This is a genomic window from Microbispora sp. NPDC004025 (genome assembly GCF_053604425.1).
Window position 1 is genome coordinate 112,647 of sequence record NZ_JBSGHN010000003.1, and the last position, 115,343, is coordinate 227,989.

104 protein-coding genes (2 of these 104 cut by a window edge) are annotated in these 115,343 nt (G+C 72.0%); 38 read left to right on the forward strand and 66 right to left on the reverse strand.

Annotation, left to right across the window (positions count from 1 at the left end; translation table 11 throughout):
- Positions 1–428, forward strand: the 3' portion of a protein-coding gene (locus tag ACWEQG_RS08710; protein WP_452283076.1) for an NUDIX domain-containing protein. 67 nt of this gene lie to the left of the window's left edge; the window shows 428 of its 495 coding nt (coding positions 68–495); the start codon falls outside the window, past its left edge; it ends in the stop codon at positions 426–428.
- Positions 429–490: 62 nt separating this feature from the next.
- Here the strand turns inward: ACWEQG_RS08710 and ACWEQG_RS08715 are convergent, their stop codons facing one another.
- Complete coding sequence (locus ACWEQG_RS08715) at positions 491–1,246, reverse strand: SDR family NAD(P)-dependent oxidoreductase (RefSeq protein WP_452283078.1); 756 nt, start codon at positions 1,244–1,246, stop codon at positions 491–493.
- Between the two features lie 135 nt (positions 1,247–1,381).
- Between ACWEQG_RS08715 and ACWEQG_RS08720 the strand changes: the two genes are divergently transcribed.
- Together ACWEQG_RS08720 and ACWEQG_RS08725 are read left to right on the forward strand one after the other, a co-directional pair.
- Positions 1,382–2,242, forward strand: coding sequence for a helix-turn-helix domain-containing protein (locus ACWEQG_RS08720; protein ID WP_452283080.1), 861 nt, complete (start codon positions 1,382–1,384; stop codon positions 2,240–2,242).
- Between the two features lie 45 nt (positions 2,243–2,287).
- Positions 2,288–2,812 (forward strand): GNAT family N-acetyltransferase, encoded by a 525-nt coding sequence (locus ACWEQG_RS08725; RefSeq protein WP_452283082.1) that lies wholly within the window; start codon positions 2,288–2,290, stop codon positions 2,810–2,812.
- A 170-nt stretch (positions 2,813–2,982) separates the two neighbouring features.
- On the opposite strand, the gene ACWEQG_RS08730 is transcribed toward ACWEQG_RS08725, so the two are convergent.
- Positions 2,983–4,143: an alpha/beta fold hydrolase gene (locus tag ACWEQG_RS08730; protein ID WP_452283084.1), complete on the reverse strand. Its 1,161-nt coding sequence runs from the start codon at positions 4,141–4,143 to the stop codon at positions 2,983–2,985.
- A 9-nt stretch (positions 4,144–4,152) separates the two neighbouring features.
- On the reverse strand, positions 4,153–4,716 hold the full coding sequence (locus tag ACWEQG_RS08735; RefSeq protein ID WP_363460972.1) for a GNAT family N-acetyltransferase: 564 nt from the start codon (positions 4,714–4,716) through the stop codon (positions 4,153–4,155).
- Between the two features lie 196 nt (positions 4,717–4,912).
- On the opposite strand from ACWEQG_RS08735, the gene ACWEQG_RS08740 reads away from it, so the two are divergent.
- On the forward strand, positions 4,913–5,608 hold the full coding sequence (locus ACWEQG_RS08740) for a DUF4328 domain-containing protein (RefSeq protein ID WP_452283086.1): 696 nt from the start codon (positions 4,913–4,915) through the stop codon (positions 5,606–5,608).
- Between the two features lie 4 nt (positions 5,609–5,612).
- Here ACWEQG_RS08740 and ACWEQG_RS08745 read toward each other — a convergent pair whose 3' ends face one another.
- Genes ACWEQG_RS08745 through ACWEQG_RS08760 form a run of 4 tightly spaced genes read right to left on the reverse strand, consistent with a single transcriptional unit; the run spans position 5,613 to position 8,974 of the window.
- Positions 5,613–6,218 carry a response regulator gene (locus ACWEQG_RS08745; protein WP_452283088.1) on the reverse strand — a complete coding sequence of 202 codons (606 nt, stop codon included), beginning with the start codon at positions 6,216–6,218 and terminating at the stop codon, positions 5,613–5,615.
- Entirely contained in the window at positions 6,215–7,342 is a 1,128-nt protein-coding gene (locus ACWEQG_RS08750) for a sensor histidine kinase (RefSeq protein ID WP_452283090.1), read from the reverse strand. Before ACWEQG_RS08750 ends, ACWEQG_RS08745 begins: the two co-directional genes overlap by 4 nt.
- A 10-nt stretch (positions 7,343–7,352) precedes the next feature.
- Entirely contained in the window at positions 7,353–8,066 is a 714-nt protein-coding gene (locus tag ACWEQG_RS08755) for an ABC transporter permease (protein ID WP_452283092.1), read from the reverse strand.
- Positions 8,063–8,974 (reverse strand): ABC transporter ATP-binding protein, encoded by a 912-nt coding sequence (locus ACWEQG_RS08760; protein WP_452283094.1) that lies wholly within the window; start codon positions 8,972–8,974, stop codon positions 8,063–8,065. The genes ACWEQG_RS08755 and ACWEQG_RS08760 overlap by 4 nt, the downstream gene beginning before the upstream one ends.
- Positions 8,975–9,268: 294 nt before the next feature.
- Between ACWEQG_RS08760 and ACWEQG_RS08765 the strand changes: the two genes are divergently transcribed.
- The 4 genes from ACWEQG_RS08765 (at position 9,269) to ACWEQG_RS08780 (ending at position 13,107) form a co-directional block, all read left to right on the forward strand.
- Positions 9,269–10,603, forward strand: coding sequence for an endo-1,4-beta-xylanase (locus ACWEQG_RS08765; RefSeq protein WP_452283096.1), 1,335 nt, complete (start codon positions 9,269–9,271; stop codon positions 10,601–10,603).
- A gap of 96 nt (positions 10,604–10,699) precedes the next feature.
- A complete protein-coding gene (locus ACWEQG_RS08770) occupies positions 10,700–11,698 on the forward strand; it encodes an ATP-binding cassette domain-containing protein (RefSeq protein WP_452283097.1) in 999 nt (332 codons plus the stop codon).
- A complete protein-coding gene (locus ACWEQG_RS08775; RefSeq protein WP_363460956.1) occupies positions 11,695–12,540 on the forward strand; it encodes an ABC transporter permease in 846 nt (281 codons plus the stop codon). Before ACWEQG_RS08770 ends, ACWEQG_RS08775 begins: the two co-directional genes overlap by 4 nt.
- A gap of 117 nt (positions 12,541–12,657) precedes the next feature.
- Positions 12,658–13,107, forward strand: coding sequence for a hypothetical protein (locus ACWEQG_RS08780; RefSeq protein ID WP_452283099.1), 450 nt, complete (start codon positions 12,658–12,660; stop codon positions 13,105–13,107).
- A gap of 10 nt (positions 13,108–13,117) precedes the next feature.
- Here the strand turns inward: ACWEQG_RS08780 and ACWEQG_RS08785 are convergent, their stop codons facing one another.
- From ACWEQG_RS08785 to ACWEQG_RS08795, 3 genes are all read right to left on the reverse strand, one after another.
- A complete protein-coding gene (locus tag ACWEQG_RS08785) occupies positions 13,118–16,312 on the reverse strand; it encodes an AAA family ATPase (RefSeq protein WP_452283100.1) in 3,195 nt (1,064 codons plus the stop codon).
- Positions 16,313–16,374: 62 nt separating this feature from the next.
- Positions 16,375–17,166: an alpha/beta fold hydrolase gene (locus tag ACWEQG_RS08790; protein WP_363460950.1), complete on the reverse strand. Its 792-nt coding sequence runs from the start codon at positions 17,164–17,166 to the stop codon at positions 16,375–16,377.
- Positions 17,167–17,187: 21 nt separating this feature from the next.
- Positions 17,188–17,832 (reverse strand): dihydrofolate reductase family protein, encoded by a 645-nt coding sequence (locus tag ACWEQG_RS08795; RefSeq protein ID WP_363460948.1) that lies wholly within the window; start codon positions 17,830–17,832, stop codon positions 17,188–17,190.
- 98 nt (positions 17,833–17,930) lie between these two features.
- On the opposite strand from ACWEQG_RS08795, the gene ACWEQG_RS08800 reads away from it, so the two are divergent.
- Positions 17,931–18,428, forward strand: a complete 498-nt coding sequence (locus ACWEQG_RS08800) for a winged helix-turn-helix transcriptional regulator (protein WP_363460946.1) — start codon at positions 17,931–17,933, stop codon at positions 18,426–18,428.
- A gap of 18 nt (positions 18,429–18,446) precedes the next feature.
- Complete coding sequence (locus ACWEQG_RS08805) at positions 18,447–19,124, forward strand: cyclase family protein (protein ID WP_452283102.1); 678 nt, start codon at positions 18,447–18,449, stop codon at positions 19,122–19,124.
- A 9-nt stretch (positions 19,125–19,133) separates the two neighbouring features.
- Here the strand turns inward: ACWEQG_RS08805 and ACWEQG_RS08810 are convergent, their stop codons facing one another.
- Positions 19,134–20,213 (reverse strand): winged helix DNA-binding domain-containing protein, encoded by a 1,080-nt coding sequence (locus ACWEQG_RS08810; protein WP_452283104.1) that lies wholly within the window; start codon positions 20,211–20,213, stop codon positions 19,134–19,136.
- Positions 20,210–21,199, reverse strand: coding sequence for a zinc-binding dehydrogenase (locus tag ACWEQG_RS08815; RefSeq protein ID WP_452283106.1), 990 nt, complete (start codon positions 21,197–21,199; stop codon positions 20,210–20,212). Before ACWEQG_RS08815 ends, ACWEQG_RS08810 begins: the two co-directional genes overlap by 4 nt.
- A gap of 87 nt (positions 21,200–21,286) precedes the next feature.
- Here ACWEQG_RS08815 and ACWEQG_RS08820 point away from each other — a divergent pair, with 87 nt between their 5' ends.
- From ACWEQG_RS08820 to ACWEQG_RS08830, 3 genes are read left to right on the forward strand one after another with little or no spacing between them, the layout of a single operon-like run.
- Positions 21,287–22,294: a helix-turn-helix transcriptional regulator gene (locus tag ACWEQG_RS08820; RefSeq protein WP_452283107.1), complete on the forward strand. Its 1,008-nt coding sequence runs from the start codon at positions 21,287–21,289 to the stop codon at positions 22,292–22,294.
- 20 nt (positions 22,295–22,314) lie between these two features.
- Positions 22,315–22,572, forward strand: a complete 258-nt coding sequence (locus ACWEQG_RS08825) for a type II toxin-antitoxin system Phd/YefM family antitoxin (protein WP_142648136.1) — start codon at positions 22,315–22,317, stop codon at positions 22,570–22,572.
- Between the two features lie 2 nt (positions 22,573–22,574).
- Entirely contained in the window at positions 22,575–22,943 is a 369-nt protein-coding gene (locus tag ACWEQG_RS08830; RefSeq protein WP_452283913.1) for a type II toxin-antitoxin system VapC family toxin, read from the forward strand.
- A gap of 33 nt (positions 22,944–22,976) precedes the next feature.
- On the opposite strand, the gene ACWEQG_RS08835 is transcribed toward ACWEQG_RS08830, so the two are convergent.
- The 4 genes from ACWEQG_RS08835 to ACWEQG_RS08850 form a co-directional block, all read right to left on the reverse strand.
- Positions 22,977–23,297, reverse strand: coding sequence for a hypothetical protein (locus ACWEQG_RS08835; RefSeq protein WP_452283109.1), 321 nt, complete (start codon positions 23,295–23,297; stop codon positions 22,977–22,979).
- Between the two features lie 376 nt (positions 23,298–23,673).
- A complete protein-coding gene (locus tag ACWEQG_RS08840; RefSeq protein WP_452283111.1) occupies positions 23,674–25,587 on the reverse strand; it encodes an acetoacetate--CoA ligase in 1,914 nt (637 codons plus the stop codon).
- A gap of 62 nt (positions 25,588–25,649) precedes the next feature.
- Positions 25,650–26,537: a serine hydrolase gene (locus ACWEQG_RS08845; RefSeq protein ID WP_452283113.1), complete on the reverse strand. Its 888-nt coding sequence runs from the start codon at positions 26,535–26,537 to the stop codon at positions 25,650–25,652.
- Positions 26,534–27,481: a LysR substrate-binding domain-containing protein gene (locus tag ACWEQG_RS08850; RefSeq protein ID WP_452283114.1), complete on the reverse strand. Its 948-nt coding sequence runs from the start codon at positions 27,479–27,481 to the stop codon at positions 26,534–26,536. Before ACWEQG_RS08850 ends, ACWEQG_RS08845 begins: the two co-directional genes overlap by 4 nt.
- 107 nt (positions 27,482–27,588) lie before the next feature.
- On the opposite strand from ACWEQG_RS08850, the gene ACWEQG_RS08855 reads away from it, so the two are divergent.
- Positions 27,589–29,142 carry a penicillin-binding transpeptidase domain-containing protein gene (locus ACWEQG_RS08855; protein ID WP_452283116.1) on the forward strand — a complete coding sequence of 518 codons (1,554 nt, stop codon included), beginning with the start codon at positions 27,589–27,591 and terminating at the stop codon, positions 29,140–29,142.
- A 13-nt stretch (positions 29,143–29,155) separates the two neighbouring features.
- Here the strand turns inward: ACWEQG_RS08855 and ACWEQG_RS08860 are convergent, their stop codons facing one another.
- From ACWEQG_RS08860 to ACWEQG_RS08920, 13 genes are all read right to left on the reverse strand, one after another.
- The gene (locus tag ACWEQG_RS08860; RefSeq protein ID WP_452283118.1) at positions 29,156–30,664 is read right to left on the reverse strand and encodes an SMP-30/gluconolactonase/LRE family protein; all 1,509 of its coding nucleotides are present in this window, start codon (positions 30,662–30,664) and stop codon (positions 29,156–29,158) included.
- A gap of 372 nt (positions 30,665–31,036) precedes the next feature.
- Positions 31,037–31,285, reverse strand: coding sequence for a hypothetical protein (locus ACWEQG_RS08865; RefSeq protein WP_150930351.1), 249 nt, complete (start codon positions 31,283–31,285; stop codon positions 31,037–31,039).
- 188 nt (positions 31,286–31,473) lie between these two features.
- On the reverse strand, positions 31,474–32,193 hold the full coding sequence (locus ACWEQG_RS08870) for an HAD family hydrolase (protein ID WP_452283915.1): 720 nt from the start codon (positions 32,191–32,193) through the stop codon (positions 31,474–31,476).
- 219 nt (positions 32,194–32,412) lie between these two features.
- Entirely contained in the window at positions 32,413–33,045 is a 633-nt protein-coding gene (locus ACWEQG_RS08875) for an HAD family hydrolase (RefSeq protein ID WP_363460924.1), read from the reverse strand.
- Between the two features lie 51 nt (positions 33,046–33,096).
- Positions 33,097–33,603, reverse strand: a complete 507-nt coding sequence (locus ACWEQG_RS08880; RefSeq protein WP_363460922.1) for a DUF6912 family protein — start codon at positions 33,601–33,603, stop codon at positions 33,097–33,099.
- A 29-nt stretch (positions 33,604–33,632) separates the two neighbouring features.
- Complete coding sequence (locus tag ACWEQG_RS08885; protein WP_452283120.1) at positions 33,633–34,304, reverse strand: HAD family hydrolase; 672 nt, start codon at positions 34,302–34,304, stop codon at positions 33,633–33,635.
- Positions 34,305–34,359: 55 nt separating this feature from the next.
- Positions 34,360–35,475 (reverse strand): beta-N-acetylhexosaminidase, encoded by a 1,116-nt coding sequence (nagZ, locus tag ACWEQG_RS08890; RefSeq protein WP_452283122.1) that lies wholly within the window; start codon positions 35,473–35,475, stop codon positions 34,360–34,362.
- A gap of 278 nt (positions 35,476–35,753) precedes the next feature.
- Positions 35,754–37,514 carry a phosphoenolpyruvate--protein phosphotransferase gene (gene ptsP, locus ACWEQG_RS08895; protein ID WP_452283124.1) on the reverse strand — a complete coding sequence of 587 codons (1,761 nt, stop codon included), beginning with the start codon at positions 37,512–37,514 and terminating at the stop codon, positions 35,754–35,756.
- 5 nt (positions 37,515–37,519) lie between these two features.
- On the reverse strand, positions 37,520–37,777 hold the full coding sequence (locus tag ACWEQG_RS08900; RefSeq protein WP_363460914.1) for an HPr family phosphocarrier protein: 258 nt from the start codon (positions 37,775–37,777) through the stop codon (positions 37,520–37,522).
- Between the two features lie 24 nt (positions 37,778–37,801).
- Positions 37,802–38,437, reverse strand: coding sequence for an HAD family hydrolase (locus ACWEQG_RS08905; protein ID WP_363460912.1), 636 nt, complete (start codon positions 38,435–38,437; stop codon positions 37,802–37,804).
- A gap of 10 nt (positions 38,438–38,447) precedes the next feature.
- Complete coding sequence (locus tag ACWEQG_RS08910) at positions 38,448–38,894, reverse strand: PTS sugar transporter subunit IIA (protein ID WP_363460910.1); 447 nt, start codon at positions 38,892–38,894, stop codon at positions 38,448–38,450.
- 80 nt (positions 38,895–38,974) lie between these two features.
- Entirely contained in the window at positions 38,975–39,211 is a 237-nt protein-coding gene (locus ACWEQG_RS08915) for a glucose PTS transporter subunit EIIB (protein WP_030509331.1), read from the reverse strand.
- A gap of 18 nt (positions 39,212–39,229) precedes the next feature.
- Positions 39,230–40,264 carry an SIS domain-containing protein gene (locus ACWEQG_RS08920; protein WP_452283126.1) on the reverse strand — a complete coding sequence of 345 codons (1,035 nt, stop codon included), beginning with the start codon at positions 40,262–40,264 and terminating at the stop codon, positions 39,230–39,232.
- Positions 40,265–40,416: 152 nt separating this feature from the next.
- On the opposite strand from ACWEQG_RS08920, the gene ACWEQG_RS08925 reads away from it, so the two are divergent.
- The 3 genes from ACWEQG_RS08925 (at position 40,417) to ACWEQG_RS08935 (ending at position 43,234) form a co-directional block, all read left to right on the forward strand.
- On the forward strand, positions 40,417–41,157 hold the full coding sequence (locus ACWEQG_RS08925) for a GntR family transcriptional regulator (RefSeq protein ID WP_363460906.1): 741 nt from the start codon (positions 40,417–40,419) through the stop codon (positions 41,155–41,157).
- 28 nt (positions 41,158–41,185) lie between these two features.
- Positions 41,186–42,520 (forward strand): PTS transporter subunit EIIC, encoded by a 1,335-nt coding sequence (locus ACWEQG_RS08930; RefSeq protein ID WP_452283127.1) that lies wholly within the window; start codon positions 41,186–41,188, stop codon positions 42,518–42,520.
- 261 nt (positions 42,521–42,781) lie between these two features.
- Positions 42,782–43,234: an Rv3235 family protein gene (locus ACWEQG_RS08935; protein ID WP_452283128.1), complete on the forward strand. Its 453-nt coding sequence runs from the start codon at positions 42,782–42,784 to the stop codon at positions 43,232–43,234.
- Between the two features lie 65 nt (positions 43,235–43,299).
- Here the strand turns inward: ACWEQG_RS08935 and secA are convergent, their stop codons facing one another.
- Positions 43,300–46,101 carry a preprotein translocase subunit SecA gene (gene secA / locus ACWEQG_RS08940; RefSeq protein WP_452283130.1) on the reverse strand — a complete coding sequence of 934 codons (2,802 nt, stop codon included), beginning with the start codon at positions 46,099–46,101 and terminating at the stop codon, positions 43,300–43,302.
- Positions 46,102–46,320: 219 nt separating this feature from the next.
- On the opposite strand from secA, the gene ACWEQG_RS08945 reads away from it, so the two are divergent.
- Positions 46,321–46,593, forward strand: coding sequence for an HGxxPAAW family protein (locus tag ACWEQG_RS08945; RefSeq protein ID WP_363460898.1), 273 nt, complete (start codon positions 46,321–46,323; stop codon positions 46,591–46,593).
- A gap of 69 nt (positions 46,594–46,662) precedes the next feature.
- Positions 46,663–47,919: a winged helix-turn-helix domain-containing protein gene (locus tag ACWEQG_RS08950; RefSeq protein WP_452283132.1), complete on the forward strand. Its 1,257-nt coding sequence runs from the start codon at positions 46,663–46,665 to the stop codon at positions 47,917–47,919.
- 51 nt (positions 47,920–47,970) lie between these two features.
- On the opposite strand, the gene ACWEQG_RS08955 is transcribed toward ACWEQG_RS08950, so the two are convergent.
- From ACWEQG_RS08955 to mtrA, 6 genes are all read right to left on the reverse strand, one after another.
- Positions 47,971–48,675, reverse strand: coding sequence for a response regulator transcription factor (locus tag ACWEQG_RS08955; RefSeq protein ID WP_346230376.1), 705 nt, complete (start codon positions 48,673–48,675; stop codon positions 47,971–47,973).
- Between the two features lie 161 nt (positions 48,676–48,836).
- The gene (hpf, locus tag ACWEQG_RS08960; protein ID WP_363460893.1) at positions 48,837–49,505 is read right to left on the reverse strand and encodes a ribosome hibernation-promoting factor, HPF/YfiA family; all 669 of its coding nucleotides are present in this window, start codon (positions 49,503–49,505) and stop codon (positions 48,837–48,839) included.
- Between the two features lie 527 nt (positions 49,506–50,032).
- Entirely contained in the window at positions 50,033–50,755 is a 723-nt protein-coding gene (locus ACWEQG_RS08965; protein ID WP_452283134.1) for a ComF family protein, read from the reverse strand.
- 44 nt (positions 50,756–50,799) lie between these two features.
- Positions 50,800–52,566: an LpqB family beta-propeller domain-containing protein gene (locus ACWEQG_RS08970; RefSeq protein WP_363460889.1), complete on the reverse strand. Its 1,767-nt coding sequence runs from the start codon at positions 52,564–52,566 to the stop codon at positions 50,800–50,802.
- Positions 52,556–54,304 (reverse strand): MtrAB system histidine kinase MtrB, encoded by a 1,749-nt coding sequence (mtrB, locus tag ACWEQG_RS08975; protein WP_452283135.1) that lies wholly within the window; start codon positions 54,302–54,304, stop codon positions 52,556–52,558. The genes ACWEQG_RS08970 and mtrB overlap by 11 nt, the downstream gene beginning before the upstream one ends.
- A 16-nt stretch (positions 54,305–54,320) precedes the next feature.
- On the reverse strand, positions 54,321–54,998 hold the full coding sequence (gene mtrA / locus ACWEQG_RS08980) for an MtrAB system response regulator MtrA (protein WP_030509347.1): 678 nt from the start codon (positions 54,996–54,998) through the stop codon (positions 54,321–54,323).
- 283 nt (positions 54,999–55,281) lie between these two features.
- Between mtrA and ACWEQG_RS08985 the strand changes: the two genes are divergently transcribed.
- Genes ACWEQG_RS08985 through ACWEQG_RS09005 form a run of 5 tightly spaced genes read left to right on the forward strand, consistent with a single transcriptional unit; the run spans position 55,282 to position 60,652 of the window.
- A complete protein-coding gene (locus ACWEQG_RS08985) occupies positions 55,282–56,592 on the forward strand; it encodes a glycerophosphoryl diester phosphodiesterase membrane domain-containing protein (protein ID WP_452283137.1) in 1,311 nt (436 codons plus the stop codon).
- Positions 56,589–57,227: a DUF4129 domain-containing protein gene (locus ACWEQG_RS08990; RefSeq protein ID WP_452283139.1), complete on the forward strand. Its 639-nt coding sequence runs from the start codon at positions 56,589–56,591 to the stop codon at positions 57,225–57,227. Before ACWEQG_RS08985 ends, ACWEQG_RS08990 begins: the two co-directional genes overlap by 4 nt.
- A complete protein-coding gene (locus ACWEQG_RS08995; protein ID WP_452283141.1) occupies positions 57,224–58,363 on the forward strand; it encodes a DUF4350 domain-containing protein in 1,140 nt (379 codons plus the stop codon). Before ACWEQG_RS08990 ends, ACWEQG_RS08995 begins: the two co-directional genes overlap by 4 nt.
- Positions 58,360–59,319 (forward strand): AAA family ATPase, encoded by a 960-nt coding sequence (locus ACWEQG_RS09000; RefSeq protein WP_452283143.1) that lies wholly within the window; start codon positions 58,360–58,362, stop codon positions 59,317–59,319. Before ACWEQG_RS08995 ends, ACWEQG_RS09000 begins: the two co-directional genes overlap by 4 nt.
- Positions 59,320–59,326: 7 nt before the next feature.
- Positions 59,327–60,652: a DUF58 domain-containing protein gene (locus ACWEQG_RS09005; protein ID WP_452283144.1), complete on the forward strand. Its 1,326-nt coding sequence runs from the start codon at positions 59,327–59,329 to the stop codon at positions 60,650–60,652.
- A gap of 15 nt (positions 60,653–60,667) precedes the next feature.
- On the opposite strand, the gene ACWEQG_RS09010 is transcribed toward ACWEQG_RS09005, so the two are convergent.
- Entirely contained in the window at positions 60,668–61,660 is a 993-nt protein-coding gene (locus ACWEQG_RS09010; RefSeq protein ID WP_452283146.1) for a stage II sporulation protein M, read from the reverse strand.
- A 74-nt stretch (positions 61,661–61,734) separates the two neighbouring features.
- Here ACWEQG_RS09010 and ACWEQG_RS09015 point away from each other — a divergent pair, with 74 nt between their 5' ends.
- Positions 61,735–62,658, forward strand: a complete 924-nt coding sequence (locus ACWEQG_RS09015; RefSeq protein WP_452283148.1) for an RDD family protein — start codon at positions 61,735–61,737, stop codon at positions 62,656–62,658.
- Positions 62,659–62,791: 133 nt separating this feature from the next.
- Here the strand turns inward: ACWEQG_RS09015 and ACWEQG_RS09020 are convergent, their stop codons facing one another.
- Positions 62,792–64,234: an LVIVD repeat-containing protein gene (locus ACWEQG_RS09020; RefSeq protein ID WP_452283150.1), complete on the reverse strand. Its 1,443-nt coding sequence runs from the start codon at positions 64,232–64,234 to the stop codon at positions 62,792–62,794.
- 132 nt (positions 64,235–64,366) lie between these two features.
- Between ACWEQG_RS09020 and ACWEQG_RS09025 the strand changes: the two genes are divergently transcribed.
- Positions 64,367–65,017, forward strand: coding sequence for a DUF305 domain-containing protein (locus ACWEQG_RS09025; protein WP_452283152.1), 651 nt, complete (start codon positions 64,367–64,369; stop codon positions 65,015–65,017).
- Between the two features lie 483 nt (positions 65,018–65,500).
- Complete coding sequence (locus tag ACWEQG_RS09030) at positions 65,501–67,417, forward strand: DUF222 domain-containing protein (protein ID WP_452283154.1); 1,917 nt, start codon at positions 65,501–65,503, stop codon at positions 67,415–67,417.
- A 20-nt stretch (positions 67,418–67,437) separates the two neighbouring features.
- Here the strand turns inward: ACWEQG_RS09030 and ACWEQG_RS09035 are convergent, their stop codons facing one another.
- Complete coding sequence (locus tag ACWEQG_RS09035; protein ID WP_452283156.1) at positions 67,438–68,694, reverse strand: adenosylhomocysteinase; 1,257 nt, start codon at positions 68,692–68,694, stop codon at positions 67,438–67,440.
- Positions 68,695–68,757: 63 nt separating this feature from the next.
- Positions 68,758–70,185, reverse strand: a complete 1,428-nt coding sequence (gene ahcY / locus ACWEQG_RS09040; RefSeq protein WP_452283158.1) for an adenosylhomocysteinase — start codon at positions 70,183–70,185, stop codon at positions 68,758–68,760.
- 167 nt (positions 70,186–70,352) lie between these two features.
- Between ahcY and ACWEQG_RS09045 the strand changes: the two genes are divergently transcribed.
- On the forward strand, positions 70,353–70,685 hold the full coding sequence (locus ACWEQG_RS09045) for a MerR family transcriptional regulator (protein ID WP_346230083.1): 333 nt from the start codon (positions 70,353–70,355) through the stop codon (positions 70,683–70,685).
- 16 nt (positions 70,686–70,701) lie between these two features.
- Here ACWEQG_RS09045 and ACWEQG_RS09050 read toward each other — a convergent pair whose 3' ends face one another.
- The 7 genes from ACWEQG_RS09050 to ACWEQG_RS09080 form a co-directional block, all read right to left on the reverse strand.
- Entirely contained in the window at positions 70,702–72,111 is a 1,410-nt protein-coding gene (locus ACWEQG_RS09050; RefSeq protein WP_452283160.1) for a DUF6114 domain-containing protein, read from the reverse strand.
- A 46-nt stretch (positions 72,112–72,157) separates the two neighbouring features.
- Complete coding sequence (locus ACWEQG_RS09055) at positions 72,158–72,769, reverse strand: DUF6230 family protein (RefSeq protein WP_452283162.1); 612 nt, start codon at positions 72,767–72,769, stop codon at positions 72,158–72,160.
- A gap of 129 nt (positions 72,770–72,898) precedes the next feature.
- A complete protein-coding gene (locus tag ACWEQG_RS09060) occupies positions 72,899–73,840 on the reverse strand; it encodes a cation diffusion facilitator family transporter (RefSeq protein ID WP_452283164.1) in 942 nt (313 codons plus the stop codon).
- Between the two features lie 34 nt (positions 73,841–73,874).
- Positions 73,875–75,023 (reverse strand): SIS domain-containing protein, encoded by a 1,149-nt coding sequence (locus tag ACWEQG_RS09065; RefSeq protein ID WP_452283166.1) that lies wholly within the window; start codon positions 75,021–75,023, stop codon positions 73,875–73,877.
- Positions 75,020–75,193 carry a Trm112 family protein gene (locus tag ACWEQG_RS09070; protein WP_076432865.1) on the reverse strand — a complete coding sequence of 58 codons (174 nt, stop codon included), beginning with the start codon at positions 75,191–75,193 and terminating at the stop codon, positions 75,020–75,022. Before ACWEQG_RS09070 ends, ACWEQG_RS09065 begins: the two co-directional genes overlap by 4 nt.
- Positions 75,194–75,197: 4 nt before the next feature.
- Complete coding sequence (locus ACWEQG_RS09075) at positions 75,198–76,553, reverse strand: phosphomannomutase/phosphoglucomutase (RefSeq protein ID WP_452283168.1); 1,356 nt, start codon at positions 76,551–76,553, stop codon at positions 75,198–75,200.
- A gap of 104 nt (positions 76,554–76,657) precedes the next feature.
- The gene (locus ACWEQG_RS09080) at positions 76,658–77,023 is read right to left on the reverse strand and encodes a DUF3499 domain-containing protein (protein WP_363469472.1); all 366 of its coding nucleotides are present in this window, start codon (positions 77,021–77,023) and stop codon (positions 76,658–76,660) included.
- Positions 77,024–77,189: 166 nt separating this feature from the next.
- Here ACWEQG_RS09080 and ACWEQG_RS09085 point away from each other — a divergent pair, with 166 nt between their 5' ends.
- Positions 77,190–77,657 (forward strand): metallopeptidase family protein, encoded by a 468-nt coding sequence (locus ACWEQG_RS09085; protein WP_363469471.1) that lies wholly within the window; start codon positions 77,190–77,192, stop codon positions 77,655–77,657.
- A 5-nt stretch (positions 77,658–77,662) separates the two neighbouring features.
- Here ACWEQG_RS09085 and ACWEQG_RS09090 read toward each other — a convergent pair whose 3' ends face one another.
- The 4 genes from ACWEQG_RS09090 to ACWEQG_RS09105 form a co-directional block, all read right to left on the reverse strand.
- A complete protein-coding gene (locus ACWEQG_RS09090) occupies positions 77,663–79,114 on the reverse strand; it encodes a DUF5719 family protein (RefSeq protein ID WP_452283170.1) in 1,452 nt (483 codons plus the stop codon).
- A complete protein-coding gene (locus ACWEQG_RS09095; protein WP_452283172.1) occupies positions 79,111–81,957 on the reverse strand; it encodes a glycosyltransferase in 2,847 nt (948 codons plus the stop codon). The genes ACWEQG_RS09090 and ACWEQG_RS09095 overlap by 4 nt, the downstream gene beginning before the upstream one ends.
- A 165-nt stretch (positions 81,958–82,122) precedes the next feature.
- Positions 82,123–82,380: a WhiB family transcriptional regulator gene (locus tag ACWEQG_RS09100; RefSeq protein ID WP_346230073.1), complete on the reverse strand. Its 258-nt coding sequence runs from the start codon at positions 82,378–82,380 to the stop codon at positions 82,123–82,125.
- 192 nt (positions 82,381–82,572) lie between these two features.
- Positions 82,573–84,552 (reverse strand): hypothetical protein, encoded by a 1,980-nt coding sequence (locus ACWEQG_RS09105; protein WP_452283174.1) that lies wholly within the window; start codon positions 84,550–84,552, stop codon positions 82,573–82,575.
- A 171-nt stretch (positions 84,553–84,723) separates the two neighbouring features.
- On the opposite strand from ACWEQG_RS09105, the gene cofD reads away from it, so the two are divergent.
- Together cofD and ACWEQG_RS09115 are read left to right on the forward strand one after the other, a co-directional pair.
- Entirely contained in the window at positions 84,724–85,662 is a 939-nt protein-coding gene (cofD, locus tag ACWEQG_RS09110; protein WP_363469464.1) for a 2-phospho-L-lactate transferase, read from the forward strand.
- Between the two features lie 21 nt (positions 85,663–85,683).
- Positions 85,684–86,967, forward strand: a complete 1,284-nt coding sequence (locus tag ACWEQG_RS09115) for a coenzyme F420-0:L-glutamate ligase (RefSeq protein ID WP_452283176.1) — start codon at positions 85,684–85,686, stop codon at positions 86,965–86,967.
- Positions 86,968–86,987: 20 nt separating this feature from the next.
- Here ACWEQG_RS09115 and ACWEQG_RS09120 read toward each other — a convergent pair whose 3' ends face one another.
- From ACWEQG_RS09120 to ACWEQG_RS09130, 3 genes are all read right to left on the reverse strand, one after another.
- Positions 86,988–88,739, reverse strand: a complete 1,752-nt coding sequence (locus tag ACWEQG_RS09120) for a substrate-binding and VWA domain-containing protein (RefSeq protein WP_452283178.1) — start codon at positions 88,737–88,739, stop codon at positions 86,988–86,990.
- Positions 88,740–88,923: 184 nt separating this feature from the next.
- Positions 88,924–89,721, reverse strand: a complete 798-nt coding sequence (locus tag ACWEQG_RS09125; RefSeq protein ID WP_452283180.1) for a carboxypeptidase-like regulatory domain-containing protein — start codon at positions 89,719–89,721, stop codon at positions 88,924–88,926.
- Between the two features lie 62 nt (positions 89,722–89,783).
- Positions 89,784–92,417: a bifunctional FO biosynthesis protein CofGH gene (locus ACWEQG_RS09130; protein WP_452283182.1), complete on the reverse strand. Its 2,634-nt coding sequence runs from the start codon at positions 92,415–92,417 to the stop codon at positions 89,784–89,786.
- 161 nt (positions 92,418–92,578) lie between these two features.
- Here ACWEQG_RS09130 and ACWEQG_RS09135 point away from each other — a divergent pair, with 161 nt between their 5' ends.
- Positions 92,579–92,992, forward strand: a complete 414-nt coding sequence (locus ACWEQG_RS09135) for a hypothetical protein (RefSeq protein WP_452283184.1) — start codon at positions 92,579–92,581, stop codon at positions 92,990–92,992.
- Here the strand turns inward: ACWEQG_RS09135 and ACWEQG_RS09140 are convergent.
- The 5 genes from ACWEQG_RS09140 to ACWEQG_RS09160 form a co-directional block, all read right to left on the reverse strand.
- The gene (locus ACWEQG_RS09140; protein WP_452283186.1) at positions 92,977–93,978 is read right to left on the reverse strand and encodes a DNA-3-methyladenine glycosylase family protein; all 1,002 of its coding nucleotides are present in this window, start codon (positions 93,976–93,978) and stop codon (positions 92,977–92,979) included. The genes ACWEQG_RS09135 and ACWEQG_RS09140 overlap by 16 nt on opposite strands.
- A gap of 20 nt (positions 93,979–93,998) precedes the next feature.
- Positions 93,999–95,102: a sugar phosphate nucleotidyltransferase gene (locus ACWEQG_RS09145; protein ID WP_452283188.1), complete on the reverse strand. Its 1,104-nt coding sequence runs from the start codon at positions 95,100–95,102 to the stop codon at positions 93,999–94,001.
- A gap of 56 nt (positions 95,103–95,158) precedes the next feature.
- Positions 95,159–96,286: a glycosyltransferase family 4 protein gene (locus ACWEQG_RS09150; RefSeq protein WP_452283190.1), complete on the reverse strand. Its 1,128-nt coding sequence runs from the start codon at positions 96,284–96,286 to the stop codon at positions 95,159–95,161.
- 231 nt (positions 96,287–96,517) lie between these two features.
- Complete coding sequence (locus tag ACWEQG_RS09155; protein ID WP_452283192.1) at positions 96,518–97,444, reverse strand: lysylphosphatidylglycerol synthase domain-containing protein; 927 nt, start codon at positions 97,442–97,444, stop codon at positions 96,518–96,520.
- Complete coding sequence (locus ACWEQG_RS09160) at positions 97,441–98,295, reverse strand: methyltransferase domain-containing protein (protein WP_452283194.1); 855 nt, start codon at positions 98,293–98,295, stop codon at positions 97,441–97,443. Before ACWEQG_RS09160 ends, ACWEQG_RS09155 begins: the two co-directional genes overlap by 4 nt.
- A 148-nt stretch (positions 98,296–98,443) precedes the next feature.
- Between ACWEQG_RS09160 and ACWEQG_RS09165 the strand changes: the two genes are divergently transcribed.
- Positions 98,444–99,397, forward strand: a complete 954-nt coding sequence (locus tag ACWEQG_RS09165) for a lysylphosphatidylglycerol synthase domain-containing protein (RefSeq protein WP_452283196.1) — start codon at positions 98,444–98,446, stop codon at positions 99,395–99,397.
- Here ACWEQG_RS09165 and ACWEQG_RS09170 read toward each other — a convergent pair.
- The 5 genes from ACWEQG_RS09170 to ACWEQG_RS09190 all read right to left on the reverse strand — a co-directional run bounded on the left by ACWEQG_RS09170 (position 99,361) and on the right by ACWEQG_RS09190 (position 105,350).
- Positions 99,361–100,443 (reverse strand): glycosyltransferase family 4 protein, encoded by a 1,083-nt coding sequence (locus ACWEQG_RS09170; protein WP_452283198.1) that lies wholly within the window; start codon positions 100,441–100,443, stop codon positions 99,361–99,363. The two genes, ACWEQG_RS09165 and ACWEQG_RS09170, sit on opposite strands and share 37 nt — an antisense overlap.
- The gene (locus ACWEQG_RS09175; protein WP_452283200.1) at positions 100,440–101,375 is read right to left on the reverse strand and encodes a glycosyltransferase family 2 protein; all 936 of its coding nucleotides are present in this window, start codon (positions 101,373–101,375) and stop codon (positions 100,440–100,442) included. The genes ACWEQG_RS09170 and ACWEQG_RS09175 overlap by 4 nt, the downstream gene beginning before the upstream one ends.
- 108 nt (positions 101,376–101,483) lie before the next feature.
- The gene (locus ACWEQG_RS09180) at positions 101,484–102,308 is read right to left on the reverse strand and encodes a hypothetical protein (protein WP_452283202.1); all 825 of its coding nucleotides are present in this window, start codon (positions 102,306–102,308) and stop codon (positions 101,484–101,486) included.
- Positions 102,305–103,225, reverse strand: coding sequence for a permease-like cell division protein FtsX (locus tag ACWEQG_RS09185; RefSeq protein ID WP_452283203.1), 921 nt, complete (start codon positions 103,223–103,225; stop codon positions 102,305–102,307). Before ACWEQG_RS09185 ends, ACWEQG_RS09180 begins: the two co-directional genes overlap by 4 nt.
- Before the next feature lie 16 nt (positions 103,226–103,241).
- Positions 103,242–105,350, reverse strand: coding sequence for an ArnT family glycosyltransferase (locus ACWEQG_RS09190; RefSeq protein WP_452283205.1), 2,109 nt, complete (start codon positions 105,348–105,350; stop codon positions 103,242–103,244).
- A gap of 512 nt (positions 105,351–105,862) precedes the next feature.
- Here ACWEQG_RS09190 and ACWEQG_RS09195 point away from each other — a divergent pair.
- From ACWEQG_RS09195 to ACWEQG_RS09210, 4 genes are all read left to right on the forward strand, one after another.
- Complete coding sequence (locus tag ACWEQG_RS09195; RefSeq protein WP_452283917.1) at positions 105,863–107,506, forward strand: hypothetical protein; 1,644 nt, start codon at positions 105,863–105,865, stop codon at positions 107,504–107,506.
- A gap of 327 nt (positions 107,507–107,833) precedes the next feature.
- The gene (locus ACWEQG_RS09200) at positions 107,834–109,762 is read left to right on the forward strand and encodes an LCP family glycopolymer transferase (protein WP_452283207.1); all 1,929 of its coding nucleotides are present in this window, start codon (positions 107,834–107,836) and stop codon (positions 109,760–109,762) included.
- A 295-nt stretch (positions 109,763–110,057) separates the two neighbouring features.
- On the forward strand, positions 110,058–112,475 hold the full coding sequence (locus ACWEQG_RS09205; RefSeq protein WP_452283208.1) for an acyltransferase family protein: 2,418 nt from the start codon (positions 110,058–110,060) through the stop codon (positions 112,473–112,475).
- Positions 112,476–112,542: 67 nt separating this feature from the next.
- Positions 112,543–113,679: a glycosyltransferase gene (locus ACWEQG_RS09210; protein ID WP_452283210.1), complete on the forward strand. Its 1,137-nt coding sequence runs from the start codon at positions 112,543–112,545 to the stop codon at positions 113,677–113,679.
- Positions 113,680–113,686: 7 nt separating this feature from the next.
- Here ACWEQG_RS09210 and ACWEQG_RS09215 read toward each other — a convergent pair whose 3' ends face one another.
- Together ACWEQG_RS09215 and ACWEQG_RS09220 are read right to left on the reverse strand one after the other, a co-directional pair.
- On the reverse strand, positions 113,687–114,352 hold the full coding sequence (locus ACWEQG_RS09215; RefSeq protein WP_452283212.1) for a hypothetical protein: 666 nt from the start codon (positions 114,350–114,352) through the stop codon (positions 113,687–113,689).
- Between the two features lie 29 nt (positions 114,353–114,381).
- On the reverse strand, positions 114,382–114,732 hold the full coding sequence (locus ACWEQG_RS09220; RefSeq protein ID WP_452283214.1) for a hypothetical protein: 351 nt from the start codon (positions 114,730–114,732) through the stop codon (positions 114,382–114,384).
- 144 nt (positions 114,733–114,876) lie between these two features.
- On the opposite strand from ACWEQG_RS09220, the gene ACWEQG_RS09225 reads away from it, so the two are divergent.
- On the forward strand, positions 114,877–115,343 hold the start of the coding sequence (locus ACWEQG_RS09225) for a sensor histidine kinase (protein WP_452283216.1). Its footprint extends 1,516 nt past the window's final position; the window shows 467 of its 1,983 coding nt (coding positions 1–467); it begins with the start codon at positions 114,877–114,879; its stop codon lies beyond the right edge, outside the window.

Genomic DNA, 115,343 nt, shown 5'->3' on the forward strand with positions numbered 1-115,343 from the left:
CATTGCTGCGAGACAACGAGGGGCGGGTGCTTCTCGTGCACCCGGTTTACAAGGACGGGTGGGAGATCCCCGGCGGGATCGTCGAGGCCGGGGAGTCTCCCGTCAGTGCCGTGCTCCGTGAGTTGCAGGAGGAGCTGGGCATCGCGCCTCCGGTGGTTCAGCTGGCATGCGTCGACTGGGTGCCACCGGCACCGCCGTGGGACGCCGGGCTGATGTTCGTTTTCGACGCAGGCGTGCTCACCGACTCCCAGATCGCGGCGCTGCGCCTGCCGCCCGAGGAGCTCGACGACCATGCATTCGTTCCTGCCACCGACCTCGACACGTTCCTGCCGCCCGGCTTGGCACGGAGAATGAACGCGGCGATCTCGGCGGCGGACGCCGGCCGGACCGCCTATCTGGAGGACGGCCTCGTCCGCCTGCTCGCGTAGCTCAGATCCTCAAGGCCGGCGCGCAGCGCATCGAAGAGCTCCGAGTCCGCTCAAGCTCGCGGTCAGGCTCCGCCGGTCACCTTGATGGCCTGGCCGGTGATGCCGGTGTTGGCGGCCGAGCCCAGGTAGACGACGGCATTGGCGACCTCGGCGGCGTCGAGCAGGCGGCCGATCGGCGCCAGCGCGCTGTAGTGCCCGCCGAATTGCTCGGCCATCTCGACGTTGGTCTCGGTCCTGGTGAAGCCGGGCATGACGACGTTGGACAGGATGTCCCCGTCCCTCCCGAGCCCGAACGCGGCGGATCTACTGAAACCGTGCAGTGCCGCCTTGGCCGCGCCGTAGTACTCCCCACCGGGCATGCCGTCCACCGCGACGCTCGACGAAATGTGCACCATCCGGCCCCAGCCGCGCTCCCGCATGGACGGGACGACCGCCCGGCTGAGCCGCAGCGCGCCCTCGACGTTGGCCCGGACGACCTTCTGCCACCTCTCGTCCGGCACGGCCTCGAAGGGGAGATTCGGCTCCGGCTCGGCGGCGCCCCAGTGCACGGCGTTGTTGACCAGCACGTCGATCCGGCCGGACCACTCCAGCACGGTCTCGACCAGGCCGTAGGCCGAGCCGTCGTCGTCCAGCGCGTACGGCGCGACGAGCGTGCGTCCGCCGATCTCCTTGGCGAGCAGCTCCGCGCCCGCCTGTGCGCGGTGATAGGTGAGCACCACGTCGGCCCCTTCGGCGGCGAACCCGCGGGCGATCTCGCGGCCGATGCCGCCGGAGGCCCCCGTCACGATGACCGTACGGCCGGTGAGTCCCAGATCCATGTCGACTCCTCAAGTCAGTGAAACCGTGAACAGGACCGAGGATCCGGCGACGGGGACCGCCGGAGGGAGACCGGGCCGAGACTGGCCCTCGCAGGGCCACGATCGGGAACGAGGCCACTCGGTAGCCTGCGAGTCGTGAGCGACAACACCCTGGGCGAGTTCCTCCGGGCCCGCCGCGAGGCCGTCACCCCTGCCGAGGTCGGACTGCCCGGCGGCGGACGGCGCCGCACCCCCGGCCTACGCCGTTCCGAACTGGCCACGCTCGCCGGGATCAGCGTCGAATACCTCACCCGGCTGGAGCAGGGGCGTGACCGTCACCCCTCCGTACCGGTGCTCGCCGCCCTCGCCGACGCGTTGCGCCTGTCCGCCGACGACCGCCTCCATCTGCTCCACCACTTCAAGGCGGCCGACGGCGCCGGCCGGCTCGTCGGCCCGTGCCAGGGACCGCCCACGCAGTCCGTCCGTCCCACCATCCGGGCGCTGCTCGACCGGCTCGAACCCTCCCCCGCGGTGGTGGTCAACCGGCTCGGTGACGTGCTCGCCCACACGGACGGCTACGAACGGCTCACCGGCCCCATCGGGTTGCTGGACCGCCGGCCGGCCAACCTGGTGCGCTACGTCTTCGCCGATCCCCGGGCCAGAGCCGCCTATCCGGAGTGGGACCGCGTCGCCGACGAGCGGCTCGCCGGGCTGAAACTGGGCGTCTCCCGCGAGGATCCGCACATCGCGCATCTCGTCGACGAACTGACCCTCGCCGTCGGCGCCCCCTTCACCGACCGGCTGACGTCCCCGCCCGGCCCGTCCAGGCGTACCGGCCTCGAACGGCTGGCGCATCCGGACGTGGGCGAGCTACGGCTGTCCTACGAGACCCTCGGCCTGTCCGGCGACGACAGCCAGCTCCTGATCGCCTATCTCCCCGCGGACGACGTCACCGCCGTCAGGCTGGACCGCCTCACCGGCCGCCACCCCGGCTCCCTCCGCGCCGTCACCGGCTGATGATCTTCGCGCTAGTGTCGAAGAGCATCGACGGGAGGCGGCACGGTGAGCGCACTTGAGGTACGGCTGCGGCCGGTGACAGAGGACGACCTCGTCATGTTCCGGCGGTTCGTCACGGAGCCGGGATTGATCGGCCTCGACTGGGCGGGGTTCCGCGACGCCCAGGCCCCGGCGCGGCGCTACGCCAAGGACGGCTTCCTTGGCGAGGACGACAGCAGGCTCATCGTCGAGGCCGACGGCACGGCCGCGGGCTTGATGAGCTGGTCGGCGCGGGGATTCGGGGTCTCCCGATACTGGGAGATAGGGATCGCCCTGCTTCCGGACTTCCGTGGCCGCGGCATCGGCTGGCGCGCTCAGGCGATGCTGTGCGACTACCTGTTCACCCACACCCCGGTCGAGCGCATCCAGGCGGTCACCCATCCGGAGAACGCCGCGGAACAGAAGTCGCTGGAGAAGGCCGGCTTCACGTTCGAGGGCGTCCTGCGCGCGGTGGAGTTCCGCGCCGGTCAGTGGCGCGACGGCTGGATGTACAGCAGGCTGCGCAGCGATCCGTACCCGCCGAATCCGTGAGCGGACGGCGACCGCCGCCGTCATTCGCGTCCGCAGGATGCCGCCCGCGGGAAGGTCGAGCTCATACGTGACGTGGTGAGTGCCCGTCCGTCCCCTGGCGTCCCGGATCCGCCGCCAGCCCTCGGCCTTGCAGAAGCGCTCGTGATCCTCTCGGGTCGGCTGCGGCCACGTCATGGAGCCACCCCGGTCAGCCACTCCCGTAGCTGGTCGTCGCTGCTCAGGCAGATCATCTGCACCAGGCCCCAGTTGTCCCTGTGGTTGGCCGCGTCCAACAGGTGGTCCTGCCAGTCCTCGGCGTACTCCCGGAGGGCTTCGATCATCTCGTCGATGGCCTCGTCGAACGTCCGCCCGTCCGCTGCGACCGGCAACCCTGGAATGAACACCGACCATCCGCCATCCTCAGGCACCACTTGCGCATGAGAAGGGCACACCCGGGTGAGGAAGGAACGGAAACGCTCGCCGTCCACCACAGCAGCAGTCCGATCATCACGGCTGACGGTCGCGCTGCGGCCTCCCTCCGCCGGCTTGCGATGCTCGTGCACTCGGTCGAGCCATTCGGTCACGAGCGCGGTGAACAGCCCGGGCTGCTCGTGCGGCAGCGCGTGGCCGGCCCGGTCCAGGACGGCGTACGTGGCGCGCGGATACCGATCCACCAGCTCCCACGGGCCGGCGTACCCCACCGTGGAGTCCTGGCGCCCGGCGAGGATCAGGGTCGGGCCCGTGTACGGCGGCGCGCCCCCGGGAACGCCGCTCAGGCGCCATCGGTCGAACATCCGCCCGAGGCCGTCCCGGTCGACAAGGGGCAGGGCCGGAGCAACATACTCCCGGAACCGCTCCACGGTGGCGGGCGTCTGCACCACGAAGTAGTCCAGGAACTGGCCCTGCTCGGCCGGATCCAGCGCGTCGGCCACGTCGGCCGAGGCGTGCAGCACCGCGTGTGCGGGCACGTCACGCGTCTCCTCGCCGAGAGGGCAGATCAGCGCCAGCCCCGCGACCTGCGACGGACGGCGGTCGGCGACGGCCGCGGCGAGGTACCCGCCGAAGGAGTGGCCGGCGACCGCGAACTCCTCATCGCCCACGACGGCGTCGACCAGGCCGAGCAGGAGATCGAGGACGTCGTCGGAGCCGCGCAACCAGTCCGGCACCGGCGTGCGTCCCATTCCGGGCAGGTCCGGGTAGACGCGCCGATACCCGGGCCGGTCGCGGAACACCGGCTCCAGCGCGCCGGCCATCTCGCGATGGTCGACCCCCGCGCCGTGCAACGCCACCACGGGGAGCCCGCTTCCGTGCTCGGCGTAATGCACCGCCACGCCGCCGACCTTTGCCTCCATGCCGCCGACCTAACGGGAGGCGAGCCACTGCTCGCGGGTGATCGCGTACTCGACCTCGCCGAGGTCGCTGCCGGGAAGCGGCTCTTCCCAGTCCGCGTGGAACGTACGGACGTACCGCATGCCGATCGCGGTCATCGTCGCGCGGGAGGCGGTGTTGACCGCCATGGTTTCGGCGAAGACGCGGGTCAGCCCGAGGTCTTCGAATCCGTGGCGGAGGAGTTCGCGGGCGCCCTCGCTGGCCAGGCCCTGGCGCCAGTAGCGCCGCAGGAGCCGGTAGCCGAGCTCGGCCTGTCCCTCGACCGGGCCCTGGTCGGCACGCGCGGGCGGCTCCAGGATCCACCAGCCGACGAACCGCCCGTCCACGAAACCGGCCCAGAAGCCGAGCCCCGGCACGCGCTCCGCGGCGGCGAGCCGCCGGCGATGGAACACCTCGACCTCCTCACGGGTACGCGCTCGGCCGGCGAGGTAACGCATGACCTCGGGATCGGCGTCCAGCTCGATTTCGTGTTCGAGGTGCTCGTCGGACAGCGGAACGAGCTCGATGCGGTCGGTGCGCAGTTTCGCCTGAGACATGAAACGCATTCTTGCCCTCGCGCCGCGTGCCGGTCATTCGCTTTTCCGGAGGTCACCGCCGGGCGGCGCACTCCCGGCGACACTTCGAATTACCGCATTCCGACGTGATCACAGAATCGTCCCGGGTGAGAAACACGCGCAATAGAGTTCCGCGCCATAACGCACGATGATCTTCGGCCTACTGTGAGGAGTCTTTGTGTACCCCACACCACCACCCGCCCCCCTGCAGCCCGTCCGGGGTCTGGGGACGGCGGCCGTCGCGCTGCTCGCCGCCGACTCCGTGGTGTGCCTGATCGCCTCCGCCATCGACGCGCAGCGGGCCGTGCTCGTCGAGAGCTTCCTGGCCGACACGAACTCCGTCCCGATCAGCGATCTCGAGACCAATGACGTGCTCTACGCCGTGTCCGGGCTGGTGGAGACCGTCGTCTACGTCGCCACCGCCGTCATGTTCCTGGTCTGGCTGTTCCGGGCCAGGGCGAACGCCGAGACGCTCAGCCCGTGGCCGCACCGGCGCGCGACACCCTGGCTGATCTTCGGGTGGGTCGTGCCGATCGTCAACCTCTGGTTCCCGAAGCAGATCGTCGACGACATCTGGACGTCTTCCAAGCCCGGCGCGACGCACGAGAGCGGCAATTTCGCGACCGCACGCCGTTCCGGCCTTGTCTGGGCCTGGTGGCTGGCGTGGGTGCTCACGACCATCGTGACCCGGCTGGTGAGCCGCAGGTACGCGGATGCCGAGGAGTTGCCGGAAATCCGGGACGCCGCGGTCTTCGACATCGTCGGCAACGTCCTGACCATCGGCACGGCCGCCCTGGCCGTCGCGGTCGTCCTGACGATCACCCGTTTCCAGGAGGACCGCCGCCGGGCCGCCTCCTGGTCGTACCCACTGTGAGTTGCTAGAGCCAGCCTTGCTCTTCGGCTGTGAGGGCAGCCTCGGCGCGGGTGCTCGCCCCCGTTTTTCCGATGGCCGCCGACAGATGGTTGCGCACGGTCCCGGCGGACAGGTGCAGGCTCCGGGCGATCTCCGCCACCGTGCCGCCCTGCCGGGCCGCGCGCAGGACGTCGCGCTCCCGCGCGGTCAGCGGGCTCGCTCCGCTGGCGAGCGACTCGGCGGCCAGGGCGGGATCGACCACGCGCAGGCCCGCGTGAACCCGCCGCACCGTGTCGACCAGGTGCTCGGGCGGCGCGTCCTTCACGACGAAGCCCGAGGCGCCGTTCTCCATCGCACGGGCGAAGTAGCCGGGCCGCCCGAAGGTCGTGCAGATCACCACCCGGCAGGACGGCAGCGCGGCGCGCAGGTCGGCGGTGACCTCCAGGCCGTCCTTGCCCGGCATCTGCACGTCCACCAGCGCGACGTCCGGCCGGCTGCGCCGCGCCGCCTCGACGACCTCCTCGCCCGTGCCGACCTGGGCGACCACCTCGATGTCGGACTCCAGCGCGAGCATCGCCGCCAGTGCGCCGCGTACGAGCGCCTGGTCGTCCGCGAGCAGGACCCTGATCACGGGCGGCTCGCCCGGAGCCGGAAGCCGCCGGAGGCGAGCGGGCCCGCCTCGATCCGCCCGCCGGCCGCGCGCAGCCGCTCGGCCAGCCCGGAAAGGCCGTTGCCCGGTGGCGCCGCCTGCCGCCCGGGGCCGTCGTCGCGCACCTCCATCCAGGAGTCCCCGAGCAGCACCTCGCATCGGGTCGCGCCGCTGTGCCGGATCACGTTGGTGACCCCCTCTCTGAGGACGTACGCGAAGGGCTCGGCGAGCTCGGCCGGGACGTGGCCGGCGGACGGCGGCAGGACGGCGGTGATCCCGGCGGCCCGCAGTGCGGCGCGGGCCCCCGCGAGCTCGGCGGCGAGCGAAGGCCGGCGGCGGCCGGACACGGTCAGGCGCACCTCGCCGTGCGCCTGCCGCGACAGCCGCTCGACGTCGCGCAACTCGGCCAGCGCGCGCTCCGGGTCGCCGCCGCTCTCCAGCACCCGGCGGGCCAGGCCGCTCTTGACGGTGATCGTGGTGAGGCTGTGCCCGAGCACGTCGTGGAGGTCTCTGGCCAGCCGGTCGCGCTCGGCCGCCGCCGCCAGCGCCTCGATCTCCTCGCGGGCCTGGCCGAGCTGGACGACGAGCCGGATCAGCAGCGTCACGGACACCGGGATCACGACGGCCGGGACGAGACCGCCCACAAGCGCCCAGTGGATCGGGCCGGGCGCCGCCCACTGCACGAGCGCCTGGGCCACCCCGAGACCCAGCCCGAGGAGCACGGCCCACAGCGCCGGGAACAGCCAGGCCGCCACCGCGAGCGCGAAGCCGAAGACGCCGGCGTGACCCAGGTAGGCCGGGCCGTTCCGCACCAGTGCCGCCGCGCCCGCCAGCGCGAGAAGGGCTCCGACCAGGAGGATCCGCCGCCAGGGCGGCAGGCGGGGTCCGGTGATCATGGCGATGAGCCAGCCCGCCGCGTACAGCGGCATGACGGCTCCGGCCACCGCGTCCGGCCGGCCTCCGTCCGCGCTCAGCATCTCCGAGAGCGGCCACAGGAGGAAGGCCGACAGCACCACCACGGCGCGTACGCGGGCCGTGCGGGAGCCCGCCCGGGCCGGGTTCCACACCGGCCAGGCGGAAGGCCCCCAGACGCCCTGATCGCCCACGTCCGTCACCCTAGGCCCGCGCGGTGTCGAGGCGATACCGGACGGCCACGACCGTGCCCAGCACCAGCGCGTACAGGGTCAGGATCAGCGCGGCCCGCCATCCGTCACCGCCGAGGGCGGCGGCGTGCCCGACCTGCGCGAGCCAGTAGCTCGGCAGAGCCTTGGCCACCGACGCGAGCAGCGGCGGGAATGTGCTCACCGGGATGAACAGCCCGCCGACGAAGCCGAGCAGCAGCACGACCGCCCCCTGGTACGCCTGCAGGTTCTGGGCGGTGGCGAACTGGCCGATCAGCAGGCCGAGCAGAGCGAACGGCACCGTACCCGCCCACACACCGAGCACGGCGAGCGCCCACCCGCCGGCCGACAGGCGCACCCCGCTGACGAGCGCCGCCACCAGCGACACCCCGGCCACCGGCGGCAGCGCCACGATCATCGCCACCGACGCCTTGGCCAGCAGATAGCCGAGACCGCTGAGCGGGGTCAGCAGCAACTGGCGCTGCCAGCCGATGCCGCGCTCCACCGCCGTGCGGGCGCCGACGTCGAGCGCCGTCTTCACCGCCCCGAACGCCGCGATGCCGCCCATGACGTACGGCGCGGGCAGGCCCATGTCGGCGAAGCGGTCGGCCATCAGCAGATACAGCCCCACCGGCAGGGCGACCGCGAACAGCAGGAACTTGGCGTCGCGCAGCGTGCGCCTGATCTCGAACGCGAGATACCCGGTCATCTGACGACCTCCACGGCTTCGGTGAGGCGGAGGAACGCGTCCTCCAGGCCCAGCGCGCCCACCTCGACGTCGCGCGTGTCCGGATAGCGGGCCAGCAGTTCCCGCAGGGCCAGGTCGGAGTCGGCGCAGTGCAGTTCGGCCCTGTCCTCGCGGACGTGCGCCGCCGTCACGCCGGGGAGCGCGCCCAGGTCCTCGGCGCGGGCGCCGGGCACGGTCGCGGTCACCGTACGGCCGGACACCTCGGCCATGACCGCGGACACCGGGCCGTCGGCCACGACGCGGCCCGCGTGCATCAGCACGACCCGGTCCGCGTACGCCTCGGCCTCCTCCAGGTAGTGCGTGGAGAACAGCACGGTGCGGCCGGTCTCGGTGAAGGCGTGCATCGACTGCCAGAACTCGCGCCGGGCCGTGACATCGAGGGCCGCCGTCGGCTCGTCGAGCACCAGCAGGTCCGGATCGGGCACCAGCGCCATGGCGAACCGGACGCGCTGCTTCTGACCGCCGGACAGCCGCGCGGCCCTCCGGGCGGCGAGGCCGGACATCCCGGCCCGGCGCAGCGCCTCCTCCACCGGCACGGGGGTGCTGTGGAGGGACGCGATGAGCGCCATGGTCTCCCCCACGGTCACGTCGTCGAGCAGCGCGCCCTCCTGCGGCAGCACGCCCACCAGGCCTTCCCGCACCGCCTCGCGGGGAGTCACGCCGAACACGGCGATCTCCCCGGCGTCCGGGCGGGCGAGCCCGACGACCATGTCGATCGTGGTGGACTTGCCCGCGCCGTTGGGGCCGAGCAGAGCCACCACCTCGCCCCGGCCGACCACCAGGTCGATCCCGTCGACCGCGCGGGTCTCGCCGTACGTCTTGCGCAGCCCCGCCACGGACAGGGCGGGGGCGCCCTCGTGAATGTCCATGCGGCAAGCCTCCGCCGCCGTCCCGCCGCGGGCCTGCGCCGTCTGTCACGACCCGGCCACGACAGATGTCACGGTTCTCTGAAAGTTTCCCGTCCCGGGCCCGTCCCCGTCGCGCTACCCGTGGTCTCGCCCCCGGCGGAGAAGCCGCGTTCGGGCGCGTCTTGTCGAGCCGCAAAGTTTCGGTGAAATATCGAAACATTCATTGTCAGGATCCTCAGGAGGAAGGACGGACGCCTTGGAACGCCTCAAGGTCACGGCACAACCCGCGGGTCGGCCCTCCCCCGGAGGAGGCCGATGATCGGCCGTCTCCTCGCCGGGAGCCGAGTCGTCCGCCGTACGCTCGTGCTCGGCGCCGTCGCGGCGCTGTCGACGGGCCTCGCGGTGGCCGGGATCCCCCGGGCGGACGCCGCCGCCGGCACGCTGGGCGCGGCGGCGGCCCAAACCGGGCGCTACTTCGGCACCGCGATCAACACGAGCAAGCTCGGCGACCCGATGTACACCGAGATCGCCGGCCGCGAGTTCACCATGGTGACGCCCGAGAACGAGATGAAGCTCGACGCCACCGAACCCCGGCAGGGCGTGTTCACCTTCGGCCCGGGTGACCGCGTCTTCGACTGGGCGGTGCAGAACGGCAAACAGGTACGCGGCCACACCCTGCTCTGGCACTCGGGCCAGCCGCAGTGGTTGCAGAACCTGTCCGGCAGCGCGCTGCGCCAGGCGATGATCGACCACGTCAACGGCGTGATGGCTCACTACAAGGGCAAGATCTACGCCTGGGACGTGGTCAACGAGGCCTTCGCCGACGGCACCGGAGGGCGGCGCGACTCGAACTTCCAGCGCACCGGCGACGACTGGATCGAACACGCCTTCCGCGCCGCGCGGGCCGCCGACCCGGCCGCCAAGCTCTGCTACAACGACTACAACATCGAGAACTGGACCTCGGCCAAGACGCAGGCCGTCTACACCATGGTCAAGGACTTCAGGTCCCGCGGCGTGCCCATCGACTGCGTCGGCATCCAGGCGCACTTCAACAGCGGCAACCCCTACCCCGCCGACTTCCGCACCACGCTGCGGAGCTTCGCCGCCCTCGGCGTCGACGTCCAGATCACCGAGCTGGACATCCAGGGCGCCCCGCCCGCGACGTACGCCGACGTGTTCACCGACTGCCTGAGCGTCCCCCGCTGCACCGGCGTCACCGTGTGGGGCGTCCGGGACCCCGACTCCTGGCGCAGCAACGACACCCCGCTGCTGTTCGACGGCGACGGCGGCAAGAAGCCGGCGTACACGGCGGTGCTGAACGCGCTCAACGCCGCCGTTCCCGGCACCTCGCCCAGCCCCAGCCCGTCGCCGTCCTCCGGGGGAAGCTGCACCGCGACCCTCTCGGCGGGCGCGAAGTGGCCCGACCGGTACGACCTCGGCGTCACCGTCACGGGTTCGGACGACTGGATCGTGACCATGACCGTGCCCCGCCCCGCGAAGGTCGTCGCGACCTGGAACGTCAGCACCAGGTGGAACCCCGTCACGAACGTCATGACCGCCCGGCCGAACGGCCACGGTGACACCTGGGGCGTGACGATCAAGCATCACGGCAACCGGACCTGGCCCACGGTCTCCTGCCGTCCCGCCTGACGGACCGCTCCCCCAGGGCCCGCTAGATCCGATCTAGCGGGCCCTGCCCGTCGATCTGGCGCCTGTCGGGTGAACAGACAGAAGGAGACACAGATCATGCGGGACCGGACGACGGACCTGGCGATAGAGACATCGGGCCTGGTCAAGATATTCGGCGAGAACCGTGCGGTGGACGGGCTCGATCTCACCGTGCCCGCGGGCACGGTGTACGGCGTGCTCGGCCCCAACGGAGCGGGGAAGACCACCGCGGTCAAGATGCTGGCGACCCTGCTGCGCCCGGACGGCGGTGAGGCCAGGGTGTTCGGCCACGACGTGCTGCGCGAGCCCGACGCCGTGCGCACCCGGGTGAGCCTGACGGGCCAGTACGCCTCGGTGGACGAGGAGATGACCGGGATGGAGAACCTGGTCCTGCTCGGCAGGCTGCTGGGCCACAAGAAGCCCGCCGCCAAGGACAGGGCCATGGCGCTGCTGGAGGCCTTCGGGCTGACAGAGGCCGCCGGGCGGCAGGTCAAGACCTACTCGGGCGGCATGCGCAGGAGGCTGGACATCGCGGCCAGCATCCTCAACACCCCCGACCTGCTGTTCCTGGACGAGCCCACGACCGGGCTCGACCCGCGCAGCCGCAACCAGGTCTGGGACATCGTGCGGATCGTGGTCGCCCACGGCACGACCGTGCTGCTCACCACGCAGTATCTGGACGAGGCCGACCGGCTGGCCGGGCGGATCGCGGTCATCGACCACGGCAAGGTCATCGCCGAGGGCACCCCGGGCGAGCTCAAGTCGTCGGTCGGCTCGGGGTCGGTGCACGTGCGGCTGCGGGACGCCGCGCAGCGGCCGGAGGCGGAGCGCGTGCTGGCCAGGGAGCTGAACGCGCCCGTCCACCTCGAAGCCGATCCCGTGGCCCTGACCACCCGCATCCCGGGCGAGGACGCGGACGCCGGAGCGGAGCGGGCCTCGCGCGCCCTCGCGGCGCTGGCCGCGTCCGGCATCGTCGTCGACGACTTCTCCCTCGGCCAGCCCAGCCTCGACGAGGTCTTCCTCGCACTCACGAATCACCCGGCGACCGACCAGAACGCGCAGGAGGAGGCGGCATGAGCACCACGACCACCGAGAGCGGCACGTCCTTCGTCCCCGCGGCCGAGACGCTGGGCGCGGTCCTGGCCCCAGGCGCGCGCCCGCCGCGTCCCAGCGCGCTGTCGGCCTCGCTGACGTTCGGCTGGCGGGCGATGTTGAAGATCAAGCACGTGCCCGAGCAGCTCTTCGACGTCACCGCGTTCCCGATCATGATGACGTTGATGTTCACCTACCTGTTCGGCGGCGCCCTGGCGGGATCGCCGACGGAGTATCTGCAGTTCCTGCTCCCGGGCATCATGGTGACGAGCGTCGTGATGATCACGATGTACACCGGGGTCGAGGTCAACAAGGACATCGAGAAGGGCGTCTTCGACCGCTTTCGTACGCTGCCGATCTGGCGGCCGTCCACCATGGTCGGCTACCTGCTCGGCGACGCGCTCCGCTACACGATGGCGGCGACGGTCATCCTCGTGGTCGGCCTGGTGCTGGGCTTCCGCCCGCAGGGCGGCGTCACCGGCGTGGTGGCCGCGATCGCGCTGCTGGTGGCCTTCTCGTTCGCGTTCTCGTGGATCTGGACGATGTTCGGACTGCTGCTGCGCAGCGAGAAGTCGGTGATGGGCATCAGCATGCTGGTGCTGTTCCCGCTCACCTTCCTCAGCAACGTCTACGTGGACCCGCAGACCATGCCGGGCTGGCTGCAGGCGTTCGTCGGTGTCAACCCCATCTCCCACCTGGTCAGCGCGACGCGTTCGCTGATGGCGGGCAGCCCGGACACCGGGGAGATCACCTGGGTGCTGGCCTGCGGCGCGGCCTCGATCGTGGTCTTCGGCGCGCTGACCATGCGCCTCTACAACCGCAAGTAGTGAGCCGGTCCCGCCCGCGGGCCGTACCAGTAGACGCCAAGGCCGGCACAAGCAGCCGCCAAGCCCTGATCGGCACGCTCCTCTCAGACATCCGAACGATCCCCCTGGGAGGGAAACATGTCTGGAATCAGCGTGCGGCTCGGGCTGGCGACCGTCGTGTCGGCCATGGCGGTGCTGGGCGTCTCCGCGGCCGCGACCCCCGCGCACGCGGTGGACGACGAGTGGCACACCCTGGTCCTGCACGACGACGCGGGCTACGAGGGCTGGGTCAAGGTCATGTACACGGTCGTGTCGAACGACGCCTACGACCGGGTGTACATGCCGACCTCCAGCCCCGACCTCGGCTCCTTCAGCGACAAGACGAGCTCCCTGACCAACAACGACTGGAAGGCCTGGGTCGTGTACGACGACAAGCAGTATCGCGATCGCCACTACTGCATCCGCCCCGGCGAAACGGTGCCCAATCTCAGCTCGTCGCAGTGGAAGTTCAATGACAAGATCTCGTCGGCCAAGCGGCTGGACACCGCCGGTTGCGCGGGATATCCGGCGTTCTACAGCGCCGGCTGAGCGATGTGCGTCACAGGCGCCAGGTGATGTCGTGCTCGGGCCGGTAGCGGCAGGTGGCGCCGGTGGAGACGGCCGCACGCAGATGGGCGGCCAGCGCGGGATGCAGCCGATCGAGCTTGCGCAGCACGTCACGAATCCGGGCGGTGACGGCCTTACGGGCGCGCTCGGCCTCGTCACCGAGGCGGCGGTCGCGCCCGCCGAGCCCCGAGGCGGAGCGCAGTTCGGCCAGCAGGGCCGCCCGCTCCCGGTCGAACTCGGCCGCCCTGTCGTCGTCTCCCCGCTCGGCCGCCCGGTCGATCTCCTCGTCCAGCAGGGCGAGCCTGCGCCGGTAGCGCGCCTTGGCCTCCTCGTCGAGGACCGCGTCGCCGCCCATCGCCCGGGCGGCGACGACGATCTCCCCGCCCTCGGGGTCGAGCAGCCGTACGGCGGGCAGGTCGGCCCCGGGATGGTTCAGCAGGCAGTGCAGGTCGCGCAGCCCCTTGGCGTCGGGCAGGTGGACGGTGTGGCCGCCGAACCCCAGCGTCCAGACCGCGCCGTCCCGCCGGAACTCGGCCGCCTTCGGCAGCGCCGTGGGGCCACGCACGGCGGCGCGTTCCCTCAGGCGAGCCAGCCGGACGCGCTCCACGACGTGCCGCATGCCGAGCTGCGCCGCTTCGCCCTCCACGTCGTCCAGCAGTTTCCCGGCCTCCTCCGCGTCGCCCGGGCCGCCCCGCCGCAGCAGCGCATCACCGAGATGTGCCCGCGCCTCGACGGACCAGGGGCGGGCGAGGAGCAGGTCGGCGGAGTGCCAGGCGGCGGTGAAACCGTCGACCGCGTCGTCCCAGCGCTCCTGCGCCGCGTCGACGAGAGCGCGCAGGAGGATCACCGGCCCGCCGATGTCCCAGCCGTACATCGAGACCGCCCAGCCGCCGACATACGGCTCGATCGCGGCCCTGGCTCTCTCGCACAGCTCGGGGTCGCGCGACCAGGCGGCGACCATGGCCTGGAACCGCAGCCACAGGGGCTGTATCGAAGGCCGCGGCTCGCCCCCGGCCATGGTGTCGCGCAGGTGGCGCAGCGCGGCGCCGCCGTCCCCCCTGTGCAGCGCGGTCATGGCCTCCAGCAGGCCGGGACAGGGGTGCGGGCTCCTGCGCAGCGCGCGGTGGATCTCGTCGAGGTCGTCGTGGCGGCCCTGGAGCATGCGCACCGCCCAGCGGTGGTGATCCAGCATGTACGCGAAATGCCCGTGCCCGTGCTCGTGCCCGGCGATCTCGTCGAGCAGGCTCTCCGCCTCGTCGAAGTCGCCCATGAGGGCGGCGATGATGCTGCGGTCGCTGACCGTGGCGATGTCGATGCGGGGCAGCTCGGTGCGGCCGCCGAGCGCGACGAACTCGCGGAACTGCGCGAGATAGGCGGGATCGCCCTGTTCGAGCAGCGCCACCCAGCGCAGCGCGGCGGCGATGCTCTCCATCTCCGCGTCGCCCGTGCGGTGGGCCAGGGTCAGCAGTTCCCCGGTGAGCGCCGCCCTCTCCGGTGCGGTGCCCGGCCCCCAGATGGTGTCGTGGTAGGCCCACAGGCTGAACGCCAGCGCCTCGTCGTCGTCGCCTCTCCGGGCGAGCACCGCGACGTGGATGGCCAGGTCCCGCGCGAGGCGGTCGAGGGAGAGCCCGCCGTCGGGGGGCCGCCCGCCCCGGACCAGTTCGTCGTGCGCCTCCCGCAGCAGGTCGGCGCCCAGCGGGCCGATCTCGCCGCCGCAGGCCGCGTAGACGGACAGCGCCACCCGGGCGATCAGCTCGGGATCGGCGCTCTCCCGTGCGACGGCGGCCGCCTCCTCGAAGGCACGCCGGCCGCCGTCGTGGTCGTTCCAGCTGTAGAGCTCACGGCCGAGCTCGATAGCGATCACGACGTGGCGGCGCGGGTCGCCGGCGACGGCGGCACGTTCGAGCGATCTGCGGTAGTGCCCGACCGCCTCCTCGGTGGCCAGGCGGGCGGCGGCGTCACGGGCCGCGGACAGCAGCCGGTCCACCGCGAGAGGCGGCTCGACGTGGTCACCGGCGAGGTAGACGTGCCGGGCCATGTCGGCGGGGAGCACATGCTCGGCGAGGCCGGCGGATCGGTCGACGGCGTGGACGACCGCGGCGTGCCGGCGGGAGGCCGCCTTCTCGTCGAGGGACTCGTAGAGCGTCTGACGGACCAGGTCGTGCGCGAACGCGAAGACCTCCCCGCCTCCCGTCCCCTTCGCCACGACGAGCCGGGCGGCCACCGCCTGGTCGAGCAGCCGTTCGACGTGGAGCACGGGAGCCGCGGCGACGGCGGCCAGCACCTGGCGATGGAACTCGCGGCCGAGCACCGCGGCGGTGACGAGAAGGTCCACGACCGGCGCGGGCAGCAGGGACAGCCGCCGCAGCAGCGTGTCGCGGACACCGGGGGCGATCGTGGTGACGGAACCGCCGCTGCGCCACAGGCGCGCCGTCTGCTCCACGAAGAACGGGTTGCCGCCAGTGCGCCGGTGCACCTCGGCCACGAGGTCGGCGGAGGGGTCGCGGCCGGCCGCGCGGGTCATCAGCGCGCCGACCTCGTCGCGTTCGAGGCCGGTCAGGGTCACCGTGGTCGCCCGCGCCGCCAGCGGCAGCACGAGGGGCCGCAGCGGGTGGTCGGCCGCCTCCACCTCCACGTCCCGGTAGGTCCCCACCAGCAGCACCCGCTCGAACCAGGTGTGCTGCGCCGCGAACTCCAGCAGCCTGAGCGACGCGGTGTCCGCCCAGTGCAGGTCTTCCAGCACGACCACCAGGGGACGGCTCTGCGACACCGCGACCAGCGCGCTCGTCACCGCGTCGTACAGCCGGAAGCCCTCGGCCGCGTCGCCGCCGGGCGCCTCGCCGAGCAGCGCGGCGAGGCCGGCGCCGCCGGCCTCCTCGGCCGCCGCCCACTCCTGCGGCGCGGCGCACCGCCGCATCCCCCGCAGGACCTGGACCCAGGGCCAGTAGCCCGGGGCGTTGTCGGAGTCCCAGCACGATCCGCCGAGGACCAGCGCGCCCAGGCGCCTGGCCTCCTCCGCCGCGCTGGTGACGAGCGTGGTCTTGCCGATCCCGGCCTCACCGGCGACCAGCATCAGGCCGCCGTGGCTGCCGACCGCCCGGGTGATCTCGGCACGCAGCATCGCGGCAGGATGCTCCCTGCCGATCAGCCCGGTGGCGGGCTCAGTGGTCGCGCCGTCGATTCGCATGCCGTCTCGAAGGTATCCGCCCGCTCCGACAATTTCCCGCCGTCCGGCTGGGGCAGGCTACCTCAGCCGAAGAACTTCGTCAGGATCTGCGCCAGCGCGGCCGGCCGCTGCAGCACCCCGTGGTCCTCTCCGGGCATCACCGTCAGCTCGGCGCCGGGCACGGTCGCCGCGACGGCCTTCGTCCCCTCCGCGAGGTTCGGCGCCGTCTGGTCGCCGTAGACCGCCAGCACCGGCACGCCGACCCCGGCGAGCCGCTCGTACGGCATGACCTGCCACGGGGTGCTGACCAGCAGGTCGTACGGCAGGCTGGGCGCCTTGTCGGCCAGGAACGCCCACTCCGGCCCGGCCTTCATGCCCGCGACCATCCCGGCCGGGACGCCGACCGCCTCGACGAGGAACAACTCGGCCGCGCCGTCGCGGTCCCCGGCGGCCACCCGGGCCTTGAGCCGGTCGTACAGGTCGGCCGGCGGCCTCGGCTGGTCCTCGCCGGCGCAGTACGGCGGCTCGTAGACGGCCACGCGGTCGACCGGCAGCCCGCGCATGGCCCCCTCCAGCACGAGGATCGCCCCGGAGGAGTGGCCGAACACCGAGGCCCGGCCGCCGGCGTGCTCGATGACGGCCGCCAGGTCGTCGACCTCGTTGGCGACCGAGTAGTCCTCGCTCCTGTCGTCGCTGCCCACCCGGCCGCGCCGGTCGTAGGTCACGACGGTGAACGCCGAGGCGAGTTCGGCGCCGAGCCCGGCCACGGTCGAACGGTCGTTGAAGGCACCGCCGACGAGGACGACCGGCGCGCCCTGACCGATCGTGTCGACGGCGAGGGTCGTGCCGTCCTTCGAGGTGATGTTCTCGGTCATGTCCGTCAGCCTTTCAGGGAGCTACCGTCGTGTGAAGGTCATGTGGGTGATGCCGCTGGGGGTGGTGACCGACTCGATCCGGAATCGCTTCTCGAGTCCTTCGAGACCGTCCCACAGCCGCTCGCCGCGGCCCAGGATGATCGGGACGACGGCGATGTGCATGTGGTCGACCAGGTCCGCGGCCAGGAACTGGCGGACGGTGCTCGGTCCGCCGCCGATCCGCACATCCAGGCCGCCGGCGGCCTCGCGCGCCTGCCGCAACGCCTCTTCCGGGGTGGCGTCGACGAAGTGGAACGTCGTGCCGCCCTCCATCTCCACCGAGGGCCGGGGGTGATGGGTCAGGACGAAGACCGGCGTGTGGAACGGCGGGTTCGGTCCCCACCATCCGGTCCACTCGTGGTCCTCCCACGGGCCGCGCTGGGGCCCGAACTTGTTGCGGCCCATGATCTCCGCGCCGATGCCCGCGTCCCACGTACGGGTGACGGCGTCGTCGACCCCGGTGCCGCCGCCGGTCTTCCCCTGCATGGCGCGGAACGTCCGGGTCTCGAAGAACCACTCGTGGAGCCGCTCGCCGGCGTGGCCGAACGGCTCATCGAGCGTCTGACCCTCGCCGGTGGCGAAGCCGTCCAGGGAGACGGCGAAGTTGTGCACTCTTACGCGAGACATGGCTGATCTCCTGGTTCCGATCAGTGGTTGCGGATTGCAATCACTGAGGATGAGCGTAAGCTAGGTAGTAGCAAAACGCAATCACTTTGGGAGTGGCCGTGCGAGAAGGACCGCGATCGGGCTGTGCGATCAACGCGGCGGTGGAGGCGCTCGGAGACCAGTGGAGCCTCATCGTGCTGCGGGATGTGATCTTCGGCGGGCGCCGGCACTTCCGTGACCTGCTCACCAACTCCGAGGAGGGGATCGCGTCGAACATCCTCAGCAGCCGCCTCAAGGCCCTCGTCGCCAATGGCCTGCTGACCCACGAGGACGCGGGGCGGGGACGGCGGGGCACCTACAGCCTCACCGAGGCCGGCATCCAGACGGTTCCCGTCATGGTCGCGCTCGGCTCGTGGGGGCTGCGGCACCGGCCGACGACCCCCGCCCTGGCCATCCGGGCGCGGCTGCTGGAGGAGGGCGGCCCGTCCCTCTGGGACGACCTGATGGACGAGCTGCGCGAGGAGCACCTGGGCGTCCCCCGTCCCGATACCGATCGCCCGCGCGCGTCCCGGCTGCTGCGGGAGGCGTACGAACGCGTCCTGGCTACCTCGTCCTGATCACATAGGGTGCTCAACGTGACAACCCACCCGCGCGGCCGCGTCGTCGACCTCAGCCATGTCGTCCGGCACGGCATGCTCACCTATCCGGGCGTGCCCGGGCCGGAAATCGGCGACTATCTGACGCGCGAGGACTCCCGCGGCCGTTACGCCCCGGGCACCGAGTTCCACATCGGCCGCATCACGATGGTGGCGAACACCGGCACATACCTCGACACGCCGTTCCACCGCCTCGCGGACGGCGAGGACCTGGCCCAGGTGGACCTGGCCCGGCTGGTCGACCTCCCCGGTCTTTTGATCGACGCCTCCGGGTCCGCTCAGCGCGGCATCGGCGCCGACGCGCTCGAGGGCCACGACGTCACGGGGCGCGCGGTCCTGCTGCGTACGGGCTGGGACAGGCACTGGGGCGGCCCGTCCTACGGCGACCCGGACCACCCCTTCCTGACGGCGGACGCGGCCGCGCTGCTGGCCGAGCGGCAACCGGCCGTCGTCGGCATCGACAGCGTCAACATCGACGACATGGCCGACGGCCTGCGCCCGGCCCACACCGCCCTGCTCAGCGCGGGTGTTCCGATCATCGAGCACCTGCGCGGGCTCGACCGGCTGCCGCAGACCGGGTTCCGTCTCCACGCGGCGCCCGTCGCCGTCTCCGGCATGGGCACCTTCCCCGTCCGGGCGTACGCCCTCGTCCCCTGACCGGTTCCTTCACAGGTACGCGACGTCGCCGGCTCCGAGGAACGGCAGCAGGCGTTCGGCCTCCTCCGTCACCGCGCTCGTCCCGGCCGCCCCCAGCGGCCGGAACGGGACGAGACGCAGGGTGCCGTCCTTGACCGACCAGCTGCCGTGGACGAACCCGTCCACGAGGAAGGTCGGCAGCACCATCGCCGCGCCCGGCATCACCCGTCTCCGATCGGCGTCGCCGATCACGCGGGTCCGGTCGGCATGGCCGAGCAGCAGGTTGTCGAAGGCGGGCAGGAACCGTACGGGAACCGGTGTTTCGGGGTCGGGCGGCTCCGGTGCGCTCTCCAGATCGAACAGCTCCCTGCCCTCGGCGTCGCGGTAGCGGCGCAACTCGCCGCGCATGGCGTCGACCACCTCGCGCAGCCGCGTCAGCCCCGACCACGCCTGCATGTCCATGACACCCGCCGGGCCGTACGCCGCCAGATAGCGGCGTACGAGGTCCCCCGCCGGAGCCGGTTCCATGGGCGCGCCGAGCCAGTCCTCCGCCCGGGTGACGGAGATGGCGTTCCGGGTGCCCCAGCGGCCCCACATCGCGGTCTCGGGGGTGTGGACCAGCGGGGTCCTCAGCTCCACCTCCCCGGCCAGGATCCTCCCCTCCCGGCCGGGATGGCGCAGCGTCAGCAGCCGGGCCAGCTCACGCCGGGGCAGGGTACGGCCCGCCAGGATCTCCGCTCCGGCCGCCGTGAGCGCACCGGTGTCGAGCCCCCCGCTCGCCTTCCTGAAATACGACGTGCTCGCCGTACGGTCGAGAACCGGTTGCAGCACCGGCCGGAACCGGCGGAAGTCGTCGGCCACGGCCAGATGCTGGGTGCCGCGCAGCAGCGCCGAGCGCACCACCATCCGGCTCTCCAGCAGGACGCCCAGCCGGGCCTGGGTGAAGCCGGCGATCCGGCTCCACAGTCCGACGTAGGGCCAGTTGGGCTCCTGGGCCTGCATCGCGACCAGATGCCCGATGACCTCCAGCACGGTGCGGCCGGTGCGCTCCGTCAGGAACTGCCGCCGCAGCAGCGCCCGGTTGAGCGCGCGCCGCGAGAGCACGCTCACGCCAGCCGCACCGCGACGTTGCCCCGGTAGGAGCCCTTGAGCATGGACAGGAACGCTCCCGGCACCTCCTCGATGCCGCCCTCGACGACCGTCCGCGGGAAGACGAACCGGCCCTCCGCCAGCCATCGGGTGAAGTGCTCGCGCCAGGCCGCCACCTGTTCCGGGGTGTGGTGGCAGGAGAACGGCAGCAGCTCGATGCCCCTGGCCTCGGCCGTCGCGGGGTCCGGCTCCGGGAAGCGGTCGGCGCCGCCGCCGAGCTGGTGGGACAGGGAGCCGCACAGCGCGAAGCGGGCGCCGGGCCGCGCCGCCCGGACCGCCGCGTCGTACTGCTCGCCGCCCACGACGTCGAAGAAGACCGTGATGCCCTCGGGCGCGAGCTCGCGCAGCCGGTCGCCCACCGGACCGTCGTGGTAGTCGAAGGCGGCGTCGTAGCCGAGCTCGTCCACCAGGTAGGCGGCCTTGGCCGGGCTGCCCGCGCTGCCGATCACCCTTGCCGCGCCCCTGCACGTGGCGATCTGCCCGGCCAGCGAGCCGACCCCGCCGGCCGCGCCCGAGACGAACACCACGTCGCCCTCCCCGACGGCCGCGACGTCGGCCATCCCGTAGTAGGCCGTCACGCCCTGACCGAGGTGATAGGAGGGGTCGGGGAACTGCGCACGGTCGAGCTTGACGTACTGCGCGGCCGGGCCCGCGGAGTATTCGCTCCAGCCGGTCATCGACTGCACCAGGTCGCCCACGGCGAGATCCGGGCTGCCGGACTCGATCACGGTGCCCACGACGGCGGCGCCCACCCGATCGCCGGGCTGCCAGGCGGGCACCGGGATCCGGCAGTCGGCCCGCATAAGTTCCAGATAGGTCGCGGCCAGGCCAACGTAGTCGCTCCTGACCACGACCTCGCCGTCCACCTCGATCTCGGCGAGGGTGAAGTTGCCCGGGCCGGGCTCGCCGGTGACGGGCGCGGCCAAGCGGATCTCACGACTGATCATTACTGGTTCCTTCCGGGGGGGCTTCGAGATCCACGCTAGGGAGGCTTCCGGCCACTTCCTGACCGGAAGTGCCGACAGACTGGAACCATGGCGAATACGAGCTCGCGCACCCTCCGGCTGCTGTCCCTCCTGCAGACGCACCGCCGCTGGGCGGGCGGGGAGCTGGCCGACCGGCTCGGCGTCTCCGAACGGACGCTGCGCCGTGACGTCGACCGGCTGCGGGAGCTGGGATATCCGGTGCACACCTCGCGCGGGACCGACGGCGGATATCAGCTCGCGCCCGGCGCCGTACTGCCGCCGCTGCTGCTCGACGAGGATGAGGCGATCGCACTCGCCGTCGGCATGGGCGAGGCGGCGCGGAGCGCGATCACCGGCATGGAGGCGTCCGCGATCCGCGCCCTCACCAAGGTTGTCCAGGTCATGCCACCCCGGCTGCGCCGCCGCGTGGACGTGTTGCGCGAGGCGATGGTCTCCGCGAACTCGGCGGAGCCCATCGTCACCGTGGACGTGCTGACCACCGTCGCCCAGGCCTGCCGTGACGAGGAGCGGCTGCGCTTCTCCTACGCCGCGCGAGGGCGCGAGCCCTCCTCGCGTGAGGTCGAGCCGTACCGGCTGGTGACCCTCGGCCGCCGCTGGTATCTGGTCGCCTACGACCTGACCAGGCAGGACTGGCGCAGCTTCCGGCTCGACCGTTTGACTCGGGCACGGCCCACGGGGGCCCGCTTCCGCCCGCGTGACCTGCCCGCCCGGGACGCGGCGGCGTTCGTCAGAGCGGCCGGCGGCGTGCCCGAGCCGCACACGGTCAAGGCGCTCGTGCACGCCCCCGCCGCCCGGGTGCGTACGACGGCCGGGCAGTGGGGCATGGTCGAAGAGGTCGACGGACACAGTTGCCTGCTCACGATGACCTCCACCTCCCTGGACTGGCCGGTCCAGGCGCTGGGCAACGTGGGCGCGGAGTTCGAGGTGCTCGGTCCGCCGGAGTTCGTCGCGTACGTCCGCGAATGGGGCGAGCGCTTCGTCCGGGCCACGTCCCCCGGACCGGCCTCACGCCGAGCCATACAGCATGGGCAGGATGGAGACATCGGGCTAAGCTAACTTAGCTAAGGGGGTTGGCGATGTCAGAGGGCGCTACCGAGCAGTACAACATCCACGAGGCGAAGACGAATTTGTCGCGCATCATCGACCGGGTCGAGCATGGCGAGGAAATCGTCATCAGCCGTGCCGGTCGTCCCGTGGCCAAAGTCATCCCCTTCCCAACCAAGGTCAGCCGCCGCGGCAGAGGCTCTTTGAAGGGCCAGCTTCACATGGCCGACGATTGGGACTCGCCTGAGGTCAACGACGCCATTGCCAGGGATTTCGGTTTGCTGCCGTGAGGATGCTCCTCGACACACACGTCGTCCTTTGGTGGCTGAGCGACGACCCGACGCTCGCCGACGAGGTCAAGAGCATGATCGACCAGGAGCCGGAGGTCTTCGTGAGCCCGGCCACTTTGTGGGAGGTGGCCATCAAGCAGAGCATCGGCAAGCTGGTGGCACCCGATGACCTGGTCGAAAGAATCCGCGACAGCGAGTTTCGCGAACTGCCCGTTCGGTTCGGCCACGCCATCGAAGCGGGGAGGCTGCCGCTCCTTCATCGCGATCCCTTCGACCGGCTGCTGATCGCTCAGGCCCGGTTCGAAGGACTCTCCTTGGTTACCAGAGACGGACAGATCCCCAAATACGACGTCCACGTAGTGGCGGTCTGAACATGGCCCACCCCGGCAACGGGGATGTCGTGGTCAGCCGTACAGCATGGGCAGGTCGACCAGGAGGACCCGGGGGTCGCGAGCTGCGGCGCCGGTGAGTGCGGGGTCGAATCCGGCGCCGCTGTAGAGGGCGAGCACCGTGTCGCGGGTGTCGAGCCCGCGCGTGTGCAGTTGGTCCCTGGCCTGTTCCAGGCGCTTCAGGTGGCCGACATTCATGATCTCCGACCATTTCGCCTCGCCCACGGACAGGAGCCGGCGTGTGTGGTTGCCCTGAGGCGCGAGGGCGATCGGCCTGGCCGCCTGCCACACCCGGTCGGCCCATCCCCTCTCCAGCAGGCTCCAGGCCGGTCGCATGATGCCCGCCCGCGAAGTGGCGCCTGACCTGCGAGGAGTTTCCCCATGACCGACATGGCGGATCCGGCGAGGACCAGCCGGACCCTGCTGCCGGTGCGGCGGTGCGCCGCCCGCGCGTCGATTTCCCGCTGCAGGATCGAGGCGATCGAGGGATCGGCCTTCATGAGGTACGGGAACTCATCGAGAACGATCAACCGGTCACCGCAGTGGTCTAGGAGATGGATGATCGCCTCATCCCAGTTCGCGAACGCCAGCGTGCCCGGCACATGCGCGTCCACCGACGTGGATTCGACGGCCACGCAGTAGAAGCCGCCCCCGTATAAGTGCACTTCTTAGAAGTCGACTTCTAAGAAGTGCACTTATATACGTTGCCGGCCTACTGCTGCGGCGCGAAATGGGAAAGGACCTCGGGGTTGGCCATGGCGTCGGGGTTGGCGGCCTTCTCGACCGGGGTGCCGAGCAGGATCTTCCGTACGGGGACCTCCAGCTTCTTGCCCGACAGCGTCCTCGGGATGCCGGGGACGACGTGGATCTCGTCGGGCACGTGCCGGGGCGAGAGCTCGGTGCGCAGGGCCGTGCGCAGGCGGGACGCCAGGTCGTCGGACAGGGACGCGCCGTCGGCGAGGGTGACGAACAGCAGCAGCCTGCCCTCCTGGCCGAGCTGCCCGGTGTCGATGACGAGGCTGTCGGCGATCTCCTCGAAGCGCTCCACGACGCGGTAGAACTCGCTGGTGCCCATGCGCACACCGCCGCGGTTCAGGGTCGAGTCGGAGCGGCCGTAGATGACGCAGCCGCCGTCGGGGAGGATCTTTATCCAGTCGCCGTGCCGCCAGACGCCCGGGTAGTCGGCGAAGTACGACTCCCGGTAGCGGTCGCCCGCGGGGTCGTTCCAGAACATGACCGGCATGGACGGCATCGGCCGGGTGATGACGAGCTCCCCCACCTCACCGACGATCGGGGCGCCCGAGGGGTCGAAGGACTCGACGGACGCGCCGAGGCAGCGGCACGGGATGACGCCGGCCCGGATCGGCAGCAGCGGCACCGCGCCGACGAACCCGGTGCACACGTCGGTGCCGCCGGAGAACGAGCCGAGCTGCACGTCGGGCTTCACGTCGGAGTAGACCCAGGCGAACCCCTCGGGCGGCAGCGGCGAGCCGGTCGAGCCGATCCCACGCAGCCGCTCCAGCCCCTCCGGCTTCACCCCGGCCTTCATCGACGCCGTGATGTACGGCGCGCCGGTGCCGAAGTAGGTCACGCCCTCCTCGGCGGCCAGCCGCCACAGCGCGCCGGTGTCGGGGTGGGCCGCGCTGCCGTCGTACAGCAGGACGGTGGACCCCACCAGCAGGCCGCCGATGAGGTAGTTCCACATCATCCAGCCGGTGGTGGTGTACCAGAAGAACACATCGCCCTCGCCGAGGTCCTGGTGGAAGGACAGCGACTTGAGGTGCTCCAGCACGATCCCGCCGTGACCGTGGACGATGGGCTTGGGCAGGCCGGTGGTGCCCGACGAGTACAGCACCCACAGCGGATGGCCGAAGGGCACCCGCTCGAACTCCAGCGGCGCGGTCTCCGCGCGCAGGTCGTCCCAGCTCAAGCCGGCATCGACCGCGTCGGCGCCGAGGGTGGGAATCCAGACGGTCGCCTCCAGCGTCGGCAGTCTCCCGGCGATCTCGCGCACCACCGCCGACCGGTCGTACGCCTTGCCGCCGTAGCGGTAGCCGTCCACCGCGACCAGCACTTTCGGCTCGATCTGGGCGAACCGGTCGGTCACACTGGGCGCGCCGAAGTCGGGCGAGCAGGAGGACCAGATCGCTCCGAGTGAGGCGGTGGCCAGGAAGGCGATGAGGGCCTCGGGAATGTTCGGGACATAGGCGGCGACCCGGTCGCCGCGCCCGACACCGAGCCGTACGAGCCCTGCCCGGACCCGGGCGACCTCCTCGCGGAGTTCGCCGAGCGAGTACTGCCAGCGGCTGCCCGATTCGTTGCGGAAAATCACCGCCGTCCGTCCGGGGTGGCCGCGCAGGGCGTTCTCGGCGTAATTCAGGGCCGATCCCGCGAACCATTCGGCGTCCGGCATCGTTCCCTGGATGACGGGCCCGTCACCACGTGTACCGACCACACCGAAGTAGTCCCATATCGATGTCCAGAAGTCGGCCGGCGACTCGACCGACCACTTCCACACGTCCTCGTAGTCCCCCGTACGGCCCAGTCGTTCCAGGTAACGGGTGATCCGAGCCGCACGTACGACGTCGGGCGTCGGTTCCCAGAGCAGAGCGCCTTCCTCGACCATGCCCCCATCTTGGCCACGCTTGAGCCGCATGTCACCCTTCCCGCCCACATAGAAAGGGTCTGTCATATGTGGGTCCTGAGCTGGTCGATCGCCGTACGGGCGGCGGTCCCGATCGCGGCGTCGGCGCGCGGCTGGTTCTGCGCCGTGCTGAGCGACCGGGTGAACACGGCCACCGCGTAGCGCCCGCCGTCGGGATACTCCACCACCCCGACCTCGTTGCGGAGCGTCGGCAGCGTGCCCGTCTTGCCGCTGACCGCGACGTCGTCGAACGGGAAACCGGAGGCCAGCCGGTGCGGCCACACCTGCAGCGCCATGAGGCGGCGGATCGCCGCGCAGGAGGTCTCGCCCGCCGCCTCGCCCCGCCAGATCATGGCCAGCAGCCGGGTCATCTCGCGCGGCGTGCTCCGGTTGCTTCGCGCCGGGTCGAGCGCGCGCAGCCGCGCCACCACCTCGGGGTCGGCGCACGCCTGGGTCACGGCGGACTCGTCGGCCACGCCCGCGTCCACCCACAGGCTGGTGAGCATGTCGCGGCAGTCGTGCACCACCCGGGTCGCCGTCAGGCCGAGGCCGTCGAGCAGCGTGTTGACCGCCTCCCGGCCCACCCGGGCGAGCAGCACGTCGGCCGCCGCGTTGTCGCTCACCGCCATCATCAGGTACGCCAGGTCGCGCAGCGACAGTGTGGCGTCGTCCAGCATCGCCGCCAGCCCGGTGCCCCCGCCCGTACGGCCCGCGGCCGTCACCCGGACGCGCTCGGCGAGGTCGAGAAGCCCGCGCTCGGCCTGGCGGTGCAGTTCGAGCAGCAGGGGCACCTTGAAGACCGACGCGAGCACCACCGGCTCGTCGTCACGCAGGCCCACCTCACGCCCGCTGTCGATGTCGACCGCGTGCAGCCATCCGGTGACCCCCGCGTTGCGGAAGACGCGCTCCACGGGATTCGTCGCGGGGCTCATGCGAGGAATCCGGTCGCCGGGCGCGGCGCCACCCGCGGTGGAGGCGGAGCGCCTTCGTCCACCATGCCGGCGCTGCCTTTCAGCACCTGTACGGCCACGGCGGTGAAGTCTCGCACGTACGGGCCCGGCTCGGCCCGCCAGGCCGGGGAGCAGCGCCAGGCCAGGGGCGTGCCCGCGAGGGGCCGCCACACCACGCCCGGCATGTCCGCGGGGACGCCGAACGCGACGGCCGTACCGGACAGGACCAGGCCGAGGGCGAACTCCGCCCGGTCGGTGCGGATGATGTCGGCCGGGACGAAACCGCCGCGGCGGCAGGTGGCCAGCGTGTCGTCGTACAGGCCGGGCTCGGCGTCCCGGGGGAACAGCACCAGATCCCGCCCGGCCAGGTCGCCGAGGTGCACGGTCGCCCAGGCGGTCAGCTCGTCGCCCTCGGCCAGGAGCACGCCCGGATGCCGGACGAGCACCGGCCCGTAGGCGAGGCCGTTCGCGGCGACCGGATGCCGCAGCAGGCCGACGTCGAGCCTGCCCTCCAGCAACGCGGCGACCTGCGCGGCCGTGCCCATCTCGGTCAGCGACAGCCGTACGTCGGGGCGGCGGTCGCGAAACCCCGCGATGAGCGCGGCGAGCACGGCGGCGCCGAGGTCGGCGGGAACGCCGGCCCGCACGACGGCGGAGTCGCCGCGCGCCAGGTCGGACATGAGATCGCGCATTCGCTCCACTCGGGCGACGATCTCACGGGCCTCCGGCACCAGCAGCCGGCCCGCCTCGGTCAGCGCGACCCGCCGGCTCGACCGCTCGAACAGGCGCACGCCCAGTTCCTCCTCCAGACGCCTGATGCGCTGGCTCAGCGGCGGCTGGGCCATCCCCAGCCGCGCGGCCGCGTTCCCGAAATGCAGCTCTTCCGTAACGACGAGGAAGTAGCCGAGATGCCGGACAAGGTCCACGAGCTGGGAGCATATCCGAATCGCACATGAAGCACGTCGATATCCATATTGGACATACTCCCGGCGCATCTGCTGCTCTTGGCGGGCACTCGATCGAAGGGGGACGCATGCGAGAGCGGAGGCGCTGGCCATACGTAACGGCGGCGGTGCTCGTGCCGGTGGTGGCCGCGGGGGCCGCCGTGTGGGTGCTGCGCACGAAGGGCTCACCGGAGGAGACCGCGCGGGACTTCCTCGCGGCGTGGTCGCGCTCGGACTACGCGGCGATGCGCGCGCTCACCGCCGATCCGCCGGCCGGCTTCGAAAGCACCTACCGGCGGTTCCACGACGACCTGAAGCTCACCGGGCAGCGCTTCCAGGTGACGGCCGTCCAGGAGGAGACCGTACGGTTCCGTGCCCGGCTGACCGGCCCGCTGCCTGTCTCCTACGACGGGAGGCTGCGACTGGTCGAGCGCGACCGTTCCTGGAAGGTGGCCTGGACCCCGGCGGCGGTCCATCCCCGGTTGACCGGCGGCCTGCGGGCGAAGCTCACCACGGTGCCCGCCGAGCGCGCCCCCGTCACGGCCGCCGACGGCACCCGCATCGACACACCCGGCACCCCCGGCTCCGTGCAGCAGATCGTGGAGGGGCTGCGCGAGCAGTACGGCTCCCGCCTGAACGGCACCGCGTCCGCCCGGGCCGACCTGGTGGACGCCCGGACGGGTTCGAGGGTCGTGACGCTCGCCGAGGGCGGCGCGAAGCCCGGCAAGCCGCTGCCGACCACGCTCGATCTGCGGGTCCACCGGGCGGGGGCGCAGGCCCTGGAGGGTGTGGACAAGCCCGCGTCGCTCGTCGCGCTGCGCCCGTCCACGGGCGAGGTCCTCGCGGCGGTCAACAAGCCGGGCGGCTACAACCGCGCCCTGCTCGGCGCGTACCCGCCCGGTTCCACCTTCAAGATCGTGACCGCGTCGGCCCTGGTCGCCGGAGGCGTCACACCCGGCCAGACCGTCGAGTGCCCGGCCGAGAAGACGATCGGCGGCTTCCCGTTCCACAACGCCGAATTCCACGACTACGGCACGCTGCGCTTCGTCGACGCCTTCGCCCACTCGTGCAACACGACGTTCGGCGACATGGCGGTGCGACGCCTCGGCGCGGACCGCCTGGCCAAGGTGGCCGCCGACTTCGGGTTCGGCGCCCGCATCAAGATCGGGGTGCCCGCCGTGGACGCGGCCTTCCCCGCGCCGCACGACGACACCGATCTCGCGTCCGCCGCCATCGGCCAGGGCCGCGTCCTGTCCAGCCCGCTGAACATGGCCGCGGTCGCCGGCGCCGTCGCCGCGGGCACCTGGCGGCCGCCCCGGCTGGTCCCGGCCTCGCTCGTCCCCGAGGGCGGCACGCCCGCACGCGCGCTGGAGCCCGCGGTGATCTCCGCGCTGCGCCGCCTCATGCCCGCCGTCGTCAGTGAGGGCACCGCGAGCGGCGTCTCCTTCCCCGCAGGCACGGCCGGCAAGACCGGGACGGCGGAGTACGGCTCGGCCGAGGACGGCGGGAACCCGCCCACGCACTCGTGGTTCATCGGCTACAAGGGCGACCTGGCCTTCGCCGTCGTGGTCGAGGGCGGCGGCACCGGAGCGCAGGTCGCCGCCCCGGCCGCCGCCCGCTTCCTCAACGCCCTGGGAAGTTGAGGCGCTGTGACGGTCAGTACGGCCAGCCGGGGACGTTCAGCCGGACCCGGTAGAGGCCGAAGTTGCCGGTGTTCCCGCCGCGGGAGGGCGTGCCCGAGGTGATGTACAGCGTCTGACCGTCAGGGCCGCCGAAGGCGACGTTGGTGGTGTTCAACCCGGCGGTGATGGTGCCGAGCTGCACGCCGGACGGCGCGTACACGTGGACCTTGCCGTCGTTGAAGGAGGCCTGGTAGAGGTTGCCGGCACAGTCGATGGTCGCGCCGTCCGAACCGTTCAGCGACGCGAAGTCGGCGCGGGTGCCGACGCTGCCGTCGGGGTTGACGGGCCACTTGTAGATCCGGCCCGTGCCGTTGCCACCGACGTAGAGCGTCTTGCCGTCGGGAGAGAGCACGATGCCGTTCGGCTGCCGGATGGTGTCGTCGATCAGCGAGACGACGCCGTTCTTGACCCGGAACACGCCGGTGCGTCCGGACATCTGGTCGGGCCGGTTGGCGCGCTGGAAGTCGGGGTCGGTGAAGTAGACGGTGCCGTCGGCGCCGACGGTGAGGTCATTGGGTGAGTTGAAGGCGCGGCCTTGGTAGGAGGAGGCGACCACGCCGCGGGTCCGGTCGGGCAGGTGGAAGGAGGATACGCTGCGCTGGTCGTGCGTAGCGGCCAGCAGTGTGCCGCCGTCCCGGGTGAGGGCCAGACCGTTGCTGCCGGAGCCGGAGATGAAGGTCTCGAAGGTGTTCGGCTCGGTGAACCGCAGCACGTCCGCGGGCTGGACGCCCGCCGACCCGGTGCCGTCGCGCATGAGCGACAGCAGCAGGGTCTGGGTGGTGGCGTCCCAGACCGGGCCTTCCAGGAAGTTGAACCCGTCCCGGATCTTGGTGGCGGTCACCGACGATGACGGCAGCGGGTTGGGGTAGGCCGCGCCCGGCGTGCACGGTCCGACGCCGGGGCGCGGCGTGCCCGGCGTGGGGGTGACGCTCGGGCTTGGGCTCGGCGACGCACTCGGGCTCGGGCTTGGGCTCGGCGACGCGCTCGGGCTTGGGCTCGGTGAGGCGCTCGGACTGGGACTGGGACTGGGACTGGGGCTGGGGCTGGGGCTGAGGGGCACGGGTCCGCTGCACATGGCGCCGTTGAGCCAGAAGGTGGTAGGCACGGGGTTGGCGCCGGTGAGGCTCGCGGTGAACCCCATGCCACTGGCCGTGGCATTGGTGGCGAGGGAGCCGTTGTAGGGCATGCTGGTGGCGGTCACGTGCGCGCCCGACTGCGTCCAGGTGGCGTTCCAGCCGGACGCGATCCTCTGCCCGAAGTCGGGGAAGTCGAACTCCAGCTTCCAGTCGCCGATCGGGTCGCCGAGGTTGGTGATGGCCACGTCACCCTGGAAGCCGCCGCCCCACTGGCTGACGATCTTGTAGGTCACCTTGCAGCCGACGGCGGCCGCGGCCGGCATCGTCGTCATCGCGGCTCCACCGGCGGCGACCAGCGCGGCGGCCAGCCCGGTGGCCGCGACGGTGGCGAGACTTCGTCTCATCATGGGTCCTTTCGGGGGAACGACGACGAGCGACTGCCGCCCGGGGCGGGGGCCAACCGGCACGCCACGCGGCGCACCGCCGGCCGCGCCTTCCGAAATTAAGCGACCGGGTGGGCGGCCCCCAGGTGCGACGTCCACGGTGCAGGACCCGGTGTGTTCGTCATCGCCGCGGCGACCGGTCGTGCGTAGCGCCGACGGCCGCCTCAGCCTGGGCGAACGCGACCGCCCGCCAACCCGGCGAGCCGATCGGCGGCCGAAAGGAACCAGGCCGCGGCACTGAAACGTTCAGTCCCGCGCCGAGCGCGCCGGGGGAACACGAGCGGCCCGGCGCGCAGGTCGCGGCCCGATTCCTGCGGGCCATGCGGACGGCCCGAGTCAGTTCACGTACGCCCACAGGTCGTAGGTGGGGTTCGAGGGGTCGTTCTGCGGCTGATGCGTGCTGCACCACCAGGTGCCCCACTGGCCGTTCTGGTAGCCCGACTGTCCCCACGAGATGCACAACGAGTAGGGCAGGCTGGAGTAGACGCGCTGGAGGGTCGAGGCGCTCGCGGGGGCGGCCGAGGCCACGGCCGGGACGACGACGGCCGTGGCGAGGATCAGCAGGGCTGCGAGTCGGTGACGCACGTGATCTCCTCTGGAGAAGGTCGTGATCAGACACTCGCATTGCACGTTGCGGAGGAACGCCTGGCAACCCTCCGCGCGCCGGCCGCCGGCATGCAGCGCCGATGCCGGACGCCGTGGCACGCGACGTGTAACTTTCACCCGGCGGAGCCCGCGGAGACCGGTCTGCCCGCCCCGAGCCCGGAACCGCGTCAGCGGGCCGTACGGTCGGCCGAGGTGGTGAGGCGGGCGACGGCGGCGACGACCTCGGAGGGGTTGGACAGGTCGGGCAGCACGATGTCGGCGCCCGCCTCCTGCAGCTCGGCGGCCGTGGACCGGCCCGACGCCACCGCGATCATGGCCGCGCCGCCGATCTTCGCCGCCTGGACGTCACGGGTGGAGTCGCCGATGAGCACGGTGTTGCCGGCGGTGAAGGCGACGCCGTACCCGGCCTTCGCCCGGCCCTGGGCCACCTGCAGCAGGGTGGCCTTCGGGTAGACCTCCTCGCCGTAGCCGCCCACCTCGACGTCGATCCACTTGTCCAGCCCGAACGCCTTGAGCTTGTGCACGGCGTTGCTCTTGATGGTGCCGGTGAGCACCGACTGCACGACGCCGTCGAGGCGGGAGACGGCCTTGAGCGCGTCCTTGGCTCCCGGCAGCGCGCGGCCGTCCTTGGCCAGCCGCCCGCGCCGCTCCGCGAAGCTGACGGCCAGCGCGTCGATGAACCTGGGCAGGTGGTCGTCCTCGACGGCGATGCCGTTGACCGCCAGCGTCTCGAAGATGATCTCCGAATCGGGGCGGCCCAGCGCCGGTGCGAGTTTCACCAGCGGCCGCCCCGTCACCATCCGGAACGCGTCCGCGTAGGCGTCGCGGGTGACGATGGCGACGTCGACGAGTGTGAGGTCGATGTTCCAGAGAACGAGGCGGTTGATCGGGGCCTCCGTGGGGGTGCGGTGTGAATCGTGCCCAGCGTACGGCCCGCACACGGCGGGCGCCGCATCCACACCGGCACATCCACAGCGTTACCTCCACAGCGTTACCTCTACAGGGGCACATTCAAGCCGACATCCGCGACCGCACGGCCGCCGCACGGCGCCGAGCGCCGCTGGCTGCTGGCTGCTGGAGGAGGAACGCCTGGGGAGCGGCTGAGCTCAGACGAGGTCGAGGGCGTTGGCCAGTGAGTCGACCACGGGCACGCCGACGCCCTCCAGCTCCGACCGCCTGGTCATGCCGCCGGTGTAGAGGATCGCGCGGGCGCCGACGTGCTGGGCCGCGTGGGCGTCGTCCACGCTGTCACCGATGACGACGACCTTCGCCGAGTCGACACCGAGCGCGCGCAGGTGCTCGACCATGTGCTCGGCCTTGTGGCCGCCGGTCGCCGAGCGCGAGCCGTCGATCCGGGTGAAGTGGCCGTCGATGCCGAACTCGCCGGTCTTGCGGACCAGCCGCTCGTGGCCCCACATGGACAGCAGCGACTGCGTGCGGCCCGACTCCTCCCAGGCGCGCAGGCTCGACAGCGCCCCCTCGGCGAGGCTGCACGCATCCATCAGCCGGTGGTAGTGATCGTGGAAGCCCGCGTCGAGCAGCTCCCACTCACCCTCCCTGAGCGGCCGGCCGAGCATCCGCTCGTACGCCACCCAGATGGGGCGGGTGTACACCTCGCGGAAGCCCTCCGCGTCGTACGGCCCGAGGCCATACGACTGGAAGAGCTCGTTGGTCGCGCCGACGACGGCGTCGATGTCGTGGAAGAGCGTCCCGTTCCAGTCCCAAACAATGTGTGTCATCTCGCCCCCCAGCTTAGACGCCGGGTGTGACATATCCATGAACGCCGTGGGTCAGGTGAGCAGATCGGGGATCTCCTGTGTGGCGTACCACAGCAGTTCGTGGTCCTCCACACCGTCCACGACGAACCGCGCGTCGTCGTCCCCGGTGTCGGCCGCCGGCAGCGCCGCGATCGCCGCCTCCACGTCCGGCACCGCGTCCGTGTCGTCCACGTGCACCGCGGCGACCAGCCGCAGCGGTACCGGCTCCAGCACCCGGACGCGGGCGCGTTCCTCCAGGTCGGCGCCGGCCTTCACGGTCTCGTCGGGCACCTCGGCCGCGATCACGATCCGCCGTGCGGCCACCTCGACGCCGTCCTTGCGATCGGCGGCCAGCATGCGCAGGGAGGCCCGGGCGGCCTCGGTCAGCGCGACGTACTCCAGCTCCTCGGTGTCCCCCGAGACGTACCACTCGATCAGGGCGGGGGTGACCGCGAAGCCGGTCAGCGGGGCCGGGCCCAGCTCTCCCGCGGCGACGACGCGCGCCAGCGCGGGAATCGTGGACGGCAGATACACGCGCATGCGTTCCTCGACTCGTTCTGTGGTTCGGGCTACAGGCGGGCGGTGCCGGTCTCGCGGAGAGGCAGGCCGAACAGGCGCTCCAGCTCGGCGATGGTCGCCGCGGGCTCGTCGTGGTGGACGCCGACGAGGCCGATCGCGCGGGCGGCCAGGATGTTCGCCTCGATGTCGTCGACGAACACGCACTGCCCCGGCTCCAGCCCCAGCAGGCCGAGCGCGTGGTGGAAGATCCGCTCCTCGGGCTTGCGCATGCCGACCTCGCCCGAGATGACGACCGCGTCGAAGATGGCCTCCCAGCCCTCACGCGCGTAGTGGTCGCCCCAGGAGTTGGACACCAGACAGGTGCTGAAACCGGCCGCGCGGGCCAGGCGCAGCATGTCGTTCATCTCCTCGACCGGCCGGAAACCGGCGAACATCCGGGCCAGCAGGCCGTCGGCCTCCGGCGGCCCGCCGTCCAGGGTCACCAGCCGGGCCGCCAGGGCGCGCTCGAACTCGAGGACGGGGATCTCGCCCCGCTCCAGCGCGTGGATCGGGTTGTCCGCGCCGGGCTCGGCGCCCGCCCGGTACGCCTGGGCGACCAGGGCGCGCATCACCTCCCGGTAATGCCGGGGGTCGATCCGGTCCGCCTCGATCCACTCCGCGACGGACTCGGCCAGGCTCGTGGTCAGAACCCCGCCCCAGTCGATCAGCACACCCTTGAGCACCGCGCCTCCCAGCCGACGTGCCTCAAATACTAGGTCGTGCGGCCCGCACGCCTGGTCATCCGGCGGCGGCGAAGACGCGATGGGCGATTTCGAGGTGCGCGGCGGATTTCAGCGCGCCGGGATCGGTGTGGATCGGCCCGAAGACGCCGCGCTTGTCCTTCAGCCGCAGGATCCGCAGCACCGACTCGTCGATCCTGCGCTCGGAGATCCGTCCCGACTTCACCGCGTCGAGGACGGCGTCGTACGCCTTGGGCAGGTTCGGCGGCATGAGGAGGATGTCGGCCCCGGCGAGGACGGCCCGTACGGCGACCTCGGCGTCGCCGTACTTCTTCCGCACCCCGGCCATGTCGAGCGCGTCGGTGCTGATGACACCGTCGAAGCCGAGCTCCTCGCGGAGCAGGCCGGTGAGGATGCGGGGGGACAGCGTCGCGGGGTCGCCCGACGGGTCCAGCTTCGGCATCACCACGTGCGCCGACATGATCGCGTCCACGCCGTGCTCGATCGCCGCGCGGAACGGCGGCGCGTCCAGCTTCCGCCACTGCGTCTTCGAGTGCGTGATGACCGGCAGGCCCGAGTGGCTGTCGACCGAGGTGTCCCCGTGGCCGGGGAAGTGCTTGGCTACCGAGGCCACGCCCGCCGCGTGGAAGCCGTCGACGGCGGCCCCGACCATCGCGGCCACCTTCTTCGGGTCGGAGCCGTACGCGCGGGGGCCGATGACCGGGTTGCGGGGGTTGATGTTGACGTCGGCGACCGGCGCGAAGTCGAGCGAGATGCCGAGATCGCGCAGTTCCGCACCGGTCACCTTGGCGACGTCGCGCGCGTTCGCCGTCTTGCCGGTCGCCCCGATCTGCGACGCGCCGGGGAGCTTGGTGACGAGCGGCTTGAGCCGGGAGACCAGGCCGTTCTCCTGGTCCACGCCGATCATCAGCGGCGCCTCGCCCGACCCGGCCGCCGCCTCGCGCAGGCCGGTGGTGAGCGCGGCGACCTGGTCCGCGGAGGAGACGTTGCCCGCCCAGTCGAACAGGATCACCCCGCCGGGGCGGAACTTCTCCACCACCTCCGCCGGCGTCGCCACGCCGTACCGCGCCTCGTTCTCCTTGCTCGCCGCCCCGGCCTTCGGGCCCCAGACCACGATGGTGAACAGCTGCGCGACCTTGTCCCGCAGGCTCATCGCCGCGAGCGTCCGTTCGGCCCGGGCGCCGGAGGGCCGGGCCTCGGGCGACGCCGACGGGGACTCGGCCCCAGACGGCGACGGTGCCGCCGACGACGGTTCCGACGACGACGGTGCGGCCGACGACACAGAGGTCCGTGACACGGCCGCGGGGGACACGGACGAGCACCCGGTCGCGAGAAGGGCGAGCATGACGACACCGTGTCTGATTCGTGGCACGTTCTTTACCGTATCCGTGCCCCGGCAGCGACCGGGCCAGGAACCGGCATGCCGAGGAGTCAGAGCGCGAGCGCGTCCAGGCCCGGCAGCCGCACGCGGGCGGCCGCCTTGGCGTCCGGCGCCGAGGTGGCCGAGCGCGCCGCGGCGGCGGCGTCACGGCACTGCGCAAGCGTGTGCCGCGACAGGGCCGCGCGCACCCAGGGCAGCGCGGGGGCGCCCATGGACAGCGAGGTGATCCCCATGCCGACGAGCACGCAGGCGAGCACCGGATCGGCGGCGGCCTCGCCGCAGACCCCGCAGCCCTTGCCCGCCGCGGTGGCCGCCGAGGCCGCCATCGCGATCAGGTCGAGCACCGCCGGATGCCACGGATCCTGCAGCCCGGCGACGGCGCTGACCTGGCGGTCGGCCGCGAGCGCGTACTGCGTGAGGTCGTTGGTCCCGATCGAGAAGAAGTCGACGGCCCGGATGAGGTCCGCCGCTCGCAGCGCCGCCGACGGCACCTCGATCATGATGCCCGCGCCGTCGAGCCCCGCCGTACGGCAGGCCTCGCCGAACCACTCGGCCTCCTCCACGGTGGCCACCATGGGCGCCATGACCTGGACCTTGGCCGAGACGCCCGCCGCGGCCCCGGCCAGCGCGCCCAGCTGGGCGGTCATGATCTCCGGATACCGGCGGAACATGCGCAGGCCGCGCTCGCCGAGCGCCGGGTTCGGCTCCTCCTCCGGGGGCGGCAGGAACGCCAGCGGCTTGTCGGCGCCGGAGTCGAGCGTGCGCACCACCACCCGGCCCTCCGGGAACGCCTCGAACACCGCCCGGTAGGCCTCCTCCTGCTCGCTCACCGACGGCGCGGTCTCGCGGTCGAGGAAGAGGAACTCGGTGCGGTAGAGACCGACGCCCTCGGCGCCGTTGGCCAGCGCGCTCTCCAGGTCGCGGGGGCCGCCGATGTTGGCGAGCAGGGGCACGGGGTGGCCGTCGGCGGTCGTGCCGGGGCCGGTGGCCGCCGAGAGCGCCGCGCGCCGCGCCTCGTCGGCGGCGCGGGCCTCGGCCACGCGGGCCGGGCCGGGCGCGAGCAGCACCTGTCCCGAGGCGCCGTCGACCAGCACGGGGGTGCCGGGGGCGATCGCGGTCGCGCCGGCGCAGCCCACGACGGCGGGCACGCCCATCGAGCGGGCGAGGATCGCCGTGTGGCTGGTCGGCCCGCCCTGCTCGGTGACGAACGCGGCGACCACGTCCTTCGACAGCAGCGCGGTGTCGGCCGGGGCGAGGTCCTTGGCGACGAGCACGAACGGCTCGCCGGCGCCGGTCGGCACGCCGGGCATGGGCAGGCCGGTGAGCACGGCGATCACCCGGTCGCGGATGTCGTCGAGGTCGGCCACGCGCTCGGCCAGGTAGCCGCCGGCCGCCGCGAGCAGGTCCCGATACTTGCCGAACGCGTCGAAGACGGCGCGCGGGGCGGCCACGCCGCGGTCGACGAGCTCGCCGACCTCCACGGCCAGGCTCGGATCGCGCGCGATCAGCGCCTGCGCGCCGAGCACCTCCTGGGCCTCGCCGCCCGCCCTGGCGCCGCGCGCCTCCAGGTCGGCGGCCACCTCCTCGACCGCCCGTTCGGCGCGGGCGCGCTCGGCGGCGGCGTCGCCGTCGTGACGCGCGTCCTTGTCGGGCTCGGGGATCTCTCCCACGAGCAGATGCGCCGGGCCGTACCCGGCGCCGGGGCTGACTCCCGTGCCGGCAAGCACAGTGCCGGCAAGCACAGTGCCGCTCGGCGACCGCGCGCCGTCGTCGTCCCCCGCCGTCGTCCCCGTCCTCCGCTGCCCGTCCATCGTCGTCAGGAGGCCGAGGCGATCTGGGCGAGCTCGTCGAGCAGCTCCTCGGCTCCCTCGCCCTCCGCGCTGATGACGATCGACTCCCCCTGCCGTACGTCGAGCGCCAGAACCGACAGGATGCTCTTCGCGCTCACCGGCGCGCCGCCCGCCTTCGCGATGGTGACGTCGAAGGGCACCTTCGCCGCGGTCTGCACGAACGTCGCCGCCGGCCGGGCGTGCAGACCGACCTCGGACGTGACGCTGACTGTGCGTTCGGCCACGTTTCCTCCTCCTGCGGCGGTGGTCTAGACCGCCGGTAGTTCCGTCAAGGGCCAGTCAATACCCGACATATCGGGGATTACCAGATCCGCGTGCGACAGTTCATCCGGATGATGGGTGGTGGCCACCGCAACGCAGGTCATACCCGCCGCCCGGGCCGCCGCGATCCCGGCGAGCGAGTCCTCGAACACCACGCACTTCGCCGGGTCCACCTGGAGCAGGTCGGCTGCCAGGAGGTATCCGGACGGGTCGGGCTTGCCCACGCTCACGTCCTCGGCGGAGACGATGGTCCGTACCACCTCCACGACGCCGATGTCGGTGAGCCGTTCCACCGCCCACCATCGCTGGGCCGAGGTGACCAGGGCCAGCGGAGCGCCCTGCTCCGCGACCCGGGACACCAGCGCGGCCGCCCCCGGGACCGGCACGATGTCGGGCAGGTCCGGATGGTCATAGTAGGAGCGGATCTCCTCCAGCACGACCTCCGGATCCGTGCCGGGCAGCACCTCGGGAACGACGTCCACCCCGCGGCGGCCCATGACCCGCCGCAGCAGCGTCTCGTCGTAGACGATCCCGTGGTTGTCCAGGAGCATCCGCCACAGAGCCAGGCTGCGGATCTCCGTGTTGATCAAAGTACCGTCGAGGTCGAAGAGCGCGGCCTCCATCACCAGCGCATCACGACCACTCGAACAGCGCGTCGCCCGCGTCGACGCCGCCCTCGGCGACCTTCCCCACCGCGTCCGCCGGCGCGTCGAGCGCCACCACCGGACAGACCGGCGAGCGGCCGCCGGCCTCGATGGCGGCGGGGTTCCAGGCCACGACGGGCTGTCCCGCGCCGACGCGGTCCCCCTCGGCCGCGAGCAGGCGGAAGCCCTCGCCCTTGAGCTGCACGGTGTCGATGCCGAGATGCACCAGCACGCCTCTGCCGTCGTCCCCCACCACGACGTACGCGTGCGGGTGCAGCTTCACGATGGTGCCGCTGATCGGGGCCACGGCCTCGACGGGCCCGCGTACGGGGTCGATCGCGGTCCCCGGACCGACCATCGCCTGGGAGAACACCGGATCCGGCACGGCGGCCAGGCCGATGGCCGCCCCCGCGACCGGGGCGAGAACAGTCGTCAATGAAGCGCCCTTCCCTGGGACCGGGCAGGCGTCACCGATAGGTCCGCCGGACAGCGGCGGACCTGCCGTGACCTCCCGAGTCAGCCGATGATGTCCTCGATGTCGCTGGCGATGGTGTCGGCCTCGGGGCCCACCACGACCTGGACGACGTTGCCCGCCGCCATCACTCCGTGGGCGCCGGCCGCCTTGAGCGCGGCCTGGTCCACCTTGGAGGCGTCGTGCACCTCGGTGCGCAGCCGGGTGATGCACGGCTCCACCTCGATGATGTTGTCGGCGCCACCGAGCCCGGCGATGATCGCCTCGGCGTCTGCAGCCATGGGGGATCCTCCTGTTGTTCAGTCGGTCTGGGTGACCTTTTTCAGACCGCGGGGGGAATCGGGGTCGATTCCGAGCCTGCGCGCGAGCGCTTCGGTGAGCAACTGCCCGGGGACGATGAGTCCCAACGGAGCCACCCACTCGGGCAGGTCCGGACCGTTCAGTGCGGCGGTCGAGGCGGCGGCGAGCCGTTCGCCACCCCCGACGCCGAAGGCGGCGGCGCCCGCGCCGGTGACCCGCTCGGCCAGCGCGACCGTGCCCGCCAGTGTCGGGCCCTGCCCCGCCGCCACCAGGATCGCCGGGGTCTCGGCGTCCACGACCGCGATCGGTCCGTGCAGCAGATCGGCGTACGACAGCCCCATGGCGTGCAGGTAGCACGCCTCCTTGAGCTTGAGCGCCAGCTCGAGCGCGGTCGAGAACGCCAGTCCGCGGCCGGAGACGACCACGCCGGGCTTGTCGGCCAGGCCCTCGACCACGGCGTCAAGGTCGCCGGGGTCGGAGACCAGCTTCTCCACCGCGTCCGGCACCCTGCGCAGGTCGTCGGGGTTCACGTCGGCGCCGAGGCCGATCGCGAGCACGGCCAGCGCCGCGAGCTGGGTCGTGTAGGTCTTCGTGGCCGGGACGGCCTTCTCCTCGCCGGCGAGCGTGCACAGCGCGAGGTCGGCGGCCTGGGCCAGCGGCGACTCCTCGCCGCCGTTGGTGATCGCGACGGTCTTCGCGCCGCAGTCCTTCGCCCACTGGAGGGTCTCGACGATCTCCTCCGTACGGCCGGACTGGGACAGGCCCACGGCCAGCACCCCGTCGAGGTCGAGCCTGCGGCGGTAGGTGGTGGCCACGGAAGGCGCGCCCATCGCGGCCATCCGGCCCGCCCGCGACTCGATCAGGTAGCGGCCGTAGACCGCCGCGTTGTCCGAGGTCCCGCGGGCGACGAACAGCAGGTGGCGGGTGCCGCGCGCGACCGCCTCGACGTCGCCGGTCCTCGGGAGAAGGGCGTCCAGCGTCGCCCGGATCGCCGCGGGCTGCTCGGCGATCTCACCGCGCATTCTGGTCGTCATCGATGATCATCCCTTGCTTGGCGAGATTTGTCCGTTATCGATCCGTCGCCGGCCCATACATTGACACACATTTCCCGGCTGTGGTCTAGTCCGGACTAGACCAGTAAGAACCTTAACTTATTCGGACGATCCAGAGCGAGAGGGGAGGATCAGTGGCCCAGATCGATCCGGACAGCCCGGTGCCCAAGTATTTCCAGCTGCGGGAGATCCTGCTCGACCTCATCGAGAGCAACGAGCTGCCGATCGGCGCGGCGATCCCCTCCGAGCGTGACCTGAGCCAGCGTTACGACCTGTCCCGTATGACGGTACGGCAGGCCGTCGACCACCTGGTGTCCGAGGGCCGGTTGCACCGGGTCCCCGGCAAGGGCACGTTCGTGGCCCGGCCGAAAATCGAGCTGGCACTTCAACTCACCTCCTTCACCGACGACATGCGGGCGCGCGGCATGGAGCCGGGCTCCCGTGACCTGGACCGGCGGGTGGTCCGGGCCAGTGCCCACCTCGCACGGCAGCTCGGCATCCAGCCGGGAGACGCCGTCCACTTCATCGAGCGGCTGCGCACGGCGGACGGGGAACCGCTGAGCATCGAGCGCGCCCACATCCCGGTCGCGCTCGCGCCCGATCTCGACACCTACGACCTGACCGGACGATCCCTGTACGCCCTGCTCGAGTCGCGCTACGGACTCGTCATGGACGCCGGGGAGCTGACCATCGACGGCGGCGTCGCCGATCCGAGCGACGCCGACCTGCTCAAACTGCCCCGGGGCGGGGCCGTGCTGCTACTGCAGCGCCGGTCCTTCGCCGGCGGGGTCTGCGCCGAACTCGGCGTCTCCACCTACCGCGCCGACCGCTACCAGCTCCGGACGCTCCTCGGAGCCCCGGCCAGACGCCTCTAGTAGTCCCCCCACCCTGGAGGAACACCCGATGAGTTCCACCTCCGCCGACGCGGGCCTGCCGGCCGCGCCCTCGAACCAGAACGCGGTGATGACCGCGCTGTCCCGTATCGGCCGTTCCCTGATGCTCCCGATCGCGGCGCTGCCCGCCGCGGCTCTCCTTCTCCGGATCGGCCAGGACGACCTCCTCGGCCGTACGGACAACGCGACGCTCGACAAGATCGCACAGGTCGTCGGCGGCGCGGGCGGCGCCCTGTTCGACGCGCTGCCGCTGCTGTTCGCGATCGGCGTGGCGGTCGGCTTCGCGCGGCGGGCCGACGGCTCGACCGCCCTGGCGGCCGTGGTCGGCTATCTCGTCTGGGACCGGGTCACCCACCTGATGTTCTTCGACGCCTCCGCGGACGCGGCGGTGCACAAGAAGGTGGCGCAGACCATCGTGGGGGCGGACGGCAAGCCGGCCGAAGCGCTCAACCTCGCGTCGGCCAACCCGACCGGAGTGCTCGGCGGCATCCTCATGGGCCTCGTCGCGGCCGTCCTCTGGCAGCGGTACTACCGGACCAAGCTGCCCGCCTACCTGGCGTTCTTCGGCGGCCGCCGCTTCGTGCCGATCCTCACCGCGCTGGCCGGACTGATCCTCGGCGTCGTCTTCGGCCTGATCTGGCCGCCGATCGGGCAGGGCCTGACCAACTTCGGCGACTGGCTCGCCACCCACTCGACGCTCGGTGCGGGCATCTACGGGATCGTGAACAGGGGCCTCATCCCCTTCGGCCTGCACCACTTCGTCAACTCGATCGTCTGGTTCACCGTGCCGGAGTGCACCGTCGGCGCGACCCAGGCCGCGGGCGACCTGAACTGCTACTTCGCCGGTCAGGACGGCGCCGGCGCGTTCATGGCGGGCTTCTTCCCCGTCATGATGTTCGGCCTGCCGGCCGCCGCGATCGCCATGTGGCGGGCCGCCCCGCCGAACCGCCGCGCCGCCATCGGCAGCATCATGATCTCCACGGCCCTGATCTCGTTCGTCACCGGCATCACCGAGCCGATCGAGTTCGCGTTCATCTTCGTGGCTCCGATCCTGTTCGCCGTGCACGCGCTGCTCACCGGCGTCTCGATGGCCCTGGTCGCGGCCCTCGACGGGCGGCTCGGCTTCGGGTTCTCCGCCGGCGCGATCGACGCCGCCCTGAACGCGACGAAGGACAACACGCACAACTTCTGGCTGATCATGCTGATCGGCGTCGTCTACTTCGTCCTCTACTACGTGGTCTTCAGCTTCCTCATCAAGAAGCTGAACATCATGACGCCCGGCCGCGAACCGGAGCCCGACGTGGACTCCGGGGAGAGCGCCGACACGGCGCGCGCCCGCGCCTGACGCGTCACGTCCCCTCTCAGGGAGCAGGGGCGCCCGGTGATCCCGGGCGCCCCTGTTGTGTTTCCCGCAGTTGCGGATGCCGTTAATCGTCGATCAGACCCTGCGCGAATTCGAGGGGATCACGCCAACCCGAGGGGATTTCCCGGACGAACGGTGGCACAAAGGCCCGCCACTCGGCAAAGTTGGCGTGCCCTGTATCAGGAGGGATGACCGCAACCTCTATTAGGCGTCAGGTTCACGGCGCACGAGAGCGGAGTCCCGATGCCCAAGCCCGTCCCCCTGCCACGGCTCGCGTCCGTCCCCCCGGCCGATCCTCCGTACGACGAGCGCGACGGCGGCGGCCACATCACGCGCCCCGGCACGTACGGCGCGCTCGCCCTGGCCCCGGTCCCGCGCCGTACGGGCACGCCCACGGACGAGCGCCGCCTGCGTGGGCTCGGCCAGGCGCTCGCGGAAGTCCTGGCGGGCCGCAGGCCCCCGGAGACCGTCGCCGGGCGGCTCACCGAGCGGGCCTACCGCGAACTGGTCCGGGCCGGCAAGATGATCGACGCCGAGCGGCCGCCGCTGACAGGCCTCCCCCATGTGCAGCGCCCCCGCGACGGCGCGATCGAGATGTGCCTGCTCGTCCACTGCGGGCCGCGCAGTCACGTACTCGCCGTACGGCTGGAGCGGCAGGGCGTGCAGTGGCTGGTCACCGAGTTCGAGACCGCGTGACCGGCGCCCCCATGACGCGAAGGACCCCGCCGGGCAGGCCCGGCGGGGTCCGTTCTCAGGTCAGGTCACGCCTGCTGGTTGCGCGGGTCGCCGTGGCAGCGCTTGTACTTCTTGCCCGAGCCGCAGGGGCAGGGCGCGTTGCGCTCGGTGTCGCCGTAGGCGGCGCGCTGCTCGGGGGTCGACCGCACCCGGCTGACCTCCACGTCGCCGCTCTCGCCCGGCGCGCTGTAGACCATCTCCGTCGGCCGCGACGGCTGCCGCAGCGCCCGGGCGATGATCGAGCCGGTCTCGGAGAGCGCCGTGTCGTCCTCGGCGTTCTCCTCGACGATCGGGTTGGCCTGCACCTCGACCTCGAGGTTGAACAGGTAGCCGACCGACTCCTCCTTGATGCCGTCGAGCATCGCGGCGAACATCTCGTAGCCCTCGCGCTGGTACTCGATCAGCGGGTCCTTCTGGGCATAGGCGCGCATGCCGATGCCCTCCTGGAGGTAGTCCATCTCGTAGAGGTGCTCGCGCCACTTGCGGTCGAGCACGGAGAGGATGACCCGGCGCTCCAGCTCGCGCATCGCCTCGGAGCCGAGCTGCTCCTCGCGGCGGTCGTAGGCCGCGAGCGCGTCCTCCTTGACCTTCTCGGCGATGAGCTCCGCCGTCAGCTCCTCCCGGTCGCCGCCGATCCGCTCGATGAGCTCGTCGACGGTGAAGGAGATCGGGTAGAGCTGGCCGAACGCCTTCCACAGCTTCTCGAGGTCCCACTCCTCGGCGAAGCCCTCCGCGGTGGCGCCCTTGACGTAGTCGTCGATGACGTCGGTGACGAAGCTGCGGACCTGCTCGTGCAGGTCGGCGCCCTCCAGCACCCGCCGCCGCTCGGCGTAGATGACCGTGCGCTGCCGGTTCATCACCTCGTCGTACTTCAGGACGTTCTTGCGGATCTCGAAGTTCTGCTGCTCGACCTGGTGCTGCGCGGAGGCGATCGCCTTGGACACCATGCCCGACTCGATCGGCACGTCGTCCGGGATGTTGAGCCGCGTCATGATCATCTCGACCCGGGCCGAGTTGAACAGCCGCATGAGGTCGTCCTCGAGCGAGAGGTAGAAACGCGACTCGCCGGGGTCGCCCTGACGGCCGGAACGACCGCGGAGCTGGTTGTCGATGCGCCGCGACTCGTGCCGCTCGGTGCCCAGCACGTAGAGGCCGCCGGCCTCGGTGACCTCCTCGTGCTCGGCCTTGACGGCCTCCTTCGCCTTCTCCAGCGCCTCGGGCCAGGCCTTCTCGTACTCCTCCGGAGTCTCGGAGGGCGACAGGCCGCGCTGCTGAAGCTCCAGGTCCGCGCGGAACTCGGGGTTGCCGCCGAGCATGATGTCGGTGCCTCGACCGGCCATGTTGGTCGCCACGGTGACCGCGCCCTTACGGCCCGCCTCGGCGACGATCGCGGCCTCACGGGCGTGGTTCTTCGCGTTCAGCACCTCGTGGGGCACGCCCTGGCGCTTGAGCATCCGCGAGAGCTTCTCGGACTTCTCGACGCTGGTGGTGCCGACGAGGACCGGCTGGCCCTTCTCGTGGCGCGCCTTGATGTCCTCGACACACGCCTGGAACTTGGCGTCCTCGCTCTTGTAGACGACGTCGGGCTGGTCCTTGCGGACCATCGGCCGGTTCGTCGGGATCGGGACGACGCCCAGCTTGTAGGTCTGGTGGAACTCGTTCGCCTCGGTGGTGGCCGTACCGGTCATGCCGGCGAGCTTCTCGTAGAGGCGGAAGTAGTTCTGGAGGGTGATCGTGGCGAGAGTCTGGTTCTCGTCCTTGATCTTCACGTTTTCCTTGGCCTCGATGGCCTGGTGCATGCCCTCGTTGTAGCGACGGCCGTGCAGGACGCGACCGGTGAACTCGTCGACGATCAGGACCTCGCCGTCGACGACGATGTAGTCCTTGTCCTTCTTGAACAGTTCCTTGGCCTTGAGCGCGTTGTTGAGGAACTGCACGAGGTGGGTGTGCTCGGGCTTGTAGAGGTTGTCGATGCCGAGCAAGTCCTCGACCTTCTCCACGCCCGCCTCGAGGATGCCGACGGTGCGCTTCTTCTCGTCGACGACGTAGTCGCCGGTGCTCTCCTCGCCGTCCTTGCCCTCGGTGCCGCGCCGCAGCCTCGGCACGATCTTGGCGAACTCCTGGTACCACTTGCCCGACTGCTCGCCCGGGCCGGAGATGATGAGCGGAGTCCTGGCCTCGTCGATCAGGATCGAGTCGACCTCGTCCACGATGGCGAAGTTGTGGCCGCGCTGGACGCACTCCTCCTTCGACCACGCCATGTTGTCGCGGAGGTAGTCGAAGCCGAACTCGTTGTTCGTGCCGTACGTGATGTCGGCGTTGTACTGCTTGCGGCGCTCCTCCGGCGACATGTTCGCCAGGATGACGCCGACCTCCAGGCCGAGGAAGCGGTGGACGCGGCCCATGGTCTCGGCGTCGCGCTTGGCCAGGTAGTCGTTGACCGTGACGACGTGGACGCCCTTGCCGGAAATGGCGTTCAGGTACGCGGGAAGCGTACAGGTGAGCGTCTTGCCCTCACCGGTGCGCATCTCGGAGATGTTGCCCATGTGCAGGTTGGCGCCACCCATGAGCTGCACGTCGAAGTGGCGCTGCCCGAGGACTCGTCGAGCGGCCTCGCGGACGGTCGCGAACGCCTCCGGCAGCAGGTCGTCGAGGGACTCGCCCTCGGCGTGGCGCTGCTTGTACTCGGCGGTCAGTGCGCGGAGCTCGGCGTCGGACAGGCTCGTGAAGTCCTCTTCGATGGAGTTGACCTGCTCGGCGATGCGCTTGAGCTTCCGCAGAGTCTTGCCTTCGCCGGCGCGAAGGATCTTGTCGAGAATGGCTGGCACTTTTAGTAAAGCTCCTCGCAGGTCTACCCCGGCCGATCACCGGGGTGTGAGGACGAGACATACTTCCCCGCTAGCCATCGTAGGCGGTTCCAGTACCAGACACACCCACCTGCAATCGACGGAGCGCCGCGGCACAATCGCATAACTCATAGGGGGAAAACCGCGCCCAAGGATCCCCCGATGTTCCGACCACCTCTGCCATCAGGTAGAAAACGGGGTATGGCACAGAGCGGACACCAGGGCAGCCACGCGGGTAGCGCCAAATCTTGGCTCGCCGTCTCCATCATCCTCATCGGCTTCACTGTCGGGGGCGTGGCGCTGACCCTCGGCCCGAACTGGCTCTTCGTCTGGATCGGCGTGGGCATCTGCGCCGTCGGCGGGCTCCTCGCGCTCGCGTTCGACATCTTCTCGGACGTGATCGTGGACGCCCCCAGGGAGATTCCGGTCCAGGAGCACCACTCGCCGTTCGAGCACCGGTCCATCACCTCCTGAGGCCGTCCCGGACCCGGATCCGAACCACCGTAAGCGTTTTGTCGGTCACGGCGTCTAGCATCTGTGGCTGTGACCGACCTGACCGCCGATCTCACCGCTGACGAGGCCCGCAGGATCATCCTCCGGGCCCAGGGTTTCCTCGGCGCCGCGGCCCGCGGCGGCGGCGTCTCCGCCATGCTGCGGCGCGTCGGCGCCGTCCAGCTCGACACCATCTCCGTCCTCGCCCGCTCCCATGAGCTCGTCGCGTACGCGCGCCTGGGGGCGGTCGGGCGCCCCGCGGTCGAGCGGGCCTACTGGGACGACCCCGCCCGGGCCTTCGAGTACTGGTGCCATGCCGCCTGCATCCTGCCCGTCGAGCAGTGGCCGCTGTACGCCTTCCGCCGCCGGGCCTACCGGGAGCGGCGGTTCCGCTGGCACGAGGTGCCGCCCGTCGTCGACAAGGTCCTGGAGCAGGTGCGCACGGACGGCCCGCTGACGACGGCCGACATCGGCGGCGCCAAGAACGGGGGCCCGTGGTGGGACTGGTCGGACACCAAGATCGCGATTGAGTTCCTGCTCGACATCGGTGAGGTCGTCTGCACCCGCCGCGTCGGCTGGCGGCGCGTCTACGAGCTGGCCGAGCGCGCGGTCCCCGCGGACCTGCTCGCGCAGGACCTGTCCGACGAGGAGTGCGTGGCCCGGCTGACCGCGATCGCCGGGCGGTCGCTCGGCGTGGCGACCAGGGCGGACCTGGTCGACTTCACCCGCGTCAAGGGCGGGCACGCCGCCATGCTCGACGAGGCGCTGCTGAGCGGCGCGGCCGGCCTCGTGCCCGTACGCGTGTCGGGTTGGCCCGCACGGCGCGGCGCGGACGCGGGCGGGCCGAACGCCTGGGCCGATCCCGCGGCGCTGGACGGCGAGCCGCGCGGGCGGCACCGCACCACGCCGCTGTCGCCGTTCGACTCGCTCATCTGGGAGCGGGCGCGGGCGGAGCGGGTGTTCGGCCTCAACCACCGCCTGGAGGCGTACGTCCCGAAGGACAAGCGGGTGCACGGCTACTTCGCGATGCCGGTGCTCGCGGGCGGACGGATCATCGGCCGGGTCGACCCGGCCCGCGAGGGCGCCACGCTGGTCGCCCGGCAGGTCGGCTTCGAGCCGGGCGGCGGCCGCACGAGGGCCGTGGAGGCGATGAGCGACGCCCTGTGGGAGGCCGCGAGCTGGGTCGGCTGCACCGACGTGCGGGTGGAGCGGGTCACCGCCCCGGACCTGGAGGCCCCGTTGCGCGCCGCCGTGGCCCGTGGTCCCGAGGGGGCGCCGCCGGCCAAGCCATCGCCAAGTGCCCCCTGAGGACCTGTTCCGACAGTGGACGCATGACGACAGACGACGCGGTCACCCCGCTCAGGTGATCTCCAGCAGCCGCTCGCGCACGGCGTAGACCACGGCCTCCATGCGCGAGTGGAGCTGGAGCTTCTCCAGGATGTTGCGGACGTGGTTCTTCACCGTGTTCTCGGAGATGAACAGGTCCTTGGCGATCTCGCGGTTGTTCATGCCCTTCGCCACGAGGCGCAGGACCTCCATCTCCCGCTCGGTCAGGCGGGGAACCGGGAGCTGGGGCGGCCGCTCGGCCTCCTTGCGGCTCATGTTCGCGAACTCGCTGATCAACTTGGCCGCCATGGCGGGGTTGATGAGCGACTGACCCTCGTGGACGCCGCGCACGGCGTCGGGCACCTCGTCGATCTGGACGTCCTTGAGCAGGTATCCGGTGGCACCCGCCTTGATCGCCTCGAAGAGGTCCTCCTCCTCGTCGCTGACCGTCAGCATGATGATCCGGGTGCTCGGCACCGACTCCTTGATCTTCCGGGTCGCCCCGATGCCGTCCAGCCTCGGCATGCGGACGTCCATCAGGACCACGTCCGGCATCAACCGGTCCGCGAGCTCGACGGCCTCCTGGCCGTCGTTCGCCTCGCCTACCACCTCGATGTCCGCCTCCGCGGCCAGCGCGAGCTCCAGACTGCGGCGGATCAGCGCGTGATCGTCCACGATCAGCACACGGATCGGCTCGCTTCGACCGGCTGCTCGGGCCGCCTCGTCGGGTCGGGTCACGGAACCTCCTTGCGGGGGCCAAGGACGCTGGATCGCCATCATTACACGGGTGCCAGGGTGGTTAGGGATCTTGTCGCGCCCGTCCGTCCCTCTCCGCCCGGTTTCTGCCCGGATGTGCGGAGCCCCGGCCCAGATGTCCGGGCCGGGGCGCCTCGCGGAAGCTAGCTCTCGACGAGCCTGAGGACTCCGTAGTCATAGCCACGCCGGCGGTAGACGACGCTCGGCTGGCCCCCTTCCTTGTCCCGGAAGAGATAGAAGTCGTGACCCACCAGCTCCATCTCCAGGAGCGCCTGGTCGATCGTCATGGGGTCGGCCTTGTGGAACTTCTCGCGTACGATCAGCGGTCCTTCGCCGTCCATCTCGATGGGCACGATGGGCTCGGACGTCGCGCCCCGCTCCGCGGCGATCTCCGCCGGGATCTCCGCGACCGGCGTCGGCTCCGGTTCCTCCCGGAGGGTCTGGATCTCCCCCTGGACGTCCGCCACCGCGGTGTACGAGGCGACCGAGCGAGGATAGTTCTTCCCATGGTGGATCTTGCGGCGGTCGGCCAGGCGCCTCAGCCGCTCCTCCAGCTTGCCGATGGCGATGTCCAGCGCCGAGAACCGGTCGTCCGCACAGGCCTCGGCGCGAATGGCGGGGCCCCGCGAGTGGATCGTCAACTCCACCCGTTCACGTTGCCCACTCTGCCGGTGATTGGGCTCTTTCGAGACCTCTACGTCGATCTGGATGAGCTTGTTGTTGAGCTTCTGGATCCTGGCCAGCTTGGACGTCACTTGATCGCGGAACCGGTCACCTACAGTGGTGTGCCGTCCCTTGACGATGATTTCCACGCAAAGCCCCCCTTCGCACATCGACGGTGGTGCACGCGCTCCTTGGACACCCGTCCGGCCGACCTGGTCTTCGTCCCCACATCCGCCTGCTGAGAGATTCGCAGCTCACTCGCCACTACTACCCTTCTCCTCTGACGGGGGACATCTGGACCCCCGGGAGGGCAGGACTTACCTCTAAGCCGCACCGTGATCGGTCGACCAAGAGTCGCCTTACGTGGGCCGTTTCGCCTGCGGCTGGCATCGGCTAGCCAGGCCGGACTCCGCGATGGAGTCGGCCCGGCGCAACCACGGACCCGAACGGGTGCCATGTCTGAACGCTAGTCGCTACCGCCTCGAATGTCAGCCAGGAGATCGGCTAAACGATCACTTTGCGTGATCCCGGTTGCCGTCTCGCCGATGGAAAATTCGCGGTCATGTTCTGGGAATCCCCGCCAGCGCGGCATTCACACCTGCACTGAGCAGGTAACTCACCGCAAATCCGGCATAGAGCCGCCCCGCCGCAGGGCACCCTCGGCTTGCACCAGTCTTTACTGTCGGTGATGTTCACCAATCCGGCGTCTCCGGCGTGTCGCGGCGATCGTCACCGCCACGGCCGGCTCCGTGCCCGTGGCGCGCAGCGCCCTGGCCGCCTCCGCCAGCGTCGTCCCGGTCGTCACGACGTCGTCCACCAGGACCACGGCGACGGCCCCCGGACGGCGGCCGGAGGGCCGCAGCCGCGCCGCCGCGCCCGGCGCGACCTCGAAGGCGCCCGACAGGTTGACGGCCCGCTCCGCCGATCCCAGCCCCGCCTGGTCGGCCACGCGCCGGCCCTGACGGAGCAGGGGCGCGAGGGCGGCGGGGCGGCCCCGCCGGCACAGCTCCCGGGCCGCCGCCGCGGCGAGGCTCCGCACGGGATCGTGCCCGCGGCGGCGGGAGGCGGCCCTGGCGCTCGGAACCGGCACCAGCCACAGCTCGCGGTCCGCTTCCCCGTCCGCCGCCCACGCGGCCACACAGGCGCTCACCGAGGCGGCCAGGGCCGGCACCAGGGCCGTACGGCCGCGTTCCTTGTGCGCGAGGATCATCCGGCGGGCCGCTCCGTCGTAGACGGTGGCCGACCAGCAGTCCGGCAGGCCCGCGGGCGGCGGATCCGGCGGCCGGGGAGCAGGCTCCCGCAGCAACCCGGCCGTGCAGGACGGGCAGGCCATGGTGCCCGGCGCGCCGCATCCGGCGCAGCGGGGCGGAAGGATCAGGTCGAGCAGGGCCGCCGGCACGCGCCCAGCATGCCGCCCGCCACCGACAATCCGCTCCGGGCGGCTCAGCCGAGGGGGTAGACGGGGTTGGTGGCGCCGTTGTAGGCGCGCGGGGTCCAGGCGTGCTTGTCCATGCTGTAGGTGAGCACCTGGCCGTCGTCGGCCGCCGCGAGGACGTGGTCGGGGGCGGCGGCGACCGACTTGACCTTCGAGTCGAGCTTGATGGGCCCGTCACCCGGGACGACGCCCTCCATCACCGACCACGTGACCAGTTCCTGGCCGCTCCTGCCCTCCGACAGCACGAGCAGGTCGGCGGCGTCCTGCCACGCGATGTCCTTGATCTTCTGCGCGTCGCGCGGCTCGATGAGCGTCCGTATGGACTCGATCCGGGTCTGCTGGCCGTTGCGGACGATCGTGCCGATCTTCACGGAGGTGCCGAGGCCGTCGTCGAGGATCGCGGCGACGCGGGCGCCGTCCCGGGAGACCCGCAGCTTGACGATGCGCCCGTACGACAGCTCCTCGTTGACGTCCACCCGGCGGGCCCGGCCGTTCTCGGCCACCCAGACCCGGCTCTCGTGCGGGTTGACCCTCTCGGCCGACCAGACGGCCCCGTACCGGTCCCAGGAGGGCGGGCTCATGTCCCCGCCCGCGATCCACCGCTGCCACTGGCTGCCCGGTGTCATCGGGGCGGCGTAGACGCCGTCGCCGTTGACCAGGGCGGCCACGAGGGGCGGGAAGTCCCCGGGGTCGGAGACGGCCGGCTGGGAGAACTTCCCGGCCTGCTCGCCCGCCGCGCCGGGCACCGGCGTGCCGTCGCCCTTCTCCTTGAACTGCAGCAGCCTGCCGCCCTGCATGTAGTACGCCTGCACCGAGCCGGTCAGCACGCTCGGGTCGTAGCGGGCGTAGTCGGCGGGCCGGAAGCGCAGCCCCGAACCGCCGTTCGCGCGGATCTCGACGGTCCGGCCGGTCACCAGCTCGCCGAGCGTCCAGACGAGCTGGGCCTTCAGCGCGTCGAGACGGTCGGAGGGCACCGACTCCAGCTCCGCGGAGAAGTCGATCACGACCGTGTCGCCCTCGACCGTGATGCGGTTGAGCTGCGTTCCCGGCGGGAAGGCGCTGCTGACCGCGTTCCTGATGGACGAGGTCGGTCCGGCGAGCAGGCGGCGGACCAGCGTCTCCGGCACCCCCCGGCTGGGCTCGACGGGCGCCCACACGCGGTCGGCCACGAGGCCGACCTCCCCGGTGGCCGGCGGATAGTACAGGTCCACCTTCCGGTACGCGCGCCACAGGTCGTCGTACGACAGCAGGCGGGAGTCGGGCGGCACGTCGATCCGCCACTCGCCGTTCTGCTTGACCAGCGTGAACGGCTCGACGAAGTTGCCGGCGGCCGGGGTGGACCTGCCCTCCTCGTCGATCGTGGCGACCGCCGTGCCCTTCATCGTCACCGTCGTCCGGCTCACCTCCTGGAGGTTCTGCGCGCGGTCCGACTCGATCTTGCCCTCGTAGATCCGGGTCTGCCGCCACGGGTTCCAGACCTTGGCCGCGCCGGGGGTGAGGTACTCCCTGGCGACGCTCAGGTTCCGGTCGTCGAAGGCCGCCATGGCCGCCTGGAAGCCCTTGACGATGTCCTCGGGCAGGGCGCCCTTCTTCGGCCGTGTGGCGATCAGCCGCACGTACGGCTGGCTGAGCGTGTCCTTGCCGTGGTCCTCCTGGGCCGGGCGGGGGCTGCCGCTCGTGGGCACGGTGGCGCACCCCGCACCGCCGGTGACCAGGACGAGCGCCGCACCGGCGACAGCGGTGAGACGGCGGGCGCCGAGCCGCTCACTCCGCATCGAAGGCCCCCGCCTCCGCGTTCTCCCGCGCCCGCGGCGCCGCCTCCGGCGCGACGCCGGCGGCCGGGGTCAGGACCGGCGTGGCGTGGCCGCGCCACGTGCGCCGCATCTCGACCTCCGGCGGCACGAGCGGGAGCGGCGACCCGCGCAGCGGGGCGCCCGCGACGCGCGGCAGCGACAGGCGGAACTGGCTGCCCTCCCCCGGAGCGCCCCACGCCTGGAGCCAGCCGCCGTGCAGCATGGCGTCCTCCCGCGAGATCGCCAGGCCGAGCCCGGTGCCGCCGATGGTCCGGGCGCGGGAGGGGTCGGCCCGCCAGAAGCGGTCGAACACCATCGTCTCCTCACCCGGCTTCAGGCCGACCCCGTGGTCGCGTACGGCCACGGCCACGGCGTCGCGGTCGGCGCCGAGCGTGACGACGATGTCCTTGCCCTCGCCGTGCTCGATGGCGTTGAAGAGCAGGTTGCGCAGGATGCGCTCGACCCTGCGGCTGTCCACCTCGGCCATGCAGGGCTCGTTGGGCAGGCGCAGCTCGAACCGGGTGGCCTGCCGCTCGGCGAGCGTCTCGGAGTCGCCCACCGCGCGCAGCACCACGTCGCGCATGTCGACGGGATCCAGGTCGAGAGTGGCCGCGCCCGCGTCGTACCGGCTGATCTCCAGCAGGTCGGCGAGCATCGACTCGAAGCGTTCGAGCTGGTTCTGCATCAGTTCGGCGGCCCGGGCGGAGGCGGGATCGAAGTCGTCGCGGCCCTCGTACAGCAGGTCGGCGGCCATCCGGACGGTCGTCAGCGGCGTGCGCAGCTCGTGGGAGACGTCGGAGACGAACTGCCGCTGCACCTGCGAGAGCTCCTCCAGCTGGTGGATCTTCAGAGCGAGATTGGACGCCATCTCGTTGAACGAGGTCGCCAGCCGGGCGAGGTCGTCCTCCCCGCGCACCTTGAGCCGCTCCTCGAGACGGCCGGCGGCGAGCCGTTCCGCGGCCTGGCGCGCGAGCCGTACGGGCGTGACCACCTGCCGCGTGACCAGGAAGGCGACACCGGCGAGCAGCAGCACGAGCGCGGCTCCCGCGCCGAAGACCATCTGCTGCACCGTGAGCAGCGTCTTCTCCTCGTCGCCGAGCGGGAAGACGTGGTAGATCTCGTAGGTCCCGTTGACGCGGGCGCCGACCACCATGCCGCTCTCGGGCTGCTTGGCCCCGATGTAGCGGATCGTCGTGAACGCCTTCCAGAGCGACTGCTCCTCGCTGCCCTGCACCTTCTCCCGCAGCGAGACCGGGATGCTCGACCAGTCGACCTGGCCGGACGCCCGGCCCTCGCCGACCGAGACCTCGTTGAAGACGACGACGTCGTAGCGGCCGCCGGAGCGGTCGGTCAGGGCCTTGGCCGCCGCGTCGACGGGGTTGACCGTCTGCCCCTGAGCCGTGGCGTCCTGGGCGTTGTCGGTCACGTCCGCCGGTTGGGTTAGGTAGCCGCTCGCGGTCGCGACGTTCGCCCGGGACTCCTCGACCGCCGCCACCTCGCTGGAGGTCAGCACCGAGGCGCTGATCGACTGGTACAGGAAGACGCCGAGGACGGCCACGACGGCCATCGACAGCACGAGTGTGCTGGTGACAACGCGAAGCTGGAGCGAGCGGCGCCAGGCGCGCCGCAGCCGGCCCGCGAGGCGGCGCGTGCGTCTGCGGACCCCACGGGCGATCTGGCCCGGGGTCCTGCGACGGGGTTTCCTCGCGGGGACCGGCATGACGGTGACGACCGGCTCAGGCCGGTCCGGCCTTGTAACCCACGCCCCGGACCGTGACGACGATCTCGGGGTGCTCGGGGTCCTTCTCGATCTTCGCGCGCAGGCGCTGGACGTGCACGTTCACGAGACGGGTGTCGGCGGCGTGCCGGTAGCCCCAGACCTGCTCCAGCAGCACCTCGCGGGTGAAGACCTGGCGGGGCTTGCGGGCCAGCGCGACCAGCAGGTCGAACTCGAGCGGCGTGAGGTTGATGGTCTCCTCGCCGCGCTTGACCGAGTGGCCGGCCACGTCGATGGTGATGTCGCCGATCTGCAGGATCTCGGGGGTCGGCTCGTCGGTGCGGCGCAGGCGGGCGCGCACGCGGGCGACGAGCTCCTTGGGCTTGAACGGCTTGACGATGTAGTCGTCCGCGCCGGACTCCAGGCCGAGCACGACGTCGATGGTGTCGCTCTTGGCCGTGAGCATCACGATCGGGACACCGGACTCCGCGCGGATGCGGCGGCAGACGTCGATGCCGTCGGCGCCGGGGAGCATCAGGTCGAGCAGGACGAGGTCCGGCCGGGTGTCCCTGAAGGCGTCGAGCGCCTTGTCGCCATCGGACACGAACGACGGCTCAAAACCCTCCCCGCGCAAGACGATGCCGAGCATCTCGGCGAGAGCGGCGTCGTCGTCGACGACCAGCACGCGTCCTTTCATGGCCCCTCATTCGTACGCGTATGGGAGATTTGGGCGTTTGTCACAGGTTCCCCCGCAGGCTACCGGTGGCCGCCACTTGGGTGTTACACGACCATGACAGAGGTTGGAGTTTAGGCGCAGCAGACGTAGCGCGCGATTATCTGACCAGATGCGGTCACACCGGCGGGAATCCCGTGGTGCGGTCACGTTCCAAGTGTGCTCCCGCACCCCCTGTTTCGGCCATCCCCAGAGAGCCTCGCGTACGGTCGCGCGGCAGGCCCGTACATCATGCCAGGATTGGGACATGACAGACGGCCCCGGCTCCACCCCCGACGTGCCCTCCGGCTGGGCGGCCGAGCAGCCTCCCCCCTACGGCGGGGCCGCCGGGTCCTGGGCCTCACCCGGCGCACCGGGAGGTCCCGCCGATCCTCCACCCCCCGTTCCGCCGCAGCAGGGAGCGTATCCGCCCGCCTCCCATGCGCCCGCTCCCTATGCGCCCGCTCCGGGAGGGCCGTACGGATACCGGCCGCCGGACGCGCCGCGGCCGGGCATCATCCCGCTGCGGCCGCTGGCGCTCGGCGACATCCTCGACGGCACGATCAAGCTGATCCGCTCGAACCCCAAGGCCACCCTCGGCCTGTCGGCGATCGTGGCGGCGATCACCGCCATCCCGACCGCCATCGGGCAGGCCTTCTCCGCCGGTTCGCTCGGCGAGCTCATGGACGACCCGTACGCCGCCGACGCGGTGAGCGGGCCGCTCGCCGGAGGGGTCTCGCAGCTCGTCGGCGGGATCGTCGGCTACGCCATGACGTTCGTGGGCACGACGATCCTCACCGGCGTCCTCACCCGGGTGCTCGGGCGCGCGGTGTTCGGCGGGCGCATCACGGTGGGCGAGGCGTGGCGGCTCGCGCGGTCGCGCGTGCCCGCGCTGTTCGGGCTGGTGCTGCTGCAGGCGCTCATCCTCCTGCTGCCGTTACTCGCGCTCGTCGCGGTGTTCGTGAGCCTGGCCGCGGCCGGCGCGTTCGACGGCACGGTGGGCACCACCGCCGGGGTCGGGGTCCTCGTCGGCCTGCTGTTCTTCCTTGCCTACGTCCCGTACCTGCTGTTCTTCTACACGCGCATGTCGCTGGCGGCCCCCGCGGTCGTGCTGGAGGGCCGCGGGGTCACCGACGCCATGAGCCGCTCGTGGCGTCTGGTGAAGGGCGACAGCTGGCGGGTGCTCGGCATCCTGCTGCTCACCTCCCTGCTCGCGGCCGTCATCAGCGGCGTGCTGGCGGTGCCGTTCACGTTCGGCGGCACGCTCGTCGGGATACTCAGCGGCGGCACCGCGGCCGGGACCGTCTTCGCGGCGATCCTCCTGACGGCCGGCCAGGTCCTCGCCTCCATGATCACTTACCCCTTCTCGGCGGGCGTGGCCGGGCTGCTGTACGCCGACCGGCGGATGCGGGCCGAGGCGTTCGACCTCGTGCTGCAGACGGCGGCGGCGCGCAACCAGTCGCAGGGCTGGGTGCACGCGGGGATCGACGACCTGTGGCACCCGGGCTACGGCGCCGAGCCGGGCTCCGCGCCCCACCAGGGGGCTCCGCCGTACGGGCCGTACGGCCCGCAGGCGTGACGGCCGTGCGGGCCGCCGCACTGCTCGCCTCGCCCGTCGACACCGGCCGCGACGAGGCCGCGCGGGAGGCGGCGCGCGAGCTGTCAGGGGCGGGCTACCAGCACGAGCCGCTGTTCGACCGGCTGTGGCGGGAGATCTCGCAGTTCTTCGGCGACCTGCTGAGCGGCGGCGGCACGGGCGAAGGCGGCGTCGTGGCACTCGTCCTCCTCGCCGTCCTCCTCGCCGTCCTGGCCGTGCTGCTCCTGTGGGCCCTGCGCCGCTTCTCCGGCGGCCGGCGTACGGAGAGCGGAGCGGTGTTCGGACAGCGCGAGCGGACCGCCGCCGAGCATCGCGCCGAGGCCGAACGCCTGGCGGCCGAGGGCGGCTGGGCCGGCGCCATCCAGGAGCGGCTGCGCGCCATCGCCCGCGAACTGGAGGAACGCGCCGTCGTCAGCCCGATGCCGGGCCGGACCGCCGATGAGCTGGCCGAGGCCGCCGGGCAGGCCCTGCCGTCCCACGCGGCCGACCTGCGCGCGGCGGCACACCTGTTCGACGACGTGACCTACGGCGGTGCGGGCGGCACCCGGGAGGGTTACCTGACGCTCACCGCACTGGACGAACGCCTGCGGTCGGCCCGCACGGGTGCGGCCGCATGACCGTCAGGACGCCGGGACGCGCGCGGCAGACGGCCTGGGTCACGCTGCTGGCGGCGCTCGTGCTGGCCGCGGCGGCGCTGCCCGTACTGCTGTCGGGGGGACCGTCCGGGGGCCGTGCCCTCGATCCCGGCGACACCTCTCTACAGGGCGGCGCCGCCCTCGCCCGGCTGCTGGCGGCGCACGGGGTGGAAGTGGTGCGGGCGGAGACCCCCGACGAGGCGGTGGCCGCCGCCGGGCCGCAGACCCTGCTGCTGGTCACGGAGGCGAGCCTCCTGGACCGCGACGCCGCCGGCCGCATCGCCGAGGCGCCCGGCGACCGGCTCCTGGCGGGCTTCGTGCCGTACCTCCGCGTGCTCGCCCCCGGCGTACGCAGGCATGGCGAGGCGCGCACCCGGTCCCGGGCCCCGGAATGCGCGCTGCGGGAGGCCGTGCGGGCCGGCAACGCCTACACCGGCGGCGTGTCCCTCACCGGGCCGCCGGGGGCCACGGGCTGCTATCCGGCCGGCGACGGGCACACCCTGGTCCGTTACACCGCGGACGGGCACACGGTGACCGTGCTGGGCGACGCGTCGTTCCTGACCAACCTGCGTCTCGCGGAGGACGGCAACGCGGCGCTCGCGCTGAACCTGGCGGGTGCGCGGACGAAGCTCGTCTGGCTCAGCGCGCCGGACGAGCCCGCCGAGACCGGCGGCGCGACGGACGAGGAGGCCCGATCGCTCGGCGACCTCATCCCCGCCGGGGTGAAGTGGGCGGTCATCCAGCTCGTCGTCGCGGTGGCCGTGGCCGCCCTGTGGCGGGGACGCAGGCTCGGGCCCGTCGTGGTCGAGCGCCTGCCCGTGGTCGTGCGGGCGGCGGAGACCGTGGAGGGCCGCGGACGCCTCTACCGGTCCCGCCGGGCCAGGGACCGGGCCGCCCTCGCGCTGCGGGCCGCCGCGGCCGACCGGCTCGCCCCCCGCCTCGGACTGCCCCGCACCGCCACCCCGGAGGAGGTCGCCGTCGCGGCGGCCGCCCGTACCGGCCGGGACCCGCAGCCCGTGCTGACGCTGCTGTGCGGCCCGCCGCCCGGGGACGACACCGCGCTGGTGGCCCTCTCCGCCCACCTGGACACACTCGAAAGGCAGGTACGAGACTCTTGACCATTCCTGAATCGGACGCCGCGCGCGACGCGCTCGCGGCGCTGCGGGCGGAGGTGGCCAAGGCGGTCGTGGGCCAGGACCCGATCGTCACCGGCCTGGTCATCGCGCTGCTGTGCCGGGGTCACGTGCTGCTGGAGGGCGTGCCCGGCGTGGCCAAGACCCTGCTCGTACGCACGCTGTCGGCCACGCTCGCACTGGACTTCAAGCGGGTGCAGTTCACCCCCGACCTCATGCCGGGCGACGTCACGGGGTCGCTGGTCTACGACGCGCGGACGGCGGAGTTCGAGTTCCGCGAGGGGCCCGTCTTCACCAACCTGCTGCTCGCCGACGAGGTCAACCGCACCCCGCCGAAGACCCAGGCCGCCCTGCTCGAGGCCATGGAGGAACGGCAGGTCAGCGTCGAGGGCCAGGCCCGCGCGCTGCCCGATCCGTTCATCGTGGTGGCGACGCAGAACCCCGTCGAGTACGAGGGCACCTACCAGCTTCCCGAGGCGCAGCTCGACCGGTTCCAGCTCAAGCTGACCGTGCCGCTGCCGCCGCGCGATCAGGAGATCGCCGTGCTGGAGCGGCACGCGCTCGGCTTCGACCCGCGCGACCTGTCGGAGATCAAGCCGGTGGCGTCCGCGGCCGACCTCGAGGCGGGACGCCGGGCGGTCGCCCAGGTCCACGTGGGAGCCGAGGTGCTCGGCTACATCGTGGACGTCGCCCGGGCCACCCGGCAGTCGCCCTCGCTGCAGCTCGGCGTCTCCCCCCGGGGGGCCACCGCGCTGCTGGCCGCCGCCCGCGCGTGGGCCTGGCTGTCGGGCCGGTCGTACGTGACGCCGGACGACGTGAAGGCCCTGGCGCGGCCCGCCCTGCGGCACCGGGTGGGGCTGCGCCCGGAGGCCGAACTGGAGGGCGCTACCCCCGACGGCATCCTGGAGGGCATCCTGGCCGCCGTCCCCGTTCCCCGGTGAGGGCCGCGTGGCGCTGACCGGACGCGCGGGACTGCTCGCCGCCCTCGCCGCGATCGTCGTGCTCCTCGCTCCCGAGCCCGGCCTGGTCGTGCCGGCCGCGCTGCTCGTGCTCGCCGCGCTCGTGGCGGCCGACCTGCTGCTCGCGGGAGCCGTGCGCGGGCTGCGGTTCGAACGCGACGGCGAACGGCGGGTGCGGCTCGGGCAGTCGGCGGCGATCGGCCTGATCGTGGACAACCCCGGCCGGCGGCGGGTCCGGGGTGTCCTGCGCGACGCCTGGCAGCCTTCGGCCGGGGCCGCTCCGCGCCGGGCGGCGCTCGACGTGCCGCCCCGCGAGCGGCGGCGCCTGGTCACGACGCTGACGCCCACCCGCAGGGGTGATCGGGAGGCCGTCGCCGTGACGGTCCGCTCGGCCGGGCCCCTCGGCCTGGCGGCCCGGCAGCGCACGTTCCACGTGCCGTGGACGGTCCGCGTGCTGCCGCCGTTCCTCAGCCGCAGGCATCTGCCCGCACGGCTGGCCCGGCTGCGCGAGCTCGACGGGCGGCATCCCGCGCTGGTGCGCGGCCAGGGCACCGAGTTCGACTCGCTGCGCGAATACGTGGTCGGCGACGACGTCCGCTCGATCGACTGGCGGGCGAGCGCCCGGCGCAGCGACGTCGTCGTGCGGACCTGGCGGCCCGAACGCGACCGCCGCGTGCTGATCGTGCTCGACACCGGCCGCACCTCGGCGGGCCGGGTCGGGGTGGCGCCGGTGCCCGGCTCCGGCCCTTCCGGGTGGCCCCGGCTGGACTGGTCGATGGACGCGGCGCTGCTGCTGGCCGCCCTCGCCTCCCGGGCCGGCGACCGCGTCGACTTCCTCGCCTACGACCGCGCCGTGCGGGCCCAGGTGTCCGGCGCGTCGCGGACCGAGATGCTGTCGTCGCTGGTGAACGTGATGGCGCCGATCGAGGCGGAGCTCGTCGAGGCCGACGCGGCCGGGATGGTGGCGGCCGTGCTGTCGAGGGCGAGGCGGCGCTGCCTGGTGGTGCTGCTGACCGACCTGAACGCGGCGGCAATGCAGGAGGGCCTGCTGCCCGTGCTGCCCAGCCTGTCGTCCCGGCACATGGTCCTGGTGGCCTCCGTCGCCGATCCGCGGGTGGCGGACATGGCGGCCGGGCGGGGCACCGCCGAGGCGGTCTACGACGCCGCCGCGGCCGAGCGGCTGCGCGGCGAGCGTCGCGAGATCACCGCCGTGCTGCGCCGTCACGGTGTGGAGGTCGTGGACGCCCTGCCGGAGGACGTCGCCCCCGCGCTGGCCGACGCGTATCTCGCTCTGAAGGCCGCCGGCCGTCTCTGAGTTCTACGCGGTGGGTCAGGCGGTCGGGGCGAGATCGGGGGCGTGCTCGATGTCCCCCGTCTCGTTCGCGCGTTCCGCACGGCGGCCGAAGACGATCACGTATGCCAGGAAGAGCGCCTCCGCAAGCGCGCCGATCGAGATGCGCGCCCAGGTCGGCAGGCCCGACGGGGTGACCCCCGCCTCGATGAGCCCGGACACGAGCAGCACCACGACCAGCCCCAGCGCGACGCTCATCACAGCCCTGCCCTGCTCGGCCAGCGCCTCCGCGCGACGCCTCGGGCCGGGATCGATGACGGTCCAGCCCAGCCGCATCCCGGCGCCCGCCGCCAGGAAGACCGCGGTCAGCTCCAGCATGCCGTGCGGCAGGATCAGCCCCCAGAACACGTCCGCCTTGCCGTGCGAGTGCATCAGGCCGCCCAGGAGCCCCACGTTGGCGGCGTTCTGCCACAGGATCCAGGGAATGGGCAGGCCGAGCAGGATCGCCGAGACCACGACCTGCATGGACACCCAGGCGTTGTTCAGCCACACGTGACCGGCGAACGACGCGGCGGGATTCTCCGAGTAGTAGTCGGCGAAGTCGTGTTCGACGATTTGACGGATCTCCTCGGGTGTGCCGACGAGATTCTGCACCGTGGGATCGCCCGCCACCCACACGCCCACGACGTACGCGACCGCGAGTGAGGCGACGGTGGCGCCGATCCACCACCGGCGTGACCGGTAGGCCACCACGGGGAACGACACCGTGAAGAACCGGGCCACCTCCCGCCAGGCCGGGCTGTGGGCGCCGGTGACCGCCGAGCGCGCCCTCGCCACCAGCGACGACAGGCGACCGACGAGGAGGGCGTCGGCCGACCCCGACCGCACGATGGACAGGTGGGTCGCCGCCCTCTGGTAGAGCTCGACCAGCTCGTCGACCTCCGCGCCGCGCAGCGTGCGCTGCCGCCGTACGAGGTCGTCCAACCGGTCCCAGGACGGCTTGCTCGCGGCGACGAACGCATCGATGTCCACAGATCGGACCCTATCGGCGGCAGCCGCGAGGCGGGGCAATCGAAGGCAGTATCGAAGGCAGTAGGGTGCGCAGTGTGTCCGAAGTCGTGACCGGCGAGGCGGTCGTCGTCGAGGTTCGCATCGCTCAGCTCTCCAGCCGCGCCCTGGCCTTCCTCATCGACTGGGTCGTCCAGTGGGCGGCGATGATCACGGCGTTCGTGCTGGTCACGCAGGCGTCCCTGGTGACCGACCAGTCGCTGGCCACCGGTCTGCTCATCCTGTTCATCGTGCTGGTCACCGTGGGCTACCCGGTCGCGTTCGAGACGATCAGCAGGGGCCGCTCGCTGGGCAAGCTCGCCCTCGGCCTGCGCGTGGTGAGCGACGACGGCGGGCCGGAGCGCTTCCGGCAGGCGTTGTTCCGCGGGCTCGCCGGGTTCCTGGAGTTCTGGACGTTCTCCGGCGCCCCCGCGCTCATCACCTCGCTCGTCAACCAGCGCGGCAAGCGCCTCGGGGACCTGTTCGCCGGGACGACCGTCATTGGGGAACGGACGCCGCGCCAGGCCCCGCCGCCGGAGATGCCCCCGCCGCTCGCGTCGTGGGCCGCGACGCTGGAGCTGTCCGGGCTGTCCGACGACCTGGCCAACACCGCGCGGCAGTACCTGTCCCGGTGGCACCAGCTCAGCCCGGGCATGCGGGAGGAGATAGGACTGCGCGTAGCCGGCCAGGTCAGCGCGCAGGTGGCGCCGCCGCCCCCGCCGGGCGTCCCGCCGTACGCCTACCTGGCCGCCGTACTGGCCGAACGCAGGCGCCGCGCGGAGATCCGGCTCGCCCGGGCCCGTTCCGCTTCCCCGCCGTACGGCCCGCAGGGAGACGGCGTTCATCAGGGTCACGGCGTTCATCAGGGGCAATACGGGATTCAGGGCTCCGCCTACCACGCGCCGCCGCCCCCGCCGCGGGAGCCGGCACCGCCGCGCGGAGAGGCTCCGCCGACATCGGGAGGATTTGTTCCGCCGATTTAGGTGTAGGGCCCGATTTGCGGGGCACCTGTGGTCATTGCAGGTCATGGGGCATACCTGCAGTGGGGTTGAGGCGGGCATCGCCGGTGCGTTGAGGGAGAGGCCGCACCGGAGGTGCCCGCCTCCGCGTCTGCGGCTAGTGCCTGCCGTGCTCGCGGTACGAGCCCTGGCTCTGCACGTTGAGGATGTCCATCTTCACGCTCCTGGCCTGGTTCGTACGCGGGTCGTCGATCCGCAGGACGTCGAATCCCGTGTTGAAGTCGCTGCCGTAGATGTAGCCGTTGTAGTAGTAGGCCGACCAGAAGCCGCCGCTCAGCGGCTCCGACCACGGGCCGCGCTCGAAGTAGCCGATCTCCTGCGGATGCGCCGAGTCGGTGAAGTCCCAGATCGAGACGCCGCCCTGATACCACGCCTGCACCATGATGTCGCGGCCCTTCACCGGGATCAGGGAGCCGTTGTGCGCGACGCAGTTCTCGGTGTCGTCCTGGTAGCGGCCGATCTTGAAGTAGCTCTTGAAGACCAGCTTGTTGCCGCGGGTGATGTCGTAGACGGCGTCGGCGCCGCGGTTCGGGCCGATCGCCTCGTTGCAGGTGGCCGCGCTGCCGCCGCCGAGCTCGTCGGTGAAGACCACCTTGGTGCCCTCGTTGTTGAACGTCGCCGAGTGCCAGAAGGCGAAGTTCTCGTCGTCGCGGACGACGTCGAGGACCTTGGGGTGCTCGGGGTCGCGGATGTCCATCAGGATGCCGTCACCCATACAGGCTCCGGCCGCGATGCCCTTCTCCGGGTAGGCGGTGATGTCGTGGCAGCCGGTCGTCGCGAACGTGCCGTCGGGGTAGGACTGCCCGTCGCCCGGGTTGCCGCCATCCGGGAACAGCACCGGCGTCGCCACGACGGAGGCGGCGGTGGGGTTCTCGAGCGGGACCTTGATGATGGAGATCAGGTCGTGCGGCGGCGTGCAGTCGGGGAAGGCCTCCGACGGGCCGTAGGAGGAGACGTAGATGTAGACGTTCTTGCCCCTCTTGTCCGGCACGAGGGTGTGCGTGTGGGACCCGCAGTTCGTCTCCACCGACTTGATGTACTTCGGGTTCGACTTGTCGCCGACGTCGAAGATGCGGACGCCCTCCCACGACTCCTTGACCGACGCCGCCTGGCTCTTGCTGGAGCACGAGTCGTTGTCGCGGGATGAGTCGACGGACCCGAACAGCAGATCGCCGTACACGGACATGTCCATCTGGGAGCCGGGGCAGACCACCGAGCTCACCACCGCCGGCCGCTTCGGATTCCTGATGTCGAAGATCGTGAACCCGCCGTAGTTGCCGACATAGGCGTAGTCGCCCTGGAAGGCCATGTCGGTGTTGATGGTGCCGGCCAGGGCGGCCGGGGTCGGCACGTTCGCGACGTGCGCGACGTTCGGGCTCATCGCGATCTCGCCGGGGGCCAGGACGTCGGCGGCCTGTGCGGGGCCGCCGGCAAGAGCCAGGACGACCGCCGCTCCCGCCACGGCCGGCAGCCGGCTGCTGCGGCGTAAGGTGAACAACTCGCTGTCCTCCTCATAAAAGAGGGAGATAAATGAACGCATCGTCACCTTTGACAGGTCATTCCGCCAGCTGTCAATCTGTCAAGAAAACTGCCACATGTCGCCCTTTGACCTGATGCGGGCACCGGGTTAGCGTCGTGATCATCTCCACACGCTCCGTGACGAGGAGGCGGCGTGCGGGTCGCACGAGTTAGCAGGGTGCGGGTGGCGCTGACCCTTGTCACCGGTGCCGCCCTTCTCCTGGGCGGCTGCTCCCAGGACGTACGCGCGAGCGGGCCGGCGTCGACCGCCCCCGTGATCGCACCCGGCCGGCCCGGGGAGGAGGCCAGGACCCTCAGCCCCGCCGAGGCGGCCACCGCGGTCCCCTCCCCCTCGATCAACGCGGCCGATGTCCGGTACGTCCAGGACATGATCGTCCACCACCGGCAGGCGCTGGACATGGCGGGTCTGGCGCCCGCGCGGGCCTCGTCCGCCAAGCTGAAGGCGCTCGCGGCCCGCATCCACGACGTACAGGGACCGGAGATCCGGGTCATGACCTCCTGGCTGGACCGGGAGCGTCTCCCCCGGCCCGATCACCACGCGAGCCATGAGGACATGCCGGGCATGGCCACCCCGGAGCAGATGAAGGCGCTCAGGGCGGCCCACGGCACCGGGTTCGACAGTCTGTTCCTCCAGTTGATGATCGCTCACCACGAGGGCGCGATCACGATGGCCACGCGGGCGCTCACCGGCGGTCCGCACCTCACCGTCGAACAGTGGGCCACCGATGTGATCGCCGAGCAGACCGCCGAGATCCGGCGCATGCGTGCGATGCAGGACGCCTGAATTCCTGCGCTTCCCCCGGCCGGAAATTGACCCAGCACGCCGATTGCGAGGCTTGAGGCGACACCGGCACCCGGATTTAGCGAGATATGAGCAGTCATATCCGTAACGACTATTTCTCTCCGTTCCTGTGACCCCAGGAAATCGTCCGGCGAGCTTGCCTCCCGCTTCCGGGGTATGACACGATTCATACAAGTTTTCGAATCGGTGGACGGGGGTGTGATGGCAATGTCGAAATTCGATCCTGATCGCCATGACCGTTCGAACGCCCCCGATGACGACTGGTGGGATCAGCTGACAGCCGGTTCGCCATTGTGGTCGTCCGACGGTTCGCTCGCCCGCGACGACTGCCACCCTGAATATTTCTCGATCGCGAGCGATAAAGCCGCATTCGCCGACAATGCGCATAGCGATTCCGGAACCACCGATGCCGGCGCCCCGAATGCGGCTACCGGTGCTGCTCGCGGCCGGTCGTCGTGGGTGTTGTTGACTTCTGTTCGTGAGTCGGCGCAGGCGTTGGCGCTGGCGCCGGTTCCGGACGATGTGGATATCTGCCTGGCCGAGGCCGAGGACCTGTTGTTCGCGCGGGATCGGATCACATGTGCTCTTGCGGATCGGGTGGGGCGGGTGCATCGGGCGGGGCAGGCCAAGCAGCATGGCCATGCCTCCACCCGTAGCTGGCTGCGCACCACAGGCGGGATGACGGTCGCGGGAGCAAGCCGGCTGCTGACCCTGGGCATCGAGCTGGCGCGCCTGCCCCGGGTGCGGGAGATGTTCGCCGCCGGAGGATTGGCGGCGGGGGTGGCCGAGGCCATCTGCGCGGCGGTTGCCGGTCTGTCGGATGAGCAGGCCGGCTTGGCCGAGCCGATCCTGGTGGAGCTGGCGGGCAGGGCGGGGGCGGCGGAGGTGGCCAAGGCGGGCCGTTATCTGCGGGCGGTGCTGGACCCCGATGGTGAAGACCGCGATGAGCGGGCCGACTACGGGCGGCGGTTCCTGCGGGTCCGTCCGGGCAGGGGCGGCGGTCTGGAGGGGGAGTTCTATCTGCCGCGTGAGCACGCCGCCCGGCTGCAGGCGCTGCTGGACGCTTATGCCAAACCCAAAGCCGAGGGCGATGACCGGCCGCTGCGGGTGCGTCAGGCGGATGCGTTCATGGCGTTGCTGGAGGAGAAGATCGCCGCCGAGCTCCTGGTCCTGGTCAACGCCGAATCCCTCCCCACCGACCCCACCCCCGAGCACGCTGGAAGTGCCGGCCACCCCGCGAACGCCGACGCCCCCGAGAGCGCCGACCACGTCGAGACCCCCGAAACCCCTGAAGAGCCCGAGGACACCCAGGACGGCCCCGGCACCCCGGACACGCACCGCGCTCGGAACGCCGAGGCGGCCGAGGACAGCCGGGATGCCCAGCACACCGAAGGCGGCCGGAACACTGCCGATGTAGCCGCTGAGGCCGCCGTCGAGAACGCCGACCAGAGCGCCGCCAACGGCGCCGACCCGGCGACCGGGCCCCGCGACGTGCAGTCCAGCCATGACGCGGCCAGACGCGCGCAGGCGAAAAGCCCACAGCGGAGGGAGTCACAGCAGGAGCCACAGCAGAGCGCGCCGCAGCAGAGCAGCTTGCCGAAGCAGAGGGAGTCACAGCGAGGCTCGTCGCAGCAGAGCACGCCACAGCGGCAGGAGTCGCACTCGCGGGAGTCACGGTGGGGCGAGTGGCACTCGCCTGATCCTCCTGGGGACACCTGTGCCCCTCACACCCACGCCGGGCCTCGGCCTGCGGGGGATGTCCGGCATGGGCCGGGAGGCACGGAAACCCCGTCCGGCACGTCCGGACCAGAGCCGGGGGCGCCTGGCGCCCGGGGATCAGAGCCGGGGTCGCCACCGGGAGCGGCGGCCGGAGGGCTGCCGGGGGCGGGACTGGGAGCGTCGGCCGGAGGGCTGTCGGGGGCGGGGCCGGGCGCGGCATGGGGGACGCTGCTGGGGACGGCGCCGGGGTTGCTGCTGGCGACCGGGCAGGTGCTGCCCATCGCCGGTGTGCACCGCCTGGCCCGCACCTCCACCCTCGTGCGCCTGGTCATGGACGCCGACGGACAGGTGCTCGACATGGGCCGCAAGGTCCGCCTGGCCACCCCGGCCCAGCGGCGGGCCGTCTTCGCCCGCTACGCCACCTGCTGGATCGACGGCTGTCCCCTGCCCGCCACCAGATGCCAGATCGACCACGCCGACAACTGGAGCAGCGGCGGCCTGACCGACCTCAAACTCCTCGGCCCCGCCTGCCAGTTCCACAACCGCGACCGCTACCAACACCCCGACCGTTACACCCGCCACAAGGCAGGCAAAGACCGCTGGGCCTTCACCTACCACCACCCCGGCCACCACCCCAGCAGAGCCCGGCGGGTGCGCGAGTGAGGAGGATCGATGACCGGGGATCAGGACCCGAGACGCCAGGAGTGGAGATACTCCTCCTGCTCGACGGTGAGCGCGTCGATCGAGATGCCGGCCGCGGCCAGCTTGAGGCGGGCCACCTCGGCGTCGATGCCGGCGGGGACGTCGTACACGCCGGGCGTCAGCCGGGCCGACTCGCGCACCAGCCAGGCGACGGCGAGTGCCTGGGCGGCGAACGACATGTCCATCACCGCCGCCGGGTGCCCCTCGGCCGCGGTCAGGTTCACCAGACGCCCCTCCGCGAGCAGCAGCAGCCTGCGGCCGTCGTCGAGGACGTACTCGTCGGTGTTGGGCCTGATCCCGAAGCGCACCTCGCGCGCCATCTCCTCCAGCGCGCGCACGTCGATCTCGACGTCGAAGTGGCCGGCGTTCGCGAGGATCGCGCCGTCCTTCATGACGGCCAGGTGCTCGGCCCGGATGACGTCGCGGTTGCCGGTGACGGTCACGAACACGTCGCCGGTCTCGGCGGCCAGGCTCATCGGCCGCACGTCGTAGCCCTGCAGGGCGGCGTCGAGGGCCTTGACCGGGTCGATCTCGGTGACGACGACCCTCGCGCCGAGGCCCTTGGCCCGCTCCGCGACGCCCCGGCCGCAGAAGCCGAAACCCGCCACGACGACGGTGCGGCCGGCCAGCAGGACGTTGGTGGCCCGCATGATGCCGTCGAGCGTCGACTGGCCGGTGCCGTACCGGTTGTCGAACATCCGCTTGGTCCGGGTGTCGTTCACCGCGACCATCGGGAAGCGCAGCGCGTTCTCCGAGGCCATCTGGCGCAGCCGGATGATCCCGGTCGTGGTCTCCTCGCAACCGCCGATCACGTCGTCGAGGAGTTCGACCCGCTCGGTGTGCAGCGTGTTGACGAGGTCGCATCCGTCGTCCAGGACGATGTGCGGCGCGATGTCGAGCGTCTGGTGGATGTGCCGGTAGTAGGTCTCCATGTCCACGCCGGCGCGGGCGTGCACGGCGATGCCGTACGTCCTGAGCGCCTCGGCGACGTCGTCCTGCGTGGACAGGGGGTTGGACGCGGCCAGGGCGATCTCGGCGCCGCCCTCCCGCAGGGCCCCCATGAGCACCGCCGTCTCGGCGGTCACGTGCATGCAGGCGGCGACGCGCAGGCCGTCGAACGGCCTGTCGGCACCGAAACCGGCGCCGACCGCCCGCAGGACCGGCATCGACCGGGCCGCCCACTCGATGCGGCGCTCTCCGGCCTCCGCGATGCCCGCCGTGATGTCCGGCTGAATCACGCCGTCTACCTCCTGACGAGGGGCGCGGGCCCGGGCCCGCGCCCTCGTCGTGCGACCCGCCTGTCAGTAGCGGTAGTGGTCCGGCTTGTACGGGCCCTCGACGTCGACGCCGATGTACTCCGCCTGCTTCTTGCTGAGCGTGGTCAGCTTCACGCCGAGCGCGTCGAGGTGGAGGCGGGCGACCTTCTCGTCGAGGTGCTTGGGCAGCACGTACACGCCGATCGGGTAGTCGTCGGTCTTCGTGAACAGCTCGATCTGGGCGATCACCTGGTTGGTGAACGAGTTCGACATGACGAACGACGGGTGGCCGGTGGCGCAGCCGAGGTTCATCAGGCGGCCCTCGGCGAGCACGATGATCGAGTGCCCGTCGGGGAACACCCACTCGTCGACCTGCGGCTTGATGTTGATCCGCTCGATGCCCGGGATGCGGGTCAGGCCGGCCATGTCGATCTCGTTGTCGAAGTGGCCGATGTTGGACACGATCGCCTGGTGCTTCATCTGCGCCATGTGCTCGGCGCTGATGATGCCGTAGTTGCCGGTGCAGGTGACGAAGATGTCCGCGATGCCGACGACCTCCTCCAGGGTGGTGACCTGGAAGCCGTCCATGGCGGCCTGGAGCGCGCAGATCGGGTCGATCTCGGTGACGATGACCCGGGCGCCCTGGCCGCGCAGCGCGTCGGCGCAGCCCTTGCCCACGTCGCCGTAGCCGCAGACCACGGCGACCTTGCCGCCGATCAGCACGTCGGTGGCGCGGTTGAGGCCGTCGATCACCGAGTGGCGGCAGCCGTACTTGTTGTCGAACTTCGACTTGGTCACCGAGTCGTTGACGTTGATCGCCGGGAACAGGAGCGTGCCGGACTTGTGCATCTCGTACAGCCGGTGCACACCGGTCGTGGTCTCCTCGGTGACGCCCTTGATCTCCTCGGCCACGCGGGTCCACCACTTGTCCTCGGAGACCGTACGGCGGAGCGTGTCGAGGATGACCGCCCACTCCTCCGGGTCGTCCTCACCGGCGACCGGCACGGCGCCGGCCTTCTCGAACTCCACACCCTTGTGGACGAGCAGCGTGGCGTCGCCGCCGTCGTCGAGGATCATGTTGGGGCCGGAGCCGTCGGGCCAGCGGAGGGCCTGCTCGGTGCACCACCAGTACTCCTCCAGCGTCTCGCCCTTCCAGGCGAAGACCGGGACACCGGAGGGGTTGTCCACCGTGCCGTCCGGGCCGACGACGACCGCGGCGGCGGCGTGGTCCTGCGTGGAGAAGATGTTGCAGCTCACCCAGCGGACGTCGGCGCCGAGCGCGACCAGCGTCTCGATCAGTACGGCGGTCTGGATCGTCATGTGCAGCGAGCCCATGATCTTCGCGCCGCGCAGCGGCTGCGCCGCGGCGTACTCCTTGCGGGTCGCCATGAGGCCCGGCATCTCGTGCTCCGCGAGGCGGATCTCTTTGCGGCCGAATTCCGCCAGCGAAAGGTCGGCGACCTTGAAGTCCATGAGTGTCTCCTCCATTGTCCGTCGGTGCGAGTTTAGGCGTCGCGGACGCGCCGACGCATACGGAGCCGTGCGAACCTGACACAAGAATGTGAGATTCCGTCGCCGACGGGTGCCTGAGGGCCGCCGGACTGTCTAGCGTGGACCCAGGAACGGGGACCGGAGGCACGATGCGCATCACCGAGGCGGCCAGGCGGCTCGGCATGTCCCCCCGCATGCTGCGCTACCGGGAGGCCCTCGGCCTGCTGCCGCCCGTACGGGACAGGGGCGCCCACCGGCGCTTCGGGCCCGACGAACTGGAGGCGGTGCGCCAGGCGATGGAGCTGGAGCGCCGGTTCGACGTCTCGCCGGCCGAGCTGGCCTTCGCGCTCCGGGCGCTGTCCGAGCCCGCGGTGGCCCAGGCCGTACGCGACCTCGGTGTGCGCATCGGGCGCATCCAGGCGCCGCGCCGAGCGCTGGACTTCGAGAAGGAGAAGGCCCTGCGGCTGCTGCGGCAGCGCTGAGTCAGGCGCCGCTGAGTCAGGCGCCGACCACGAGGCGCAGGTCGTCGGCGCGCAGGATGTCGGCCGTGACGTACGGCTGCTCGCTCACGATGTCGGTCATCGTCAGCGGGACGTTCAGAGACGGCACCAGCCTGAGCGCTTTGACCAGGAGGTTCGGGTGCTCCGCCGTGAACTCCTGCGGCAGGCCGAGAAGCTTGGCGGTCATCTTCGTCGTGCAGATCACCACGTTGCCCTCGAAGGTGAACGTGCTGCCGGTCAGCGTCGTCGGGCCCATCGTCTGCGTGGGCCGCTCCAGCACGGCCTTGTCCATCGTGAAGCGGAGCATCTTGACCGTGCCGGTCGCGGTGGGCATCTCGACCACGCCGGTGAACTTCATCCCGGTCATGGTCAGGGAGGGCGCGCGGACGGCGGCCGTCTCGGTCGCGACCCGCACCGCCCCCGGCGCGCTGCCCCCGGGCGTGGACGAGCTCCCCGGTTCGCCCTCGCCGTCCTCCCCGGGCGACGGCGAGGGACTCCTCCTGCCGGTGAGGGACCCCACGGCGTTCTGCAGGCTCGTGGGCAGAGCCGTGGGCAGGGCCGTGGGGACCGCGCTGGGCAGCACCCCGTCGAGGACGTCGGACAGACCGCTGGGAACGGCGCTCGGGACGGCACCGGGCAGGAGGGAGCCGCCCTGCCCGTCCGGACCGGGGTCCTTGGGCGCCATGGCCGTTCCGGCCGCCAGGATCGCGGGAAGCACGGCGATGGCCAGCGCCCTCGTCGCCGGGCCCGGACCTCCGTCCCCGCGTCCGCCGCCGTCCGGCCGCACGCCCCCGTCGCCAGGAGCGTCGCCAGGACCGGCGTCAGGACCGCCGTCAGGGTCGTCACCGTCATCCGGGCCGCCGGGGCTCTCGCCCTCCGGCCCGGACGCGGACGCGCCGCGGACGCGGGCCACCAGGACGCGCGGGCCCTCGCCCGGGGGCTCGGCCACCGGCCGAGGGGGCCGTGTGGCCTCCAGCCGCTCGTCGCCACTGACCACCCGGCGCTCGGTGATGGTGATCTCACCCCCCGCCACGGAGGTCTCCGCAGTGGTTTCGGCGGTGGTTTCGGCGGTGGTCTCGGCGGGCGTCCAGGCGACCGCGAGCGCCCCGCCGACCAGGCCGAGCAGCATGCCGATCAGGAAGCCGCCGAGGTTGGCGTAGACGAACGACGCGATCGAGATCAGTACGGCGACCACGCCGAGGAAGGCCCGCTTGTCGGGCTGGAGCCAGACCATCAGGCCGAGGATGATCAGCACCAACGAGATCAGGTAGGTGGCGCCGATCGTGCCCGATTGGATGACGAGCGGCAGGGCCTGGGTCGCGAACGGAATGCTCAGCAGTTCCAGGCCGGCCGCGAGCACCAGCAGGCCGCCCCAGAACGGCCGCGACCGCCGCCAGGAGCCGCTCATCGCCGCCCGCCGGGGAGCGTGTGTCCGGCCATGTGAAGCACCCGCATCAGAAGCACTCGTGCTTGCCCGGCTCCACCGCCAGCTTCAGCCCCGGCAGCTTGAAGGTCGCCGCGTTGACCGACCAGGAGACCTGCCGGAAGTCTTTGATGGTGATGCCGCTCGCCTGCTGGCCGAACATGCCGGCCGCGCCCGCGGCGCCCGGCAGCTGGTCGAGGGCGCTGGCGTCGCGGCCCGCCTCCAGCTTCGTGAAGACCGCGTTGCCCTCGATCTGCGACGCGTCGACGATCATGTTCTCGGCGGTGACCGGGTCCTTGCCCGTGCCGGCGGTGATCCGGATGGTCACGGCGCCGACGGGCGACTTCACCAGGACCGTCTGGCACATGTTGGTCAGAGTGGCCTTCCGGATGCCGGAGACGGCGACCGGGATCTTCTGGCCCTTCTTGTTCTCGACCGTGCTGCCGTACTGGACGAAGCCCTGGCCCTGCAGGGTGTCCGCGGAGACCTTGAACGTGTCACCCGAGACCACGAACGACGCGCCGATCGCCCCCTCGGCGGTCGCGCCGACCAACACGGACGCGACCGCGAGTGCGGGCACGAAGACGAGCGCGAAGCGCTTCCAGCGCACGCGTCCCTGCCGAACGCGTCCCTGTTGAGCCATGAGTCACCTCTGGGGGAACCAGTCAAATGCAAGAGCAAAGTTACCGATCGGTACCGCAGAGGTTGAAGTGACTCAGCATCACATTTCAATTACGGCGCGCAGCGGGAAACAGCTGACCGTAACGAGAATTCATGCTCCGGTACGCTGCCCCGAGGCGGCGTCCGCCCGGTAGAGGTCCGGCTCCAGGTAGATCACCCGGGCCATGGGAACCGCATCGCGGATGCGCTTTTCGGCCTCGTCGATGCCCCGCGCCACCTCGCCCGCGGTGTCGTCGTGCTCCACCGCGATCTTGGCGGCGACCAGCAGCTCCTCCGGGCCGAGATGCAGGGTGCGCAGGTGGATGACCCGGCTGACCTCGGGAGCGGACTCCAGCGCGGCGCAGATCTTCTCCTCCACCTCGGGGGTCGCGCTCTCGCCGATCAGCAGCGACTTGGTCTCGGTGGCCAGGATGACCGCGATCATCGCGAGCAGCACGCCGATCATGAGAGTGCCGACGCCGTCCCACATGCCGTTGCCGGTGATGACGGCCATCGCCACGCCGAACAGCGCGAAGACCAGGCCCAGCAGCGCGCCGAGGTCCTCCAGCAGCACGACGGGCAGTTCGGGTGCCTTGGCCCTGCGGATGAAGGACACCCAGGACTCCTTGCCCTTGTGCTCCCTCGACTCCTTGATCGCCGTACGGAACGAGAAGCCCTCGGCGACGATCGCGAAGATCAGCACGCCGAACGCCCACTGCGGCGACTCGACGGGGTGCGGGTCGCTGAGCTTGTGCCAGCCCTCGTACAGGGAGAACAGGGCGCCGATCGTGAACAGCACCACGGCGACGACGAAGGCGTAGAAGTAGCGCTCACGGCCGTAGCCGAAGGGATGCTTGCGGGTCCTCACCTTGGCGGCGCGCTTGCCGCCGAGCAGCAGCAGCGCCTGGTTGCCGGAGTCGGCCACCGAGTGGACCGACTCGGCGAGCATCGATGACGACCCGGTGAAGAGGAACGCCACGAACTTCGCCACCGCGATGGCAAGGTTGGCGCCGAGCGCCGCGAGGATCGCCTTGGTACCGCCACCCGCACTCACGTTGAACTCCTCAGATCGAACGGCCGAAGCGATCCTATTGGGAAATCCTCGCCCGGAGTTCCGCCGCGGCCGATGCCGGGTCCATCCCGTACCCGAGAGCGAGGTAGACACTCGCGTAATCGCAGAGGCCGACCAGGGCGGCGAGCCGGTCCAGCGGGTGCGCGCCTTCGGCCATGATCTCGGAGACCGGTACGCCCCGGTCCTCGGCCAGCCGTACGGCGGCCGTGCGGGACGCGGCCACCAAGGGATGCTCCTCCACGTCGCGCAGCAGGAACAGGCGCAGCCGCGGGCTCTCACTTGGCTCGTCGGCGAACGGGTCGGCGAAGACGTCCCGTCCGGCCAGGGGGCCGTCGAACGTCACGATCTGGTTGTGCGCGGCCTCGGGCAGCTCTCCCCAGACCGCCGGGTAGCCCGCGTTTCCACCGAGCCGGTCGGCCAGGCGGCGGGCCGCCACCGCGGCCAGCGGCGAGGTGCCCCAGATGAGCGGAAGCGTCCCGGCCAGTTCCATCGCCAGCGTCTTGCCGGGATTGATGAACGACTCGCTCGACGGGCGGCAGCGATGAGCCAGGTCCTCCAGCCGCGTGGCCGCGGACTCGAACTCGCTCTCCCCCACGGAGACCAGGCCGAGCGCGGCCGCCGCCAGGATCGGCGGCACCACGAGCGACCACAGCGTGGCCTTCGGCTGTCCGGCCACCCCGGTCGCGCCACCCACCGGCACGTACGGCCCGCCCGCCCGCGCGACCAGGGCCGAAAGCGGCGTGTCGGGCGCGCCCACGCCGACGAGCGCGCAGCCGCGCCGTACGGCTTCGGCGGTCACGGCGAGGGTCTCCTCGGTCCGGCCGGAGCGGGAGACCGTGATCACGAGATCGGCGGCGCCGGCCCAGCCGGGCAGCCGGTGGCCGCGCACGGTCACCACCGGGACCGGGGCGCCGTGACGGCACAGCGCCTCCAGGACGTCGCCCGCGAGGGCGGAGACGCCCATGCCCGCCACGACGATCGCGCGGGGGCGGCCGTCCCGCCCGATCCGCGCCACGCCGTTCTCCAGGGACGATCGGTACGCCGCCCGCATCTGGGCCGCCGACGACGCGACGGAACGGAGCATGCCGGAGGGGTCGCCCTCCATCAGGTACGCCTGGTCGTCGAGCCGGTCGGGCTCGAACCGGGCCCCTCCGGCAGCGGTCATGCCTTGCGGGCCTCGTCGACGAGGAGCACCGGGATGTCGTCACGCACGGGGTAGACCAGCCCGCACGACTCCGAGGTGCAGGCCAGCTCGTCCGCGTCGGGCACGGCGCGGAGCGGGGACTTGCACGCCGGGCAGGCGAGAATGTCCAGCAGCCAGTCGTCGATCTTCAAGTCGTCAGCTCCTTACCACGGCGAGCACTTCGTCCCGGACGGCGGCGACCTTCTCCTCGTCGGCGGCCTCCGCGTTGAGCCGGAGCAGCGGCTCGGTGTTGGACGGACGCAGGTTGAACCACCAGTCCGGACCGCTGACGGTGAGTCCGTCCAGCTCGTCGAAGGTAACACCCTCCCGGCCCGCGAAGGTCTCGCGTACCCGCGCCAGGGCCGCGGCCTGGTCCTCGACCCTGCTGTTGATCTCCCCGGACGCGGCGTAGCGCGAGTAGCGGGACAGCACCTCCGACAGCGGCCGGTCCTGCTCGCCCAGAGCCGCGAGCACGTGCAGGGCGGCCAGCATGCCCGAGTCGGCGAACCAGAAGTCGCGGAAGTAGTAGTGGGCCGAGTGCTCCCCGCCGAAGACGGCGCCGGTGCGGGCCATCTCCGCCTTGATGAACGAGTGGCCGACGCGCGTGCGGACGGGCTTGCCGCCGTGCTCGGCGACGATCTCCGGCACGCCCTTGGAGGTGATCAGGTTGTGGATGATCGTGGCGCCGGGGTTCTTGGCCAGTTCGCGCACCGCGACCAGCGCCGTGACGGTGGACGGCGAGACCGACTCGCCCCGCTCGTCGATGACCCAGCACCGGTCGGCGTCGCCGTCGAAGGCGATGCCGATGTCCGCGCCCTGCGAGACGACCGCCTTCTGCAGGTCGCGCAGGTTCTCCGGCTCGATCGGGTTGGCCTCGTGGTTGGGGAAGCTGCCGTCGAGCTCGAAGTAGAGCGGGGTCAGCTCGATCGGCAGGCCCTTGAAGACCTCGGGGACGGTGTAGCCGCCCATGCCGTTGCCGGCGTCCACGACCACCTTGAGCGGCCGGATGCCCGACAGGTCGACCAGCGTCTTGAGGTGGGCAGCGTAGCCCTCCAGCAGGTCGCGCTCGGTCACCGCGCCCGCGCCCGGCGTGCCGCCCAGCCCCGTGGCGAGCAGCTCGGCCGCGCGGTCGCGGATGTCCAGCAGGCCGGTGTCGGTGCCCACCGGCACCGCCCCGGCGCGGCACATCTTCATGCCGTTGTACTTGGCCGGGTTGTGGCTCGCCGTGAACATGACGCCCGGCAGGTTCAGGCTGCCGCTGGCGTAGTAGAGCATGTCGGTCGAGCCGAGACCGGCGTTGACCACGTCGGCGCCCCGGGAGGTCGCACCCCGGGCGAACGCCGCGGCCAGCGGGCCCGAGGAGGGGCGCATGTCGTGCGCCATCACCACCGAGGTCGCACCGGTCAGCTCCACGAAGGCCGCCCCTACGGCCTGTGCGATCTCCTCGTCGAGCTCGTCCGGCACCACGCCGCGCACGTCGTACGCCTTGAAGATCCTGCTGAGGTCGGCCACTGCACGCCCCTAAATGTCGTTAGTCTTCGCACCTGAGCCTATAGCGCCCGATTGCCCGCACAGCGGGCTCTCCAACGCGGAGCGCGCGAACTCACCGCGGGGTGTCATCGCTCCCTGTTCGGCTGGGCGGACTTGAGCACCCGCAGGTGGCCACGGCGGCCCACCTCGACCGCCTGACCGACGGGCTCGCCGGCGGCGGGAGCGGGGCGCGCGGCCTCCCGGACCGCGTTCGCCAGAGCCTCCAGGTCGTCCCCGCTCGGGGCGACGGAGTCGGACGGAAGGCGCACGACCTCCCATCCCCTGGGCGCGGTGAGCCGTTCCGCGTGCTCCGCGCACAGGTCGTAACAGTGTGGCTCGACGTACGTCGCCAGGGGGCCGAGTACAGCGGTCGAGTCGGCGTAGACATACGTGAGTGTGAAGACGGCAGGCTGCCTGCAGGCGGTACGGGAACAGCTGCGGACGGGGCTCACGGAGGGACCGTATCCGGTCCGCGTTCACATTGCCACCACCCCGCCGCTCTTATTGACCGTGTCGCCACAATTCAGCGTTCTCTGAAGTCGATATGACGTTGGTGGGCAAAGCGGACACGACCCGCGGGATCCACCGCGCCGACGGGACGGGCCTTAAGCTGGCTGCGTGAGCGATCGGAGCGGTGACAGGCCGGATCCAGCGCGGCGGGTGCGCCGGCGCGACCGGCACGGCCGCGGCATGCGTGGCCCCCTGGCACCCTCGCACGTTCCCATCGCGAAGTCCCGTGGAGAGCGGTTCGACGACCTGGTGCTCGACGCGGTCGACCGGCTGAAGCCGCGGTGGGGCACCCAGCTCGCGTCGGTCGAGTTCGCGGTGGAGGAGGTGCCGCCGGCCGCCGAGCTGGTGGACGGGCCGGCCCGGCTGTCCTCCGACCCGATCCCGCTCGGGCGGGCCGAGTCGGCCTCGGGAGACGAGCCCGCCGCCGTCGTGCTGTACCGCCGGCCGCTCGAGGCGCGGGCCCGCGACCGCGAGCAGCTCGGCACGCTGGTCCTGGACGTGGTCGTCGAGCAGGTGGCCAGCCTGCTGGGCCTCACCCCCGAGACGATCGACCCCGGCTACGACGACCGGCACTGAAGCCCTCAGGGCAGCACGACGCCCGGCGAGTCGACGGTCGGCGGTACCAGCGCCCAGGTCCTGGCCATGGCCAGCGGCTGCGCGGTCACCATCTGGCCGTCCTTGGCCGCCTCGTCGAGGACGCGCCCGCCGTACACCGGCCCCGAGCCGGGCTTCGGCCGTACGACGACGCTGAAGCCGCCCTTGCTGCCCTTGGGAGGTGCGAGTCTGAGCTCCTTGGTGCGGGCGGCGGGCAGCGTCACCTCGATCGGGGCCGGGGCCTCGCCCTTCGTAGGCAGCAGCCGCACCTCCACGGCGGCCGCCGCGAACGGCGCCGAGAGCACCAGCCAGGAGGTCTGCTTGCCTTCGGCCCGGCCGTCGGCGACGACGCTGCCGAGGTCGACGGAGGCGGCGCCGGCCGTGAAGGCGACGTCCTGCCTGGCACCCGTTCCGGTGATCTTGAGGCCCGCCACGATCGGGACGTCGGACTCCACCACCAGCGCGGCCGGTTGCCCGCCGATGCCGGTGGACAGGTCGAGCGAGGACGCCGAGCCGGTCGGCACCTCGAGCGTCTCCTTGTTCTTCAGCGCGTAGGAGCCGTCCTCGAGCACGGCCCTGATCCGCACGACCGTGTCCCGCTCCCCCGGCGCGGCGACGTACAGCTCCCGCTTCCCGGCGGTGCCGGGGACACCGGGGACGACGACCCGGGTGGCGGGGGCGGCGGCGACGGGCAGCCAGTCGACACCCCTGCCCTCGCCCAGCACGGCCTTCACCGCGGCGGCCACCCGGCCGCTGCGCGTGCTGACCTGCAGGGCCATGATCAGCGGGGAGGGCGCGAGATCGCGCAGCCTGATCACGCGGTGCTCGCCGGGCTTGACGACGACGCCGTTGCCCCGCTCGCTCAGCACCGGGCCTTCCCCGGAGTAGACCATGAACGAGACGCTGGCCGGGGCCGAGTCGGGATTGGCGAGGTAGAGCGTCATCTCCGCCGCGGCCGGCCCCGGCCCGACGAACCAGCTCTCGGCCCCCGGCTCGACGCAGCGCACCCCGGCGAGCCCGCGCTGGGTGCCCGACGTCTCCCGGGCGGTCTGGGCGCTCTCCAGCCCGGCGGCCATCGAACCGGTGGCGTCCACCACGAGAGGGCCGCCGCCGGCGGCGATGTCACGCTGCCACAGCAGGCCGACCCGGTCGATCACGTCGTCCTTGCCGCCGCCCTTTTCCGGCGCCTTGATCGCCGAGAGGGTGGCGCTCCCGGGGGTCTGGGGACGCTCGGGGTCCGCCGGGGTCACCACGCTCACCCGGCTGCCGGACGGCGCCGGGCACACGGCGGTCACCGACTCCACCGGCGCCCTGACGGCCTGCGGACGCGCCTGCGCGACCGGCGCGGGCCGGCTGACGTAGGCCACGCCGTACAACGCGCCCAGTGCGACCAGCACCAGGGCGAGCAGGCCGAAGCGGTTCTCGATCAGTCTCCTCACGCGGGCACCCGATCTTCCTTCGCCCGGCGGCGGCCTCGTGGCCCTTCCTCTGGCACCTCGGCGTAGTCGCCCTCCGGCTCTCTCGTGCGGGCCCCGGGCGAGGCCAGGATCAGCACGAGCACGAGCAGCGCGCCCTGCGCCCACAGCCAGCCCCGGTGCAGCGCGCCCGCGGTCGCCGGCGGCGGGGGCACCGTCACCTGACCCGCCACGCGCCACAGGCCGCCCGTCTCCGAGAGGCTCACCCTGACCAGGGCGGGCTGCGAGTCGAGCGCCCGTTGCAGGGCCGGGTCGACGGGGCCGGGCACCGTCACGAAGCGGACTCCGGACGACGCGAGCGTCTGGACGTACGTGCTGCCCCGGCCCGAGGCGAGCCCGGCGACCGCGGTCGCGAAACGGGCGCTCGCTTCCCGGGGCGTTTCGAGGTCGGACTCGCCGATCAGCGGCCCCCGGCCGCGCAGCAGCGTGTAGCCGACCCTGTCGTCCCTGGAACGCAGCAGGAGCGTCCCCTCGCCGGGCGCCGACTGGAGCGCGGCGAGCACCGGCACCGGATCGCTCAGGTCGCCGCGCAGCGGGCGGTCCGCGCCCCTCGTCACCCACAGCGCGGCGGCGGCGAGCGGGGTCGCGAAGGCGACCACGACGATGAGCATCGCGCCGAGGCGGCGCAGCCCCCCGGCGGCGCGGAATTCGGCGATCCGGTGCGCCTGGTGCCCCGCGGCCACCAGCAGGCCGGTCGCCGCGAACGCCAGCGGCACCCCCGGCCACGCCGTGTCGTCGATCCGGCTCACCACGATCGCCACCAGCAGCCCGAAGAGCATGACGCCCCAGCCGATCGCGACGACCATCTGGTGGCGCCGCAGCAGCAGGGCGGCCAGCGCGACCGCGATCAGGCCCGCCGTCGTCCACACGGGCGGCACCCCCGGCCCGCCGGGACTCAGCATGAGCAGGGACTCGGCGCCGAGCCGCAGGTCGACGAGACGGCTGTCGTGCAGGCCGGACTCGAGCAGGATCCGTGCCGGCGCCTGGACGATCTCGGCCAGCCACGGGAACAGCAGGACGACCGGGGTGCCGAGGCCGATCACGAGCGACCGCCTGACGCCTCTGCGGATGCCGCCGAACGACACCGCGGCGAGCCCGCCGAGGATCGCCACGAGCACGTACACGAGCGGGACGAAGGCCGTGCCCACGGTCAGGAGCAGGCCGAAACCCCAGGCCGCCCGCCGCGACCCGGCGATCACGCGCGTGGCGAGCGCCGCGTAGACGGGCAGCAGCACGATCACGATCGCGGTGCCCAGCCGCCCGCCCGCCACCGCGCCGGTCGCGACCGGCAGCAGGGCGTAGGTGGCCGCCAGCCAGACCCGCGCGGGCGTGTACGGGATCATCCGCTTGGTCGCCGCGTACGCCGAGATCCCGGCCAGCGGCACGCAGCCGAGCAGCACCACGCCGACGGCCAGCCACGTCTTGCCCAGCGCGACCGCCGACAGCCCGGCGAGCACGGCGACGTACGGCGGGGCCCAGGTCTGCGAGCCGAGCCCGGTGACGTGGTGGTCTTCGACGTAGAGCCGCCACAGGTCGGACGCGCCGCCGGTGACGGGCACCAGGGCCCCGCCGCCCAGGTGTCCTTCGGACAGGAGCCCGGACAGCAGCGTCCTCTCGGCGGCCAGCGTGATCGCGGCCAGGATCAGGCCGAGCGCCACGATCGGGCTGCCGAACACGCGTTGGACGCCGCCGGAGTCGGTCAGCAGCTCGTCGCCGTCGTCCTCCTGGGCGCGGTCCGCGGCCGCGTGGTGGCGGCCCGCCGAGTCGACCGGGCCGGCTCCGGCGAGGAAGCCCTGCACCATGTCGGCCAGCCGCCGCAGCGCGGCGCCCGGCGGGGTGAGCTTGCGCCGGATCGCGGGCCAGCCCTGCTTCCTGCCCTTCCTGCGGGCCTTGCGGGCTCGCCGCAGGCGCATCGGACGGCCGATGACCGAGCCGAGCGCGGCCAGTTCGTCGAGGGCGTTGGCCGGCTGCTTGGCCAGCAGGAACAGCAGGGCCCGCAGCGTCGACGCGACGACGTTGCGCAGCACGGACCGCACGAACGCGCCGAACGGCAGGTTCGCCATCAGGACGAACAGGCCGTTGCGCCGGCCGAGCCTGCGCGGATGCTCGTCGCTGGTGGCGATCCTGCGCCGCCGCCGCGCCGCCGCCTCGGCGTGCCAGGCCACCGCGTCGCTCACGTTGAGCACGCGGTGCCCGGCCGCACGGGCCCGCCAGCACAGGTCGAGGTCGTCGCGGAACAGCGGCAGCGCGGTGTCGAGGCCGTTCAGCTCGTCCCAGACGTCCCTGCGGATCAGCATGCCCGCGGTGGAGACCGACAGGACGTCGGCGATGCCGTCGTGCTGCCCTTGGTCGTACTCCCTGGGCTCCAGGCCGGTGTCGCGCCGCCCCGACCTGCTGACGGTCACACCCATCTCCAGCAGCACCCGCCGGTCGAGCCAGTCGCGCAGCTTGGGGCCGAGGATGGCGGCCTTGGGATCCTGCTCCGCCGCCCACAACAGGGCCTGCAGCGCGTTCGCGTCAGGCGCGCAGTCGTCGTGGAGCAGCCAGACCCACTCCTGGCCCGGCGCGGGCGGCAGCCGCCGCAGGACCTCGTGGACGGCCTCGCCGAACCCGGTGGACCGGGGCAGGGTCAGCACGTTGCCCGTCCCGAACGCCTCGGTCAGCAGCTTCCCGCTGCCGTCACGGCTGCCGTTGTCGACGCCGACGACACGGTCGAGAGGCCGGGTCTGGCGCAGCACCGCCGCCAGCGTCTCCTTGAGCCAGCGGGCGCCGTCGTGGGCGACGACGATCGCGGTCACCGAGTGCACGTCGAGTCCTAGGGGGGTCGTACGGCTGAGCGCCGACCACGATACGGCAACCCGGACTCACCCGATCACATCCAGGCGAAACAGGACGTCAGCACCATCCGGGACACTCCCCGGACATGCGTGCGGGGCCGCACGCCCAGCGCGCGGCCCCGCCCGGCGTCGTCGTCAGACGGCCTGGCGCTTCATCTTGCGCCTTTCCCGCTCGGACAGGCCGCCCCAGATGCCGAAACGCTCATCATGCTGAAGCGCGTATTCAAGACACTCGGCGCGCACCTCACACGAACGGCACACCTTCTTGGCTTCCCTGGTGGAACCGCCCTTTTCAGGAAAGAACGCTTCAGGGTCGGTCTGCGCACACAAAGCGCGCTCCTGCCACCCCAGATCTTCACCATCGAGCGCCTGTGCCATGACCAGATCGGTCATTGCACACCTCCCTGTCGCTCGCCCGCCCACATGGAGCCCCCCATAAAAACGCCTGCCCTATACCCACCCTCGGGAAGGCGTAACAACATGCCTGTAATTACACGCGCGTGGCGCGTGTGGCGTCAAGCGGCATAACGATACCCGGGGAAAGACCTGCTCGCCCCGGTTCGTATGCCCCGATCTACGGTCCTATCAGCGTTCGGAACCATACCAAGGGAGGTTGGGGTCGGTTCCGCGGCCTGCCTGATCGGGGGCGGAACCTTCCTCATACTTTGCCTGCGACCGGTCCGGCGTGTAGATCGCCGTCGGGTCGAGCGGCTCCTCCCTGCGCAGCGGGTCGCTGAGGGGGTCTCCGTGGTAGGCGGAGGGGTCGAAGCGAACGGTCTGCTCGGTGGGGTCGGCCGCCGGCGGCTGGAACGGCGCGGGCTCGGACTGGGGGTGACCGAGCGGGTTGTCGTAGTACTCCGGCAGGTCCTGCGGACCGGTGGGGTGATCCGGCAGGGCGATCTTCTGGTAGCTCTGCGCCTGCTGGTAGGCCTGCGCGAGCTGCTGCTCCCTCGGGTCGGCCGGGCCCTCGTACGCGGGGGGAGCGTCGAAGGCCGGGCCCGTGCCGGCGTGCTCGGCGGCCTGCCGGGCGAACGCCTGGCCGGAGTATCCGGAGAACGGCGACCCCTGCCCGTACGGCTGGTCCTGCTTGGGGGGGTCGTAAGAGGGCTGGTCGTAGGAGGGCTGGTCGTACCCGGTGTGGGACGCGCCGGGGGCAACGGCCGGGAACTGCCCGAACGAGCCGGTCTCCGTCTGCTGTCCCGCGTAGCCGTACTGGTCGAACACCGGGCCCTGCGGCGGGGAGTAGTCGGAGCGCTGGGGCGCGGCCGCCTCGGGCTGCGTGCCGTAGGCGCCGGTCGGCGGCCGCTCCTGCTGGTAACCCTGGGCGCCGTAGTCGGCGTAGTGGGCGCCGGTCTGCACGTCCTGCAGCGACGGCCCGGGCTGCTGCTCGCCCTGCCACGGCTGCTGCGCCTGCCCCTGACCATGGGAGCCATGAGCGGGGGCGTCGGGCTGCCCGAACGGCGGGGGCTGCGGGGCGGTCGGCGCGGGGGTGTAGGAGTGCTGCGGCTCGTGTGCCTGGCCGTAGACGTCCTGGGGCCGCTCCTGGCCGAAGGCGCCCTGGCCGTGCTGCTCCTGGGGGTACTGGTCGGCGTACTGCTGGGGCTCGGCGTACCGGTGCTCGGCGGGCGGCAGCTGGGGTTGGGCCTGCGGCTGGCCCTGTGGGTGGCTCTGGTGGGGGGCGTCGTACTGGCCGGGGTGCGGGAGGTTCTGCGGCGGGGTCGGCGCGCCGTTCTGGTGACCGCCGGGAGCGGCGTGCGAGGGGGCGGCGTGTGCGGGAGCGGCGTGTGCGGGAGCGGCGTGCGAGGCGATGTGCGGCGCGCTCTGGGGGCCGTTCTGCGGCTCGCCCGGAGCCGGGTGACCGAACTGCTGCCGGCCGGGACCCTGCTGAGCGGGCATCTGCTGAGCGGGCATCTGCTGCACCGGTGCTTGCTGTACCGGTGCTTGCTGTACCGGTGCCTGCTGTACCGGTGCCTGCTGGCCGGGCATCGCGCCGACGACGGGTGCCTCGCCGTACCCCTGCGGGGCCTGGTGGTGGGGGGCCTGGTGAGCCTGCGGCAGCGCCGGAGCGTACGACACGGGCGGGTGGGCGTCCTCGCGCCTGCCGAAGTAGTCGCCCGCCGGTTCCGCCGCGGACTGCAGCGCCGCGGCCGTGCTCGACGCGAACAGCGCGCCGAAGACGGCGAGCGCGATCATCGGCAGTCCGGTGATGAGGTATTCGAACCGGTCGCGGAACGTCAGCAGGTCGCCCACGAGCACGCCCAGCACGCCGATCACGCCGAAGACGACGCCGAGACCGAGCGACCCGGCCGCGCCGAGCGAGACCAGGCGGGCCCGGGGGGTGGGCGCGCCCGCCTTGGCGACGAGCAGGACGGCGCCGGCCGCGAGCGCGGTCGTGAGCGGGGACACGAGGGAGTGCAGGCTCATCGCCGCACGGACGCCGAAGGTGCTGCTCGGCGACGAGCCGATCAGCAAGCGCGCGATGCTCACGAGGATGCCGGTGATCACCACCGCCAGCATCGTCCACGCGGCCGGCTCGCGGAGCCGGCCGGTATCGACCTTGAGCACGACTACCCCCATCGGTCCAAACGGCACTCGGGGAAGTTTTGCACATGCCTGACTTAAGTGTCGGCAGACCCAACAACCTCACAAGCCGAACACACCCTACATATGGCTGTTCATCCCACTCCCGGGGTGGGTGTCGGCGATGCCGCGTACGGCCGATGGAAGACTGACGGCATGCGCATCGTGTCCCTCGCCGGAGGAATCGGCGGCGCCCGATTCCTCCGAGGTCTCAAGGCGGCGGCCCCCGATTCCGACATCACCGTGATCGGCAACACCGGCGACGACATCACTCTCTTCGGCCTGCGCGTGTGCCCCGACCTCGACACGGTCATGTACACGCTGGGCGGCGGCATCAACGAGGAACAGGGCTGGGGACGGGCCGGTGAAACGTTCACGGTGAAGGAGGAGCTCGCCGCGTACGGCATGGAACCGCAGTGGTTCGGCCTCGGCGACCGGGACTTCGCCACGCACATCGTCCGCACCCAGATGCTGGCGGCCGGATATCCGCTCTCACAGGTGACCGAGGCCCTGTGCGACCGGTGGCGGCCGGGGGTGCGGCTGCTGCCGATGTCGGACGACCGCACCGAGACCCACGTGGTCGTCTCCGACGAGGACGGCAGAAGGGCGATCCACTTCCAGGAGTGGTGGGTGCGGCTGCGCGCCTCGGTGCCGGCCGAGCAGATCGTGCTCGTCGGCGCGGACGAGGCCCGTCCCGCGCCGGGCGTCCTCGACGCCATCGCGGCGGCGGACGTCGTGATTCTCCCGCCGTCGAATCCGGTCGTCAGCATCGGGACGATCCTCCAGATCCCGGGCATCCGGGCGGCGCTGGAGGCCAAGACCGTCGTCGGCGTCTCCCCCATCATCGGCGGCGCCCCGGTGCGCGGCATGGCCGACGCCTGCCTGACCGCGATCGGCGTGGAGACGAGCGCCCAGGCCGTGCTGGAGCTGTACGGCTCCGCCCTGCTCGACGGCTGGCTCGTGGCCGAGGAGGACAAGGGCGTCGCGCTCGACGGCGTGGTGGTGGAGGCCCGCCCGCTCCTGATGAGCGGCCCCGAGGCCACGCGGGACATCGCCGCCGCCGCCCTCGCCCTGGCCCAGTCACTCAAGTCCTGAATCCAGATGTCAGAGGAGCACATGCCCCAGATCACCGTCAGCGGCGTGCCCGGCCTGCCCGAGGTGCGGCCCGGCGACGACATCGCCCAGCTCGTGGCGCGGGCCGCGCCCGATCTGCGGGACGGCGACATCCTGGTCGTCACCTCCAAGATCGTGAGCAAGGCCGAGGGCCGCGTCCGCGAAGGCGACAGCCGTACGGCCGCGATCGAGGAGGAGACCGCGCGCGTGGTCGCGCGGCGCGGGGACACGGTCATCGCGCAGACGCGGCACGGCTACGTGATGGCCGCGGCCGGCGTCGACGCCTCGAACACCTCCCCCGGCACAGTGCTGCTGCTTCCCGAGGACCCGGACGCCTCGGCGGGCCGGATCCGCCGGGGGCTGCGCGAGCGGCTCGGCGTCCGCGTCGGAGTGATCGTCTCCGACACCTTCGGCCGGCCCTGGCGGCACGGCCTGACCGACGTCGCCATCGGCGCGGCCGGCGTGCGGCCGCTGGAGGACCTGCGCGGCGGCGTCGACCCCTACGGCAACCCGCTCAACGCCACCGTCACGGCGCTGGTCGACGAGATCGCGGCGGCGGGCGACCTGGCGAAGGGCAAGCTGTCCGGTGTTCCGGTGGCCGTCGTGCGCGGGCTGGGCGGCCTGGTGACGGACGAGGACGGCCCGGGCGGGCGGGTGCTCGTCCGTCCCGCCGACGAGGACATGTTCCGGTTCGGCTCGGCCGACGTCGTCTTCGCCCGCCGCACGATCCGCGAGTTCTCCGCCCGCGAGGTCGACCCGGCCGCCGTACGGCGGGCCGTCGCGGCCGCCATCGCGGCGCCCGCCCCGCACCACACCACGCCCTGGCGGTTCGTGCTGCTCGAGACGCCGCAAACGCGTACGGAACTGCTCGACGCGATGCGGGACGCCTGGATCGAGGACCTGCGCTCCGACGGCTTCTCGGAGGAGTCGATCGCCCGGCGGATCCGGCGTGGCGACGTGCTCAGGAACGCGCCCTACCTGGCGGTGCCGTGCCTGGTCATGGACGGCTCGCACACCTACCGCGACGGACGCAGGAACGCCGCCGAGCGCGAGATGTTCGTGGTGGCCACCGGCGCGGGCGTGCAGAACTTCCTGGTCCAGCTCGCCGTGCAGGGGCTGGGCTCGGCGTGGGTGTCGTCCACGATGTTCTGCCGCGACGTGGTGCGCAAGGTGCTCGGCCTGCCGCAGAACTGGGATCCCATGGGCGCGGTGGCCATCGGCCATCCCGCCGCGCCGCCGAGGGACCGGCCGCCGCGCGACCCGGCCGACTTCTACCTCACCAGGTAGCCGTCACTTCCGGGTACACGTCACTTCTGGGTACACGTGGGGTGGCACAGCCGCCGGGCCAGCGCCGACAGGAACACGTCGATGATCTGGCCCGGCTCCTGGGCGACGTAGAGCTGGCCGTTGGTGGCCGAGACGATCTCGCCGAGCGCCGCCCGGTCGGCCGCCTTGCCGAACGCGACCACGATGATCTGCACCGGCCTGTCCGGGTCCCACTCCTTGCGTAGCCTGTCGACGAGCTCGCGCCGCGACACTCCGTTGCCGTCGTCCACGCCCGCGGTGAGCACCAGCAGGGCGTTGCTCATCAGCGGGTCGTAGCCCTCCGACACCGAGCGGAAGCCCGCGTCGATCGCGTCGTACAGCGCGCCGCTCCGGTCGCCTCGGGCCTTGATTCCGTCGGCCACCCGGAACAGGGCCGTCCTGCGGATCTCCTCCTGGCCGCCGTCGGGCTCGGTGATCGGGCCGAGGCCGATCAGCTCGCGGTGGTCCGCGCCGCCCTTCAGGTCGCGGGCGAACTCCCACAGGCCCATGTGGGTCTCGTTGGGGAACAGCTGCAGGCCGAGCTTGGCGGCCTCGACCGCGACGTCCAGCCGGGTCTCGCCGCCCGCCCTGATCGGCTCGGCGTTGTCCTTCGACACGTCGGCCAGCACCAGGATCCGGCTCGGCGGAGCCAGCCTGCTCCACGCTTCCAGCGCCTCGTCGATGACCTCCGCGGTGATCGACTGCCGCGGGCGCGGCCGCTCGGTCGCGATGTCGTCGCCCGCCGGGAACGGCGGCTGCCCGTCGGCGCCGCGGAACCCGGCCTTGCGCACGGCCTCCTGCGTCGCCGCCGACCGCAGCCACGCCGCGAACAGCCGCGAGGCGGCCGCCCGGTCGGGGTCGGCGGCCGTCACGACGTACGGGTAGTCGAGGTCGATCGTGCCTTCCTCGGGCTGGAGGGCGACCACGGGCTCAGCGTGGCCCTCGTGGTTGTGCGCCCACACCGACTGCTCGGGGACGATCACCACGGGCCGCGACCAGAAGCCCGGCGCGTCCACCGCGCCGAGCATGCTCCGGTAGTCGGGGGCCGAGCCCGACTGCGCCATCCGCACGAACGCCGTGAGGTCGCGGTCCGCCTTCTCACCCGTGCCGGCGATGTCGCGGGCCGCCGCGACGGTCGCGATCCCCGCCCCCGACACCGACGGGTCGGGGATGCGCACGATGTCCGGCTCGTGCTCGGTGGGCTGGAGCCGTCCCCGCACCGTGGCGGGGAAGACCATGTCCCAGCTCATGGCCGTCCCCCCGGCGGCGAACCGCTCGGCGAGCGAGCGGCGGGTGGCGAAGACCAGCGGGGAGGTCGCGACGACGGTCTCGTCGGCGGCGATGTCCTGCCCTCCCTGCTTGCGGGCCAGCCGCACCCACACCGAGGAGTCGGCGATCCAGCCGTCGGGACGGTCGGGCAGCACGCCGGCTCGGTCGCCGATCAGCGTGCGGAGCACCGGCGCGGGCGGCTGCTCGGCCACCTGCACCTGGACGCACCGCCCCTCCACCTCCGCGCCCGAGGCGTTGAACCGCCCGGCCGCGTCCATCACCGGCGGCGCGACGTCCAGCGCCGCCGCGACGCTCACGAGGATCGGATCCCGGGCGGAACACGTTCCTGCCGACCGGGTGAGGAAGAGATAGGCCCCGCCCGCGATGATCGCCGCGACCGTGAGGACCGCGACCGCGCCCTTCCAGCCGGCCTGCCGGCGGCGCCGCTCGGCCGTGAAGGCGGCCCGGTGACGACCGGAGGGCACGTGCGGGTCCTCCCCAGTTCTCGTGGCCGGCGCTCCACGGCGCCGCGCCTGTTCCTGGAACGGTCACCGTGCGCTGCCGAGTGTCACGATTCTGCCCATCACCCCCGCGCCCCGCGCAAGAGCAACGTAGAACTTGTTATATACACGGCGTCCAATTAGGCGGCGTCCAATCAGGCGGGCGCCGTCACCCCCGGGGAAGCCCGAGCTCCAGCTCGATCCAGTAGACGCCGGTCATGACGGGAGTGAAGTCGGCGACGACCTCCTGCGCGTAGCCGGCAGCGCCGCGGAGCTTCACCGCGAGCGGACGGCCCTCGTAGTCGGCCGTGATCCGGTAGCGGCCGATGGGCACGTCCTCCAGGCCCGAGCCGTCGCCGTTCCGGGTGGCCGTCCGCACGATCCGGCTCCCCTCTGAGCCGTCGATCAGCGGACCTTCCGGCACGAGGGTGAGCCGCACCTTCTCGTCCTCCAGGAAGGCACCCGCGTCGAGCTGGTCGTTCAGGTCGACGCGGAACAGCACCTTGCCTCCGTAGAAACCGAGGCCGTCGGGCTTCTCCCCCGTGAGCTTCCAGGTGAAGTTCCTGATCGCGCCGCTCGGCCCGGCGAACGGCGCGTCGTCGTCGGGCGCCAGGCTCAGCGAGTACTCCCGGCCGTTGTACCGCCTGGTGATCGTCGCCGACGCGTGGAAGGTCGCCCCGATGTTCGTGGCGACGCGGTAGCGGCCGTCGCCGCCGGTCCGCACGACCTCGTTGCTGTCGTAGAGCAGTTGGTTGTCGGCGACGACCTCGGCCCCCTCGATCGGGCGGCCCCGCTCGTCGGCCACCCGCCCCTTCAGCACGCCGCGCTCGACCTCCCCGGGTCCGGCCTCCCGGGGATCCTCGTCCCGCCCCTCGCTCACCGAGCCGCTCATCACGCCCTCTTCGAGGACCCCGCATCCGCCGAGGACCGTCATCAGCAGGACACCGAGCACCAGCCGTCTTTCCATGCCGACCAATATTAAGATCACGATCTTGCAATCGGCTTGGAGATCACGCGGCGGCGGACGGGCTACCCGATCGGCTGCCGCCCGAACCGCGGCGTCTCCAGGAACCGCACACCGCGGACGGACTGGCACACGCCGTCACTGCGCCGGGCGGCCTCGGCGCGCTCCTCGCTCGGCCGGCCGTACGACGTGGTGCGCTGGCGCGGCGGACGGCCGGTCGGCGCGACCATGGCCGCGATCTCGCTGATCGTCTTGTAGGAGCCGTTCTCCGAGCCGGCCATCCGGCTGATCGTCTCCTCCATGAGCGTGCCGCCGAGGTCGTTCACGCCTCCGGCGAGCACTTCCCGGCACAGGTCGTCGCCCAGCTTGACCCAGGAGCACTGGATGTTGCGGATCGCGCCGTGCAGCATGATCCGCGCCAGCGCGTGGACGGCCCGGTTCTCCCGCGCGGTCGGCCCCGGTCGGGCGATCCCCGCCAGGTAGATCGGGGCGCTGTGATGGACGAACGGCAGCGGCACGAACTCGCTGAACCCGCCCGTCTCCTCCTGGATCGACCGGATCAGCCGGATGTGGCGCACCCAGTGCTCGTGGGTGTCCACGTGGCCGTACATCATGGTCGAGGTCGTCGGGATGCCGACCCGGTGGGCCGTGGTGATGACCTCGATCCACTCCCGGGTGGGCAGCTTGCCCTTGGTCAGCACCCACCGGACGTCGTCGTCGAGGATCTCGGCGGCCGTGCCGGGCAGCGAGTCGACCCCCGCCTCCCGCGCCGCGTGCAGCCACTCCTCGACCGACAGGTTCGTACGGCTGGCGCCGTTGACGACCTCCATCGGCGAGAACGCGTGCACGTGGATCTCGGGGCAGCGTTCCTTGACGGCACGGGCGATGTCGAAGTAGGCCGTGCCGGGCAGGTCGGGGTGGATGCCGCCCTGCATGCACACCTCGGTCGCGCCGGCCTCCCACGCCTCCTGCGCCCGGTCGGCCACCTCGCTCAGCGACAGCGTGTAGGCGTCGGCGTCGGTGCGCCGCTGGGCGAACGCGCAGAAGCGGCAGCCGGTGTAGCAGACGTTGGTGAAGTTGATGTTCCGGTTGACGACGTAGGTGACGTCGTCGCCCACCGCCTCGCGGCGCAGCGCGTCGGCGATCCGGCACAGCTCGTCCAGACCGGCGTCGTCGGCGCCCGCCCCCGTCTGGTCCCCGGCGAGGTCGAGCAGCGTCAGCGCCTGCTCGTCGGTCAGCCGCGCCGGGTCCGCCTCGGCCTGCCGCAGCGCCTCCCGGACGTCCGCCCTGACGGACCCGTCCCGTCCGCCGCCGGGCAGGCGTTCGCGCAGGGCGTCCCAGTCGCCGTACACGCTGTCGAAGTCGGCGCGGCGGTCGCCCGTGCGGCCCTCGGTGTCGACGGCGGTGTGCAGGTCGACCCGCCCGCCGGTGACGAGGCCGCCGTCGGGCTCCTGCCAGGGGCGGCCGAGGAGCACGGCGTCCTCCCGCGCGAGCCCGGTCGCGGGATCGGCCAGCGCCGCGACGTGCTCACGCAGCCGGGGGTCGAGCCACGGCTCCCCGGCGAGCACGTACTCGGGATAGATCGTGAGCCGCTCGCGCAGCGTGAACCCGGCGGCGCCGGTCCGCGCGGCGAGGTCGTCTATCTGCGGCCACGGCCGCTCGGGGTTGACGTGGTCGGGCGTGAGCGGGGAGACCCCACCCCAGTCGTCGATGCCCGCCCGCAGCATCAGCGCGTACTCCTCGCCGATCAGGTTGGGCGGCGCCTGCACGCGGACCTTCGGGCCGAGCACGAGCCGTGTCACCGCGATCGTCGCGGCCAGTTCGTGCAGGTCGGCGTCGGGCATCCCGCGCATGGCCGTGTCCGGCTTGGCGCGGAAGTTCTGGACGATGACCTCCTGGACGCCGCCGTACTCCCTGGCGACCCGGCGGATCGCGAAGATCGACTCGGCGCGCTCCTCGACCGTCTCGCCGATGCCGATCAACAGGCCCGTCGTGAACGGCACGCTGGAGCGGCCCGCGTCCTCCAGCACGCGCAGCCGTACCTCCGGGTCCTTGTCCGGGGAGCCGTAATGGGCCTCGCCCTTCTCGGTGAACAGCCGGCGCGAGGTGGTCTCCAGCATCATGCCCATCGACGGCGCGACGGGCTTGAGCCGCTGCAGGTCCTTCCAGGTCAGCACGCCCGGGTTGAGGTGCGGCAGCAGCCCCGTCTCCTCCAGCACCCGGATCGCCATCGCCCGGACGTACGACAGCGTGTCGTCGTACCCGTGGGCGTCGAGCCACTCGCGCGCCTGGTGCCACCGGTCCTCGGGGCGGTCGCCGAGCGTGAACAGCGCCTCCTTGCATCCCATCGCGGCGCCCTGGCGGGCGATCTCCAGCACCTCGTCCGGGGACAGGAAGGCGCTCGGCAGCTTGTGCGGGGCGGTGGCGAACGTGCAGTAGCCGCATCTGTCCCGGCACAGCCGGGTCAGCGGGATGAACACCTTGCGGCTGTAGGTGATGACGCCGGGCCGTCCGATGGCTTCCAGGCCCGCGTCCCTGACCCGCGAGGCGTGCGCGAGCAATGCGTCGAGGTCGTCGCCGCGGGCGCGCAGCAGGATCGCCGCCTCGGCGAGGTCGAGTGTCTTGCCGTCCCGCGCCCGTGCGAGTGCCCGGCGGATGCCGCTGTCGGAGCTGGCGTTCGGAGGTCGCTTCGCCGTCATACGCCGCACCCTATGGGGCGTGGGTCCGTCCGGCGCACTCAGCCCCCGGCGACCCGTACGGGAGGAGTCATGGGCTGGGGCTGCCGGGGAATTTGCGGCCGGCGGGTATGACGAGGGGGCGAAATCAACGAACCGGCGGGATATCAATGGCGATTATCAGGGTGATTGACCTGTTTTGTCGGGCCTCGGGGGTCCGGTCGCTGGCCGTCGCGGCCCTCGTCGCCGGCATGTCGCTGTCGCCGGCTGAGGTGCTGGCCGCGCCGTACGCCGGGCACGGCGACGGGTCCGGCAAGGGCCATGCCAAACAGGTCACGGACGGCCGCAACACGGCCAACGCCCCCTCGATCGCCAGTGCGGTCCGCCAGCTGTCCGGGGGCAGGCGCAACGTGAACGCCGCCGCGGGCAACAACGGTGTCGCGGTCGCCGGCCTCCAGCAGGAGACGAGCGTCGCCGTCTTCGCCAACACCCTCAACGGCCGGTGCGCCGAGGGGATCGACGACTGCGGGATCAACCAGGCCCTGCGGACGCGCGAGGGCGGCGGCCGGCACGCGGGACGGGGTCAGAAGGCCCGGTAGTCGCGGGGAGCCATGCGCGGGCCGCGCGCCGGCGGCCTGACGCCGCTGAGCTCGATCAGCCTGACCACGCGGTGGCGGTGGCCCCGGAACGGCTCGAGCAGTTCGAGCATGCCGTTGTCGTCGGTCTTCCGCCCGGTCAGCGCGTAGCCGACGATGCCCGGCAGGTGGAAGTCGCCGACACTCGGGGCGTCCGGGTCGCCGTGGGACCGCTGGCGCACCTCGGCGGAGGTCCACACGCCGATCCCCGGCAGCGCCCGCAGCAGGCGGTCCGCCTCCGCCGGCGCCTCCGCGGTGGTGGTAGTGGTGCGCTCCAGCTTCTCGGCGTGCCGGGCCGCGTTGACGATCGTCCTGGCACGTACGGCCTCCGCGCCCGCCCGGTGCCAGTCCCACGACGGGATCGCCCGCCACACCTCCGGCGGCGGGATCACGTACATGCCCTCGGGCGCCGGGCCCGGGGCCGGCTCGCCGTAGCGGCGCAGGAGGAACCGCCAGGCCCGCCATGCCTCCCTGCCGACCACCTTCTGCTCCAGCACGGCGGGCGCGAGCGCCTCGAAGACCCGCAGGGAGCGGCCGATCCGCAGCCCGGCGGCGCGCCCGGCCAGGCCGGCGACGAACGCGGCGGCGCGGGCGTGCCGGGGATCGTGCGAGCGGGTCAGCCGCGCGAGCATCGCGGCGAAACCGGCCACGTCGTCGTCGGCGCCCAGCAGCGACGGGAGCGTCTCCAGCAGCCAGCCGGCCCCCGGCCCCCACGCCTGACCGCGGACCTCGTCGCCGCTCACCGTCACGCGCAGCGTGCCCGGGCCTTCGGGGGTGCGCGAGGTGCGCCAGATCGACCCGTCCGGGGTGCGCCGCCAGGCCGGATCTCCTCCCCCGCGCCGATGCGGGGACAGCGTCAGCACGACGTCGAGCGGCGCGGACGGCCGCCAGCGCCGCTCGCGGAGGGCAGCCCCGGGCGCGGATAACACGGGTGCTCGGCTCGCCTCCACCTGCCCAGTCTGCCGCACGCTCAGACGTCGCTGGAGAAACGGACCGCGCACTCCGGCAGGGTGATCCCGGGCCAGACGCGCATGCCGGAGGTGAGCTCGTTGCCGGGGCCGATCAGCGCGCCGTCGCCGACCACGACCTGCCGCAGCACGGCGCCCGGGGCGACGCGGGCGCCGACGCCGACGACCGAGTCGATGACGGTCGCGCCGGCCTCGACGTGGCAGCCCTCGGACAGCACGCTCCCGCGTACGCTCGCCCCGGCCTCGACCGTGGCCCGGGCGCAGACGACCGTACCCCCGGTGACCTTGGCCTCGGGTGACACGACCGCACCGTCCAGCAGGAGGCGCTCGCCCGCCGGGCCGGGCAGGGCGGGCGAGTCGAGCTTGCCCAGCACCAGGTCGGCCGAGCCCTGCACGAACGCCGCCGGCGTGCCCACGTCCAGCCAGTACGAGCTGTCGGCGAAGCCGAGCACCAGCGCGTCGGCCTCGATCAGCCCGGGGAAAGTTTCACGCTCCACGGAGACGACCTGGCCCTCGGGGATCGTGTCGATGACCGAGCGCCGGAACACGTAGCAGCCGGCGTTGATCCGGTTGGTCACGGGATTGGGCGTCTTCTCCAGGAAGGCGCTGACCCTGCCGTCGCCGTCGGTCGGCACGCAGCCGAACCTCGACGGGTCGTCCACCTCCGTGAGGTGGAGGGTCACCGCGGCGCCCCGCGCGACGTGCAGGTCCACCTGGGCGGCGATGTCGTGACCCGACAGGATGTCGCCGTTCAGCACGAGCACCGGCGCCTCGGGCGGGCAGGTCAGGGCCCGCGCGGCGTTGCGGATCGCGCCACCGGTGCCGAGCGGGGTGTCCTCGGTCATGTAGACGATCTCCAGGCCGAAGCCCGAGCCGTCGCCGAAGGCCTCGGTGAACATCGACGCCCGATAGGACGTCGCGAAGACCACCCGGCGCACCCCGTACGCCCGTGCCTTGGCCAGCTGGTGCGCGAGGAAGGGCACCCCCGCCGTCGGAAGCAGCGGCTTGGGCGTGCTGAGCGTCAGCGGTCGCAGACGCGTGCCCTGGCCGCCCACGAGAAGGATCGCCTCGAGACCGTCGGGCGACCGCACAGAACTCTCCCTCACAGCCGCGAGGGTAGCCTAGTGCCGCCTCCGGCGGGGTTCGCCGCGAAAGGTGGCGCTCAATCCTCCACGGCCCGCTGGTACGCGACGAGGTGGGCCTCGGCCGAGTGCCGCCAGGTGAACTCGCGCGACCGGGTCACCCCCGCCCGCGCCAGCGACTCGCGCCGTTCCGGCGACTCCAGCAGGGCGCGCAGCGCCCGCGCGATGCTGTCGGCGTCGGGCTCGGTGTAGGTCACGGCGTCGCCGCCGACCTCCGGCAGCGAGGTGCGGTGGGTGGTCAGCACGGGCGCCCCGCAGGCCATCGCCTCCAGCACCGGCAGCCCGAACCCCTCGCACCGCGAGGGGGACGCGACCACGAGCGCCCCGCCGAGGAAGCCCGGCAGGTCGGCGAAGGGCAGATAGCCGGGACGCACGACCCTCACCCGGGGCGGCAGCGCGGCGACGGCGGCGTCGACCTCCTCGTCCCAGGCCGGGCCGCCCGCCAGCACCAGCGCGGGGGGCGAGGCCAGGTGCGCGACCGCCCGGCCGAAGCCGGTCACCAGGTTCGGCACGTTCTTGCGCGGCTCCAGCGCGCCCAAATAGGCGACGTACGGCCGGCCGTGCAGCCCGATGCGCCCGGCCACCCGGCGCACGTCCTCGGCCGCCGGGGGGTGGAACAGCGCGGGATCCACCCCGTGGTAGGCGACGTCGATCCGCGTGGGGTCGGCGTCCAGCACCCGGACCAGCTCGTCCATGGTGGCCTTCGACGGCACGATCACGCGGTTCGCATGGCGTACGGCGGTGCGGGTGGCCGACCGGAAGAACGAGGCCCGCACGGGGTCGTGCTGGTCGGGGTCGGTGAACGAGGTGACGTCGTGGACGGTGGCCACCGTGGGCAGGCCCGAGCTCAGCGGGATCGAGTAGTAGGGGGCGTGGATCACCTGGGCGCCGGCGTGCCGGGCCAGGACCGGCAGCCCGGTCTGCTCCCAGGCCAGCCGCTTGTCCCGGTTGGTTATGGCGGGCGGTCCGGAGAGGATCCGCGCCGAGGGAGCCAGCGCCGCGTAGCGCTCGGCGTCGGCCCGCTGGCAGACCACCGCGACGTCGGCGCCCGCCTCGTGCAGGGCCGCGACCAATCCATCGACATACCTGATCAGGGCGCCGCGGTCGGCGGGGACCGCGGCGGCGTCGACGAGCACACGGGGTGTCAAATGAATCGCTCCCCTCCCTTGGGCCCGCACCGGCCGGGAGGATCGCTCCCCGCCCACGCGGTCCCGCTGTTCCGGCGGTGTTCCGGCAGGGGCCCGGGGGCCCACGCCGCGAACGGACGCCTTCCCCCGCACTCCTCCTTGTCACTCTATTTCCGGAGTCCCCAAAAACGTGAGCGATATCACATGAGGGTCGTCTCTCAGGATGCGCCATTCCGCGCCGAGTCCACGGATTCAGGCCCGGACTACGGGTTCCTTCCGCGTACGGACCGCGCGGCGGGAGGCAAGACCGGCGGCGCCGGCGCACACCAGGTCGCCGACGGACACGATGAGCCGCGAGCACAACACGGCGGCGGTCGCCGCGGGCCGGTCGAGCACCGGGGCGAGCGCGGCCACCATCGCGACCTCCCGCACGCCCACGCCGGCCGGGGCGATCACGAACACGAACCCCAGGCACCAGGCGAGCGCGAACGCGCCGAAGCTCAGGATCACGGCCGAGGGCCCGCCCGCCCCGAGTCCGTGCACGATCAGCGCCAGGTGCGCGCCGTACGCCGCCCAGCCCGCCAGGGCCCAGCCGCACGCGACGAGCACGCCGCGCCGGGTGAGGGGCCGTTCGAGCGGCGGGCGGCGCAGTTTGCGCAGCCCGAACGCGATGACGCCGTTGACCACCCGGGGATGCAGGGCGACGGCGACCACGGGCACGAGCAGCAGCAGCCAGGCGTACCTCGCGACCGACTGCCCGGCGAGCACCGGCAGCGTGACGACGGCCACCAGCAGACCGGTGCCGAGGTAGATCGGGTACGTCAGGAAGAAGGCGGCCGCGCTGCGCGGCCGGGGTATGCCGTGGTCGCGGCCCATCTCCATCTGCGCGAGCATCGGCCACACCGACCCGGGGATGTACTTGCCGAGCTGGCCCACGAAGAAGATCTTGGACGCGTCGGTGAACGCCAGCGGGGAGCCCAGGTCGGCCAGCAGCGCCCGCCACATGAGCATCCCCGCGGCCAGCGCGCCGAGCACCGCCACCAGCGATCCGGCGAGCTCCGCCCACGACAGCCGGGTGAACCCGTCGGCCACGGCGGTCCACTGGCTCGCCACCGCCCAGACGCCGAACCCCAGCGCCACGAGCAGGAACAGCGCCCGTACGACCTTGCGACGGCTCATCGGGACGTGCGGACCGGCTCGGGCGGCTGCGGGAGCGGCGCGCCGAGGGGACGGCGGGGCGTCTTGGTCGCGACCCACAGGTAGGTCGGGACGACCGGCAGCAACGCCCGCAGGGCCGGGCGCGGGGTCCGCTCCAGCGTCACCTTGGCGGCGCGGCCGACCGCGCCGGGGAACAGCTCGCCCCCGGCGAACCGCTCGGGCGCGGCCAGCACCGGGAACGTGTAGTCCCACACGTGGAAGTCCGCGAGCATCCGCCGCAGCCCCGGGCGGGTGCGGAAACGCTCGTAGTAGTGGTCGGCCCGGCCGAACGCCCGCACGTACCGGTCGGCCGCGGCGGGCGGCAGGTAGGACAGGAAGGGCAGCTTGTAGTGCGGCTCCATGACGCCGAGCCGGTTGCCCAGGCCCAGGTAGAGCACGCCGTCGTCGGACAGCACCCGGTGCATGTCGGCGATCACGGCGTCGGGGTCGACCACGTGCTCGTAGATGTGGTTGAAGACCAGCACGTCGATCGAGCCGTCCGGGAAAGGCAGGCGGGAGCCGTCGGCGCAGACGAACGCGACCCGCCCGCCGAAGCGGTCCGACGCCTTGCGCAGGCCCGGGACGTCGATGTCGAGCCCGAGCGTGCGGCGCGCGCCCGCGGCGGCCAGCTCGTCGGCGATGAACCCGGCCGAGCACCCGACGTCGCCGACGGTGAGCCCCGACAGCACCTCGCCGGGCTTGGCCGCGTCCCTGCCCAGGAAGTGCGCGAGCACGGCGATGATCTTCGCGGCCTTGCGCCGGCGCTTGTCCTCGTCGAGCATCGCGGCCTGGAACTCGGAGTATTCCAGCTGGGCCGCGCGTTCCCCGCTCACCGGTCGATCACCCTCGCGTCCTGCCTGTCGTCCACGGTGCCCAACAGTACCCGTGGCCGCCCCGCCCTCGCCTCGCGATCAGCCGAGCCTGTGGACAACCCGCGCGGCGAACCTACCGATCAGTAGCTTCAGGCTTTACTCTGGGCGCGTGCCGCGCCTGCTGAACCGCCTGCGCTCCAGCCCGCTGCTGCGGGTGCTGCTCGCCGTGGTCGCGCTCGCCTTCCTGGCATACGGCCTGGCCCGGAACTGGACGGACACCTCGGCCGCCCTGTCGCGGCTGTCGTGGTGGTCGCTCGGCGCCTCGTTCCTGGCGGTGGTCGCCGGGCTCGGGTTCATGCTGGTCGCCTGGCGCGACATCCTCGCCGGGCTCGGCTCGCCGCTGCCGCTGCGCGTGGCGGCGCGGGTGCTGTTCGTCGGCCAGCTCGGCAAGTACATCCCCGGCTCGGTCTGGGCGTTCGCCGCGATGATCGAGCTGGCCCGCGACCACGGCGCGCCGCCGCGCCGGACGTTCAGCGCCACCGCGCTCGGTCTGGTGACCTCCCTGGGCTGCGCGCTCGCGCTCGCCGCGGCCACGCTGTCGCAGCAGATCGCCAGGCAGGCGTGGTGGCTGCTCGCACTGATCCCGCTCATCCTCGTCTGCCTCCACCCACGGGTGATGACCTGGGGGCTCAACCTCGCCCTGCGCGTCGTCCGCAGAGAGCCGCTCGACCGGGTGCTCAGCGGGGCGGAGATGGCCAAGGCCGCCGCGTGGACGATGGCCGGCTGGCTGGTGTACGGCGTGCACCTGTGGGTCCTCGTCGGGGGCATGCGGCCCGCGGACCTGTCCCTGTACGCCGTCGCAGCCGGGGCGTACGCGCTGGCCTGGTCCACCGGCATCCTCACGGTCGTGGTGCCCGCCGGGATCGGCGTGCGGGAGGGCGCGATGGTCGTGGCGCTCGCGCCGGTGCTCGACACGCCGAGGGCGCTGGCGATCGCGGTGGTGTCCCGCGTGATGTTCACCCTCGGCGACGCCGCCTGGGCCGGGCTCGGCTTCCTGCTCGCCCGCGGCCGCACCGCCCCCGCCGGTCAGCCGTCCGACGCGGCCAGCAACGTGTCCAGGTAGACCGCCCAGTGTGGCTCGGGGTCGACGGGCGCGACGCCCGCCCGCAGCCGCTCGGGCGTCCCCGGCTCGTAGAACCGCTTGATCGCCTCCGCCAGCGCGCCGGCCGAGCCCGGCTCTGCCAGCAGGCCGTCCACCCCGTCGCGTACGTTGTCGGGCAGCGCCCCGACCCGGGTGGCGATCACCGGCACGCCGTGCTCGTGACCGAGCCACACGTTCTGGCTGGCGGTCGCCGACCGGTAGGGCAGCACCAGGGCGTCGGCCCCGGCGAACAGACCGGGCACGTCCTCGGCCGGCACGTACCCCGGCCGGATCTCGACCCTGCCGGCGAGACCCAGCCGCTCGATCAGGGCGTGGGTGTCCTCCAGGCCGCCCCAGAACTCGCCCGCCACGGTGAGCCGTACGTCCGGCACCTGCGCGAGCGCCTCCAGCAGCAGGTCGAGCCCCTTGTACGGCCGCACGATGCCGAAGAACAGCAGCCTGCCGTGCGCCGTGTGCCCCGCCGTCTCCCGGGCGCCGCGCGCGGGCAGGTGCGGCGCGAGGGCGGCCACCCGCACCGGCGCGGCGGCGAGCGCGCGGGCGAGGTCCGCCTGCTGCTCCGAGTGGGCGAGCACGCCGTCCACCCGGCGCAGCAGCGCCTTCATCAGCGGCCTGTCGTACGGCTTGCTCTCGTGCGGCAGCACGTTGTGACACAGGGCGACCACCCGCGCCCGGCGGCGCAGACCGGACAGGATGCCGAGATAGGCGGGCACCTGCACCGGGCTGAGCACGGTGAGCACGACGAGGTCGGCCCCCCGCAGCCGCCGCCCGCACGCCAGCCAGCCGTCCGGCCGACGCCAGTCGAGGTCACGGCGGGTGCCGGGGTACGGCTCGCCCTCGGGGCTGTCGATCGTCTGCTGCCCGGGATACAGGAACGCGGGATACTGCGCCCGCCACGACTCGATGACCACGTCGTGGCCCCGGGCTCGCAGCCGGTGGGCCAGTTCCGTCGTGTGCTGCGCTCCGCCGCCCTTGTACGGATAGGTGGGGCCGACGATCGCGATCCTCAAACGTCACCTCTGGAGCGCACGATCAGGTCGGCCAGCAGCGCCACCGCCCCGATCAGCATGCCAGACAGGAAGGTCACGACGGTGTTGCTGGTGAGGTAGAAGCCCAGATGGCTGATCATGTCGTACACGCCCTTGACCAGGCCGATGCCGACCAGCCAGAGCGCGGGCGGCATGAGCACCTTGAGCGGGTTGAAGTACATGATCATCCGCAGCACCTGCAGGATGTATCGGTAGGCGTCGGAGACGAAGTTGAACTTCGACTTCCCGGCCCGCTTCGCGTAGTCGATCGGCAGGTAGTAGACGTCGTGCTGGTTCGACATGAACGCCAGCGTGATCGTCGTGACGCAGGAGAACCCGGGGGGCAGCAGCCGCAGGTACGGCCTGGCCACCGACTTGCGGAAGGCCCGCAGGCCGGAGTTGAGGTCGGGGATCTTCTGCCCGGCCAGCCGCTCCGCCACCTTGCGGATGAACCACTTCGCCGGCACCCGCAGGAACTTGTGCGAGCCCTCCTCGGTGGTGCGCGCGCCGACGACCTGGTCGATCGTCGCGTCCTTCTCCAGGATCTGGACCAGCTCGGGGATGCGCTCGTTCGGGTAGCTCATGTCGGCGTCGGTCCACACGACGATCTCGCCGCGGGCCTCCTGGCTGCCGATCCTGCGTACGGTGCCCGAGCCGCCGTTGCGGTGGAACGCCCTGATCCGCATGTGCGGGAAGCGCGGCGCGGCCTCGTGGAGCCGCGCGAGCGTCTCGTCGGTGGAGCAGTCGTCCACGGCCAGCAGTTCGTAGGTGTAGCCGCTCGCGTCCATGGCGGCGCAGATGCGCTCCACCTCGGCGATCACGTGATCCTGCTCGTTGTAACACGGCAGGACGATCGTGACGTACGGGGTTTCTGCGGGAGTCACGGCGCTTCCAGAGGTCTCGAGCGTGGTCACGTCCGGCTAGGGTACTCTGCCCCGCCAAATCGCGGTCTCACTTCGCCTCACAGCCGTTTCCCCTTGGTGGCCGCTCTGGCCCCGTCCGCTAGAAAGCGCGATGAACCCTCACGGGTGAGCATGCCGGACCACCTTCACGACGCTTGGCATCCCGGCGAAGGCCCGCTGCACCTCGGCGAAGTCCCAGTGGCCGGCGAATTTCACGTGGAAGGCCTCCGGCACCAGGTCCGCGTGGTAGGACTCCGGCCGATTCACCCAGTGCACGTGACGCATGACCGCCACGGCGTGTTCGGCGTCCTCGAAGTAGATCTCGTCCACGCCCGGCAGCGCCCGGACACGGTCGAGCACGGCCTGCCGGTCCGCCGGGCCGCCTTCGCAGTCCTTCCAGCACAGCCGGACCGCCACGTCGGCCTTGTCCCACCAGAAGTCGTCGCGGTAGGACTCGACGTAGAAGACCCCCGGAAGCCGCTGCGCCTCGCCGAGGACCCGCCGCCAGTCCCCCGGCGCCAGGGCTCCGCCGTACACCGCTCGCCTCAGCAGGTATTCGTCGAGGATGTCGCCGACGCGTTCATCCTGACGGGCGATGGCGAGAGCCTGCGCCGGCGTGAGTCGCCGGTATCCGCGGGTCTCCGCGTGGCTCGCGAGCACGCGCTCGATCTCACGCCGCTGGGCCGCCGTCGCCGCGCCCGACGGACAACTCTCATCCGGGGAAAGCGACTCATCGGACGACTGCCCGTCATAAGGGGATGGGGACCCGCACAGGTGGACCAGGAAGGTGCCCGTACGAGGCCACGGCCCGTCCGGCGGCGGGGACGGCTCCCGGGAGGCCCGATGGGCGAACACCCCGCCTACCGCCAGCGCCACGACGAGCACGACGGCCGCGACCGTGAGCGGCCTTCTCCACCACGTACGCTCCGCGGAATTCGCCGTCATCTACCGGCTCCGGGAGTCACCGTGAACCGCCACTGCGGCGGCGCGGACACCTCGAGCACAGCGGCGACGCCCGGCATCCGTTCGAAGATCTCTCTCATCTCGCTCAACCTGCCCGGCCTGTCGAGCTTGAGCCAGAAGCCTTCGGGCACGACGAGCGGGTCGATCTCCGTCCCGTCCCACAGCATGCGCCGCCTGTCCCGCAGCGCGTGGGCGAGGTCCTCGAAGTAGACCGCCTCCACCCCGTCGAGGTCCTCGATCCGGTCGAGTACGGCCGCCCTCTCCTGTTCGGAAGCCCTCGGAGTCCTCTCGCATCGCTCGTAGGCGCGGTCGCCTTTGTCCGGACAGAACTGGATCGCGATGTCGGCCCTGCCGCGCCATGCGGTGTCCCCGAAGACGATGACGTCCGAGACACCGGGCAAACCCTGCAGGCGCTGCTTGACCCCCTGCCAGTCCCCCGGGCCGAGCGCGCCGTGGTAGGCCTCCGGCATGTCGGCGGGCTCGTAGGCGCTCGCGATCCCGGAGCCCTCCCTGGGCGTGACCCATTCCTGGAAGTCCTCCCACCCCTGTTCCTGGGTCCGGAAACGGAAGATCCGGACCTCCGGCATCGCTTTGAGCGCGGCCTCGATCCCTTGTTTGTCCTCTTCCGTCGCCGCGCCGTCATGACAGGTCGGAAGATCGGGCGTCGAGGGCAGACAGATGTAGACCGAGAAGAACCCCGACTGCGGCAGTGACTCCGCCGGCAGGGGCAGCGGCCAACGGGACTGCTCGTGGATCCACCACCCGGCGAGCCCGAGTCCGGCGAGGAACACGACCGCCAGAGCGGCGATGACCAGCGGCTTCCGGACAGGACCCGCCCCGGGTTCCGGCTCGCGCCGATCGTCACCGAAGGACAATTCCTCCATCTCAGCGGACTCCACACGCCGAACCCTAGGACTAATCGGTTGGAACGGTCATCCAGACGTCGATGTTGAGCGACCAGGTGCCGTTGGGCGGGTCCACCAGCGAACGTTCGTCCTGCCGGGTGTGCAGGCTCATCACCCGGGTCGCCGGGCCGTACGCCATGAGCTGCTCGGGCTCGGCGGCGAGCAGCACGGGCCGGCGGCCGGTGCGCCGGACGGCCTCGACCAGGCGCAGCACGTCGGCCTGGCGCGGCACGTCGGATCGCGGGGGATAGACCACGCGAGCCGTCGGCACCCCGCACTGGCCGCGCAGGACCTGCGTCAGCCGGTCGCCCGTGACGCGCTCGGCGACGAGCACGGAGGCGTTCGCCGGGATCGCCCGGCACAGGCCCGCGATCGCGGCGGCCTCCCCCCTGTTGACCGGCGAGAACGCGGTGCCGATCGAGGTGATCGCGGGCGGGACCGCCAGCAGCAGCGCCCCGGCCGCGACGGCCGCCCGCGAACGGCCCGGACGGGCGGCGAACCAGCCCGTACGCGCGAGCCGCCGCGAAAGCCACCGCAGCCCCCAGACGGCGAGCAGCACCAGACCGGGGATGACGATCGGCACCAGCCTGCGGGAGGCGAAGGGGTGGTCGGGGGTGATCGCGGGACGCCAGAGCGTCGTCACCGTCGTCCAACCGATCACCGCCAGCGGCAGCAGCCAGCCGAACTCCCCTCCCTTCACCAGGCGGCGCGCGAGCACGGCCGCCGCCACGGTCGCCAGCACGACGGCGGGGAGACCGACGTACCAGGAGACCCAGTCGAGGGAGTGCTCGTAGTACAGCCGGGACTTGTCGGGCACCAGGCCGTTGGCTATCTGCGTCTTCTCGATGAAGTCGGCCGTGAGCATGTCCTCGGGCGTGACCGCGTCACGGCGCACGGTCTGCGCCCAGGGCCGTACGGCGAAGCCCGCCATGACCAGCACGACCAGGGCCGCGGCGGCGTCCGGCAGCCACTCCGCACCCGGCAGGCGGCGGGCGCGGGCGGCGATCCGGGGCGCGAGCGCCGCGCCGGCGACCGTGAGCACCACGACGACGGCGCAGATCGCGAGCAGGGGAACGAGCGAGCCCGACAGGTACTCCAGATAGGGCCGGGCAAGGGCGTAACCACCGGTGAACCCCCACACGCCGCCCACGAACAGGCCGGTCAGCAGGGGCGCGCCCAGCCGTCCCTCGGGCAAGGGCCTCGCGAGGGGTGTCCGCCGGAGTGCGACGAGCGCCCCGGCGAAGACGAGCACGGGCAGCACGTCGCGCAGGCCGTCGATGCGCACCAGCAGCGCCAGCCCGAACGACAGCCCCGCGAGCGCGGCGGACGGGAGACCCGGGCCGGGCGGCGCGGCCCGGAGCCGGGCACGCGCGTCGAGCAGCAGGTTCATCCCGCCGAACAGCAGGATGAGCGAGGGAATCTCGCTGAACGTCGTCCGCGACGTGTAGAGGATCGGCAGGCCGACCGCGAACACGAGGGCGGCCAGGGGCGCCCAGCGCGCGCCCACGAGCCGCGCGGCGGTCCCGGCGACGGTGAGCACCGCGAGCGCGCCCAGCACAGGCGGCACGAGCAGCAGGCCGGGGACGCCGCCCAGCCAGTGACCGATCGCGTGGATCATCGGCGGCCCGGCCATGAACTGCGGGCCGATCCCGCCGTCGACCGCGTAGAACCCCATGCTGTCGAAGCGCAGTGCGGGGTCGGGACCGCCGAAGTCGCCCGTCGGGATCGGGAGCGACCCGTGCCGGGCGAGCCAGACGGCGTACTGCGCGTAGGTCGACGGGTCACGCCGGACGATCAGCTGCTCGCCGTGCAGGAACCCGTTGAACATCCCCGATCCGAGCGCCACGGCGAGGGTGGCCACCGTCGCCCAGCGGGGCGGCGTCGCGGCCTCGGGCAGGCGGCGCAGGCCGTACGCGCTCAGCAGGAGGGCGGCGCCGCCGCCGAGCAGCGTCATGGGCAGCGGCAGGAACCACCCGAGCAGCAGCAATGGGAGGCCGGCGATCAGCCATCCGCTCAGCGCGAGCGCGGGCACGACGGAGACGGCCGCGAGCAGCCTGCCCGCCGCCTTCCGCTGCGACGGCAGCCGTGTGCGGCCACGCGCGTGGCCTGACGTGTTCACCGGGATGCACCCGAGACTAGCGGCCCGCCCCGGCGCTCCGCCTTCATCGTCGTGTCCCGTCCACCTCGCGCGTCGCCGTTGTCCACAGGCGCGTCCCGGCCCCGCACAGGGGCCGCGGGGAGCCGGTAGCGTACGCCGGGAGGCAGGCAGGGGGGCGCATGAGGGTGTCGGACAGCCGGGGCTCGGCGCCCTGGCCGGAGGGGGAGGACGGGCACCCGCATGAACGTCCCGGACCCGCCTGGCCCGGCGAGTCGTCGTCCGCCGGTGCGCCCGCTGGTCCGCCCACGCCGCTCCCGAACGGACGGGCCGGAATGGGGCGGCACCGAGCCGAGCAAGCCGGAACCGAGCGAGTCGGAACCAACCGGGTCGGAGCCGAACGTGCCGGAGCCGGAGGGCACGGAGCCGGAGGGCGCGGGGTCGGGTGGCGCGGGGCCGGGTGGCTCGGGGCCACGCGGGCCGGTGGCGGCCGGCTTGAGGGCTGGGTGCGTGGGCGTCTGACGCCTCGCGACCCGATGCACCCGGTGGCGTGGACGCGTGAGGACCTCCCCGGGTGGGCGCGCCGGCACCGGTGGTTTCTCGTGGTCCTCGGGCTCGGGGCGCTCCTGCGGCTGGTGACCGCGCTCGGCTTCCGGCCCGCGCTGTGGTTCCCCGACTCCTACACCTACGTGGTGACCGCCATGCGGCCGAGGCCGGACCTCGTCCGCCCGGCGGGCTACTCGATGTTCCTGAGGTTGCTGGAGGCGTTCCACAGCTTCGCCCTGGTCGTGACCGTCCAGCACGTGCTGGGGCTGCTCGTCGGCGTGATGCTCTACGTGACCGTCCTGCGGCGTGGCGGTCCTCGGTGGGCGGCCGTCCTGGCCTGCGTCCCGGTGCTGCTCGACGCGTACCAGATCGAGCTGGAGCACCTGCTCGTCTCCGACTCGCTGTTCACCTTCCTGCTCGTGGGGGCGGTGTGCCTGGCGATGCGCCGCCCGCTGACGCCGCGCTCGGCCGCCGCCCTCGGCCTCGTGCTGGCCGCCGCCACGCTGACCAGGACCGTCGGGCTCCCACTGGTCGCCGTCTTCGCGCTCTTCCTGCTCGCGTACGGCGTGCGCGGCGCGAGCGGGACGGGCGGCGCGAGCGGCGCGGTGCGCCCAGGCAGGGCGGTGGCCAGGCTCACCGTGCCCTTCCTCGTGGCCGCGCTCCTGCCGGTCGCGGGCTACGCGGGGTGGTTCTACGCGACCTACGAGCGCGTCGGGCTGGTCGGCTCGAACGGCGTCTTCCTCTACGCGCGGACGATGTCGTTCGCCGACTGTTCGGTGATGAAGCCGCCGCCCGACCTCGCCGTGCTGTGCGACCCGCGGCCCCCCGCGTCCCGGCCGGCGTCCCAGGAGTACATCTGGAACGCGCAGTCCCCCCTGGTCCGGCTGCCCGGCATCACGTTCACCAAGGAGACCGAAACCCTGGCCGGGAGGTTCGCCTCGCTCGCGATCCGCAGCCAGCCGCTCGCGTTCGTCCGCACGACGCTGACCGAGCTCGGCAGGTCGTTCACGCCCGGCCGGCCCGTCTACCCCGACGCCGAGACGTACAGGTACTACGAGTTCCCGGCGGCCGTGCCGCCACCGCCCGGGCGGCACCCCGCCGTGGTGGGCAAGGAGTTCGCGCAGCGTTACGAGGGCGGGTCGATCACGGTGCGCATCGCCGAGCCGTTCGCGGCCCTGATGCGGGCCTACCAGGATGTCGCGTGGCTGCCGGGGACGGCGCTGCTCGTGATCCTCCTGGTCCCGCCGGCCGCCTGGGCCATCCGGGCCCGCTCGGCGCGCCGTGCCGCCCCGGCGAGGCGCACGACCCGGGCAACGGGCGAAACCCGGGCGGCCTGGACACCGCGGGCGTCCGAGAATCGCGACTCCTCGCAATGGTCTCCCTCGAACCATGCCCACGCGAACCGTGCCTCCAGCAACCAGGCCCCCAGCAACCAGGCCCCCACCGACCAGGCCCGCGCGAAGCACGCCCCCACGAACTGGGGCATCGCCTGGGCGACGGCCTGGGCGCTGCTGCTCGTCCCGGCCGCCACGGCCCAGTTCGACTACCGCTACGTGCTGCCCGCGGTGCCGCTCGCCTGCCTGGCCGTCGCCCTGTCCGTACGCGGGTCCGGCAGACCGGCACAAACCCCTTGACCTGGCCAAACGACGCGCGCATCATCAAAACCAGGTAAAGGCAAACTCAATCCCATACCCAAAATGTCGGCGTTTAGTATGCTCTGCCCCTGGATCAGGGGGACGTGACACGGCATGATCGTGGCCCGGATCCTCCCAATCGCGGCACTCGCAGACGCTCCCGTGACCTACCCTCGGAGCGCGACCTGTGATCGCCAGGCAAGGAGGACAAGTGTGCGAGCGAACCAGTAATTCTTCCGGCCTCTCGCCCACTCGTCCGGCTGCCACACCATGTCGTCCGGCTGACGCGTCATGTCGCCAGGCCACCGCTTTCCGGGCAGGCGTGCGGTGAGCGAGCGCAGGCGCGTCTCCGCGCGCACCAGCCCTCCGCCGCCCCCCTCCGACCAGAGGGTGTGGGGTCCCCCGGAGGACGCCGCGTACGGCGGGGCCTTCGAGCCCCCGCAGGGCCGCAGAGCGGCTCCCGCGCCGGCCGGATACGCCGACATGCCGGTGGCCACCGCCCCCGCCGGCTACGCGGAGATGCCGGGGAGACGTGGCGGGCAGCGACCGCCCCGGGACGACCGCCCGCCCGAGGCCTACGACGGGGGACGACGCCGCGGCGGGCGGCGCGCCGAGCCGGGCGTCCCGCCCGAGCCCTCCTACGACCCCTCCTATGACGATGAGGAGCCGCCGCGGCGGCGCGGCCGCAGGCGCGGCGGCGACGAGGAGAGCGGCCACGCCCCCGCCACCGTCCCGAGCCGCGCGCACGGCGGCGGCGGCGACTTGCCCCCGGACGGCGGGCCGCCACGCCGGCGCGGCGGAGGCGGCGGCGGCCGTTCCGGCCTCGGGATCGGCGGCTGGATCAGCGTGGTGCTCACGTGTGTGCTGGTCATCGGCACGCTGACGGCATACAAGGTCTACCGGAGCACCATCGGCCTGATCAACAGAGGCGCGTCCACCGACGACCTCGACAAGAACCGCCCGGTCAACGAGACCGGCGCGATCAACGTGCTGCTCGTGGGCTCGGACACCCGGGCGGGAGACAACAAGAAGTACGGCCAGCACCTGGTCAACGACGGCGAGCGCACCGACACGATCATGCTGCTGCACGTGTCGCCCAACCGTGACGCGGCGACGCTGCTCAGCTTCCCCCGCGACTCCATGGTGATGATCCCCGCCTGTTACTCCCGCAGCCGGACGCTCATCCCGGCACACCTCGGAATGATCAACTCCGCGTTCTCCGACGGCGGGATGATCTGCACGCGGCGGACCATCGAGAGCCTCACCGGGATCCGCGTCCACCACTACGTGAAGGTCGACTTCACCGGCTTCAAGAACATCGTCAACGCCCTCGGCGGCATCGAGATCTGCCTGCCGCAGGCCGTCAACGACAAGAAGTCGAAGCTGACGCTCCCCGCGGGCAAGCAGACCGTGCGGGGCGAGGCGGCGCTGGGCTACGTGCGGCTGCGCTACGGCCTCGGCGACGGCAGCGACATCTCCCGCATCAAGCGCCAGCAGGTCTTCATCTCCCAGGTCGTGAAGAAGGCGACCAGCAGCGCCCTGCTCACCGACGTCGGCAAGCTGCAGGCCTTCATCGCCGCGGCGGCGAAGTCCGTCACGATGGACGACGCGCTCAACACCGAGGAGCTCATCAAGATCGCGCAGAGCGCGTCGAAGCTGTCGGCGAAGGGCTTCAAGGCCACCACCGTGCCGTGGGAGCCGTACTCCGCCGACAAGAACCGCGTCCAGTGGAAGCAGCCGGCCGCCGGCAACCTCTTCAGGGCCATCGCGAACGACACCGAGGTGGCTCCCACCGCGTCCGCGAGCCCGGCCGCCTCGCCCTCCGGGCCGGTGATCACCAAGCCGCAGCAGGTCAAGGTGCAGGTGTTCAACGGCACCAACAGGGACGGCCTGGCCAAGGAGGTCGCCGAGGAGCTCGCCGGCCTCGGCTTCAACGTCGTCGGCGTCGGCGACGCCCGGAAGCCCGACGGCACCGACCAGCCGAAGACCATGGTCCGCTACACCGGTCAGGGCTGGAACTATTCGAAGATCCTGGTCGGCAAGCTGGTCAACCCCGTCAGCCCGGAGACCGGCAAGGCGGCGAGCGGCCCGGCCACGCCGTTCACGCCATCCTCGCCCCCGCCGGACGCGCCCAAGGGCAAGGTGCGCGGACCGATCATCCAGCTCGTCGTCGGCGCCGACTGGAAGGGCGTCCGTTCCCCCATCAACCTGGGCGACAACGTCGTCACCTCCGACACCAACCCCTGCGCGAGCTGACCCGCGTCGCGACCGGGCCGGGACGCCTCCGTCCACGTGGAACGGAGGTGTCCCGGCCCGTTCGTCACCGGTGGTCTGACAGGGGACCACGACAGTGTCACATCCGTTACGTTCAGCCCCAGAGGCGACATCAGTCTTCAAGAACGTTAGGGTGAACACCTGGCGAACGCGCCCTGTTCGCCCGTTCGGGCTGATGCGCCGGGGCGCCTTCGCTAGTGTCCGAAAGGACACGGCGACGCTGCGCCAGGCGTGGCCGTTCCCCCGAGCCTCCAACAGATAGCTGAGCGTTTCTCCCGTGAGTGACACCCGCCATCACCCCCCGGTCCCCGGATCCCCGCAAGGCAACGACCCCGATGCCGAAGAGGCTCCCACCGGAGTGATAGGCCGGATCACCGGAGACTGGCCCGTACCGGACGGAGGCCTGCCGCGGCGGGAGCCGAAGCCCGCGGGCGGTCCGGAGGCGGAGCAGGGTGCGGGCGGGTCGGGCGGCCCGGCGAGCGAGCGGCCCGAGCACGGGCGCCACGAGAGCGTCCTCCCCGCCCCCGTCGACGAGAGCACGGCCGCACCCGTACACGGACGCCACGAAGGCGGCGAGAGCGGCCCGGGGAGCGCAGCAGGGCCGGCCGCCGAAGCGCGCGGCGGCTCCGCTCCCTACGACAAGCCGTACGAGAAGCAGCCCCTGCCCACGCGCAAACCGCGCGGCGCGGAGGGTTCCGGAGGCATTCCGCACAGCTCCATTCCGAACAGCGCCCCGCCCACCGGCTCCGCACCCACCGGCTCCGCACCCACCGGTTCCGCGCCGGCCGGTGCCGCGTCGCAGGACAAGCCGTACGAGAAGCAGCCCCTGCCCGTACGGAAGCCGCGCAAGCCGGGCGCCTCCCGCCTGGGCATGCCGCCCGCCTCCGCCCCGCAGGCTGAGGGCTTCGACTACTTCGGCCGGGGCCAGGAGCGTCCGGGCGTCCCGCGCGCGGCGGCCGCCTCCGACGGCCCCGCCCCGCCGCAGGCGTTCCCCGAGCTCGGTCCCCGCGACCTGTCGGACGCCTTCCCCGGCGCCGGCCGGCGGTCGTCCGGTCCCGGCCACCGAGACGGCTCGGGCCTGCGGGCCGGCCCCGACGCCCCGACGCCGCCCTTCGGCGACTCCCCGGCCTTCCCGACGCCGGCCTTCGGCGCCGCGCCGTCGTTCCCCGAGCCTCCGGGCTTCCCCGAGCCCCCGGGCTTCCCGCAGCAGCCTGCCGCCGCCGCGGGCGGGACGGCCAACCCCTTCCTCGACACTCCCCCGTCCGGCGCGGGCCCGGCCTTCCCGCCGGACGACCCCTTCGGCGCCGCACCGCCGTTCCCCGAGACCACCCGCGGCCGGCGCGGCGGGCGGGACTTCCCGGACGCCTTCCCCGGGGCCGCTCCGAACGCGGCCTTCGGCGCCGCGTCCGCGCCGGAGGCGCCCGCTCCCGCGTGGCCCGGGCAGGAGGCCGACCCCGCCCGGTTCGACCCCTGGCGGCGCTCCTCGCAGGACGACGCCGGCGACCTGGGCGACCCCCGCCAGACCGGCCCGCTCGGCGGGCCGCTGCGCGCCCCGCTGCCCGCCTGGGCCGAGGTGCCCCTACGTCCGGACGACGCCTTCGCCCGCGGTGGGGGACGCGATGGCGGCCCGGAGAACGAGCCCGAGCAGGAGCCCGCGCCCCGGGCCAAGAAGCCGCGCGACCCCTACCTGGACAACGTGAAGTTCGTCGGCATCGCCCTGGTGCCGATCGGGCACGCACTGGTCCCGACGCTCGCGGCCGACTCCGCACGGGCGACGTACCTGTTCATCTACGTCTTCCACATGCCGCTGTTCGTCATCATCAGCGGTTACCTGTCCAGGAACTTCTGGAACTCGAACGCGAAGACCAACAAGCTGGTCGACACGTTCCTGGTGCCGTACGTGATCGTCGAGGTGGGCTACGCCCTCCTGCGCACCGCCTTCGGGCACAAGTTCAGCCTCACGATCATGGATCCGGCGTGGTTGAACTGGTATCTGCTCGCACTGCTGTTCTGGCGGCTTTCCACACCCGTGTGGAAGCGGATGAAATACCCGTTCGTCATCTCGGTGGCCGTCTATCTCTTCGCCGGGTTCTCCCAGTTGTCCGGCGACTTCAGCATGGACCGGTTCTTCGGGCTGCTGCCGTTCTTCGTCCTCGGCCTCGTGCTCAAGCCGGAGGTCTTCGACTTCCTCAAGCAGCGCTGGGTGATGATGCTGTCGGTGGTCGTGCTGCTGGGCGCCGCGGGTGTGGCGATCTTCCTGGTGAAGAACTACTCGGTGAAGCTCGGCCCGATCTACTACAAGGACAGCTACAAGGACCTCCACCTGGTCTGGTGGAAGGGCATGCTGCTGCGCACCGGCCTGCTGGTGGCCGCGCTGGCCATGTCGGCGGCCGTGATGTCGCTCATCCCCCGGCGCCAGACGTGGTTCACCGACCTCGGCACCCGCACGCTCTACTGCTACCTGCTGCACGGCGTGCCGGTGATGATCGCCAAGGAGATGGGCTGGGTCAGCTTCCCCTGGCTGTACGGCCCGCTCGGGGTGGCGGCCATCGCGGCGTCGGGCTTCGCCCTGGCCATCGTGCTGTGCCTGCCGGTGACCCGTACGGCGTTCAAGTGGCTGCTCGAACCCCGGCTGACGTGGCTGTACCGGCGGCCGAGCGGACAGGCGGCGAAGCCGGTGAGCACCGGAAGTTAAGCCTCATTTCGGGAGGCATTCACCCGGCGCATCCGGTCATTTCGGACGGCACGGTCAGCCTCCCCGTATGAGGGTATGCGTCGGCACGACAGTCCATCACCCGGAGGACGCGCGGATCACCCACCGGCAGATCCGGGCGCTGCTCGACGCCGGGCACGAGGTGACCTTCGTCGCGCCCTTCACGCACTGCAACGTGACGCCGCGGCCGGGCATCCGGGCCGTCGACGTGCCGAGGGCGGTCGGCCTGCACCGCGGTAAGGCGCTGCGGGCCGCCGCCTCCGCCCTGCGCAGGGCCGTGCGGGACGCCGACCTGCTGCTCGTGCACGACATCGAGCTGCTGCTCGCGCTGCCGCGCAGACGGCCGCCCACGGTCTGGGACGTTCACGAGGACACGATCGGCGCGCTGCGGGCGAAGGCCTACCTGCCGGGGCCGTTGCGGAGCGTCCTGCCGCCCCTGATCCGCGCGGTCGAGGGCCGTGCCGAGCGGCGTCTCCATCTGATCCTCGCCGAGGAGTCCTACCGTGAGCGCTTCCCCGGCCCGCACCCCGTGGTGCCCAACCACACGTACGTGCCGCCGACGCCGCCCGCACCGCCGGGGGACTCCCGGGTCGTCTACGTGGGGCACATCTCTCACGCCCGCGGCGCTGCCGAGATGGTGGAGATCGCCCGCCGGCTCCGGCCGTACGGCATCCGCCTGGACCTGATCGGACCGGCGGACGCGGCGGTGCGTCCCATGCTGCGCGACGCGCAGCGCGCGGGGCTGCTCGACTGGTTCGGGTACGTCCCCAACAACCACGCGCTGCGGATGGCCGAGGGCGCCCTTGCCGGGCTGTCCCTGCTGCAGGACGTGCCGAACTACCGCGAGTCGACGCCCACGAAGATCGTCGAGTACATGGCCCGTGGCATCCCCGTCGTCACGACCCCGCTGCCGAGGGCGGCGTCGCTGGTCGGGCGGGTCGACTGCGGGACGATCGTCCCGTTCGGCGACGTCGGAGCGGTGGCCGGCACCGTCGTGCAGGCCGTGCTCCGCCTGCGCGAGGACGCCGAACGGCGGGCCGCGATGGGCGCCCGGGGCTATGTCGAGGCGCTGAACCACCATCACTGGCCCGCCGTGGCCGGCGAGTTCGTCGCTCTGCTGGAGCAGTGGGCCCAGGCCGCGAACACGGTGCCGGCCCTGAGCCCCGGCCGTACGGTCCCGGCCTGACCCCCGCTCAGGGCCGGCCGGGCGCGGACAGCAGGCGCGCACCCGTGACGGCGAGACCGGCGGCCTGGGTGATCGCGCCCGCGACCTCGAACCACTCGGTGCCGGCCACGAGCCCGATCACGTGCAACGGCGGCCACGCGAGGACCCCGGCGGCGGCCCACAGCGGCACGACACGGGCGCGGAGCAGGGCCAGCCCGAGCAGCAGCGTGCCGGCGAGGTTGCCGAGCACGAAGAGCAGGAACACCCAGATGCCCATCGGCTCGCTCTGGGCACCGTCGATGACCGCCGCGTAGTCGTCGACGCGGCCCCCGCGCTCCGCCATGACGATGTCGGTGATCCCCGTGAAGGCGACCGCGAAGTAGCAGATGTACCCGCCCGCCACCAGGGTCGCACCGAGGGCCCCGAGCCTGCGGCTCCGGTCGCCGACGAGGCGCCTCGCGCCGAGGGCGGCCGGGACCATGAGCAGACTGCCCAGCATGGCGGCGACGGTGCTGAGGCGGTACAGGCCGGGGTGGGCCGCCACGAGGGCGAGTGCGTTCGCCCCGGTGCTGTCGTCCCCTCCGGCGCGGGTGGCCCAGGCGTAGGCGCCGTTGGCGACGACGAAGCCCCACGGCGCGGTGAACAGCGCCAGCGCGAGCGGCAGATGACGAGTGTGCGACGGAGCCGTTTCCACGGGTTCTCCTCGATCGAGCAGGTGGGGGATCATGCGCGGGAGCGCAGCGCAGGAGCGAGGAACGCGACACAGGCGAGGGTCAGCGCGATGCCGACCGCGGCCACCGCGATGGCCGGCACCGGGACGCCTTCGGCGAAGAACGCCGGCACGGCGCTGAGCGCCGACAGCAGCCGGGTGACGATCACGGCCACCACCCCGGCGCGGCTGCCGCGCCAGGCCAGCACGACACCGGCCACGGTGATCAGGCCGAGCACGCCGTCGGCGAGAGCCACCGCGAACGGCGGGTGCTCGCCGTCGCCCAGCGGCACCGAGATCACGTCGACGAGACCGAACAGACCGGCCATGACCAGGCCGATGACGAGGGGAACCGAGCGTTTCACTGTGCCTCCTGGGCTGCGGGACCGGATTGCCGATGTCTCGCAGTGTGGGCGCGCCGGCCCTGTCGGCGGATCCGGGCCGGCTCTGGTCCGATCTCCGTGCTGGCACGTATTCACCCCGGCCGCGGCGCGGCCTACGGTGTGCTCGTGGCACTCCCCCGTCTGCTCACGTACGCCGCCGCGACGCTGGTGTGCGTGCTGATGGCCGCCCCGGTCGCGCCGGCCGTAGCGGGCGACGGGACGGTGGTGCTGGACGGGATGGCGCTCGCGATCGGCATCGCGCTCGCCCTGCCCTCCGTCGTGCTCGGCGTGCTGGTCGCCACCCGGCGCCCGCGCAGCGTGGTGGGCCTGCTGCTGGTGCTGACCGGCGCGACGACCGTCTACCTCGCGGTCGGCGAGTCGTACGCGAGCCTCGCCGCGCGGCGGGGGCTGCTCACCGAGGTTTACGCGGCGCTGTCGCAGGGCGACTGGATGTTCCTGTACGTGCCTTCGGCGCTGCTCATGCTCGTCTTCCCCGACGGCAGGCTGCCGGGGCGGCGCTGGCGCTGGGCCGTCGCCGGGCTGCTGGTCGTGCCCGTGCTGTTCATGCTGATCGCGGCGTGCGCCCCCGACGC

What these genes read in the sequence shown, in the direction of transcription:
- ACWEQG_RS09130 (WP_452283182.1), bottom strand. Translation starts at nt 92,417, where the DNA reads ATGACGGCGAAGCGACCTCCGAACGCCAGCTCCGACAGCGGCATCCGC.
- ACWEQG_RS09055 (WP_452283162.1), bottom strand. Translation starts at nt 72,769, where the DNA reads ATGGCTCAACAGGGACGCGTTCGGCAGGGACGCGTGCGCTGGAAGCGC.
- ACWEQG_RS08770 (WP_452283097.1), top strand. Translation starts at nt 10,700, where the DNA reads ATGCGGGACCGGACGACGGACCTGGCGATAGAGACATCGGGCCTGGTC.
- ACWEQG_RS09045 (WP_346230083.1), top strand. Translation starts at nt 70,353, where the DNA reads ATGCGCATCACCGAGGCGGCCAGGCGGCTCGGCATGTCCCCCCGCATG.
- ACWEQG_RS09020 (WP_452283150.1), bottom strand. Translation starts at nt 64,234, where the DNA reads ATGCGTTCATTTATCTCCCTCTTTTATGAGGAGGACAGCGAGTTGTTC.
- ACWEQG_RS08765 (WP_452283096.1), top strand. Translation starts at nt 9,269, where the DNA reads ATGATCGGCCGTCTCCTCGCCGGGAGCCGAGTCGTCCGCCGTACGCTC.
- ACWEQG_RS08845 (WP_452283113.1), bottom strand. Translation starts at nt 26,537, where the DNA reads ATGAGCCCCGCGACGAATCCCGTGGAGCGCGTCTTCCGCAACGCGGGG.
- ACWEQG_RS09125 (WP_452283180.1), bottom strand. Translation starts at nt 89,721, where the DNA reads ATGGAAAGACGGCTGGTGCTCGGTGTCCTGCTGATGACGGTCCTCGGC.
- ACWEQG_RS08855 (WP_452283116.1), top strand. Translation starts at nt 27,589, where the DNA reads ATGCGAGAGCGGAGGCGCTGGCCATACGTAACGGCGGCGGTGCTCGTG.
- ACWEQG_RS08905 (WP_363460912.1), bottom strand. Translation starts at nt 38,437, where the DNA reads ATGGAGGCCGCGCTCTTCGACCTCGACGGTACTTTGATCAACACGGAG.
- ACWEQG_RS08835 (WP_452283109.1), bottom strand. Translation starts at nt 23,297, where the DNA reads ATGCGACCGGCCTGGAGCCTGCTGGAGAGGGGATGGGCCGACCGGGTG.
- ACWEQG_RS08730 (WP_452283084.1), bottom strand. Translation starts at nt 4,143, where the DNA reads ATGGAGGCAAAGGTCGGCGGCGTGGCGGTGCATTACGCCGAGCACGGA.
- ACWEQG_RS09100 (WP_346230073.1), bottom strand. Translation starts at nt 82,380, where the DNA reads ATGACCGATCTGGTCATGGCACAGGCGCTCGATGGTGAAGATCTGGGG.
- ACWEQG_RS08875 (WP_363460924.1), bottom strand. Translation starts at nt 33,045, where the DNA reads ATGACACACATTGTTTGGGACTGGAACGGGACGCTCTTCCACGACATC.
- ahcY (WP_452283158.1), bottom strand. Translation starts at nt 70,185, where the DNA reads ATGGACTTCAAGGTCGCCGACCTTTCGCTGGCGGAATTCGGCCGCAAA.
- ACWEQG_RS08970 (WP_363460889.1), bottom strand. Translation starts at nt 52,566, where the DNA reads ATGCGGAGTGAGCGGCTCGGCGCCCGCCGTCTCACCGCTGTCGCCGGT.
- ACWEQG_RS08945 (WP_363460898.1), top strand. Translation starts at nt 46,321, where the DNA reads ATGGCACAGAGCGGACACCAGGGCAGCCACGCGGGTAGCGCCAAATCT.
- ACWEQG_RS08830 (WP_452283913.1), top strand. Translation starts at nt 22,575, where the DNA reads ATGCTCCTCGACACACACGTCGTCCTTTGGTGGCTGAGCGACGACCCG.
- ACWEQG_RS09065 (WP_452283166.1), bottom strand. Translation starts at nt 75,023, where the DNA reads ATGACCGCTGCCGGAGGGGCCCGGTTCGAGCCCGACCGGCTCGACGAC.
- ACWEQG_RS09195 (WP_452283917.1), top strand. Translation starts at nt 105,863, where the DNA reads ATGCACCCGGTGGCGTGGACGCGTGAGGACCTCCCCGGGTGGGCGCGC.
- ACWEQG_RS09210 (WP_452283210.1), top strand. Translation starts at nt 112,543, where the DNA reads ATGAGGGTATGCGTCGGCACGACAGTCCATCACCCGGAGGACGCGCGG.
- cofD (WP_363469464.1), top strand. Translation starts at nt 84,724, where the DNA reads ATGCGCATCGTGTCCCTCGCCGGAGGAATCGGCGGCGCCCGATTCCTC.
- ACWEQG_RS08755 (WP_452283092.1), bottom strand. Translation starts at nt 8,066, where the DNA reads ATGACCGGGTATCTCGCGTTCGAGATCAGGCGCACGCTGCGCGACGCC.
- ACWEQG_RS08860 (WP_452283118.1), bottom strand. Translation starts at nt 30,664, where the DNA reads ATGATGAGACGAAGTCTCGCCACCGTCGCGGCCACCGGGCTGGCCGCC.
- ACWEQG_RS08760 (WP_452283094.1), bottom strand. Translation starts at nt 8,974, where the DNA reads ATGGACATTCACGAGGGCGCCCCCGCCCTGTCCGTGGCGGGGCTGCGC.
- ACWEQG_RS09115 (WP_452283176.1), top strand. Translation starts at nt 85,684, where the DNA reads ATGCCCCAGATCACCGTCAGCGGCGTGCCCGGCCTGCCCGAGGTGCGG.
- ACWEQG_RS08815 (WP_452283106.1), bottom strand. Translation starts at nt 21,199, where the DNA reads ATGATCAGTCGTGAGATCCGCTTGGCCGCGCCCGTCACCGGCGAGCCC.
- ACWEQG_RS08715 (WP_452283078.1), bottom strand. Translation starts at nt 1,246, where the DNA reads ATGGATCTGGGACTCACCGGCCGTACGGTCATCGTGACGGGGGCCTCC.
- nagZ (WP_452283122.1), bottom strand. Translation starts at nt 35,475, where the DNA reads ATGAGCCTGCGGGACAAGGTCGCGCAGCTGTTCACCATCGTGGTCTGG.
- ACWEQG_RS08840 (WP_452283111.1), bottom strand. Translation starts at nt 25,587, where the DNA reads ATGGTCGAGGAAGGCGCTCTGCTCTGGGAACCGACGCCCGACGTCGTA.
- ACWEQG_RS08995 (WP_452283141.1), top strand. Translation starts at nt 57,224, where the DNA reads ATGACCGTCAGGACGCCGGGACGCGCGCGGCAGACGGCCTGGGTCACG.
- ACWEQG_RS08780 (WP_452283099.1), top strand. Translation starts at nt 12,658, where the DNA reads ATGTCTGGAATCAGCGTGCGGCTCGGGCTGGCGACCGTCGTGTCGGCC.
- ACWEQG_RS08775 (WP_363460956.1), top strand. Translation starts at nt 11,695, where the DNA reads ATGAGCACCACGACCACCGAGAGCGGCACGTCCTTCGTCCCCGCGGCC.
- ptsP (WP_452283124.1), bottom strand. Translation starts at nt 37,514, where the DNA reads ATGGACGGGCAGCGGAGGACGGGGACGACGGCGGGGGACGACGACGGC.
- ACWEQG_RS08820 (WP_452283107.1), top strand. Translation starts at nt 21,287, where the DNA reads ATGGCGAATACGAGCTCGCGCACCCTCCGGCTGCTGTCCCTCCTGCAG.
- ACWEQG_RS08985 (WP_452283137.1), top strand. Translation starts at nt 55,282, where the DNA reads ATGACAGACGGCCCCGGCTCCACCCCCGACGTGCCCTCCGGCTGGGCG.
- ACWEQG_RS08920 (WP_452283126.1), bottom strand. Translation starts at nt 40,264, where the DNA reads ATGACGACCAGAATGCGCGGTGAGATCGCCGAGCAGCCCGCGGCGATC.
- ACWEQG_RS08880 (WP_363460922.1), bottom strand. Translation starts at nt 33,603, where the DNA reads ATGCGCGTGTATCTGCCGTCCACGATTCCCGCGCTGGCGCGCGTCGTC.
- ACWEQG_RS08930 (WP_452283127.1), top strand. Translation starts at nt 41,186, where the DNA reads ATGAGTTCCACCTCCGCCGACGCGGGCCTGCCGGCCGCGCCCTCGAAC.
- ACWEQG_RS09180 (WP_452283202.1), bottom strand. Translation starts at nt 102,308, where the DNA reads ATGACGGCGAATTCCGCGGAGCGTACGTGGTGGAGAAGGCCGCTCACG.
- ACWEQG_RS08795 (WP_363460948.1), bottom strand. Translation starts at nt 17,832, where the DNA reads ATGTCTCGCGTAAGAGTGCACAACTTCGCCGTCTCCCTGGACGGCTTC.
- ACWEQG_RS08915 (WP_030509331.1), bottom strand. Translation starts at nt 39,211, where the DNA reads ATGGCTGCAGACGCCGAGGCGATCATCGCCGGGCTCGGTGGCGCCGAC.
- ACWEQG_RS09155 (WP_452283192.1), bottom strand. Translation starts at nt 97,444, where the DNA reads ATGAGCCGTCGCAAGGTCGTACGGGCGCTGTTCCTGCTCGTGGCGCTG.
- mtrB (WP_452283135.1), bottom strand. Translation starts at nt 54,304, where the DNA reads ATGCCGGTCCCCGCGAGGAAACCCCGTCGCAGGACCCCGGGCCAGATC.
- ACWEQG_RS08785 (WP_452283100.1), bottom strand. Translation starts at nt 16,312, where the DNA reads ATGCGAATCGACGGCGCGACCACTGAGCCCGCCACCGGGCTGATCGGC.
- ACWEQG_RS08790 (WP_363460950.1), bottom strand. Translation starts at nt 17,166, where the DNA reads ATGACCGAGAACATCACCTCGAAGGACGGCACGACCCTCGCCGTCGAC.
- ACWEQG_RS08935 (WP_452283128.1), top strand. Translation starts at nt 42,782, where the DNA reads ATGCCCAAGCCCGTCCCCCTGCCACGGCTCGCGTCCGTCCCCCCGGCC.
- ACWEQG_RS09050 (WP_452283160.1), bottom strand. Translation starts at nt 72,111, where the DNA reads ATGAGCGGCTCCTGGCGGCGGTCGCGGCCGTTCTGGGGCGGCCTGCTG.
- ACWEQG_RS08735 (WP_363460972.1), bottom strand. Translation starts at nt 4,716, where the DNA reads ATGTCTCAGGCGAAACTGCGCACCGACCGCATCGAGCTCGTTCCGCTG.
- ACWEQG_RS08825 (WP_142648136.1), top strand. Translation starts at nt 22,315, where the DNA reads ATGTCAGAGGGCGCTACCGAGCAGTACAACATCCACGAGGCGAAGACG.
- mtrA (WP_030509347.1), bottom strand. Translation starts at nt 54,998, where the DNA reads ATGAAAGGACGCGTGCTGGTCGTCGACGACGACGCCGCTCTCGCCGAG.